This is a genomic window from Curvibacter cyanobacteriorum, assembly GCF_028649475.1.
Classification (GTDB): domain Bacteria; phylum Pseudomonadota; class Gammaproteobacteria; order Burkholderiales; family Burkholderiaceae_C; genus Curvibacter; species Curvibacter cyanobacteriorum.
Genome location: NZ_JAQSIP010000002.1, coordinates 1 through 109,973 on the forward strand (window position 1 = coordinate 1; position 109,973 = coordinate 109,973).

Sequence of the window (109,973 nt, forward strand, 5' to 3'; positions counted from 1 at the left end):
GTTGGCTTCGGCCGTCACTTCGGCGCGGCTGCGTTGCGACACGGCAGCGGGGAATTGGTCGTTGTAGTCGGCTTCGCCAGCAGCAAAGCTGGGGGCGGCGGCGAAGGCGGCGGTGGCGATCAGAGCGGCGGTGATGATGTTGCGGGTCATGGTGAAATTCCTTTCAAGGTTGAAACACATCCAGTCGGTGCAGGCCTCCGTGGCTTGGGCCGTCCTGGTTCGGTGAGTCGTCCTGATTTGTCTTCCGGCTCATCGATGGTGTAACTGTAGGTGTTTACCCCAATCAATAAAACCAGCTGGATAGCAAATCACTGTTTCGCAATTGACAACAAACGGCGCGCAGGTCCGCCGTGGGGGCCAGCAAGCCCGCGCGATGCCGGGCAGAATCGCCGCTGGGCGGCCCCTTGGTCGCCGCTTTTTGAACGGGTCCCCATGAGCTCTTTGCAACTCACCCTGAGGCTGATTGGCCTCGCTGCGTTCGGCAGCATGGCGTCCATGCGCATCTGCGATCCCATGCTGGTGGCCTTGGGGCAGGACTTTCAGGTCAGCACGGGCGAGGCCTCCCGCGTCATCGCCTCGTTCGCGGTGGCTTACGGCACGCTGCAGTTGTTTTATGGTCCGCTGGGCGACCGCTTGGGCAAGGTCCGGGTGATCGTGTTGGCCACCTGTGCCTGTTCCTTGTTCAGTGCCATCACGGCACTGGCGCCGACGCTGGACACCCTGGTGTTGTCGCGTGCCTTCATGGGGGCGTCGGCGGCGGGCATCATTCCGCTGTCCATGGCGTGGATTGGTGACCAGGTCAGCTACGACAAGCGACAGGAAACGTTGGGGCGCTTCATGGGGGCCACCGTCACCGGCATGATGGCCGGGCAGTGGTTTGGCGGTGTCGCGGCCGAGCACCTGGGCTGGCGCTGGGCCTTTGCCGTGCTCGCGGTGATTTTTTTCCTGGCCGCCGTGACGTTGGCGCGCAAGACCGGGGCGCTGCGCCGGGGCTCGGTGCATGGGGGGCAGGGTGGGGCGGTCAGCCTGGCGCAGTCGGTGCGCAACAGCGTGGCCCTGCTGCGCATCCCGCGCGTGCGCTGGGTGCTGGGCGTGACGGCGGTGGAGGGCGCTTTGGCTTTTGGCACCCTGGCCTTTGTGCCCAGTCGCCTGGTGAGTGCCTTTGGCTTCTCGGCGTCGGCCGCGGGGGGCGTGATGATCCTGTACGGGGTCGGTGGCCTGCTTTACAGCCAGTTTGTCAGCCGCTGGCTGCGTTTGTTGGGTGAGCGTGGGCTGGCGTTGACCGGGGGCACCTTGATGGCGGTGGCCCTGGCGGCCTTGGCCTGGGTGCCGGTGGCCGAGGTGGCGGTGGGGGCGTGCTTCCTGGCCGGCCTGGGCTTTTACATGCTGCACAACACCCTGCAGACCCAGGCCACCCAGATGGCTCCCCATGCCCGGGGCAGCGCGGTCACGCTGTTTGCCTGCCTGCTGTTCCTGGGGCAGTCCCTGGGGGTGTTGCTGGTGGCCTGGAGTGTGGACCGGGGCGGCCTGTCGATGGCCTTGGGGGGCGCGGGGCTGGCCTTGCTGGCGTTGGCTGCGTGGGTGTCGCGCCGGGTCGCACCGCGCGCGGCCCCGCAGGTGGCTTGAGCCGCCACAACGGCGTGGCCATGGCATGCGGCCCAGGGCCGGGATCAGGGGCCGTGGCCGCCCGAGTCCTTTCAGTGCGCGGCTTCAGGCGCCAGCGTGCCACGCCCAAGCCAACGACCCGCTCGGGCTCATGCAGCCCGCCGGGTCGTTGGGGTTGGCGCGAGCGTGGCGCCGGGCCAGGGCCTGCGTTGGGCGCCGGGCGTCCAGGGGGGGGCTCAGTAGCTGCTCAGGGCGCGTTCACCTCGGGCGGCGGCGAAAGCGGCTTGGCGCACTTCGTCGCGGCTCAGGGCGGACTTGACCTCGGGCAGCACGCGGGACTTGGCGTCCACCGACACGGTGCCGTCGCGGGCGGCTTGGTAGGCTTCGGCCTGCACTTCAGCGCGGCTGCGCTGGGCGGTGACCGGCACGAATTGGTTCTGGTACTCGCTCAGGCCGTCGGCCAGGCTGGGGGTGCTGACAAAGGCCGCGGCGGCGGCGGCGGTGGTGACCAGGGCGTAAGCAATCAGGGAGCGGGTCATGGTGAATTCCTTTCAGGTCTGACAAAACGTATCGGGCAGGTCGGGCCGCGGGGGCCTGGCATGTCCAGCCTCGATGAAGCGTTGTGGTGGTGTCGACTCATCGATGGTGTGACTTTAGGTGATCGTTCTGAACAATAAAACCGGCATTGAGGCAAATGAAAATTCCTGAAAAAGAAACAATCCAACGGAACTCCGCCGTGCCGTGCCGCGCTGAGCCCAGTCGCTGCGGTGACAGGTGACAGGCTGGGGGGCGTCCTTATGATTTCGCCACTTTCTTTCGGCCGACCCATGACTGCTCCATCCACACCTGTTCCCAGCGACTTCCACGCCATCCCCGACCGCATCAGAGAGCACGCGCGTGCCGAACCCCAGCGACCCGCCTTGCTGGACGCGCCAGAAGCCGGCGGGCAGCGCATGAGCTACGCTGAACTGGACCAGTTCATGGACCGCGTGGCCGCCAGCCTGCAGCGCGACGGCGTGCAGCCCGGCGAGGCGATTGCGGTCTGCGCCAGCAGTTCGGTGACCTATGCCGCGGTGTTCCTGGGCGCGCTGCGGGCCGGTGTGGTGGTGGCCCCCCTGGCCCCTGGCAGCACCCCGCAGGCCCTGGCGGGCATGTTGGGTGACGCCCAGGCGCGCCTGCTGTTTCTGGATGCCGCGGCGCAGGCCACGGTGGCCGACGCGGGGCAGGGCCGCGTGACCCGCATCGCGCTCGATGGGTCCGACGCCGGCCAGCCCCTGACCGACTGGTTGGCCCCCGCGGGCCACCCGGTGCAGGCCGTGGCCCTGCAGCCGGCCTGGCCCTTCAACATCATCTACTCCTCGGGCACCACGGGCACGCCCAAGGGCATCGTGCAGTCGCACGGCATGCGCGCGGCGCATGTCAACCGGGGGGCGGTGTACGGCTATGGCCCGCGTTCGCTGACCTTGCTGTCCACGCCGCTGTATTCGAACACCACGCTGGTGGTGTTTTTCCCCACGCTGGCCTTTGGTGGCACCGTGCTGCTGATGCCCAAGTTCGATGCGGGTGCCTACCTGCGCCTGGCGCAAGACCACCACATGACCCACACCATGCTGGTGCCGGTGCAGTACCAGCGCCTGATGGCGCACCCGGCTTTTGAGGCCCACGACCTGAGCCACACCGCGGTCAAGTTTTGCACCAGTGCGCCGTTCCATGCCGACCTGAAGGCCGATGTGCTCAAGCGCTGGCCGGGCGGGCTGGTCGAGTTCTACGGCATGACCGAAGGCGGTGGCACCTGCATCCTCGAGGCCCACCTGCACCCCGACAAGCTGCACACCGTGGGCCGACCGGCCGAGACCCACGACATCCGCCTGATTGACGAGCAGGGCGTCGAAGTGGCACCCGGCGAAGCCGGTGAGGTGGTGGGGCATTCGGCCGGCATGATGACCGGCTACCACGGTCAGCCCGAGAAAACGCGCGAGGCCGAGTGGTTTGCGCCCGATGGCAAGCGTTTCATCCGCACCGGCGACATCGGGCGGTTTGACGCCGACGGCTTCCTGACCTTGTTCGACCGCAAGAAGGACATGATCATTTCGGGCGGCTTCAACATCTACCCCAGTGACCTCGAGGCCTTGCTGCGCGAGCACCCCGCGGTGGCCGAAGCGGCGGTGGTGGGGGTGCCATCGGTGGCCTGGGGCGAGACCCCGGTGGCCTTTGTGGTCGCGCGGCCGGGTCAGGCCCTGGCGGCCGACGCACTGCGTGACTGGCTCAATGCCCGCGTGGGCAAAACCCAGCGCCTGAGCGACCTGACCTGGGTTGACGAGTTGCCGCGCAGCGCGATTGGCAAGGTGCTCAAACGCGAACTGCGCGACGCCTACGGGGCCGCGGCCGCCTGAGCCTCCGCAGGGGGCGGGCCCAGCTGGAGGGCGCGCGCTGGCGCCTCCGGTTGGCAGGGCCCGGGTCCGTCGGTGTGCTGCCGCTCAAAGGCGTCGACGGCGCTTTTGACCGAGACAAAGAAGTCCTGCCGGCCGATCTTCTCGATCAGGCCCACGCGGGCCAGTTCACGCAAGAAGGGCCTGGGCGCGTCGGCGACCTTGACGTCCACGCCGTGGTCCAGCAGTTCCTGGTGGAGCTTGGCCAGGCGTTGCGCCGCGGTGATGTCCATCTCGTGGATCGCCTGCGCGTCGATCACCAGCCATTGCACGGGCACGGCGGCGCTGCGGACCAGGCTGCGGATGCGGTTCATGACGTGGCTCGAGTTGGCAAACAGCAGCGGCGCGTACAGCCGATAGATCAGCAGGCCGGGGATGGTCTCCGCGTCATCTTGGTCGGCGCAGTCGTGGAAGCGGCCATCGCGCTTGAGCCGCTTCAGCACCGCATCGTGGGGCCGCGAGATGCCGACCAGCACCGAGATCAGGGACAGCACGACGCCCAGCACGATGCCGGGCACCACCCCGGTCAACAGGATCATCACCGTGACGCCCAGCGCGATCGCAAACTCGATGCGGTCGATGCGGTAGAGGGTGCGCAGCGAGGCCAGCTCCAGCATCCCGAAGGCGGTGACGATCAGGATCGCCCCCAGGGCCACCATGGGCAGCAGGGCGATCAGGCGGGTCAGGAACAGCAGGAACATCAGCAGGCCGCCCGCCAGCACCAGCTGCGCCAGCTGGGTCCGGCCACCAGAAGCGTCCACGATCGAGGTCCTGGATTGGCTGGCCGAGACCGGAAAACCCTGCCAGAGCCCTGCCAGCACGTTGGCCGTGCCCAGCGCCAACAACTCGCGGTTGGGATCGACCTCGTCGCCATGGCGTTCGGCGAAGGTCTGGGCCAGCAAGATGCCGTCCGAGAAGGCCAGAAAGGCGATGGCCAGCGCCGCCGGTGCCAGTGCCGCGACGTCCTGCCAGGTCAGTGCCGGCAGGGTCAGCCTGGGCAGGCCCGATGGCACCTCACCCACCAAGGCGACGCCCTGCGCGCCCAGGTCGAAGCCGTAGGTGATCAGGATGGCCGCCGCGCACAGCGCCAGCGCCCCCGGCACCCGCGGCAGCCACCGACCCAGGGCGAGCAGTCCCGCCACCAGCGCCAACCCCAGGGCCAGGGTGGCCGCGTGGGTCTGGGGCAGCTGGGTCACCACGGCGTGCAGCAGCTCGAAGAACTGCTCGCCCTGGGTTTCAAAGCCGAACATCTTGTCCAATTGGGTGGCGATCAAGATCAGCGAGGCCCCGTTCAGGTAGCCGATCAACACCGGGCGGGACAGCAGGTCTGCGATCACGCCCAGCCGCAGGCGCGACGACAGGATCAGCACCCCGCCGGTCAGCAGGCTCAGCACCGCGGCCAGGGCCGCCAGCCGGGTGGCATCACCGTTGGCCACGGTCAGGATGGCCGAGCCCGCCAGCAGCCCGATGGCGGCGTCTGGCCCGGCGATCACCTGTCGGGCGCTGGAGAACAGCGCATAGCCCACCGCGGCCGCCAGGGCGGCATACAACCCCGTGATGGCCGGCAGGTGGACCAGTTCGGCGTAGGCGATGACCGATGGGATCGAGACGATGCAGGCCGACAGCCCGGCGATCGTGTCCCGACCCAGCCAGGCCACGCGGTAGCCGCGCAAGCTCGCCAGCAGCGGCGAGGCCGACAGCAGTCGCTGGGTGAGGGCAGCCAGGTTCATGGTTCAGTCCTTGCGGGCCCCGGCGGGCGGCCGTGGAAGGGGCCCCCGGCGAGCTGGGAGGGGCCCAGCAGCACGGCCGAGCCATGGCCAGCCGCAGGGTGGGTCTGGGGGACGCCGGGTGGGCGCCACGCGTGGTTGCTCTGGCGACGGGCCCGTTGGCCAAGCCCGGCGGGCGCCGGGGGGGGCAGGCGGACGGCGGGCCGGAGGGGGCCGGTGGGGTGGGCCCGGCGGGCCCCAGGCGGGCATCCCTCGGGGAGGGGCCTCGAGGTTAGATCTCGAGGGTTGGTCTCGAGGGTTGATCTCGAAGGGGCTGGCGTCAGGACCTCAAGGCTGCTTGATGCGCGAGATCTTGGTGCCTTCGAGGCCCAGCGAGGCCATCATGCCGCTCTGGTCGAAGATGTAGGCGTAGACGTCGTCTTTGAGGGTGGTGGTGCTCAGCTTGGAGGCCACACCGGAGTCCACCACCACGATGCTCGGGCCCACACCGAGTTCCCAGCCGTCGCGGCCCTTGAGGGATTCGACGGCCGCATCGGTCATGACGAACAGCACGTAGCCAAAGCTTTGCGCGCCAGCTTGCAGGCCAAACGAGGCACTGACGGAGTTGAAGTAGCCCGCGAACACTTGGTTCTGCAGCAGCACGCCCTCGCCATAAGCACCACCGAAGATCAGCCCGGCCTTGATGATGTTGGGGAACACCAGGGCGGCCTTGGCTTTCTGGGCCAGGGCCTCGGAGCCGGGGCGGGCCTTGTAGAGCGTTTTCAGGGTGAACTGCGCCTGTTTTTGCAGGTCTTCACCAGAGGCCGCGTGGGCGGCGGGGGCCAGCAGGGGGGTGCTGAGCACGGTGGCTGCGCTGAGCATCATGGCGGGGAAGGCGCGTCGTTGGAGTGTCATCGGGGCTCGAGAAAGGAAGAAGGTCATGAGGGATAGCCCCTGAGGAGGCCATCGCGGAGTGGCCCCACGCGGGGGCACAAGACCTAGCTTAGAAGCTCCAATTCCCCAAATGCATCCGGCGGGCCGCCGGTGCAATGCTTCTTACACAGCGCAACGATTTCCAGGCCCTGACCGGGCTGGAGCGGGCGCTGCCGCCCCGCCAGCGGCCCGACAGCGGCCCGGGTCGCTGGCGGGGCGCCGCCCTGCCAGGCGCCTGCAGGGGGCTCGGTGCCGGGCCTCAGGCCCTCACTTGCGGCCGACGCGGTAGCGCACGCCCTGCGGGCCGTAGAACTCCGAGTGCGGCTCGCCATGGGCCAGGTGGAAGATGTCGCCGGTTTGGTAGTGGCGTGTCTCGCCCGCCACCTCGATGCGGATGTCGCCGTCCAAAATCAACGCCCTGGCTTCAAAAGGGTGGGTGTGCGACAGCATCTGGCCGCCCGCTTCACGCTGCACCGTGGACACCTCGGTGAAGCCTTGGCTGGCGAGGTCGCGTTCGAATTCTGCTTCGGTCATGGGGTCTCCTTTCGATGCCGAAAGGGCAGTTTAAAACGCTCGCCGGGGCATCGCTGGGCACGTCGGCCAGCGCCCTGGCCGGGGCGGGGTCTTCGGTCGCGGGCCCGCATCCGCGGCGCAACCCGCATAATCCCGCCCTTGGCTGTCGCAACCCGTGGCGGGCCGGCAGCGGTTTTTGAAGGGCCATTGTGAGAAAAATATTCAGTTTCAAGGCCGAAGGCCGCCACCCGGACCGGGTGCTCGATGCGGTCAAGCATGAGATCCGCAAGTACCTGAAGCGCGAGCGTCGCCGCGTCCTGCCCGAGGGCACCGACTTCTGGGATTTCGATTGCCGTTTCGGCCTTGAAAAAGACAGCGCCGAAGTCGTGCTGCTGTCGACCCTGATCGCGCAGGTGGACGCGGCCGCCAAGGGCGGGGCCGAGCACGCCTACGTCGAGATCCTGGCCCGTGCGGCCCAACGCCCCCCGCGTCCGCCGCGGGTCGAGGGCGAAGGGGCGGAGCCCCGGGCCACCGACGATGACCACCCTGACGAGGACGCCTTGCCATGATCCTGACCGACATCGCCATCCCCCACGAGTACAAAGGCCGCAAGAGCGAGGTGCCGCTGTCCTTCATCGTCCACCCCTTTGCCGAGACCGAAGGCGAGCACGCGGGCAAGTTCGAGGTGATGCTCAGTGGCCGGGGGGCCGGTGAAGACAAGGCCCGTTCGGGCTGGGTCACCCTGGACGAGCTGGCCGAGCTGTACGCGCGCGACCTGATGGTGCGCAAGGGCCTGCGCCTGCGCCTGCGCCCGCTCGAGGACGGTGTCTACCCCGACACCTTCCCCGGCAAGAAAGTGCCGCGCAGTGCCATCCCCAAGGGGTCGTCGTTTGACCTGCGCATCCTGGCGGTGGACCGTGCCAAGCAGGTGTCGCCCGGCGTGCGCGCCCTGATCATCCACCTCGAGACCCCACCCGAGTGAGCGCCAGGCCGCTCGGACCTGGCCCGTCAGGCGGCTGACGCCTGCACGGCGCCTGAAGCCGTGTCGCCCGTGGCCCTCGGCCAGCCGAAAAATTGCGCCACTTCGGCCTGCCGGGCCCGGGCATCGGCCGCGCCCAGGGCCATCAGCTCGCGCGTGAACGGGGCCTCGAACAAGAGGTAGCTGGCCAGCGCCGAGCCCTGCGTCTGCGGCCCGCCCGCGCGCCCCACCCCCACCCCGTGCAGCAAGGTGCGCACCGGCGCGGGCAGGGCGTCCACATGGCGCGCGGCGATGTCGTCCAGCCGCTGGCTGGGCGCGATGACCAGACATTCGACCGGGCGCAACGGCGTCTGCGACAGCGCCGCGGGCGGCAGCAGGGACAGCGTGCGGTTGATGCGCGCGAGGCGCTCCACGTCCACCGCCAGCGCATCCAGAAAGATGCTCGACAGGGCATGGCCCGCGATCTGTGCCAGGCTGGGGTAGCGCCGGTCCGAGGCCCGTGGGGCCGGGGGCTCGTGCATGCGCCCGGCGCCAATCACCAACATGCGTTCGGCGCCCAGGTGGATGGCGGGCGACAGCGGTGCGCTCTGCCGCATCGAACCGTCGCCGTACCAGCCCGCCTGACCCTCGTGCATGATGCTGTGGGCCGGGAACACAAACGGGATCGCGGCCGAGGCCAACAGGTGCTCATGGCCCAGCTGGGTCGGTGCGGCCATGCGCTGCGAGCGCACCCAGGGCCGCAGCGCCTGGGCCGCGCTGTAGAAGGTGACGTGCTCGCCCGTGCTGTAGCTGAAGGCGGTCACGGCCAGGGCCCGCAGGTGGCGGCGCGCCAGCATCTGAGGCAGGCGCTGCATCGGAATCAGCTCGTGCAGCAAGGTCTCCAGCGGGCCGTTGTCCAACAGCGATCGGGGCCGGAACCGACGCCAGCGGGCCAGCGCCCAACCCAGCGACAGCATGGTCAGCCACTGCGCGCCGCTGCGGATCACGCCCAGCGCGTCGGCGCGGTACACACGGTCGGCCTGGAACTCCGACCACACGGCCACCAACTGCTCGATGGCGGTGTCAAAGCGGTCCGCATGGCAGGCCAGCGCGGCGCTGTTGATGGCGCCGGCCGAGGTGCCGACGATGATGTCGAAGGGGTTGCTGCGGGCCTCCTTGGGGCCCAGGGCCTCACGCCGCATCTGCGCAATGGCTTGCAGCACGCCCACCTGGTAGGCGGCGCGCGCACCGCCGCCGCTGAGCACCAAGGCGGTTGGGGGGCTGGTTGGCATGCGGGCTCCTTCCTGGCTTGCCAGGTCCCGCAAGCCGACGAACGGTCTCCAGCATAGCGGCATTTGGCGCGCCGCCACCCTCGGATTGCCCCGGATGCCAGGGGCCGGGCTCAGCCCCGGCTTTTGCCCAGGATGAAGTCGATGCAGGTGCGCACCGCTCGGGTCTGGTGCCGGTTGGGCATGTAGAGCAGGTACATGTGGGTGCCAAAGATGCTGAGGCGGTAGCGGTCCAGCGTGGTCAGCACCTGGCCCGCGGCGATCGCGTCCTGCACCACGTAGTCGGGCACCAGGCCCACGCCCAGGCCGGCCAGGATGGCGTCGCGCAGGAACGGAAAGTGCTCGGAGATCAGCGTGGGCTCGAGCGTGATCTCATCGCGCGTCTCGGCCTGGTAGGCGCGCAGCCGCAGTTGGCGCCCCACCACGCCCGAGGTGATCAGCGGAGCCGTGCGCAGCGCCTCCAGGCTGTCGGGCAGGCCGTGCTGTTCGGCCCAGCCGCGCGAGGCGCAGGCCAGGTAACGCACGCTGCCCAGGTCACGCGCCACCAGCAGCGGCGGTGGTTCGGGCATCACGCGCACCGCAATGTCCACCCCGTCGCGCACCAGGTCGTCCACGCGGTTTTCGAACAGCACGTCGAGCACGATGCCCGGGTACAGGCGCTTGAACTCGATCAGCCACGGCGACATCACCATCTGCCCATAGCCGCTGGGCACGCTCAGGCCGACCCGGCCCTGCAGGCCCTGGCCCAGCGTGGCGATGGTCTCCTGGGCCGCCAGCACCTCGTTGACGATGCTGCGTCCGTGCTCGTACAGGCGCGCGCCCACCTCGGTGGGTTCGACGCGGCGCGTGGTGCGCCGCACCAGTTGCACGCCGACCGATTTTTCGAGCTGGTTGAGGTGGTAGCTCACGTTGGCGCGCGTCATCTTGAGCTTGCGCGCGGCCTGGCTCAGGTTGCCGGCATCGAGGATTTCGACCAGCAAGGTCAGGGAACTGAGGTCCACAGCGGCTTTCCCGTAGGTTGTCAAAAATTATTTGACAGTCTGTCAATCGTTCATGGGATTGTCAAGAAAGCTTATCGCCACAACAATGCTCGCCAGACCTCTGAGGCCGCCCCCCGGGCGGGCTTGACCGACTTTCAGGAGACAAGACATGAGCCAAGCAGTTGCCACGCCCAACGCGGGTGCTGACACGACCCCCCCCGTGACCCAGCGCCGCGAAGGCGCCGTGCTGGTGGTCACCATCAGCAACCCGCCGGTCAACGCCCTGGGCGTGGCCGTGCGCCGGGGGCTGCAGGCCGCCATCGCCGAAGCCGAGGCCGACGCCGCCGTGGCCCTGGTGCTGATCCATGGGGCCGGGCGGGCCTTCATTGCCGGGGCCGACATCCGTGAGTTTGGTCAGCCCCCGCAAGCCCCGGCCCTGCCCGACGTCTGCCGCGCCATCGAGCAATGCAGCAAGCCGGTGGTGGCCGCCATCCACGGCCCGGCGCTCGGCGGGGGGCTCGAAATTGCGCTCTCGGCCCACTACCGCCTGGCCTTGCCGGGCAGCAAGCTCGGCCTGCCCGAAGTGCAACTGGGTCTGTTGCCAGGTTCGGGGGGCACCCAGCGCGCGCCGCGCCTGGCCGGCGTCAAGGCCGCGGTCGAGCTGATGCTCAGTGGTCGCCACATCGGGGCCGAAGAGGCCGCCAAGCTGGGCTTGGTCGACCGCGTGGGCGCTGGCACCGATCCGCTCAGCGCGGGTCTGGCTTACGCCGCCGAGCTGCTGGCGCAGTCGGCCCCGGTGCGCCGCAGCTGCGACGCCCCCGGCCTGGCCGACCGGGCTGCCGCCCAGGCTGAGCTCGATGCGCTGCGGGCCGACACGGCCAAAAAGAGCAAGGGCCTGTTCTCGCCGATGAAGATCATCGAAGCCGTGCAGGCCGCGCTGGAGCTGCCGTTTGACGAAGGCATGAAGCGCGAGCGCGAGCTGTTCTGGCAGTGCATCGACAGCCCGCAACGCGCCGGCCTGATCCACGCCTTCTTTGCCGAGCGCGAAGTGCTCAAGGTGCCTGAAGCCCAGGCCGCCCAGCCGCGTCCCTTTGCCACCCTCGGGGTGGTGGGTGGCGGCACCATGGGCGCGGGCATCGCGGTGTCGGCGCTGGACGCGGGCCTGCCCGTGACCATGGTCGAGCGCGACGCCGAGTCCATCGCGCGCGGTCGAGCCAATGTCGAGAAGGTCTACGACGGCCTGGTCGCCAAGGGCCGCATGACCCCCGAGGCCAAGGCCGCCGTGATGGCGCGCTACACCGGCAGCACCTCGTACGAGGCGCTGGCCCAGGTGGACCTGGTGATCGAGGCGGTGTTCGAGGAGATGGGCGTCAAGAAGGCGGTGTTCGCCGAGCTCGACCGCGTCTGCAAGCCCGGTGCCGTGCTGGCCACCAACACCTCCTACCTCGACATCGACGAGATCGCGGCCAGTGTGTCGCGCCCGCAGGACGTGGTGGGGCTGCATTTCTTCTCGCCGGCCAACATCATGAAGCTGCTCGAGATCGTGGTGCCGGCCCAGGTCAGCGCCGACGTCGTGGCCACCGCGTTTGCGCTGGCCCAGAAGCTCAAGAAGGTGCCGGTGCGCGCCGGGGTCTGCGACGGCTTCATCGGCAACCGCATCCTGGCGGTCTACCGCGCTGCGGCCGACCACATGATGGAAGACGGCGCCTCGCCCTACCAGATCGACCAGGCGCTGCGCGACTTCGGCTACCCCATGGGGCCGTTCCAGGTGTCCGACCTGGCGGGCGGCGACATCGGCTGGGCCACGCGCAAGCGCCGCGCCGCCACGCGCGACCCGAAGGCGCGCTACGTGCAGATTGCCGACCGCATCTGCGAGCGCGGCTGGTTCGGTCAGAAGACCGGCCGCGGCTACTACCTGTACCCGGCCGGTGCCCGCACCGGCGAGATGGACCCCGAAGTGCTGGCCATCGTGGACGCCGAGCGCGAGCGCGCCGGCATCACCCCGCGCGCCTTCAGCAACGACGAGATCCTGCGCCGCTACATGGCCGCCATGGTCAACGAAGGTGCCAACGTGGTGCACCAGGGCATTGCGTTGCGCCCGCTCGATGTGGACGTGACCTTTGTCTACGGCTATGGCTTCCCGCGCTACCGCGGTGGCCCGATGAAGTACGCCGACATGGTCGGTTTGCCGCAGATCCTGGCCGATATCGAGGCCTTTGCCAAAGAGGACCCGCTGTTCTGGAAACCCTCGCCCCTGCTGGTCGAACTGGTGGCCAAGGGCGCCAACTTCGCCTCGCTGAACCAGTCCGAATAACCCATTTTTGAAAAGAGACACCCCATGCGTCAAGCCGTCATTGTTTCCACCGCCCGCACCCCGCTGACCAAGTCGCACCGTGGTGAGTTCAACATCACCCCGGGCCCGACCCTGGCCGCCTTCGCCGTCAAGGCCGCGGTGGAGCGCTCGGGCCTCGACCCGGCCCTGATCGAAGACGCCATCCTGGGCTGCGGCTACCCCGAAGGCATCACCGGCCGCAACATCGCGCGCCAGACCATCATCCGCGCCGGCCTGCCGCTGAGCATCGGCGGCACCACCGTCAACCGCTTCTGCGCCTCGGGCCTGCAAGCCATCGCGATGGCCGCCGGCCGCATCGTCGCTGAAGGCGTGCCCGCCATGATCGCGGGCGGCGTGGAGAGCATCTCGGGCATCAAGACCCGCGACGACGCCCAGCTCACGCTGGACCCGTGGATTGTCGCCAACAAGCCCGACCTGTACCTGTCGATGATCGAAACCGCCGACATCGTGGCCCAGCGCTACGGCATCAGCCGCGAGGCGCAGGACCGCTTCTCGGCCGAGAGCCAGCGCAAGACCGAAGAAGCCCAACTGGCCGGCCGCTACGACGCCGAGATCGTGCCTTGCACCACCACCATGGCCGTGGTCAACAAGGAGACCAAGGAAGTCACGAAGCAAGAGGTGACCGCCACCGCCGACAACTGCAACCGCCGCGGCACCACCTACGAGGCCCTGGCCAAGCTGGCCCCGGTCAATGGCGCGGACAAGTTCGTCACCGCCGGCAACGCTTCGCAGCTGTCGGATGGCGCCTCGGCCTGCGTGATGATGGAAGCCGCCGAGGCCGAGCGCCTGGGCCTGCAACCCCTGGGCGCTTTCCGTGGCCTGGCGATTGCCGGTTGCGAGCCCGACGAGATGGGCATCGGCCCGGTGTTCGCCGTGCCCAAGCTGCTGGCCCGCCACGGCCTGACCGTCGATGACATCGACCTGTGGGAACTCAACGAAGCCTTTGCCTCGCAGTCCATCTACTGCCAGCAAAAGCTGGGCATCCCGGACGAGCGCCTCAACGTCAACGGCGGCGCCATCTCCATCGGCCACCCGTTCGGCATGACCGGTGCCCGCCTGGTGGGCCATGTGCTGCTCGAAGGCCGCCGCCGCCGGGCCAAGTACGCCGTGGTCACCATGTGCATTGCCGGGGGCATGGGTGCCGCCGGCCTGTTTGAAATCTTCTGAGCGAGTAGCCTCCATGGACCTGAATTTCACCCCTGAAGAAGAAGCCTTCCGCGCCGAGGTGCAAGGCTTTCTGCGCGACAAGCTGCCGGCCCGCCTGCGCGACAAGGTCAAGGCCGGTCTGCGCCTGACCCGCGAGGACTCGGTCGAATGGCATGCCTTGCTCAACGAGCGGGGCTGGCTGGCCAACCACTGGCCCACCCAGTACGGTGGCCCGGGCTGGAACGCGGTGCAGAAGTTCATCTTCGAGAACGAGTGCGCCGTCGGCGGTGCGCCGCGCATCGTGCCCTTTGGCGTCAACATGCTGGGCCCGGTGCTCATCAAGTACGGCAGCGAAGCGCAAAAGCAGTACTGGCTGCCGCGCATCCTGAACGGCGACGACTGGTGGTGCCAGGGCTATTCGGAGCCGGGCTCGGGCTCGGACCTGGCCTCGGTCAAGACCACGGCGGTGCGCGACGGTGACCACTACATCGTCAACGGCCAGAAAACCTGGACCACGCTGGGCCACCACGCCAACATGATCTTCTGCCTGGTGCGCACCGACAAGGACGCCAAGCAGCAGTCGGGCATCAGCTTCCTGCTGGTCGACATGAACAGCCCGGGCGTCGAAGTGCGCCCCATCATCACCCTGGACGGCGAGCACGAGGTCAATGAAGTCTTCTTCACCGACGTCAAGGTGCCGGTGGCCAACCTGGTGGGCGAGGAAAACAAGGGCTGGACCTATGCCAAGTACCTGCTGACCTACGAGCGCACCAACATCGCGGGCGTCGGCTTCAGCGTGGCCGCGCTCGAGCGCCTCAAGCGCATCGCCGCCAAGGTGCAGCGCCACGGTCGCCCGCTGCTCGAGGACCCGGGCTTTGCCACCCGCCTGGCCAAGGTCGAGATCGACCTCGAGAACATGAAGACCACCAACCTGCGCGTGATCGCGGCGGTGGCGGGCGGCGGCGCCCCGGGGGCCGAGAGCTCGATGCTCAAGATCCGCGGCACCGAGATCCGCCAGGAACTCACCTCGCTGACCCGCCGCGCCATGGGCCCGTACGCCTTGCCCTTCATCGAAGAGGCCATGTACGAAGGCTACAGCGACGAACCCGTGGGCCCGGCCGAGGCCGCCCAGGCCGCTGCCATCTACTTCAACAACCGCAAGCTGTCGATCTTCGGCGGCTCCAATGAAATCCAGAAGAACATCATCTCCAAGATGATTCTGGGCCTGTGACACGAGGTCGCAATGAACTTTGAACACACCGAAGACCGCCGCATGCTGGCGGACACGCTGAACCGCTTCATCTCCGAGCAGTACCCCTTCGAGGTGCGCAACGCGGTGGCGGGCAGTGCCGAGGGCCTGAGCCCCGCCGTCTGGCAGCAACTGGCCGAGATCGGCGCGCTGGGCGCCTTGTTCCCGGAGTCCGAGGGTGGCTTTGGCGGCGCTGGTTTTGACGTCAGTGTGGTGTTCGAGAGCCTGGGCCGTGGCCTGGTGGTCGAACCCTTCCTGGGCGCCCTGGTCGTGGGCCGTGCCCTGGCCGCCGCGGGCACCCCGGCGCAAAAGCAGGCGCTGGCGGGCCTGATCGACGGTAGCACCGTGGCCGCGCTGGCCCACGATGAACCCGGCAGCCACTACGAGCTGTCCCGCGTGGCCACCCGCGCCACGCGCACCGCCACGGGCTGGCAGCTCGACGGCGCCAAGGCCGTGGTGCTGCAGGCCGAGGCGGCCCAGCTGCTGCTGGTGTCGGCCCGCGTGGCCGGTGACATCGAGGCCGAGGACGGCATCTCGCTGTTCCTGGTGCCCGCGGACGCCGCCGGCGTGCAGCGCCGTGGCTATGGCCGCATCGACGGTGGTCGCGCCGCCGAGCTCACGCTGCAAGGCGTGCAGGTCGGCTCTGACGCGCTGTTGGGCGCCGAAGGGCAGGGCCTGGCGACGCTCGAACTGGCCATCGGCTGGGGCGTGCTGGCGCTGTGCGCCGAGGCCGTGGGCGCGATGGACGTGGCCAAGCAGTACACGCTGGAATACCTGCAGACGCGCAAGCAGTTTGGTGTGCCGATCGGCAGCTTCCAGGCCCTGCAGCACCGCATGGCCGACCTGTTGCTGGAAGTGGAGCAAGCCCGCTCGGCCGTCATCAACGCCGCCGCGGCGATGGACTCCGACCGCGTGACGCGCGAGCGCGCGCTGTCCGCCGCCAAGGTCAGCATTGGCCGCATCGGTGCCCTGGTGGCCGAAGAGGCGGTGCAAATGCACGGCGGCATCGGCATGACCTGGGAACTGCCGCTGGCCCATTACGCCAAGCGACTGGTCATGATCGACCACCAACTCGGCGACGAAGACCACCACCTGCAGCGCTACATCGCGCTGGGTCGCCAGGCCTGAGCCCGGAGCCGACCATGAGCGATCTGCTGCTGCAAGCCCGCGACGGCGCCGTGCTGGTGCTGACCCACAACAACCCCAGCGTGCGCAACGCGCTGTCGCCGGCGTTCTATGCCGAGCTCACCGCGGCCCTCACCGCGGCCGCCCAGGACGACCGTGTGGGCGCCGTGGTGCTGACCGGCGCGGCCGGGCACTTCTGTGCCGGTGGCGACCTGCGTCAGCTGGCCAAGCGCCGCGAGCTGCCCCTGAGCGAACGGCGCCAGCGCCTCGAAGGCCTGCACGACCTGGTGCGCGCCCTGCGCGACTGCCCCAAGCCCGTCATCGCGGCGGTCGAGGGCGCGGCCGCCGGTGCGGGCCTGTCGATCGCGCTGGCCTGCGACCTGCTGGTGGCGGCGCGCAATGCGGTGTTTTCGGTGGCCTATGTCAAGGTCGGTCTGACGCCCGATGGGGGCGCCACCGCCTTCCTGGCCGAGTTCGTTTCGCGCCAGGTGCTGACCGAGCTGTGCCTGACCGGCGAGCGCATTGCGGGCGAGCGCCTGCACGCGCTGGGGGCCGTCAACCGCCTGGCCGAGCCCGGCGAGGCGCTGGCCCAGGCCACGGCCCTGGCGCAGCAGATCGCGTCCGGCCCGCTGCGCGCTAACGCGCGCATCAAGGACCTGTGCCGCAGCGCGCCGCAGGCCCCCCTGGCCGAGCAGCTGGACCGCGAAGCCGAGCACATGGTGCAGGCCCAGGGCGACGCCGAGTCGGCCGAGGGCATTGGCGCCTTTTTGAACAAGCGCACGCCCGACTTTGTCGCGCTGCGCCGCACCGGCGCCTGAGGCGTCGGTCTTTTTGAATTCTGGAGAGACAAGCGAGATGGCTCAACTCAACTCTGGCCTGCCGCTGGCAGGCGTGCGCGTGCTGGACCTGTCGCGTGTGCTGGCCGGGCCGTGGTGCGGCATGGTTCTGGGCGACTTTGGCGCCGAGGTCATCAAGGTCGAACACCCGGGCCGGGGTGACGACACCCGCGACTGGGGCCTGCGCGTGGGCCAGACCGAAACCGCCTACTTCAACAGCGTGAACCGCAACAAGCGTTCGGTCACCGTGGACCTGCAGACCCCCGAAGGCCAGCAGATCGTGCGCGACCTCGCGGCGCAATGCGATGTGGTGATCCAGAACTTCAAGTTCGGCGGGCTCGACAAGCTGGGCCTGGGCTACGAGCAGATCAAGGCCGTCAAGCCCGACATCATTTACTGCTCCATCTCGGGCTACGACCGCAGCGGCCCCGAAGCCGCGCGCCCCGGTTACGACCTGGTGGTGCAAGGCGAGGCGGGCCTGATGGCCCTGAACGGCGAGGCCGACCAGCCGCCGCTGAAGTTTGGCGTCGCGGCGGTCGACATGTTCACCGGCATGTACTCGGCGCAGGCGGTGCTGGCGGCTTTGTTTGAGCGCCAGCGCACTGGCCAGGGCCGCCACATCGAGATGGCCTTGTTCGACTGCGGCTTGATGATCACGGCCTACTATGGCCTCGAAGCCATGCTGATGCAGAAGGACCCGCCGCGCTACGGCAACGCGCACCCGTCCATCGTGCCTTACGGCGTGTTCGACGCGGCCGATGGCCCGGTGGTCATCACGGTGGGCAACAACGCCCAGTTCGAGCGCTTTGCGCGCGAAGTCATCGAGCGCCCCGACATCGCGGACGACGAGCGATTCAAGACCAACCTGGGTCGGGGCTCCAACCGCGACGCCCTGGTGCCCGAGATCCTGCGCGAACTCAAGCGCCGCCCGCGCAAGCTGCTGCTCGAGCGCCTGGCCGCGGCGGGCATCCCCTGCGGCGAGGTGCTGGGCCTGCACGAGGCCCTGACCTCCGAGCGCGCGGTGCGCGGCGGCCTGGTCACCGAACAGCCCCACCCGGTGGCCGGCAGCACCCATGTGCTGGCGCCCCCTTACCGCCTCGACGGCGAGCGCCTGCCGGTGCGGCGCGCCCCGCCGACGCTGGGCGAGGGCACGCGCGAGGTGCTGGGCGACCTGCTGGGCTACACGCCCGAACAGCTGGCGGGGCTCAAGGCCCGCGGCGTGCTTTGAGCCGCCGACACCACGACAACGATTTCCGGAGACACCGTTCATGACTTTTTCCCTCAGCCCGCGGGGCCTGAGCCGCCGCCTCTTGCTGGCCACCCTGGCGTTGGCCAGCTCGGCCGTGCTGGCGCAGAGCTACCCCAGCCGCCCGATCAAGCTGGTCGTGCCCTTCCCACCGGGGGGCCCGACCGACACCGCCTCGCGCATTCTGGGCCAACGCCTGGCCGAGCGACTGAAGCAGCCCGTGGTGGTCGAGAACCGCGCCGGGGCCTCGGGCTCGATTGCCGCCGCCCAGGTCGCCAAGGCGCCGGCCGACGGCTACACGCTCATGATGCTGGCCACGCCCACACTGCTGGCGCCGCACCTCTACAAGAAGGCGGGCTATGACATCGTGAAGGACTTCAGCCCGATCGCGGCGGTCTACGACCTGCCCATCGTGGTGGTGGTCAACCCCGGCGTGCTGCCCGACGTCAGCACCCTGCCGCAGCTGATCGCCAAGGCCAAGGCCCAACCCGGCAAGCTCAACTACACCAGTTCCGGCGCCGGTAGCTTTGGCCACCTGAGCATGGAGTTGCTCAAGCAGATGGGCCAGTTCGACATGCAGCACGTGCCCTACAAGGGCGGCGTGCCCGCCATCACCGATCTGCTGGGGGGCCAGGTGCCCGTGATGTACGCCGACATGGTGGCGGCCTTGCCGCACATCCAGGCTGGCAAGCTGCGTGCGCTGGCCGTGGGCTCGCCCAAGCGGGTCAGCGTGACCCCGGACGTCCCCACCGTGGCAGAGCAGGGCTTCGGCAGTTTCGAGGCCGTGTCCTGGGGCGGTCTGCTGGCCCCGGCAGGCACTCCGAGCGAGGTGGTCAAGCTGCTCAGCGAGCAGGTCAAGGCCGTGCTGGCCGACAAGGACACGCAGGACAAGCTGCTGCAGGCGGGCACCTTCCCGGCCTACCAGTCGCCCGAGCAACTGGCCCAGCGCATCCGCCAGGACGACGCCAAGTGGGGCAAGGTGATCGTGGACAAAGGCATCTCGGTCGACTGACCGGGCCCCCCCGCGCCGGCGCCGATGGCGGCCCGGTGCGGGGTCCCGCAGCGGACAGCGTTTCACCTTTGTTCGCGCTAACTTTGCACCGACGTTCGACCGCCTTTTTTCGGCTCAACCCCTTGCGGGGTGCGATGTGGGCTCCACCGCACGCACACCGGTTTCTGCCCTGACACCATGACTGCTTCTTCAGTGATTGACCCGACCGGGCGCACGGCCCCGAGCGTGCCGCGCCACGCCCCGTTCCGCCAGGCCCTGCGCGTGCACAGCCTGGCCGACATCCGCCGCATTGAGGCACTGGCCCCCCTGGCCCAGGCGCTGCCGGTGCGCAGCACCTACGAGATCATGTGCAACTCGGCGGCCGCGTTTGGCGACAAGACCGCGCTGACTTTCCTGCGCAGCGCCGACCCGGCCGACACCCCCATCCGCTGGAGTTTCCGCCAGCTGCTGGCGGGCATCCACCAGACCGCCAATGCCCTGCACCAGTTGGGCGTGCAGCCTGGCGATGCCGTCGCCGTGCTGCTGCCCGGCTGCCTTGAATACCACCTGGCCCTGTGGGGCGGTGAGGCCGCGGCCATCGTTCAGCCGCTCAACCCCTTGCTCAGTGACGAGAAGCTGGTCGCCCTGATGACGGCGGGCCGTGCCCGCGTGCTGATCGCCTATGGCGCCGAGGCCGACGCCGAGATGTGGTCCAAGGCCCTGCGCATCCGCAGCCAGGTGCCCACGCTGCGCACCGTGTTGCGCGTGGCCCCGCATGACGAGCCTGCCTCGGCGCGGCCCGCGCTGCCCGAGGGCGTGCAGTGCTTCCACAGCGCCCTCGCGGCCCAGCCCGACGACCGCCTGCTGAGCGGGCGCGACATCCAGGCCAGCGACATCGCCGCTTACTTTCACACCGGCGGCACCACGGGCGCGCCCAAGCTGGCCCGCCACAGCCACGGTGCGCAGGTCTTCACGGCCTGGTCCAGCGTGCAGGTGCAGGGCCTGGGGCCCGACGATGTGACCCTCAACGGCTACCCGCTGTTCCACGTCGCGGGCGTGCTGCCGGGCGCCTTGACCGCGCTGTCGGCCGGTGTCGAAACCGTCATCCCGACCACCGCGCTGATGCGCAACCGCGAGGTGATCCGCCACTACTGGAAGCTGGTCCAGACCTACCGCACCACCGTGCTGTCGGCAGTGCCCACGGTACTGGCGGCCCTGGCCAACGTGCCGCTCGACGGTGCCGACATTTCGAGCCTGCGCTACGCGCGCACCGGCGCCGCCCCCTTGCCGCCCGAGCTGTCGGCGCGTTACCAGCAGCTGTTTGGCTTGCAGGTGCATGAGTCGCTGGGCATGACCGAGATGGCAGGCATTTCCACCATCACCCCGCCGGGTGTGGTGGCCCCGGCGGGCTGCGTGGGCTTCCCGCTGCCCTTCGTGCAGTTGCGCATCGTGCGCCTGGACGCCAGTGGCAACGCCAGCGACGAGGACCTGCCCGTGGGGCAGCCCGGCATGATCCTGTTCAAGTCGCCCAACCTGTTCTCAGGCTTTGTCGACCCGGCCGACAACGCCCGTGCTTTCACCGCCGACGGCTGGCTGGCCACGGGGGACCTGGGCTTTGTCGACGAGCAGGGGCGCCTGCACATCTCGGGGCGTTCCAAGGACCTGATCATCCGCAGCGGCCACAACATCGACCCCAAGGTCATCGAGGACGCGGTGGCCGCCCACCCCGCGGTGCAACTCAGCGCCGCGGTGGGCGCCCCCGACGCCTACGCGGGCGAACTGCCGGTGCTGTTCGTCACCCTGGCCCCGGGCCAACAGGCGAGCGTGCAGGAGTTGCTGGAATTCACGGCCCAGCGGGTTGACGAAGCCCCCGCGCGACCGCGCCACCTGACCATCCTCGACAGCATGCCCATGACCAATGTGGGCAAGATCTTCAAGCCCGACCTGCGCGTGCTGGCCACCCGGGCCGTGATCGCCGAACTGGCCGAGGCGCAGGCCCGCGAGGCGGGCCTGGCCAGCACGCCCGCCCTCGAGGTGCAGGTGCAGGGCGAGCGCTATGGCGTGGCCCCGGCCACCGAAGCGCCGCTGCCCGAGGCCTTCTGCCAGGGCCTGGCCCAGGCGCTGGCGCGGCTGCCCGTCAAGGCGCAGTGGCAGGGCCCGCTGACGCCGGCCACCGCTTGAGCCCGCGACCCGATTGATTTTTTGTTCGTGAAACCAATAGGCAAAGCCACAGGAGACAAGACCATGACCCAAGCCCCCACCCGCCGCCAATGGCTGAGCCAGGCCAGCGCCGCTGCCCTGGCCCTGGCCGGCCCCAGCGCGTTTGCCCAAAGTGCGTCGGCCAGCGCCTGGCCCAACAAGGCCGTCAAGCTGATCGTGCCCTTCAACGCGGGCGGCGCCACCGACATCTCGGCGCGCGTGATCGCCGAGAAGCTCTCCACCCGCCTCGGCCAGCCCGTGCTGGTGGACAACCGGGGCGGCGCGGCAGGCATCCTGGGCACCGACGCGGTGGCCAAGTCCGCGCCGGACGGCTACACCTTTGTGTTGTCGCTGAGCACCTCGCTGCTGATCAACCAGTTCCTGTACACCAAGATGCCGTACAACCCGCAGCGCGACCTGGCCCTGGTGTCCCAGATCGCCGACGCGCCCACGGTGCTGGTGGTCAACGCCAACGTGCCGGTCAGCACCGGCCCCGAGTTGATGGCCTACATCAGCAAGAACAAGGGCAAGCTGTCCTACGGCTCCTGGGGCGTGGGCTCGCAGGCGCACCTGGTGGGCGCCCAGATCAGCCAGACCCTGGACGCCGACATGTCGCACGTCGCTTACAAGGGCGAAGCCCCCATGTTGCAGGACCTGATCGGCGGCCAGATCCAGATTGCCATTGCCAGCGCTTTGGGGGCCAAACCGCACATTGACTCTGGCAAAATCAAAGCGCTTGGCGTGACGGGGGAGCAGCGCATGACGGTGTTGCCTCAGGTTCCCACCTTGCCTGAACAAGGTCTGAAAGACGAAGTCTTCCGCACCACGGGCTGGGTGGCCATCGCTGCACCGGCCAAAACCCCGGTGGAAGTGGTTCAACGCATGTCGGCGGAAGTGCGTGCTGTGTGTGCCCTGCCCGAGGTCCGTGAGCGCTTTGCGGCCATGGGCTTCACCACCGTGGGCAGCACGCCCGAACAGTTTGCTGCGTTCTATAAACGTGAATACCCGGTCTGGGAGCGCCTGGTGAAAGCCTCGGGCGCCCAGCTCGATTGAGTCCCTGATTTGAAGAAAGAGGAAAGCCCAATGAAGATTCTCGTCCCCGTCAAACGTGTGGTGGACTACAACGTGAAGGTCCGGGTCAAGTCGGACAACACGGGTGTGGACATCGCCAACGTCAAGATGAGCATGAACCCCTTTGACGAGATCGCCGTCGAAGAAGCGGTGCGCCTGAAGGAAAAAGGCGTGGCCACCGAGGTGATCGCGGTGAGCTGCGGCGTGACCCAGTGCCAGGAGACCCTGCGCACGGCCATGGCCATTGGTGCCGACCGCGCCATCCTGGTCGAGACCGACGCCGAACTGCAGCCCCTGGCCGTGGCCAAGCTCTTGAACGCGCTGGTGGCCAAGGAGCAACCGGGCCTGATCATCCTGGGCAAGCAAGCCATTGACGACGACGCCAACCAGACCGGCCAGATGCTGGCGGCCCTGGCCGACCTGCCCCAGGCCACCTTCGCCAGCAAGGTCGAAGTGGCCGGCGACAAGGTCAACGTCACGCGCGAAATCGACGGCGGCCTGGAAACCCTGAGCCTGTCGATCCCGGCCGTCATCACCACCGACCTGCGCCTGAACGAGCCGCGCTACGTGACGCTGCCCAACATCATGAAGGCCAAGAAGAAGCCGCTGGAGACGGTCAAGCCCGAAGACCTGGGTGTGGACGTCAGCCCGCGCCTGAAGACCCTCAAGGTCAGCGAGCCCCCGAAGCGCGGCGCTGGCATCAAGGTGCCCGACGTGGCCACCCTCGTGAACAAACTGAAAACTGAAGCCAAGGTGATCTGACCATGACCGCACTTGTTATTGCCGAACACGACAACCAAAGCATCAAGGGCGCGACCCTGAACACCGTCACCGCCGCGGTGCAAGCCGGTGGCGATGTGCACGTGCTGGTGGCCGGCCACAACGCCGGTGCTGCTGCGGCCCAAGCCGCCCAGATCGCCGGTGTGAGCAAAGTCATCCACGCCGACAGCGAAGCCCTGGGCCACGGCCTGGCCGAGAACGTGGCCGCCCAAGTGCTGGCGATTGCCGCCAACTACAGCCACATCCTGTTCCCGGCCACCGCCGGGGGCAAGAACGCCGCGCCGCGCGTGGCGGCCAAGCTGGACGTGGCGCAGGTCAGCGAAATCAGCAAGGTCATCAGCGCCGACACCTTCGAGCGCCCGATCTACGCGGGCAACGCGATCGCCACGGTGCAAAGCACGGACGCCACCAAGGTGATCACGGTGCGCGGCACGGGCTTTGACGCGGCAGCGGCCACCGGCGGCAGCGCGGCCATCGAGACCATCGCGGCAGCGGCCGACAGCGGCAAGAGCGCGTTTGTGGGCAGCGAGATCGCCAAGAGCGACCGCCCCGAACTGACGGCAGCCAAGATCATTGTGTCGGGCGGCCGGGCGCTTGGCAGCAGCGAGAAGTTCAACGAAGTGATGACGCCGCTGGCCGACAAGCTGGGCGCGGCCATCGGGGCCAGCCGTGCGGCGGTGGACGCGGGCTACGCGGCCAACGACCTGCAGGTGGGGCAGACGGGCAAGATCGTGGCGCCGAGCCTGTACATCGCGTGCGGCATCTCGGGGGCGATCCAGCACTTGGCGGGGATGAAGGACAGCAAGGTGATCGTGGCGATCAACAAGGACCCGGAGGCGCCGATCTTCAGCGTGGCCGACTACGGTCTGGAGGCGGACCTGTTCGCGGCGGTGCCGGAGCTGGTGGCCGCGCTGTAAAGCACGGTGATCGGTGGGAGCCGTTTCTGACGCCCCCCGCCAGCGTCCCCCGAAGGCACCGCTTGCGGTGCCTTTTTTTTCGCCGGGTCGCGGCGCCCCTTGCCGCACCGAGGCCCCCTGGGCCAGGCACAAGTCCGGTTGGGCAGGCGTCAGGCGTCGGGCGCCAGGGGGCGCAACAGCCCGTCGAGTTCGTCGGGGCTGAACTTCAGGCCTTGCGGGCCGTCCTCCCCCAGCACGCCCTCGGCCAGTCGGGCCTTGCGTTGCTGCAATTCCAGCATGCGCTCCTCGATGCTGCCCCGCACCACCAGGCGGTACACCCACACGGTCTGGGTCTGCCCGATGCGGTGGGCGCGGTCGGTGGCCTGTTGCTCCACTGCGGGGTTCCACCACGGGTCGAGGTGGATCACGGTGTCGGCGGCGGTCAGGTTCAGGCCGGTGCCCCCGGCTTTGAGGCTGATCAGGAACACGGGCGCCTGTCCGTCCTGAAAGGCCTGAACCAGAGGCCCGCGCTGGGCGGGCGGGGTGTCGCCGGTGAGCGTCAGCCAGCCGATGCCCAGGGCGTCCAGGGTCTGGCCGGCGCGTGCCAGCAAGCCCGTGAACTGCGAGAACACCAGCACCCGGCGCCCCTCGGCCACCAGCTCGGGCAGCATTTGGGCCAGCGCCTCCATCTTGGCGCTGGGCATGCTGGCGGGCAGGGTCAGGCCGGGCACCAGGGCCGGGTCGCAGCAGACCTGGCGCAGCTTGAGCAAGGCGTCCAGGATGCTGATCTGGGCGCCCGCGATGCCCTGGCGGTGCAGCACGCGGCGCACCAGGTGGTCGGCCGCCACCCGCACGCTCTCGTACAGCTCGCGCTGGGCGCCCTCCAGGGTCACCGGCAGGGTGACCTCGACCTTGTCGGGCAACTCACGCGCCACCTCGGCCTTGCGCCGGCGCAGGATGAAGGGGCGCAGGCGCTCAGCCAGCAAGCGGGCGCGCAGGCTCTCGCCGTTGACCTCGATGGGCTTGCGCCAATGCTGCTGAAAATGCCGTGCGCTGCCCAGGAAGCCCGGCATCAAAAAGTCAAACAGGGACCACAGTTCGCCCAGGTGGTTCTCCATCGGCGTGCCGGTCAGGCACAGGCGGTGTTCGGCCTGCAACTGGCGCAGCGCGCGGGCGCTGCGGCTGTCGGCGTTCTTGACCATCTGCGCTTCATCGAGGATCAGCAGCTGCCAGGGCTGACGCTGCAAACGGGCCAGGTCGCGCCACAGCAAGGCGTAGCTGGTCAGCACCACCTGGTGCCGGGCGATGTCGGCGAAGCGTTCATTGCGCTGCGGGCCGTGCAGCGTCAGCACCCGCAGGCTGGGCGCCAGCCGGGCCAGTTCGGCCTGCCAGTTGAAGATCAGCGAGGTGGGCAGCACCACCAGGGCGGGCTGGGTCAGTCGGCCGGCCTGGGCTTCGAGCAGCAGGTGGGCAATGGTCTGGGCCGTCTTGCCCAGGCCCATGTCGTCGGCCAGCACGCCATGCAGGCCTTGGGCGCGCAGGTACTGCAGCCACGCCAGGCCTTGCTGCTGGTAGGGGCGCAGCGCGATTCCCAGGCCGGCGGGGGCGGCCACGGGCGGCGGGCTGCCGCTTTGGCGCAGCCGCGCCACCCAGGCCGCCAGCCCCTCGCTGCCTTGCACATGCCAGGGCGGGCCCGCGTCGGCCGCGCCGAGGCTCACCTGGGGGGCCGCCAGCGCCGGGTCCTGCAAGGCCTCCAGGCGGGGCAGGTCCCAGTGGGACAGGCGCCAGGGGCCGGGGGGGCGCTGCGGGTCGGTCAGCAGGTCCAGCAGGGCCGCCACGATCTTCTTCAAAGGGGCGGCCGGGGCTTCGATGCGGCGCCCACCGGGCGCGCGCAGCTGGATCAGGGCGTGGTCGTCGATCCCGAACAGGGCGTCGGCGCGCAGCCAGCGCGCGTCACGCCGCAGCAGGTCGGCCAGCAGCGGGGCCAGGTCCAGGGTTTCGCCCTCGATGTCCACGCCCAGCGACAGGAACCAGGCGCCCTGGCGTGGCGGCAGGCCCAGCGGGCCGATCTCGGGCGCGCGCACCCCCAGCGGGCCCGCCACCTCGTGGCCCAGCAGCTCGCCGGTGTCGGGCTCGACGCGCACGCGCCAGGCTTCCACAGGCACGCTCAGGTGCGCAAAGCCTGGGCGCAGCAGCACCCGCCAGCCCTCGGTCTGCAGGGCGGGCACCTGGTCGGCCCACCAGTCGGCAAAGTCACCCTCCTGCACCAGGGTCCAGAGCTGTTCGGCCCGCGCGCCGGGCAGGGCGGCGTCGGCGGCTTCGGGCACCCGCCACTGCAAGGTGTCGGCCGGCAGGGGGCGCAGGCCCAGGTGGCGCACGCGGTCGGCCGCCTGGGACTCGGCGGCCAGGTCGCGGTGCAGCAGCACCGCTTGGCCTTGGGCGTCGACCAGGCGCTCGGTGGGCAGCGGGCGGCTGTTCAGCACGGTCCGGGGGGCCGGGGTGGACCACAGCAGCTGCTCGCCCTCCAGGTACAGCCAGTCCACCCAGACCACGGTCACGCTGTCGCCGCGCGGGCCGAACACGCCGTCGCGGCACATGCCCAGCAGGCCGTCACCCCGGCCCAGGGTTTGCAGGGTCAGGCGCGGGGTCAGCTGGCCGCGCACGGTGCGCAGGCCGGGGCGGCGGGGCAGGGGGGCGTTCAAGGCGGAGGGCAGGGGCGGGGTCGCAGCGGGCATGGTCTGGATTGTCGCCGTGACCGGGGCAGTGCGGGACTGGGGGCTGTGGGCCCCGGGGGGGCACCTGATCCGGCCGGGCGGGGGCTGGCTCGGTGGACAATGCAGGCCCTGCTGATTTCCTCTCCGACTGCCATGTCCGATGCCCTGAATTTCTTGACCCCTTGCCTGCCCGAGGTCGCCGACCTGAGCGACCCCGCGCTGAGCCAGCGCCTGCAGCACCTGCTGGACAACAAGACCAAACCCGTGGGCGCGCTGGGGCAGCTGGAGAGCCTGGCCTTGCAGCTGGGGCAGATCCTGGGCACCGAAGCCCCCCAGTTGCGGTCGCCGCAGATGCTGGTCTGCGCGGCCGACCACGGCCTGGCGGCCCGCGGCGTGTCGGCCTACCCCAGCGATGTGACCTGGCAGATGGTGGAGAACTTCCTGGCCGGTGGGGCCGCGGTCAGTGTGTTGGCGCGCCAGCATGGCCTGGCCTTGACCGTGGTCGACTGTGGCGTGCGGCACGACTTTGGCCCGCGCCCCGAGCCCGCCCCCGGCGCCGCGCGACTGCTGGTGCGCAAAGTCGGCCCCGGCACAGCCGATGCCAGCCTGGGCCCGGCCATGAGCGAGGCCGAGTGCCTGCAGGCCGTGCGCCAGGGCCGCGAGGTGGTGGCCGGCTTGCCGGGCAATGTGCTGCTGCTGGGCGAGATGGGCATTGGCAACACCTCGGCCGCGTCCCTGTTGCTGGCCTGGTGCAGCGGCCGCCCGGTGGCCGAATGCACGGGGCGCGGCACCGGGCTTGACGAGCCGGGCGTGGCGCGCAAGGTGGCCGTGCTGGAGCAGGTCATGGCCCGCCACGCCGCGCTGCGTGACCCGGCCCAGGCCCTGGCTGCCTTGGGTGGCTTCGAGCTGGCGACCCTGGTCGGCGCTGTGCTGCAAGCGGCGGCCGAGCGCCGGGTGGTGTTGGTCGACGGCTTCATCACCACCGCTGCGGTGCTGATCGCCTGTGCCCTGGTGCCCACAGTGCGCCAGCGTTGCGTGTTTGCCCACCAGTCGGGCGAGCGCGGACACGCGCTGATGCTGCAGCAACTGGAGGCGCGGCCCCTGCTGTCCTTGGGGCTGCGCCTGGGCGAAGGCTCGGGGGCGGCGCTGGCCTGGCCGCTGTTGCAGTCGGCGTGCCTGGTGCTGGCCGAGATGGCCAGTTTTGCCTCGGCCGGGGTGTCGCAGGCCTGAGGGCCTCGGCTGGACCTCGCTCGCTGGCGTTCAACCGGGCCGGCGGGTGGGCCCCTGGTGAGGCTTGTCAGGCCTCGCAGACGCGGTTGCGGCCCTCGCGCTTGGCCTGGTAGAGCGCGCTGTCGGCGCGTGCCAGCATGGCGTCCAGGGTGTCGTCGGGGCCCTGGGCCGTGGTCAGGCCAATGCTCACCGTGCAGGCCAGTTGCGGGGACGAGGGCGCGGCCTGGCGCACCCGCTCGGCCACCACGCGGGCGGCCCGCGCATCGGTGGCTGGCAGCAGCACCAAGAACTCTTCGCCACCGTAGCGCCCCAGCTGGTCCGGGCGGCGCAGCACGGCGCGGGTGCGGTTGGCAAAGTCGATCAGCACCGCGTCACCCTGCTGGTGGCCCAGGCGGTCGTTGATGTCCTTGAAGTTGTCCAGGTCCAGCATCATCAGCGACAGCGGCTCGCCGTAGCGCTGCAGGCGCGCCAGTTCGTTGTCGGCCAACTCGAGCACGGCGCGCCGGGTCAGGGCCTCGGTCAGCGAGTCGTGGCTGGCCACATGCTCAAATTCGCGGCGCAGGCGCTCGGTGGCCAGCAGCACGGCGCCAATCGTCAGCATCTGCACGGCCATGGCGTTCGACGACACGTACAGCACCTGCAGCAGGCCGGGCTCCATCATGCTGTGGCCGGCCAGGCCGGCCAGCACGCTGATCAAACGCAGCAGCAGCACCGAGGTCTGCAGCCCCATCGCGGCCAGCGTGAAACGCTGGGCAAAGCTGCTGGGCTGGCGCATCAGGAAGCGGATCTGGTCCAGGAACAACCCGCACAGCAGCGTGTTCACCACCAGCAGGCGCACCCCGTAATCGGGCATCACCATGGTGAACCAGGCCACCACCGGCGTGCTGACCAGCACCACACCGGCCCAGAGCTTCCAGCGCGCGCGACCCGTGAAGAAGTGTTGCAGGCCGACGTAGAACAGCAGGGTGCCGGCCAGCAGGATCAGGTTGGCCAGCACCACGGTGAGCCATTCCGACGCGTGGCCGCGCAGGCCATACAGCAGCGCGGCGGCAAACCAGGCCAGCGGCGACGTCGCCAGCAAGCGCAGGCCCCCTTGCAGCTTGCGGGGGTAACTGCGGCGCACGAAATAAAGCACCAGGGCCATCACCAGGCCCATCAGGCCAGACAGGGTGATGATTGAACGGGGATCCAAAACCGACATGGCAAAGCAGCGGGCTCAGGCCCGGAAATGAAGCGCCTCGGGGCGCGGACAGCAGTCGGATGAGGGCATGAAATCAGTATACGGGCCGCTTCAGGGACTCAACGGCCAGGCGACGCCACGGAAAACCCCTAGCTGTGAACTTTCCCGCCAATGGCATTGATCTGGCGTGCCATTGTCGCCACGCCCCCCGCCTGCCTAGACTGGTTTCCCGCCCGGACACCGTCCGGCATTCCCTGGAGGCCTTGTCTGCATGAGCATCGTTTCTGCCCCCACGGCGCCCTCGGCCCGCCCGGCCCCCCAGGCCTCCCAGGGGGCGCCCCTGCGCGGTGTGCGCGTGCTGGACCTGACCCGGCTGCTGCCCGGCCCGGTGTGCACCCAGCACCTGGCCGACCTGGGCGCCGAGGTCATCAAGATCGAGGACACCGGCGCCGGTGACTACGCGGCCGCCCCGGTGCGGGCGCTGGTCAACCGCAACAAACTGGGCTTGCGGCTGGACCTCAAGCAGCCCGCCGGCCTGGCCGTGCTGCAGCGCCTGGTGCGCGAGGCCGATGTGCTGGTGGAGGGCTTTCGCCCCGGCGTGATGGCGCGCCTGGGCGCGGGCTACGAGGCCCTGGCTGCGCTGAACCCGCGTCTGGTGTACGTCAGCCTGACCGGTTACGGCCAGACTGGCCCGATGCGCGACGCCGCCGGCCACGACCTCAATTACGCGGGCTGGACCGGCGTGGCCGAGCAGATCGGCCAGCCGGGCCAGCCCCCGGCCCTGTCCAACCTGCCGGTGGCCGACCTGCTGGGCGGCACCATGACCGCGGTGATGGGCCTGCTGGCGGCCTTGTTCGACGCCCAGCGCAGCGGCCTCGGCCGCCATGTGGACATCGCCGTCGCCGACGGGCTGCTGGCCCATGCGGTGCTGCCGATGGCGGCGGTCAACAGCCGCGGCGCCACCCAGCCGCCGGGCCAGGGCAAGTTGACGGGCGCCCTGCCGTGCTACGCCCTCTACACCGCGGCCTGTGGCGGTCACCTGGCGGTGGCGGCGCTGGAGCGCAAGTTCTGGGACCTGTTTTGCCTGCAACTGGGGCGGCCCGACCTGCAAGGGCAGCACCAGCCGGCCAGCGCGGCCGAATGCGAGGTGGTGCGGGCCGAGGTGCAGGCCCTGATCGGGGCCCAGACCCTGGCCTGGTGGACCGAACGCCTGGCCGAGGTCGATTGCTGTGTCACCCCCATCCTGAAGCTCGAGCAGGCGCTCGCGCTGCCCCACTTTGCCGCGCGCGGCATGGTGCTGCCGATGGCGGGCGGGGGGCGTCAACTGGCCTGCCCGGTGCGCATGACCGGCTTTGAGTTTGAACTGCGGCACCCGGCCCCCGCGCCGGGGGAGCACACCGAGGCGCTGCTGGCCGCCGCGGGCTACAGCGCCGCCGAACGCGAGGCGCTGCGTGCCCAGGGCGCCGTGGCCTGACGGGATTTGGAACCCCCCGGGTCAGCACGCCACAGAGCCTGCGCCCGGGGGGATGGGTTTTCAACCACAAGGAGACATCACCATGCGGACCATCTTCACCCCGGCGGCGCTGCGGCGTGCGCCGTCACGCCCCCGGCGGGCCCTGCTGCAGGCCGCGGGGCTGGCTTGGGCTGCGGGCCTGGGTTGGGGCGCCGCCACCCCGGCGCCGGCGTTGGCGGCCGAGGGCTTTCCGAGCCGACCGATCACGCTGATCCTGCCCTTCCCGGCGGGCGGCGCCACGGACGTGCAGCTGCGGGCGCTGGCCCAGGCGGCCTCGCGTGAGCTGGGGCAGCCGATCCTGATTTCCAACCGCCCGGGCGCGGGTGGCACCCTGGGGCCGGCCGCCATGGCGCAGACCGCGGCCCCCGACGGCTACACCATCTCGCTGGTGGCGGCCAACCTGTTCCGACTGCCGCACATGATGAAGGTCACCTTCGATCCGGTGGCCGACTTCACCTACCTGATCTGCCTGACCGGTTACACCAACGGCCTGGTGGTGCGCCAGGACGCCCCGTGGCAGACCTTGCAGGACTTGCTGGCCGACGCGCGCCGCCAGCCTGGCGTGATCACCTATGGCAGCACCGGCAAGGGCAGCGGGGGCCACATCGCGATGGAGCGGCTGGCCCGCGCCACCGGCGTGCAGTTCAACTTCATCCCTTACAAGGGCATGGCCGAGGAGACGGCCGCCTTGCTGGGCGGGCATCTGATGGTGATCTCCGACCCGGGCTGGGGCGCTTTGGCCGAGTCGGGCAAGGCCCGCGTGCTGGCCACGCTGGGGGACGCGCGCCTCAAGCGCTGGCCCCAGGTGCCCACGCTGCGTGAGCTGGGCCACGACATCGTGGTCAACTCGCCCATCGGCCTGGCCGGCCCCAAGGGCATGGACCCCAAGGTGGTCAAGGTCTTGCACGACGCCTTCCGCAAGGCCATGAGCGACCCGGCCTTCACGCGCGCGCTGGAGCAGAACGACCAGGTGCCGATGTACCTGAGCGCCGAGGACTACAGCCGCTTCGCGGCCGAGCAGACCGCGCGTGAGAAGGTGTTTGTGCAGGAACTGGGACTTAAACTCGACTGATGTCGCCAGAGGTCACCACCCGCCACACCATCGCCATCCTGCAGGTGAATCAGATCCTGCAGGGGTTTGTGGCCCGCGGCGGCGACGCGCAACGCCTGCTGCGCCGCGCCGGCATCGTGCCGGCCCTGCTGGCGTCGCCGCTGTCGCGCGTCACCCAGGCGCAGTACGCCGCGCTGATCCAACTGCTGAGCCGCCACACCCGCGATGAACTCTGGGCCCTGTGCAGCCAACCGGTGCGGCTGGGCCATTTCAGCCAGGTGTGCCGCCTGCTGGTGCATTGCCGCACGCTGGGTGAGGCGCTGCGCACCGGCTTTCGCTACTACCACCCGCTGCTGTCGGACTTTGTGCCGCGCCTGGTGGTGCAGGGCGGTCAGGCCTCGGTGCGCCTGGTGTCGACCAGCCCGCGCGACCCCGAGCGCGGCTACGCCGACCGCACCTTCTGCTTCTTCACCTATGGCCTGGCCTCGTGGCTGGTGGCGCGCCGCATCCCCGTCAGCGAGGTCATGTACCGGCACCTGGACAGTGGCTACAGCAGCGACGCGGGGCGCCTGTTCCAGGCCCCGGTGGTCTATGGTCACCCCTGGGTCGGCTTCCGCTTCGACGCGCGCTGGCTCGACCTGCCGGTGGTGCAGAACCCGCAAAGCCTCGAGGAGTTTTTGCGCCAGGCCCCGGCCAGCCTGCTGATCAAATACCGCGACCAGACCAGCCTGACCGAGCGCATCCGCCGCCTGCTGCGGCGCCACCTCAGTGGCGAGATGCCGTCGCTGGAATTCGTCAGCGAGTACCTGGCGATGACGCCCCAGACCCTGCGCCGCCGCCTGCGCGACGAGGGCCAGGGCTACCAGGCCATCAAGGACGACCTGCGGCGCGACGCGGCCATCGAGTACCTGCACCAGCCCGAGCTGACCTTGTTGGACATTGCCAACCGGCTTGGGTTTTCGGAGGCCAGCACCTTCCACCGCGCCTTCAAGGGCTGGACTGGCCAAGCACCGGGGGTCTACCGGCAGACCCGCTTGCAAGCCAACCCGCCCCCTTGAGCCCAGGCGCTGACACGGCGCGCGGCACCCACCAGGCGTGGCACGCCGGGGTGGGCAGGGTCGGCAGGCGGTGCTGGGCTGCGGCCCCGGCACGGGCCTGGGTACCATGCGGCTTGGCCGTGGCGCGCCAGCCCCTCCGCCGACCGCCTGCCCCTTCATTTTTGGAACCCTGGACTGCCCATGAAACTTGGCTACACCATCGTCTACGTGCCCGACGTCGCTGCGTCGCTGGCGTTTTTTGAGCAGGCCTTTGGCCTGACACGCCGTTTCCTGCACGACTCAGGCACCTACGGCGAGCTGGCCACGGGCGAGACCACCTTGGCCTTTGCCGACCATGCGCTGGGCCATGCCCACTTTGAGGGCGGTCACGTGGCGGCCTCCGAGTCGGCCCAACCCCTGGGCATGGAACTGGGCCTGGTCACCTCCGATGTCGCGGCCGCCCATGCGCGGGCGCTGCAGGCCGGGGCCCGGGAGCTGGCCGCCCCGAGCCAGAAGCCCTGGGGCCAGGTGGTGTCCTACTTGCGCTGCCCGGACGGCACCCTGGTCGAGCTGTGCACGCCCATGGGCGGGTGATTGTGTGGTGGCGATGGCGGGGTGGCCAAGGCGGGAAAACATCGCTCTGTGATCGCTCAGAAGCCATTGAAGCATCGGTCTCGTTGCGCGTTCCCGCGCTGGAGAGGCGGGCGCGTTGCACGCCATGGGCGCGGCGCATGAAGTCTGGTGGCTGTCAACCGCCTTCAGGCCGTGCTCGCGAGTCCGCCGAACAGGTTTTGGCCATGCGGGCCGCGCCCCCTCACCGGATCTGGACGACCACCTTCCCCTTGGCCCGCCCCTGCGCCAAATAGGCCAAGGCCGCCTGGGCCTGGTCGAAGGGGAAGACCTTGTCGATGACCGGGCGGAGGCTGCCCGCGCTCAGCAGCGCGCCGATGTGAGCCAACTGTGCGCCATCGGGGCGCACGAACAAAAAGCCGTAGTCGATCTCTTTTTGTCGAGACCGCTGGATGATCTGGCGGCTCATCAGGCCGAACACCAGCTTCAGGATGACATTGAGCTTTCTGGCTTCGGCAAAGCGGGCATCGAGCGGGCCCACGAGCGAGACGATCCGGCCACCAGGCTGGAGGATGTTCAGTGACTTTTCGATGGCATCGCCCCTGACGGTGCCCAGCACGGCATCGTAGCCGCGCAGCACTTGCGAGAAGTCTTGCGCCTTGTAGTCGACGATCTCGTTGGCGCCCAGGCTGCTGACCAGCCCGATGTTGCCCGCGCTGACCGTGGTGCCCACCTGGGCGCCCAGGTGGCGAGCCAGCTGGATGGCCATGGTCCCGATGCCGCCCGAGCCCGCCGGGATGAACACCTTTTGGCCAGGGCGCAGCTGGAGGCGCTCCGTCAGCGCTTGCCACGCGGTCAGCGCCACCATGGGAATCGACGCCGCCTGCACAAAATCCAGGTGGGGTGGCTTCAGCGCGGCCGCGCTTTCTGGCACGGCCGCGAACTCGGCCAAAGACCCCTTGCCCGAGTCAAACAGGCTGGCATAGACCTCATCACCGGGTTTGAAGCGCGTCACGCGGCGGCCCACGGCCACCACCACGCCCGCCAGATCGCTGCCCAGGGTCGCCGGAAACGTGAAGTGCAGGATCGGCTTGAAGGTGCCTGCCGTGACCAGGTTGTCGATGGGGTTCAAGGCGGCGGCGTGGACCTGAACCAGCATCTCGTCTGGCTGCAGCGTGGGGGGCGCCACCTCGCTGAACCCGATGTCGGGCGACTTGCCGTAGCGTTGGAAGGTGAGTGCTTTCATGTCTGCTTTCGTGTTCTTGGGGTCTCGGAGGGGGGGCTGGCCCCGCCGCGGTGCTCAGTGGGACAGGAAGGCCCGTGCCTTGGGCACGAAGTCTTCGTGGTACTGGAAGATGCCGCCGTGCCCGGCGTCCGGGTAGAGGATCAGCTGTGCATGGGGCAGCCGCTGCGCCAGGTCGCGTGAGTTGCCCGTGGGCACCATCCGGTCGTCCTCGCCATTGGCCACCAGCACCGGTTGTTGGATGACCGAGAGGGCGGCCGGGCGCTTCTGTCCCCAGGCGGCCAGTGCCTGCAGCTGCGACACATAGGCCCACAGGCTGATGGGGGCATCGCGGTGGTCTGTGCGCTCCTGCAAGCGCTGGAGGAAGGCCTGGCCGGATTGGATGCCTTCGGCGGTGCGGGTGAAGAAGAGGTACTGCTTCGGGTCCTGGCCCGTCAGCGTGGCCCGGACGAGGTCGCAGTTGGCCACCGCCGCCACCGTGCTGATGCCCGCGCCCCCGGCGGGGCCGGTGCCTGCCAGGATCATCTTGCGCACGCGTTGAGGTTCCTTGAGCACGATCTCTTGTGAAATCATCCCGCCCATCGAAAAGCCAAACAGGTCGACCTGCTGGAGCCCCTTGGCGTCCATGAAGCGGAGGGCGTCGTCGGCCATTTGTTCGATCGTGTTGGCCGGGGCGCCGGTGGAGGCCCCCACGCCCCGGTTGTCGAAGGCAATGACGTGGTGTTGGGCGGCCAGCCCATCGACGATGCGCGGGTCCCAGTTGTCCAGCACGGCGGCCAGGTGGGCGAGCAGCAGCACCGGCGTGCCACCGTGGTGTTGGCCGAGTTCACGGTAGGCGAAGCGCACGTCGCCGGCCGTGACCTGGCGCGTTGGAACGTTCTTCCAGGTCTCGCCTGCTGCCTGCTGGGCCACCCGTCCCAGCCCGCCGTTGGCTGGGGGTTCACCCGCTGAGGTGTTGGCCCCGGCCAGGACGCCAGACAGCACCAGCGCAAGGCACGTTGATTTGAAAACGAGGTGGTGCATTGCAGGGCTCCAAGGGGGCGGGTGCCTGGCTCAGGCCTGGGCGCGGTAGCGGTCGGCCGCATGGCTCTGCCGGATGTCCGACAGCAGGCCTTGGCGTGCGCCGTCCAGGGCGTCCCAGCGTTGGGCCACATGGAGTGGCGGGATGGTGACGAGTTCGCGGCGGTCATAGCCGATCAGCGCTGCGTCGACCAACTCGCCCACCTCCATGACCTCAGGGAGGGTGTTGATGTCAACACCGGCGCGCTGCCAGATCTCGGTGCGCGTGGCCGCCGGCAGCACCGCTTGCACATAGACCCCCTTGGGCGACAGCTCCACGTTCAAACCTTGTGACAGGAACAGCACGAAGGCCTTGGTCGCGCCATACAAGGTCATGCCGAACTCGGGCGCCAGGCCCACCACGGAGCCGATGTTCACGATGGCGCCCGTGCCGGCCTGTGCCAGGCGGGGTGCCACGGCGGCGGCCAGCCGGGCCACCGCCGTGGTGTTGAGGGTGATCAGCTGGTCGATGTCGGCTGCGCTCAGTTGCAGGAAGCCGCCGGACTGGGCCATGCCGGCGTTGTTGATCAGGATGCCGATGCGCGCGTCCTCGCGCAGGCGGGTTTCGACCGCGGCCAGGTCAGCCGGCTGTGTGAGGTCGGCCGGCAGCACCTCGACCGGCACCCCGTGGGCCTGGCGTAAGCCAGCCGCCAGGGCATCGAGCCGGGACTGGTCGCGCGCGACCAGCACCAAAGGGTGGCCGCGCTGGGCGAAGCGCTCAGCGTAGACAGCGCCAATGCCGCTGGAGGCGCCGGTGACGAGGACAGTGGGGAGGGTGGTCATGAGGTCTTGCTCCTGGCACAGGGTGCCGATGGGGGTCGAAGTTGAGTGGACTTGGCCGCGTTCTGGCTCGCCTGAGGCGGCCGGTGTTCGTGGTCAGGGTGCACCGCGGGTGCGGTGTCACCAGGTATTAATGATGATGTTCGTAATCTAAAAAGTCAATACTTTGATGATGATCGACATCAATATAGAATCGCCGCACCGCAGTACCACGAGGCAAACAAGCGATGAAAGTCACCAAGGCACAAGCGCAGGCGAATCGGGCCCATGTGGTGGAAACCGCGTCCCAGTTGTTCCGTGAGCGCGGCTACGACGGCGTTGGCGTGGCGGATCTGATGGCTGCAGCGGGTTTCACGCATGGCGGCTTCTACAAGCAGTTCGGCTCCAAGACCGACTTGATCGCCGAATCCACGGCTTGCGGCATCGCCCGCACGGTGGCCTTGACGGGCGGTGGGGTGGATCCGGCGGCCTTCGTGAGGCTGTATTTGTCCCGTGAGCACCGCGACGGGCGCGGAACGGGTTGCACCCTGGCCGCCTTGGGGGGGGACGCGGCGCGTCAGCCCGAGGCCGTGCGAGCCGCTTTTGCGGCCGGCGTCGAAAGCCTGCTGGAGGCCTTGAACGCTGGCGCCGACACCGATCCCGGCGCGGCCCCCGAATCGCGCGCCAGGTCCTTGAACATGCTCTCGACGGCGGTGGGCGCGATCATCCTGTCGCGTGCCTGCCCAGACGATTCGCCCTTGGCCGACGAGGTCTTGGCGGTCTGCCGCGAGGCCCTCCTCGGCGCACTGGCAGGGCCTGCGTGAGGGCTGCCAGCGCGCTTGGCTTGGCTTCTAAAGCATAACCCTAGGTTATTGCTGGCCGCTGTCGTCAAGCCAGCCTGTTGACCGTTCCGCCCTCGTCGTTGGGCGGCTCCGGCCGCACGCCAGCCACGCCCCGCAACACCTCAATGAAGGCCTGTGCCGACGGCGTGGGGTTCTCATCGAGGCGGGTGATCACGCCGTAGTCCGGCATGCGGTCGGGCAGCTCCACCGGCACGCGGGCCAGCAGCCCCTTGGCCACGTACTTGTCCACCAGCGCGGTTGGTTGCAGCGACAGCATGTCAGTGATCTGCATCAGCTCCAACGCAAACAAAAAGGACGGTGTTTCCACCACGCCCGAGGTGGGCGCCAGGCCGGTGCTGCCAAAGATGTCGTCCGACACTTTGCGCACCGCGGTCGAGGTGGGGTAGAGGATCCAGGGCCAGCGGGCCAGCTCGGTCAGTTGCAGGTCGCTGGCGCCACGCAAAGGGTGGTTCAGCCCGGCGACCACCTGCAGCTGTTCATTGGACAGGCGCTCGTACTGGAACTGCGCGCGGTGTTCTTCCTGGGTGAAGCGCCCGATCATCAGGTCGATCTTGCGCTCGGCCAGCCAGACGATCAGCTGGTCGCTGCTCTGCTCAAGGATCTTGACCACCAGCAGGGGCCGCAGGCGTTGGATTTCGGCCACCGACGCGGTCAGCAAATGCGCCGCCGATCCAGTGATGGCGCCCACACTCAGGTGGCCGTGGCCGCCTTGTTTGAGCGCATTGAACTCATCGACAAATTGACGGTGCCCGGCCAAGGCCCCCTGGGCGTAGCGCAGCGTGAACAGGCCCAGTTCGTTGGGCCGCATGCCACGGGACAGGCGGTCGAACAGGCGCGACTCCAGGATGTCCTCGATGTCCATCAGGATCTTCGTTGCCGCGGGCTGGGTGATGTGCATCTGCTCGGCCGTGAGGCGCAGGTTGCGCGTCTGGCCCAGGATGTCCAGAAACTGCAGGTGCCGAAAGCGCAGGCGGGCCACGGCCTGGGCAATGGACAAGGGTTTACCCGTTGAAAGTTCTGAACTCATAAGTAACTGGAATGGATCGTAGCAAAAATTTCAGTGGACCCCGGGGGCGCTGCTGCCTACCCTCATGGCTGCGTCGAGAGGACCGCTGAACGGTCCCGCGTGTGGCCGGTGGGCTGATCCATCGCAAGCCGTTATTCCATTGGAGACAAACATGAAGTTCAAATCCCTTGCCGTGGTTGCCACGGTGCTGGCTGCCCTGGCAGCGCCGGTCTCTGCCCAAATCAAGGAGCATGTGTTCAAGGTCGGCATCGGCCTCAGCGAGGACCATCCCCAGGCCCTGGCCGTGAAGTACTTTGCCGAGCAACTGTCGGCCAAGAGCGGCGGCAAGATGCAGGCGCGCCTGTACGCCAGCGGCGCCCTGGGCAACGACGTCAGCATGACCTCGGCGCTGCGCGGTGGCACGCTCGAGATGACTGTGCCCGACACCTCGACCCTGATGTCCCTGATCAAGCCCTTCGGCGTGCTCAACCTGCCCCTGACCTTCAACAACGAGCAAGAAGCCGACGCGCTGCTCGACGGCCCCTTCGGCCAGAAGTTGCTCGCCAAGCTGCCCGAGAAGGGCCTGGTCGGTCTGGGTTACTGGGAAAACGGTTTCCGCCATGTCACCAACTCGCGCCGTCCGATCAACAAGGCCGACGACCTGGTGGGTCTGAAGCTGCGCGTGATCCAAAGCCCGCTGTTCCTTGACACCTTCAACGCCCTGGGCACCAACGCCACCCCGATGCCGTTCACCGAGCTGTACTCGGCGATGGAACAAGCCGCGGTGGACGGCCAGGAGAATCCGCCGGCCACCATCCTGGCCAGCAAGTTCTACGAAGTGCAGAAGCACCTGGTGCTGTCGCGCCACATGTACAGCGCCTGGGCCGTGCTGATGTCCAAGAAGACCTGGGACGGCCTGTCGCCCCAAGAGCAAAAGATCGTGCAGGAAGCGGCCCGCGAAGCCACCCTGTACGAGCGCAAGACCATCCGCGCCTTTGGCGACAAGGCCCTGGCCGAACTCAAGAAGGTCGGCATGCAGGTCACCGAACTGCCGCCCGCCGAGCAGGCCAAGCTGCGCACCAAGCTGCAGCCGGTGCTGGCCAAGTACGCCAAGGAGTTCGGCGAAGACACCACCGGTGAGCTGATGAGCGAGCTGGCCAAGGTGCGCGGCAGCGCCCCGGCCGCCCCAGCCGCCGCCAAGTAAGCCCGCCACCCAGCCCCTGCGGGGGCTGATTTTTTCATGGGCCGGGTCGTGGGGCGTGTGCCTCGGGATCCGGCTTTTTTGTCCCCCTTTTTAGCCACTCTGCCTCGACCACCATGGACAAGAAACCCAGCCGCCCCTTCCGTTCCCGCGACTGGTTCGCCGACCCCGAGCGCTCGGACATGACCGCGCTCTACCTCGAGCGTTTCATGAACTACGGGCTCACCCCTGAAGAACTGCGCTCGGGCCGGCCCATCATCGGCATCGCCCAGACCGGCAGCGACCTGTCGCCGTGCAACCGCATCCACCTCGACCTGGCCCGGCGCGTGCGCGACGGCATCCGTGACGCAGGCGGCATCCCGCTGGAGTTTCCGGTCCACCCCATTTTTGAGAATTGCCGCCGCCCGACCGCGGCGCTGGACCGCAACCTGGCCTACCTGGGCCTGGTCGAGATCCTGTACGGCTACCCGATCGACGCCGTGGTCCTGACCACCGGCTGCGACAAGACCACGCCCGCAGGGGTCATGGCCGCCTCCACGGTGGACATCCCGGCCATCGTGTTGTCGGGCGGCCCGATGCTGGACGGCTGGCACGACGGCCAACTGGTGGGCTCGGGCACGGTGATCTGGCGCAGCCGCCGCCAGTTGGCCGCGGGCGAGATCGACGAAGAAGAATTCCTGCAGCGCGCCTGCAGCAGCGCGCCCTCGGCGGGCCACTGCAACACCATGGGCACAGCGTCCACCATGAACGCCGTGGCCGAGGCCCTGGGGCTGTCGCTGCCAGGCTGCGCCGCCATCCCGGCGCCGTACCGCGAGCGCGGTCAGATGGCCTATGAAACCGGGCGCCGCATTGTCGAGATGGCCTATGAGGACCTGCGCCCCTCGCGCATCCTCACGCGGGAGAGTTTCCTCAACGCACTGTCCGTGATCAGCTGCGCGGGCGGCTCCAGCAACGCCCAGGTGCACCTCATGGCGATGGCGCGCCACGCTGGCGTCGAGCTGCACCCGCAGGACTGGACCGACCACGCCTACCGCCTGCCGCTGCTGCTCAACATGCAGCCGGCGGGCCAGTTCCTGGGCGAGCGATTCTTCCGCGCCGGCGGCGTGCCCGCCCTGATGTGGGAGCTGCTGCAAGCAGGCCGCCTGCACGGCGACTGCCTCAGCGTCACCGGCCAGTCCATCGCCCACAACCTGCAGGGCCGCGAGACCCGCGACCGCGAGGTCATCAAGCCGTTCGACCAGCCGCTGATGGAGAACGCGGGCTTCCTGGTGCTGCGCGGCAACCTGTTTGACTTCGGCATCCTCAAGACCTCGGTGATCTCGCAGCGCTTCCGCGAGCGCTACCTGCAGCGCCCGGGCCAGGAAGGCATTTTCGAGGGCCGCGCCGTGGTGTTCGAGGGCGCTGACGACTACCACGCCCGCATCAACGACCCGAGCCTGAACATCGACGAGGACTGCATCCTGGTGATGCGCGGTGCCGGCCCGATCGGCTGGCCCGGCTCGGCCGAGGTGGTCAACATGCAACCGCCCGATGCCCTGATCCAGCGCGGCATCACCACCTTGCCCACGCTCGGCGACGGGCGCCAGTCGGGCACCGCCGACAGCCCCTCGATCCTCAACGTGTCGCCCGAAAGCGCGGTTGGCGGTGGCCTGAGCTGGCTGCAAAGCGGCGACCTGATCCGCATCGACCTGTCGGCCGGGCGCTGCGACGCGCTGGTTGCGCCGGAAGAGATCGAGCGCCGCCGCCGCGAACTGCCCGCCCCGCCGATCCCGGCCAGCCACTCGCCCTGGGAGGCGCTGTACCGCGAAAAGACCGGCCAACTCGTCGACGGCGCCACCCTGGACTTTGCGCTCCAGTTCCGCCGCATCGCCGACGTCACGCCCCGCCACAACCACTGAGCCCCTGGCCCGAGAAACCCGATGACTGCTTCCACTGACACTTCCACCCCGCTGGCCCTGAGCCCCGCCTCCTTGCTGCCCCGCGACGGCCTCACCGGCACCCTGGTGGGGCGGGTCTGGCAACCCGCCGCCGCCAGCGCCGTGGCCGGTCCTTGCGTGGTGACGCTGCGCCCCGAGGGCGTGTTTGACCTGAGCGCACAGTTCCCGACCATGAGCACCTTGCTCGACCAGGCTGACCCGGCTCAGGCCGCGCGCCAGACCCCGGGCCTGCGCCTGTGCAGCGTCGATGAGCTGCTGGCCAACAGCCTGCCCGGACAGCGCGACGAGCGCCGACCCAGCCTGCTGGCCCCGTGTGACCTGCAGGTGGTCAAGGCCGCGGGCGTGACCTTCGCGGCCAGCCTGATCGAGCGCGTCATCGAGGAGCAGGCCCGCGGCGACGCGAGCCGTGCCCAAGGCCTACGCAGCCAGGTGGTGGGGCTGATCGGCGAGAGCCTGGCCGACATCCGCCCGGGCTCCGAGCAAGCGCAGGCGCTCAAGGCCTTGTTGCAGGAGAAAGGCCTGTGGTCGCAGTACCTCGAAGTCGGCATCGGCCCCGACGCCGAGGTCTTCACCAAGGCGCCCGTGCTGGCCTCGGTGGGCTCGGGCGAGGACATCGGCATCCGCGCCGACTCGGCCTGGAACAACCCCGAGCCCGAGGTGGTGCTGGCGGTCAACAGCCGAGGTGACATCGTCGGGGCCAGCCTGGGCAACGACGTCAACCTGCGCGACATCGAAGGCCGCAGCGCGCTGCTGCTCGGCAAGGCCAAGGACAACAATGCGTCCTGCGCCATCGGCCCCTTCATCCGCCTGTTCGACGCCAGTTACGGCCTCGACCAGGTGCGCAACGAAACCGTGCACCTGCGTGTGGCCGGGGGGCCCGACGGCTTTGAGCTGCGCGGCGTCAACACCATGGCCAGCATCAGCCGCGACCCCAGCGACCTGGTGGCCCAGACGCTGGCGGCGCACCAGTACCCGGACGGCTTCATGCTGTTCCTGGGCACCCTGTTTGCCCCCATCGAAGACCGCGACCAGCCCGGTGGTGGCTTCACCCACCAGCTGGGCGATGTGGTGACCATCCAGAGCGAGTGGCTGGGGGCGCTGCACAACCGCGTCACGCACAGTGAGACCGCGGCCCCGTGGCGTTTTGGCCTGCGCGCCTTCATCAGCAACCTGGCCCAGCGCGGCCTGCTACACGACCGCACGCTCTGAGCGGGGCCCATCCTTGGCCGGTGCCGCGGGGGCTGGTCAGGGCGGTTGGGGCGGTTCTTCGGAGCCGCCGCCTGAGACCCCCGCACCACAGGGAGGCGAACGACCTCCCACAGGAGACAAGTCCATGCTCAACAAACTGATCGAGCGCTACTGCCAGTTCCTCAACGTCACCATCGCGGCCGCCATGGCCGTGATGGTGGTGCTGGTCTTCGGCAACGTCGTCATGCGCTACGGCTTCAATTCCGGCATCGCCATCAGCGAAGAAATCTCCCGCTGGCTGTTTGTCTGGATCACCTTCCTCGGCGCCATCGTCGCCATCAAGGAAAACGCCCACCTGGGCACCGACATGCTGGTCTCGCGCCTGCCCGTGCTCGGCAAGAAGGTCTGCCTCGTGCTCGGCCATCTGCTCATGCTGTTCATCACCTGGCTGTTCTTTGACGGCAGCCTGCAGCAGGCCAAGATCAACTGGGACGTCGAAGCCCCCGTCTCCGGCCTGTCGGTGGCCATCTTCTACGCCTCCGGCGTCTTCTTCTCGGTCTGCGCCGCCTTGCTGCTGCTGTTGCAGATGGTGCGCGCCCTGAGCGGTCAGCTCAGCGAGGCCGAACTCGTCATGGTCAAGGAGTCCGAGGAACAAGCCGAACTCGAAGCCCTGCAGGCCGAGCTGGCGCGCGAGAACGCCCACAGCCACTCCCCGCTGGGCGACAAGCCGCTGCCCCACGCGGGCAAGTGAGCCCACGGCCTGAGCCCACCCACCCTCACCACCACAACAACAACTCTAAAAACAACGGAGCGCACTCCCATGACGGTTCTGATTTTTTTGGGCAGCCTGATCGGCGCCATGATGCTGGGCATCCCCATTGCCTACGCCCTGCTGGCCAGCGGCGTGGCCCTGATGTGGCACCTGGACCTGTTTGACGCGCAAATCCTGGCGCAGAACTTCATCAACGGCGCCGACAGCTTTCCGCTGCTGGCCGTGCCCTTCTTCATGCTCGCCGGCGAGATCATGAACGTGGGCGGCCTGTCCCAGCGCATCGTCAACTTCGCGCTGGCCCTGGTCGGCCACGTCAAGGGCGGGCTGGGCTATGTGGTGATCCTGGCGGCCTGCCTGCTGTCGGCCCTGTCGGGCTCGGCGGTGGCCGACGCGGCCGCGCTCACCGCGCTGCTGCTGCCCATGATGGTCAAGGCCGGGCACAAGAAGGAAGTCTCGGGCGGCCTGATCGCGGCCTCGGGCGTGATCGGCCCGATCATCCCGCCGAGCATCGGCTTTGTGATCTTTGGCGTCACCGCCAACGTGTCGATCAGCAAGCTGTTCATCGCGGGCATCTTCCCCGGCATCATGATCGCCGTGGGCCTGGCGCTGACCTGGTGGTGGGTGGGCCGCAAGGAGCAGCTGGTGCTGCCCGAGAAGAAGACCCGCGCCGAGGTCTGGAAGGCCGCGCGCGAGTCGGTGTGGGCGCTGCTGCTGCCGGTGTTCATCCTGGTGGGCCTGCGCATGGGCGTGTTCACGCCCACCGAGGCGGCGGTGGTGGCCGCGGTGTACTCGCTGTTTGTGGCCAGCGTGATCTACCGCGAGCTGCCGCTGAAGGCGCTGTACCCGATCTTTGCGACCGCGGCCAAGACGACGGCGGTGGTGATGTTCCTGGTGGCGGCGGCGATGGTGTCGTCGTGGCTGATCACGGTGGCCAACCTGCCCGCGCAGATGGTGCAGTTGCTCAAGCCCTTCATGGACAACCAGACGCTGCTGCTGATCGCGATCATGGTGCTGGTGATGCTAGTGGGCACGGCGATGGACATGACGCCGACGATCCTGATCATGACGCCGGTGCTGATGCCGGTGATCAAGGCCGCGGGCATTGACCCGGTGTACTTCGGGGTGCTGTTCATCATCAACAACTCGATCGGGCTGATCACGCCGCCGGTGGGCACGGTGCTCAACGTGGTGGCGGGGGTGGGGCGCATGAAGATGGACGAGGTCACGCGCGGCGTGCTGCCCTTCATGGCCGCGCAGTTCATCGTGATGTTCATCATGGTGCTGTTCCCGCAGACCGTGCTGGCGCCGCTGCGCTGGTTCTACTGACGCCCACCCAAGCCCCCCAAAGCCTTTTGGACAGACCGGCCCGCTGAGCCCTCAGCGCGGTCGCGGGGCCACTGTGTCCCGCGGTGTCTCCCGAGCCGGTTTCAACCCCTTTCTTCCATCCTCCCGAGACCTCCCCCATGACCCAACGACTGGTCGGCAAGACCGCTTTCATCACCGCCGCCGGGCAAGGCATTGGCCGCGCCACCGCCCAGGCCTTTGTGGCCCAGGGCGCGCGTGTCATCGCCACCGACATCAACGCCGAAGCCCTGGCCTCGCTGGCCCGGGAGACGGGGTGCAGCACCCACCGCCTGGATGTCACCGACGCCCAGGCCGTGCGCGATCTGGCGGCCCAGGTGGGCCCGGTCAACGTGCTGTTCAATGGCGCGGGCTTTGTGCACGCGGGCACGGTGCTGGACTGCACCGAGGAGGAATGGAGCTTCGCGTTCGAGCTCAATGTGCGCTCGCAATTCCGCACCATCCAGGCCTTCCTGCCGGGCATGTTGGCCCTGGGCGGCGGCTCCATCATCAACGTCGCCTCGGTGGCGGGCAGCCTCAAGGGCGCGCCGAACCGCTTTGTCTATGGCACCACCAAGGCCGCGGTGATCGGCCTGACCAAGGCGGTGGCGGCGGACTTTGTCAGCCGCGGCGTGCGTTGCAACGCCATCTGCCCGGGCACCGTCATGTCGCCCTCGCTGCAAGAGCGCATCGTGGCCCAGGCCCAGCGCACCGGCCAGAGCCTGGCCGAGGTCGAGGCCGGCTTTGTGGAGCGCCAGCCCATGGGCCGCCTGGGCCGCACCGAAGAAATCGCCGCGCTGGCGGTCTACCTGGCCAGCGACGAATCCGCTTTCACCACCGGCACCGCCCAAGTCATTGACGGCGGCTGGTCCAACTGAGAAACCCAGGCGCTTGAACCCATGAAACTGCTTCGCCACGGCCCCAAGGGCCAAGAGAAACCCGCGCTGCTGCACAGCGACGGCACCCTGCGTGACCTCAGCGGCGTGATCGCCGACATCGGCCCCGCCACCCTGTCGCCAGCCGGCCTGGCCGCGCTGCAAGCGCTGGACATCGGCGCCTTGCCCATCGTCGAGCCGGGCCGCCTGGCCGTCCCCTGGACCGGCATGCGCAAGTTCATCGCCATCGGCCTGAACTACGCCGACCACGCGGCCGAGGCCAACATGCCGATCCCTCAAGAGCCCATCGTCTTCACCAAGACCGTCGACTCGGCCGTGGGCTGCCACCACCCGGTGGTGCTGCCCCAAGGCTCGGTCAAGAGCGACTGGGAGGTGGAGCTGGGTGTGGTGATCGGCAGCCGCGCGCGCTACGTCAGCGAGGCCGATGCCCTGCAGCATGTGGCAGGCTACTGCACCGTCAACGACGTGTCCGAGCGCGAATACCAACTGGAGCGCGGTGGCACCTGGGACAAGGGCAAGGGCTGCGACACCTTTGGTCCCATCGGCCCCTGGCTGGTCAGCGCCGACGAGGTGGGCGACCCGCAAAACCTGGCCATGTGGCTGGACGTCAATGGCGAGCGCCAGCAAACCGGCAACACCCGCACAATGATCTTCAGCGTGGCCCAGCTGGTCAGCTACCTGAGCCGCTTCATGACGCTGGAGCCGGGCGACCTGATCACCACCGGCACCCCGCCGGGCGTGGGCATGGGCAAGAAGCCGCAGCCGCAGTTCCTGAAGCCGGGCGACGTCATGACCCTGGGCATTGAAAAGCTGGGTGACCAGCAACAAACCGTGCACGCCTGGGACCCGGCGTTGATTGACGGCTGAAGCCGCACCGGCGGTGGCGGCCTTCAGGGGCCGGGTGGGCGGGCCCCCGGCCTCAGCGCGGTGGCGCGGGCTGGGTCAGGATCCATTCGGCCAGCAACAGCGCTTCGCTTTCGCTCACGCGCACCTGGGGCGGCATCACCAGCCGCCCCCAGCGGCCCACACTGCCTTCCCGGATGTGGCTGGCCAGGCGCGCCGCAGCGCCCGGATCGCCCTGGTAGCGTTCGGCGACCTGGGCAAAGCCGGGGCCGACCTGGCGGCCCACCAGCCCGTGGCACGACAGGCAGCCGCGCGCCTTGAGCAGGGCCAGGCCGGTCTGCTGCGCCGGCGGGGCCGCGGCTTCGGGGCCTGGTGCCCGCCACCACCACCAACCGCCCAGCGCCAGCAGGGCCGCCACGCAGCCCCCCAGCAGCGGCCACAACCAGGGACGACGACGGGCAGGGGGGGTGTTCAAACCTGGGTTCACAATGGGGCTCCTGCCCGCATTGTGCCGCGCTGCGCGCCGGCGTGCTGACGGCCTTCACCCGGCCCCTTGGCCCTTCAACCGGTCGGCTTTGGCTGGCCCCCTCTTGCCTCAGGTTTGCCCATGACCCCTCTGTCCACCGCTGTGCTTGTCATCGATGTCCAACAAGGCCTTTGCGAAGGCGAGGGCGCCGCCCACGGGGTGCCGCAGTTGATCGACCACCTCAACACCGTCACGGCGCGCGCGCGGGCCGCGGGCGTGCCGGTGCTGTTCATCCAGCACGAATCGGGGCCGGGCTACCTGGCGCACGGCACGCCGGCCTGGCAACTGGCCGAGGGCTTGCACCACACGCCGGGCGACCTCCGGGTGCGCAAGACCACACCGGATTCATTCCTGCGCACCGACCTGGGCAAGCGCCTGCAGGCCCTGGGCGTGCGCGACCTGGTGATCTGCGGCATGCACAGCGAATTCTGTGTCGACACCACCACGCGGCGCGCCCTGGCCCTGGGCTACCCGGTGCGCCTGGTGGCCGACGCGCACAGTTCAGCGGGCAACGCGGCGCTGAGCCCGGCGCAGGTGATTGCCCACCACAACGCCACGCTGTCCAACATCAGCAGTTTTGGCCCGCGCGTGACCCTGGTGAACACCGCCGAGCTGCAGTTCGGCTGAGCCTCGACCGGCCCCGGCACGCGGGGCGGCGTGTCACATTCTGCCAATCTGTTTGGCGCTTGCCGCCACCCGGGCTGCCGCATGGCGCCCGCCAGCCCTCGGGAAAACCCGCAAAACCCTGTTGAATCAACGGACTGCCTCGGTGCTTGAGGCCGGTCTCTCCAAGGCGATGTGCGGTCGATTTGGGGTGGTTTGATCTTTTCTGCCAATCATTTTGGGCCAATGCGCGATTGGCCTGAGGCGCGGCGCTGCGCACACTGAGGTCTGAGTCAGCCACCGAGCTGGACCCACTCACCCCTCGGAGACACACGCCATGACACTTTCTCGCCGCACCGCCTGGCAGGCCGCCCTGGCCCTGGGCCTGGGGGCCAGCGCGCCCGCTCTGTGGGCCCAAACAGGTCCGGCCCAGTACCCCCACAAGCCGATCCGGCTGGTGGTGCCGTACCCGGCCGGCGGTGGCACCGATACCCTGGCGCGCATCCTGGCCACCCAGCTGGGCCAGGCCTGGGGGGTGTCGGTGGTGGTGGACAACAAGCCCGGTGCCAGCGGCATCCTGGGCAACGACCTGGTGGCCAAGGCCCCGGCCGACGGCTACACCGTGCTGGTGGCGATCACCGCCTTGATCCAGGCCCCGGCGCTGTACGCCAAAGTGCCCTACGACCCGCTGCGCGACTTCAGCCCGGTGTCGCAGCTGGCCACCTCGTCGGACCTGTTCGTGGTGCCCGCCAGTTCGCCGGCCAAGACCCTGGCCGAGTTCATCGCGCTGGCCAAGGCCCGGCCGGGCAAGCTCAACTACGGCACCTATGGCAACGGCACCTCGTCCCACCTGCATGGCGAGCTGTTCAAGATGGCTGCCGGCATTGACCTGATCTCGGTGCCCTACAAGGGGGCCGGCCCCGAGGTCAATGACCTGTTGGGCGGGCAGCTGGATTCGGCCTTTGTCGACGCCACCTCGATCAACCCCCACCTGCGCTCGGACCGCCTCCGCGTGCTGGGCCTCACCGGCACCCAGCGCCACCCCGCGCTGCCCGACGTGCCCACCCTGGGCGAACAGGGCCTCAAGGGCTTCGAGGCCAATGGCTGGTTTGGGGTGTTCCTGCCCGCGGGCACGCCGCGCCCCATCGTCGACAAGCTCTCGACCGAGGTGCAGCGCATCGTCGCCGGCGCCGAACTCAACAGCCGCCTCAAGGCCATGGGCCTGACCCCCGTCGGCGGCAGCCCCGAGCAGCTGCAGGCCGTGCTCAGCAACGACCAGCCGCGCTGGGAAAAGATCGTGCGCGACGCGCGCATCAGCCTCGAATAAACCGCTTTCAGTCCTTCAGTTCAACGGCCAGCCAAGGCCCAGGAGAAACGCATGAGTGCCACCTCGAAGCGCGCCGTCCACGTCGTGGGCGTGGGCATGATCCCCTTCACCAAGCCCGGGGCCAGCGAGCCCTACACCCAGATGGGTGCGCGCGCCGCGCAGCTGGCGCTGCAAGACGCCGGCCTCGCCTACGACCGGGTGCAACAGGCCTATGTGGGCTATGTGTACGGCGACTCCACCGCGGGCCAGGCGGCGATCTACGGCGTGGGCCTGACAGGCATCCCGGTGTTCAACGTCAACAACAACTGCTCCACGGGCTCGAGTGCGCTGTTCCTGGCGCGCCAGGCGGTGGAGAGCGGCATGGTCGACTGCGCCATCGCGCTGGGGTTTGAGCAGATGCAACCCGGCGCCCTCAAAGGCGCCTGGGACGACCGCCCCTCACCGATGGCCCGCTTTGCCGAGGTCATGAGCGCCCACCAGGGCTACGACCCGCAGGCCCCGCGCGCGGCCCAGTTCTTTGGCGGCGCGGCGCGCGACCACATGCGCCAGTACGGCACCCGCGCCGACACCTTTGGCCGCATCTCGGTCAAGGCGCGCCAGCATGCAGCGCGCAACCCGCTGGCGGTGTTCCGCCAGACCCTGACGCTCGACGAGATCATGGCCTCGGCGAGCGTGTTCGACCCGCTGACCCGTTTCCAGTGCTGCCCGCCCACCTGCGGCGCGGCCGCCGCGGTGGTCTGTTCGGCCGACTTTGCGCGCCGCCACGGCCTGAACCAGCAGGTGGTGATCGCCGCCCAGGCCATGACCACCGACCGCCCCAGCACCTTCGAGAGCGACGACATGCGCCGCGTCGTGGGTTACGACATGAGCGTGAGCGCCGCGCGTCAGGTGTATGAGGCGGCCGGCATTGGCCCCGAAGACCTCGACGTGGTGGAGCTGCACGACTGCTTCACCGCCAATGAGCTGATCACCTACGAGGCCCTGGGCCTGTGTGCCGAGGGCGGGGCCGAGCAGTTCATCCTGGACGGCGACAACACCTATGGCGGGCGCATCGTCACCAACCCCTCGGGGGGCCTGCTGTCCAAGGGCCACCCGCTGGGCGCCACCGGCCTGGCCCAATGCTACGAGCTGACCCAGCAGCTGCGCGGCCAGGCCGAGCAGCGCCAGGTCGAAGGCGCGCGCGTCGCCTTGCAACACAACCTGGGCCTGGGCGGCGCCTGCGTGGTCACGCTGTACCAGGCCACCGGCGCCACGGCTTGAGCGGAGGCTGCACACCATGATCGACACCCGCTACATCGGCCACCGCTTCGCCCCCTACAGCGTGCCGGTCGAGGCCGGCCGCCTGCGCTTCTTTGCCAAAGCCACCGGCCAGACCGACCCGGTCTACAGCGACCCCGCCGCGGCGCGCGCGGCCGGTCACCCCGACCTGCCGGTGCCCCCCACCTTTTTGTTCTGCCTCGAGATGGAGGCCCCCAACCCCGCGGCCGTGCGCGAGCTGCTGGGCCTCGACTACAAGGGCCTGCTGCATGGCGAACAGGGCTTTGTCTACCACCGCCTGGCCCATGCGGGCGACACGCTGACCTTCGAGCAGCGCATCGAAGACATCTACGCCAAGAAGGGCGGGGCGCTCGAGTTTGTCGTGCGCCTGACCCGCGTCAGCAACCAGCACGGCGACCTGGTGGCGGAGCTGCGCTGCGTCACCGTCATGCGCCACGCCAGCCCGGTCAGCGCCCCCGCCGTTTCAACCCCTGCCAAGGCCTGAGTCATGAGCGCCACTTTGCCGAACTACGACACCGTTGCCGTGGGCGACGCCTTGCCCTCATTCGAGACCCCGGCCCTGAGCCGCCTGACCCTGGCGCTGTACTGCGGCGCCTCGGGCGACCACAACCCCATCCATGTGGACAGCGACTTCGCGCGCGCCGCCGGCCAGCCCGACGTGTTTGCCCACGGCATGTTGTCCATGGCCTGGCTGGGTCGCCTGCTGACGAACTGGGCGCCGCCAAGCGCGCTGCGCGAGTTCAGCGTGCGCTTCGCCGCCATCACCCAGGTGGCCGAGCGCATCACCTGCGCGGGCCAGGTGACCGAGAAGTTTGAACGCCAGGGCGAGCGTTGCGTGCGCGTGGCCCTGACCACCACCAACGCCGAGGGCGTGGTCAAGTTGGCCGGCGAGGCCGTCATCGCGCTGGCCTGAGGCCCGCCGAGCCACGCCCGCGGCGCCCCCGGGCCCCGATTCATCCGATTTCAAAGCAACAGGACTTCACCTCATGAGCAACCCTCCCAAACTCGACGGCAAAGTGGCCCTGGTGTCCGGCTCCGGCCGGGGCATCGGCCGCGAGATCGCGCTCAAGCTCGCCAGCGAAGGCGCCCGCGTGGTCATCAACGACCTGGACGAGGCGCCCGCGCTGGCCACCGTGGCCGAGATCGAGGCCGCCGGGGGCCGCGCCGTGGCCTGCGTGGGCAGCGTCACCGACAGCGGCTTTGCCGAGCGCTTTGTGCAGACCGGCATCGACACCTTTGGCGGCCTGGACATCATCGTCAACAACGCGGGCTACACCTGGGACAACGTGGTGCAGAAGATGAGCGACGAGCAATGGGACGCCATGCTCGCGGTGCACCTGACGGCCCCGTTCCGCATCCTGCGCGCGGCCTCGGCCTTCATCCGCGAGGCCGCACGGCAAGAGGCCGAGGCGGACCGCGTGGTGTTCCGCAAGGTGGTCAACATCTCGTCCACCTCGGGCGTCTACGGCAACGCGGGCCAGGCCAACTACGCGGCAGCCAAGGCCGGCATCAACGGCCTGACCAAGGCCATGGCCAAGGAGTGGGGGCGCTACAAGGTCAACGTCAACAGCGTGGCCTTTGGCCTGATCAAGACCCGCCTGACCGAGGCCGCGGCCGGTGGCGACGCCAGCATCGACATCGCGGGCCAGCAGATCCGCGTGGGCGTCAACCCGCAGATCCTGAAGAACGCCGAGGCGCTGATCCCGCTGGGCCGCGGCGGCACGCCCGAAGAAGCGGCCGGTGCGGTCTACCTGTTCTGCATCCCCGAGTCCAACTACGTCAGCGGCCAGGTGCTGGTCTGCGGCGGCGGTCGTCCCTGAAGGAGGCTCCCATGGACGACAGCGTGCTGACCTACCCGCGCAGCGTGTTCCGCGAGGACCACGAGGCCTACCGCGACACCGTGCGCCGATTCCTGGCCCGCGAATGCCTGCCCCGGCAGGCCGCCTGGGACGAGGCCGGTCGGGTGGACCGCGAGACCTGGCTCAAGGCCGGCCGCGAAGGCCTGCTGTGCACCGCCATCGACCCCGAACATGGGGGCGCCGGGGGGGACTTTGGTCACTGCGCCGTGCTGGTCGAGGAGGTGGCGCGCTCAGGCATCAGCGGCCCGGGCTTTCACCTGCATTCGGACATCATCGCGCCCTACCTCGAGCGCCTGGGCACCGAGGCGCAGAAGCAGCAGTGGCTGCCGCGCTGCGCCAGCGGCGAGACCATCCTGGCCATCGCCATGAGCGAGCCTGGCGCGGGCAGCGACCTCAAGGCCATCCGCACCACGGCGCGGCGCGAGGGCGATGAGTACGTCATCCAGGGCGCCAAGACCTTCATCAGCAACGGCCTGAACTGCGACCTGGTGGTGCTGGTGGCCAAGACCGCGCCCGAGCTGGGCGCCAAGGGCACCTCCCTGATCCTGGTCGAGGCCGACCGGCCCGGCTTCCGCAAGGGCCGCAAGCTCGACAAGATGGGGCTCAAGGCGGCCGACACGGCCGAGCTGTTCTTTGACGAGGTGCGGGTGCCGGTCAGCAACCGGCTCGGCGAAGAGGGGCAAGGCTTCAGCTACCTGATGACCGAACTGGCCCAGGAGCGCCTGATCATCGCCATCGGCGCGGCCGCCAAGCTGGAGGCCATGCTGGCCGAGACCATCCGCTACACCAAGGAGCGCATGGTGTTTGGCAAGCCGCTGTTCGACTTTCAGAACACCCGCTTCAAGCTCGCCGACATCAAGGCCCGCGCCACGGCGGTGCGCATGATGGTCGACCAGTACCTGGCCGAGCACCTGCGCCGCAAGCTGACGCTGCAGGAGGCCGCCATCGCCAAGCTCTACAGCACCGAAGAGCTGGGCCGCTGCCTCGATGAGCTGCTGCAGCTGTACGGTGGCTACGGCTACATGATGGAGTACCCCATCTGCCGCGCCTATGTGGACTCGCGTGTCAACCGCATCTACGGCGGCACCAGCGAGGTCATGAAAGAGCTGATCGGTCGCTCGCTCTGAGCCGCCGTCGCCCGCCCCACCATGCGCCAGCGCCCCTCACAGCCAGCCCAGCCACTGGCCCCAGACCAGCTGCCCCAGGTAGCGGCCGGGCAGCAGGGTGAACACGCCCGCCCCCACACAGGCCGACCAGTACAGGCGCTGCATGGTCTTGCGGTGGCCTTCGATGTTGCGCCGCGCCAGGTACCAGAAGGCACCAAACAGGCTGAACAAGGTCACCGGCACCAGCAAATGGATGGGCGTGTAGCCCGCCAGGTTGGGCAGCTGGAAGTCGCGGATGAACAGGGCCGAGAAGGCCGTGATCAGCATCAGCGTGACCCAGGCATAGCCCGCGGCGCGGTGCAGCCAGGGGCGCTGCCGGGCGCCTTGCCGTGCCCAAAGCGCCACCGGTCCCAGGACCAGGGCGCCCAGGGCGGCGCTGAGGTGGATGGCGATGGTGGGCGTGAGCTGCATGGTGGTGTCCTCTGGAAGTGTCGCAATGGGGTGGAGTATGGCCAGCCTGCAGCCAGACGGCAGCGCCCATGCGACGAGTTGCGGGCGGCGCGCGCGAAAGCCCCTCACGGCGGCGCGAAATGCAGCCGCTTTTTCACAGTTTGGATCGCCAGCCCGCGCCGCAGCGCCGGCCTGGCGATGGGAGACGCACGATGACGGCGCCATTGCCCCCCCCGGCCCCCGAACCGCACCACCGCTTCTGGCCGCCCGGTGTGCCCCACACCGTGCGCCCCAGCGCGGTGGGCCTGAGCCATTACCTGGCCGTGGCGGCCGAGCGGGACCCCGACAAGCCCGCCATCCACTTCTGTGGCCAAAGCCTGAGCTATGGCGCGCTGCAACAGCGTGTCGAGGCCCTGGCCGCCTGGTTGCAGCGGCGCCTGGGCGTGCAGCCGGGCGACCGCGTCTGGCTGATGAGCCAGAACTGCCCGCAGTACGTGGTGGGCTTCTTCGCGCTGCTGCGCCTGGGCGCCGTGGTGGTGCCGGTCAACCCCATGAGCACCGCCACCGAGCTGGCCTGGCTGCAGCAGGACACCGACGCCCAAGTCGCCTTGCTGGCCCAGGAGCTGCTGCCGCGCGTGCAGGGCCTGCTGGCCTCGGGGGCCCTGCGTGCGGCGGTGGTCCACGCCTACGCCGATGCCATGCACCCGAGCACCGTCGGTGCCGCCGATTCACCATGGCCCGAACCGTTTCACCAGCCGCGTCAGGCCCTCGACCGTGCGGCCTTGCATGGCCTGGAGGACGCGCTGACCGAGGCCTTGAGCGCCGGTTGGCGCCCCGCAAACGACCACCCGGGGCCCGATGCCCTGGCCGTCTTGCCCTACACCTCGGGCACCACGGGCCACCCCAAGGGCTGCATGCACACCCACGGCACGGTGCTGGCGTCCAATCTGGCGTCGCAGATCTGGCGCGGCCTGCACTCGGCGTCGGTGTTCCTCAGTGTGGCGCCGCTGTTCCACATGCTGGGTATGCAAAACGGCATGAACCTGCCGCTGACCCTGGGCGCCACCCTGGTCATGATGCCGCGCTGGCACGCCCCGAGCGCGGCCCGACTGATCGAGCAGCACCGGGTCTCGGTGTGGACCGCTCCGCCCAGCATGGTGATCGACTTCTTCGCCCAAGCCGACGTGCTGCAGCGCGACCTGAGCAGCCTGAGCCTGCTGTCCGGGGGCGGTGCGGCGATGCCCGAGGCGGTGGCCACCCTGCTGGCCGAGCGCTTTGGCCTGCGCTACAACGAGGCCTACGGCCTGTCGGAGACCGCGGCCTTCTTGCACGCCAACCCGCTGCACCGGGGCAAACGCCAGTGCCTGGGCATGCCCACGCCGGGGGTGGTGTCGCGCATCGTGGACCCCGACACCCTGGCTGAGTTGCCCCCCGGCGAGGTCGGCGAGCTGGTCACCAGCGGGCCGCAGCTGATGCTGGGCTACTGGCGCAACCCGGCCGCCACCGAGGCGGCTTTCTTTGAGCGCGACGGCCGGCGCTTCTTCCGCACCGGCGACCTCGCCAGCGTCGACGAGGACGGCTACTACTTCATGCGCGACCGCCTCAAACGCATGATCAATGCGTCGGGCTTCAAGGTCTGGCCGGCCGAGGTCGAAAGCGCCTTGTACGAACACCCCGCCATCCACGAGGCCTGCGTCATCGCGGTCGACGACCCGCGCCGCGGCGAGACCGTCAAGGCCCTGGTGGTGCTCAAGCCCGCGCAGCGTGGCCAGCTCAGCGAGGCGCAGCTGATCGCCTGGGCGCGCGAGCGCATGGCGGTCTACAAGGCGCCGGCCTGGGTCGAGTTTGTCGACCACCTGCCCAAGTCGGGCACCGGCAAGATTTTGTGGCGCGAACTGCAGGAGGCGCACCGCCAGCGCGCCCAGGCCGCCCCGACCGCCCCAGCCACTGACCCGGCCACCGCCCCAGCCGCGGCCCCGACCAGCACATCGGTCTGAGCCACCCCGCAGCCCTTGCCCCCCCATTTTTTGACCAGGAGCTTTTTCACCATGTTCTTGTCCACCGATTTTTCTGGCCAGGCCGTGTTCGTCGCGGGCGGCAGCAGCGGCATCAACCTGGGCATCGCGCGGGCCTTCGCGCAGCGCGGCGCGCGGGTGGCGATCGCCAGCCGCTCGGCCGAGCGCGTGGCCGGGGCGGTGGCCGAGTTGCAGGCGCTGGGCGCCGAGGTGCATGGCTTCAGCGCCGATGTGCGCGACGCCGACGCCATCGCCGCCGTGCTGGGCCAGGCGCACGCGCGCATCGGCGACTTCAGCGTGCTGGTGTCGGGCGCCGCGGGCAACTTTGTCGCCCCCGCGCTGGGCATGTCGGCCAAGGGCTTTCGCACCGTGGTCGACATCGACCTCAACGGCACCTTCCATGTGCTGCGCGCGGGCCATGCCTACCTGCGCCGGCCCGGCGCGTCGGTGATCAGCATCTCGGCGCCCCAGGCCTTCAACCCGACGCCGCTGCAAGCCCATGTCTGTGCCGCCAAGGCCGGGGTCGACATGCTGACCCGCGTGCTGGCCATGGAGTGGGGCCCCGACGGCGTGCGTGTCAATTCCATCGTGCCTGGCCCGATTGGCGACACCGAAGGCGTGCGCCGCCTGGCCCCGACCCCCGAGGCGCGCCAGGCCATGGCCGCCAGCGTGCCGCTGCGCCGCATGGGGCGCACCGACGAGATCGCCGACATGGCGCTGTTCCTGTCCTCGCCCTACGCCCAGTTCGTGACCGGGGCGGTGATCCCGGTCGACGGCGGCAGCTCGCTGGGCGGCGGGCGCGACCTGGGCGCCGCCTTGCAGGCCTGAGCCCCCCCCCCTGTTCTTTGATGGATTCCCAGGAGACCCCAACATGTCCCAAGCCTTTGAACGCATCCGCTACGAGGTGCGCGACCAGGTCGCCACGCTGACCCTGGACAACGTGCGCGCCCGCAATGCCTTTGACCCCGCGATGCGCGACGAGATGCGCCAGGTGGTGGCCGGCTTGCGCGCCGACCCGGGCATCCGCGCCCTGGTGCTGACCGGCGCGGGCGAGCACTTCTGCGCCGGCGGTGACCTGCGCAACATCGCCACCGTGGGCCTGGACAACGCGGGCTGGCGCGCGCGCCTGCAAAGCCTGCACGACTGGCTCAAAGAGCTGATCACGCTGGACCGCCCCGTCATCGCCGCGGTCGACGGCGCCGCCTATGGCGCGGGCTTCAGTCTGGCGCTGCTGGCCGACTTTGTGATCGCCACACCCCGCGCGCGCTTTTGCATGTCCTTCATGCGCGTGGGCCTGGTGCCCGACTGCGCGGCCTTCTACACCCTGCCACGCATTGTCGGCGTGCAGCGCGCCCGCGAGCTGATGCTGTCGGCGCGCGAGGTCAGCGCCCAGGAGGCCCTGCAACTGGGCATCGCCCTGGAGCTGCACCCCCCAGAACAACTGCAGGCCCGCGCCCAGGCGCTGGCCGCGAGCTTTGTCAACACCTCGCCGGTGGCCGTGGGCCTGGTCAAGCGGGCGCTGGCCGCGCCAGGCCACGACCTGCCCACGCTGCTGGAGATGGAGGCCAACGCCCAGGCCCTGGCCATGGGCACCGAGGCCCACCGCACGGCGGTGCAGCGCTTCCTCAACAAGGAGCCGGCGCTGTTCCAGTGGCCCGCGCTCTGACGCCATTTTTTGCTTCGGATTCCCACCCTTTTTTCATTTCAGGAGAACAACATGAGCCAACCCAATCGCATGGTGGAAGGCAAGGTGGTGCTGGTCACCGGCGCCGGTGGCGGCATTGGCCGTGACATCGCCCTGGCCATGGCGCGCGAAGGCGCGCGCGTGGTCGTCAACGACATTGGCGCCTCGGTCAGTGGCGAGGGCAATGACGCTGGCCCGGCCCAGCAGGTGGTCAACGAGATCCGCGCCCTGGGCGGCGAGGCGGTGGCCAACACCGACAGCGTGAGCGAGGCGGTCAGCGCCGGGCGCATCGTGCAAACCGCGCTGGACACCTTTGGCCGCATCGACGTGGTGGTCAACAACGCGGGCATCCTGCGCGACCGCTTCTTCCACAAGATGAGCCTGGACGAGTGGGACGCGGTGATCAAGGTGCACCTGTACGGCGCCTACTACGTCAGCCGCGCGGCGTCGACCCACTTCAAGGAGCAGGGCTCGGGCAACTACATCCACATGACCTCGACCTCGGGCCTGATTGGCAACTTCGGCCAGGCCAACTACTCGGCGGCCAAGCTGGGCATCGCGGCCCTGTCCAAGTCCATCGCGCTGGACATGCAGAAGTTCAATGTGCGCAGCAACTGCATCGCGCCCTTTGCCTGGAGCCGCATGATCGGCAGCATCCCGACCGAGACCGATGCCGAGAAGGCCCGCGTCGAGCGCATCAAGCAGATGACGCCCGCCAAGATCGCGCCGCTGGCCGTGTGCCTGGCCAGCGATGAGTCCGACTACGCCAACGGCCAGATCTTTGCCGTGCGCAACAACGAGATCTTCCTGATCAGCCAGCCGCGACCGGTGCGCTCGGTGCACCGCAGCGAAGGCTGGACGCCCGAAAGCGTGGCCAGCCATGCGCTGCCGGCGCTCAAGGCCATGTTCTTCCCGCTGGACCGCTCGGGTGACGTCTTCACCTGGGACCCGATCTGACGGAGCCCGCCATGAGCCAATCCGCTGTCACCCCGACCGCCTCGCCCAGCACCGGCATCCAGGCCCGCCACCAGGCCGAGCTGGACCAGGGCCGCTTCCTGATCCAGCACTGCGCCGGCTGCGACCAGCACCTCTACTACCCGCGCGAGCTGTGCCCGCACTGCGGCAGCGACGCGCTGAGCCTGGTCGCCCCCGCGGGCACCGGCACGGTGTATTCGACCACCGTGGTCCGCCGCCAGCCCGAGGCCGGCGGCGACTACAACGTGGCCTTGATCGACCTCGACGAGGGCGTGCGCCTGATGAGCAGGGTCAGCAACCTGGCGCCCGAGGCCGTGGCCATCGGCCTGCGCGTGCAAGCGCGGGTGCAGGTCAGCGAAGGCCGTGGCCTGGTGCTGTTTGACGCACTGATCGGAGACGCCGCATGAGCACCCTGAACGAACTGCGCGGCAGCGCCGCCATCGCGGGCGTGGCCACCTTTGGCTGCGGTGAGGCCCCCGGCTTCACCGACATGGAGCTGCTGGCCCGCTCGGCGCGCGCCGCTGTGGCCGATGCCGGCCTGAAGATGAGCGACATTGACGGCCTGTGCACCGCCAGCGCGGGCGCCACGATGTGGGCCATGCCGGTGGTGGAGTACCTGGGCCTGCGCCCCACCTACCTCGACAGCACCATGATCGGTGGCTCCAGCTTTGTGGCCCACCTGCTGCCCGCCATGCAGGCGCTGCGGTCGGGGCAGTGCCAGGCGGTGCTGGTCTGCTACGGCAGCACCCAGCGCACGGCCACCTATGGCCGGCGCGAGATTGGCGCCGCGCGCAAGTGGCTGGACCCGCAGCCCTACGAGACCCCCTACGAGCCCTTCAACCCGCCCACCGCCTACGCGCTGGCAGCGGCACGCCACATGCACCAGTACGGCACCACGCGGCGCGACCTGGCCGAGGTGGCGGTGGCCGCGCGCGCCTGGGCCCGGCTCAACCCGGAGGCCTTCATGCGCGGCCCGCTGAGCCTGGACGACGTGCTGAACGCCCGCCTGGTCAGCGACCCCTTGAGCGTGCGCGACTGCTGCCTGGTCACCGACGGGGGCGGGGCCTATGTGCTGGTCAGCGCGGAGCGCGCACGCCACCTGGCCAAGAAGCCGGTGTACGTGCTGGGCAACGCCAGCGCGGTGTGGAACCGGCAGATCTCGGCCATGCACGACCTGACCGTCACCGCGGCCAGCCAGTCGGGGCGCCAGGCCTACGCCATGGCTGGGCTGAGCGCGGCCGACATCGACGTGGTGCAGCTCTACGACGCTTTCACCATCAACACCTTGCTGTTCCTGGAGGACCTGGGCTTTTGTCCCAAAGGCGAGGCGGGCCGTTTTGTGCAGGACGGGGCCATTGCCCCCGGCGGGCGATTGCCGGTCAACACCAATGGCGGCGGCCTGTCCTGCGTGCACCCGGGCATGTACGGCATCTTCACGCTGATCGAGGCGGTGCGCCAGCTGCGCGGCGAGTGCGGCGAGCGCCAGGTGGCCGGTGCGGTGACCGCGCTGGCGCACGGCAATGGCGGCACCTTGTCCAGCCAGGCCACGGCCATCCTGGGCACCGAGGCGGCCCTTTAACCCGACCCCACCCGACCCCACCCGACCCCACAGGACTGATTTCATGATTCGCGATCCAGACACCCTCAACGCCTTGCTCGACGCCGTCAACCGACTGGTGCGCGAGCGCCTGGTCCCCGCCGAAGCCCTGGTGGCCGAGACCGACGAGATCCCCGCCGACATCGTGCAGGCGATGAAGGACATGGGCCTGTTCGGCCTCACCGTGCCAGAGGAATACGGCGGCCTGGCCCTGACCATGGAGGAAGAGGTGATGGTCATGCTGGCCATGGGCCAGACCTCGCCGTGCTTCCGGTCGCTGTTCGGCACCACCGTGGGCATTGGCTCGCAGGGCATCGTGTTCGACGGCAGCGAGGAACAGAAAGCCAAGTACCTGCCGCGCCTGGCCACGGGCGAGCTGATCGCCTCCTTTGCGCTGACCGAGCCCGACGCCGGCAGCGACGCGGCCTCGCTGCGCACCACCGCGCTGCGCGACGGCGACCACTACGTGATCAATGGCACCAAGCGCTACATCACCAACTCGCCCGAGGCCGGTCTGTTCACGCTGATGGCGCGCACCAACCCGGCCGACAAGGGGGCCGGGGGGGTGTCGGCCTTCATCGTCGAGGCCGACACGCCGGGCATCACCATCGGCAAGATCGACAAGAAGATGGGGCAGCGTGGCGCCCACACCGCCGACGTGATCTTTGAGAACTGCCGCGTGCCCGCCAGCCAGCTGATGGGCGGCCGCGAAGGGCAGGGCTTCAAGACCGCCATGAAGGTGCTCGAAAAAGGCCGCATCCACATCGCGGCCATTTGCGTCGGCGTGGCCGAGCGCATGCTGCGCGACGCCCTGAACTACGCCATGGAGCGCCAGCAGTTCGGCCAGCCGATCGCCGAGTTTCAACTGGTGCAGGCCATGCTGGCCGACAGCCAGGCCGAGCTGTACGCGGCGCGCTGCATGGTGATCGACGCGGCGCAAAAGCGCGACCGGGGTCTGAACGTGAGCACCGAGGCGTCGTGCTGCAAGCTGTTCGCCAGCGAGATGTGCGGCCGCGTGGCCGACCGCGCGGTGCAGATCTTCGGCGGCGCAGGCTACCTCAGCGAGTACGGCATCGAGCGCTTCTACCGCGACGTGCGCCTGTTCCGCCTGTACGAGGGCACCAGCCAGATCCAGCAGATCGTGATTGCCCGCAACATGGTCAAGGACGCACGCCGATGAGAACGCGTGTCACCGAAGCCCTGGGCATCCGCTACCCCATCCTGCAAGGCGGCATGCAGTGGGTGGGCAAGGCGCCGCTGGTGGCCGCGGTGTCCAACGCGGGCGGCCTGGGCATTTTGACCGCGCTGACCCAGCCCACGCCCGAGGCGCTGGCGCAGGAGATTGCACGCACCCGCACCCTGACCAACCAGCCCTTTGGCGTCAACCTGACCCTGCTGCCCAGCATCAACCCGCCGCCTTACAGCGACTACCTGCAGGCCATCCTGGACAGCGGCGTCCGGATCGTCGAGACCGCGGGCAACAGTCCCAAGGACTTCATCGCGCGCATGAAGGACGCCGGCGTCACCATCGTGCACAAGTGCACCTCGGTGCGCCACGCGCTGTCGGCCGAGAAGAACGGGGTGGACCTGATCAGCATCGATGGCTTCGAGTGCGCGGGCCACCCGGGCGAGGACGATGTGCCCGGTCTGGTGCTGATCCCGCTGGCGGTGCGCGCGCTGAAGATCCCGGTCATCGCCTCGGGCGGCATCGCCGACGGGCGCGGCCTGGCCGCCGCCCTGGCGCTGGGCGCCGAGGGGGTGAACCTGGGCACGCGCTTCCTGGCCACGCAGGAGGCCCCCGTGCACGAGCACATCAAGCAAGCCCTGCTGCAGGCCAGCGAGCGCGACACGCGCCTGATGTTCCGCACGATGCGCAACACCACGCGGGTGCTGAAGAACGCCATCTCCGACGAGGTGGTGGCCACCGAGCAGCGCCCGGGCGGCTGCCGTTTCGAGGACATCCGCCACCTGGTGGCGGGCGCCCGCGGCCGCGACGCCCTGGCCAGTGGCGACACCCAGGGCGGCGTCATCGCGGCCGGCCAGGTGGTGGGCCTGATCGACGACCTGCCCAGCTGCGCCGAACTGATGGAACGCATGGTGGCCGAGTGCCGCGCCCAACTGGCCCAGGCCAGCCGCTGGGCCGCCTGACGCCCGGCCCGCCCACCCCCCCCAGGAGCCGCCATGGACACCGCCGTGATCCCACCCCTTGCCACCCCCGCCCCCGCTGCACCGGCGGGCACCGACACCTCGACCCTGTTCGCCCAGGTCGCCTTCAACCACCTGCTGGGCCTGCAACGCGAGTTCGCGCAGGACGGTGTGGCCCGCCTCACGCTGGCCGCGCGCCCCGAGCTGTGCAACAACTTCCAGGTGGTGCACGGCGGGGTGCTGATGTCGATGATGGACAGCGCCATGTCCAGCGCCGCGCTGTCGGCCAGTGGCTTTCAGAAAGCCGTGGTGACCATCGACATGACGACCAGCTTCCACCGCCCCGCGCGCGGCCGCTTGACTGCCCATGCCCGCAGCCAGGGCGGTGGCCGGTCGGTCTGCTTCTGCGAGGCCCGCATCGAAGACGAACAAGGCGAAGTGGTGGCCCGCGCCATGGGCACCTTCCGCTATGTGCGGGTCTAGCCCCGCCCCCCTGCTGCGCTATTTCTGAGCCCCTGACAACCCAACGGAGACACCCCATGCGCACTTTGATGACTTCAGTTTTTTCACCCTCACGTCGGCGCGGCCTGAGCGGCCTGGCGCTGGCGGCCTGGGCAGCCTGGGGCGCGCCCGCAGCGCTGGCCCAGGCCGGGGCGGCCGGTGGCCCGACCCAGACCATTCGCCTGGTGGTGGGCTACGCCGCCGGCGGTCCGGTGGACGCCTCGGCGCGGCTGTTCGCCCCGGCCCTGGCCAAAGAACTGGGCCAGCCCGTGGTGGTTGAGAACCGCCCCGGTGCTGGGGGCGCCATGGGCGGCGATGCGGTGGCCAAGGCCACGCCCAACGGCTTGCTGCTGTTCTTTGCCGCCAGCCCGACCATGACCATCAGCCCGCACATCCTCAAGTCCATGGCCTTCGACCCGGCCAAGGACCTGACCGCGATTGCCCCCATCCTCAGCTACAGCAATGTGCTGGTGATCAACAAGGACCAGCCCTTCAAGACCCTGCCCGAACTGGTGGCCTACGCGCGGGCCAACCCCGGCAAGCTGGCCTATGGCTCGGCCGGCATGGGGGCGTCGAACCACCTGAGCGGCGAGCTGTTTGCACTGCGTGCCGGCATCAAGCTGACCCATGTGCCCTACAAGGGCAACGCCCCCGCCATGACCGACGTGATCGGGGGCCAGCTGAGCATGATGTTTGACATCATTGGCAGCGCGCGCAACTACATCAGCAGCCAGCGCGTGCGACCGCTGGCCGTGACCTCGCGCGAGCGCAATGCCTCGCTGCCCGAGGTGCCCACCATGACCGAGTCGGGCATCGCCGACTACGAGGTGGGCGGCTGGTATGGCCTGTACGGCCCGGCCCGCCTGGCGCCCGACCTGGTGACCCGCCTCAACGAGGCCACGCGCCGCGCCCTGGCCCAGGACGAGCTCAAGGCCAAGCTGATCGAGCAGGGCTACGACCTCTGGACCGGCAGCCCCGCCACGCTGGCCGAGCGTGCCGCGCGCGAGCTGGCCCTGTGGGGCACGGTGGCCAAGGGCGTGCAGGTGGAGTGACCGGCATGTCCACCCACCCCCTTGCCGCGCCGCGCGCCGCCGACCCGGCCCCCGCCGGGGCCTCCACCGCCGCTGGCGGCGTGCCCCCGACCCGCCTGCACCACCTGTTTGAGCGCCGCCTGGCCGCCACACCCGAGTCGCCTTTTCTGTTCCTGCCCGACAGCCGCTGGACCTATGCCCAACTGGGCGCCCAGGTCGACACCCTGGCCGCCGAATTGCGCGCCCAGGGGGTGCTGCCGGGCGACCGCGTGCTGGCGGTGGCCGAGAACTGCCCCGAGCACGTGGCGCTGCTGCTGGCCTGCAGCCGCGTGGGGGCCTGGTCCTGCGGTGTCAATGCGCGCATGGCGCGCGGTGAGATCGAGGCCTTTGTGGCCAAGGCCGATCCCCGCCTGGTGTACTTCACCGGCGCGGTCAGCCCGGCCGCGGCCGAGCACGCTCAGCACCTGCAGGCGCAGCCCTCGGCGCTGCCCGGTCTGAGCCGCACGGCGAGCTGGCCCCAGGCCACGCCCGAGCCCGCACCGCTGGCCGAGCAGATCGTCGCCATCATCTTCACCTCGGGCACCACCGGGGCCCCCAAGGGGGTGTTGGTCAGCCACGCGGGGCTGTTGCAGTTTGCCCGGGTGTCGGCGGCCTCGCGGGCGTTGACCCCGGCCGACCGCTCTTACGCCTGTGTGCCCATGACCCACATCTTTGGGCTGGGCACGGTGCTGGCGGCCTCGCTGCACGCGGGCGCCGGCCTGGTGATGCGCAGCCGGTTTGACCCGGCCGACTGCTTTGACGCGCTGGCCCACCAACAGGTGTCCAACCTGCAAGGGCCACCCGCGATGTTCACGCGCCTGCTGGACTGGCGCGAGGAACAGTGCATGGCCGACCGCCAGCCTGTGGCGCCGGCCTTGCGCTATGTCTACACCGGCGCCGCGCCGCTGGACCTGCCGCTCAAACGCGCGGTCGAGGCCTGCTTTGGCCAGCCCCTGCACCACGGCTATGGCCTGTCCGAGTACGCGGGCGCGGCCTGCCTGGTGCCGCGGGGTCAATGGCGCGACGACAGCGCCGCGGGCTGGCCGGTCGAGGGCGCCGAGTGCCGCATCGTCAACGACGTGGGGCAGGACCTGGCGCCGGGCGAGCGCGGCGAGATCTGGCTGCGCGGCGTGGGCCTGATGCCGGGCTATTTCCGCGACCCGGCCGCCACGGCCCAGGTGATGCGCCCGGGCGGGTGGTACGCCACGGGCGACCTGGGGCAACTGGGGCCCGATGGCGCGCTGCAGGTGGTGGGCCGGCTCAAGGAAATGATCATCCGTTCGGGCTTCAACGTCTACCCCGGCGAGGTCGAGAACGTGCTCAACCAGCACCCTCGCGTGCAGCGCTCGGCCGTGGTCGGGCGCCGGGAGCGCGACGGCAACGAAACCGTGCTGGCCTTTGTTGAAACCGTGGGCGGCCAGCCGCTGGACGACACCGAACTGGCGGCCTTGCAAGCCCTGTTGCGCGCGCAACTGGCGCCCTACAAGCAACCGAGCCAGATCCTGTCGATCGAGGCCCTGCCGATGACCCACAGCGGCAAGGTGCTCAAGCGCGCTTTGCTGGATCGGCCTGACGTGGCGGTCTCTTGAACGCTGGGGGGGGGGGCTGGCGCCGTGCGCTGCGAGGGCCCCAGCCCGACCATGGCGGAGCGCGAGGGGATGTGGATGACCGTCGGCCTGGGGTTTGGGGTTGACCTGGTCATCGGCGATTGACCTGGGTCAAGACCCGGCCGCTTCGGGCCCCGCCCGGGCGGTGGGGCGGGCATACTGCGCAGCGGGGGCCTTTGGCCTCTGTTTTGACCACTGCCCAAGGCTTTCACTGCATGACCGACGCTGCTCACACCCCTGCTGACACCCCAGTCGCCTCCGCCCCTGAGCGCAGCGCCGCCTCGCGCCGCGTCAGCCCCTGGTGGCGGGTGCTGGCCTGCCTGTTGGGCCTGGCCCTGTTGCTGGGTTGGGCGGCCAGTGTGAGCTTCATCGAACAGCTCAAGGCCCAGGTGGGCCACCTGCAGACCAAGCTGCAGGTGCTGCCCCAGGTGCGCGAGATTTCGGTCTTGCTGGACGACCAGCAGCGCCCGGCGCTCTTGATCACCCACGACCCGAGCAGCGGCGTGCTGCAGGTGCAACGCCTGAACAACGTGGCCGAGGGCCGCGAAGACAGCATGCAGCTGTGGGCCCTGAACGGCACGGCCCAGGCGCCGCGTTCGCTGGGCCTGTTCTTGAGCCAGTACAAAACCTTGCAGCTGCCACTCAAGGCCGGCGCGCTGGAGGGCATCCGCGAGCTGGCCATCAGCGTCGAGTCCAAGGGGGGCGTCACCGACGAGCAGGGCCCGCGCCTGCCCTACCTGTTCCGTGGCGCGCTGGTGCACAAAGCGATTTGACGGCGTTGGCCGCCCATTGACCGCTGTTGCGGGCCTTTGAGCCCCGTTCAGCCCGGCCCGCGCCGCGGGGCAGTGCCCTGGTCGCGGCACGGCGGGGGCCGCCCTCGCCCCGGGCGGCGCAGGCCCTGCCCAAGGGCGAAGGCCGGTCCGTGAAAACCCGCCGGCACAGATTGAGCAGCTCGTGAATAATGGCTTGGCCATGCCTGTCACACCGTCTATCTGGAGCCCCTTGCGTCAACCTGCGTTCCGAGGGCTGTGGCTCAGCGGCGCGGTGTTCTTCATTGGCAGCGGCATGCAGTCCATGGCCGCCGCCTGGCTGATGGTGGAGCTGACGGGCTCGTCCTTCCTCGCTGCGTTGGTGCAGACCGCGGTGTTTTTGCCCATGTTCCTGCTGGCCTTGCCGGCGGGCGTGCTGGCCGACACCACCGACCGGCAGCGCCTGATCTCGGGCGCGCTGATCGCGCTGGTGGGGGCGTCCTTCCTCCTGGCCGCCCTGGTGCTGCTGGGCTGGGGCGGGCCGGCCTCGGTGCTGTTCCTGGTGTTTGTCTGCGGCTGTTGCACCGCGGTGCTGACGCCGGCCTGGAACTCATCGGTCATCGACCCGGTGCCGCGCGAGGAATGGGCCCAGGCCATCACCGTGATCAGCATCGCCTACAACGCGGCGCGCGCCATCGGCCCCACGCTGGCGGGTCTGGTGTTTGCGCGCCTGGGCGCGGGCTGGGTGTTTGCCTTCACCGTCGTCACCACGGTGGTGATGTGGGAGTCGATTCGCCGCTGGCCGCCGCGCCCGCACCCACCGTCACGCCTGCCACCCGAGCGCTTGTGGGGCGGCACCCTCAGCGGCCTGCGCTTCGCCTGGCACTCGCGCATGGTGCTGGCGCAGTTGGTGCGCGTGATGGCCTACAGCGCCGCGGGTTCGGCCCTGTGGGCGCTGCTGCCGGTGATTGCGCAGCGCCAGCTCAACGCCGGGGCCGAGGGTTTTGGTTTGCTGATGGGCTGCATGGGCAGCGGGGCGGTGCTGGTCGGTCTGGTGGTGGGGTCGCTGCGGGCGCGCTTTGGGCTGGACGCCATCGTGGCCGCGGCCTGCGTGGTGTTTGCCGTGGTCATGTTGCTGGCTGCCTGGGTGCAGACGCCGTGGTTGATCTACGTCGCCATGATGTGCGGTGGCGCGGCCTGGATGGCGGCCATGTCCACCTTCAACTCGGCCACCCAGGCCAGCGCACCGCCGTGGGTGCGTTCGCGCGCGGTGGCGCTGCACATCGTGGCGTCCCTGGGGGCGTTTGCCCTGGGCTCGGCCTTTTGGGGCGCGGTGTCGGATGTGACCAGCCTCAGCGTGGCGCTGAGCGCGGCCGCCGTGCTGATGGCCGCCGGGCTGCTGCTGGCGCGGCCCATGCCCCTGCGGGTTGGCGAACAGCACGAGGTGACCCAGGCCCAGCCTTGGGAAGACCTGTTCGTGGCCGCCGAGCCCAACCCCGAGGCCGGTCCGGTGGCGGTGGAGTTGGGCTACCGCATCCTGGCCGGGCAGGACCAGGCTTTCCTGGACGCGATCGCCCAGTTGCGCGCGCACCGCCGCCGGGACGGTGCCACCTTCTGGCGGGTCTACAAGGACCTGGGGGAGCCGTCGCGCTATGTGGAGCGCTTCATCGTCAGCTCCTGGGCCGACTACCTGCACCAGCGCGCGCGCTCGACCGTGGCCGACCAGGCGCTGGAGACCGAGGTGCGCCAGTTCCTGCAGCCCGGCGAGGCGGTGCGCATGTCGCACTACATCGCCGAGCGCTGAGGCGCCGTTCGCTGGCGGCCGACCCAGCGCAGGTGCCGCGTGGGGCCAGGCCGGATCAGCGCCAGCACTCAGGCCTGGGTGCCGGTGCCCGTGCCCTCATACCAACCCTTGCTGCGGTTGACCAGGTGCACCACCAGCAGCATCACCGGCACCTCGATCAGCACGCCCACCACGGTGGCCAGCGCCGCGCCCGACTCAAAGCCGAACAGGCTGATGGCGGCGGCCACGGCCAGCTCGAAGAAGTTGGACGCGCCAATCAGCGCCGAGGGGCAGGCCACGCTGTGCTTTTCGCCCACGGCGCGGTTGAGCCAGTAGGCCAGCGCCGAGTTGAAAAACACCTGGATCAGGATCGGCACGGCCAACAGGGCAATCACCAGTGGCTGCTTCAGGATGGCTTCGCCCTGGAAGGCGAACAGCAGCACCAGGGTGGCCAGCAAGGCGGCAATCGACCACGGGCCAATGCGCGCCATGGCTGCGTCAAAAGCCGCCGGGCCGCGCGCCAGCAGGCGACGGCGCAGCCATTGCGCCAGGATGACGGGGATCACGATGTACAGCCCCACCGACGTCAGCAGCGTGGCCCAGGGCACGGTGATGGCCGACAGGCCCAGCAGGAAGGCCACCAGCGGCGCGAACGCCACCACCATGATGCTGTCGTTCAGCGCCACCTGCGACAGGGTGAACAGCGGGTCGCCCCCGGTCAGGCGGCTCCACACAAACACCATGGCGGTGCAGGGCGCGGCGGCCAGCAGGATCAGGCCCGCGATGTAGCTGTCGAGTTGATCGGCCGGCAGCAGCGGCGCAAACCACTGGCGGATGAACAGCCAACCCAGGAAGGCCATCGAGAACGGCTTCACCAGCCAGTTGACGAACAGGGTCACGCCGATGCCCCTGAGGTGCTGGCGCACCTCGCCCAAAGCCGAGAAGTCGACCTTGATCAGCATCGGGATGATCATCACCCAGATCAGCAAGCCCACTGGCAGGTTGACCTGGGCCACCTCCAGGCGGCCGATGGCCTGGAACACGCCGGGGAAGAACTGGCCCAGCGCGATGCCGACCACGATGCACAGGAACACCCAGACGCTGAGGTAGCGCTCGAACACGCTCATGGGCGCGGGGGCCGCCACGGCGGCGCTTGCAGCGGTTGCGCTCATCTCAGGCCTTGGCCAGGTCGCGTGCCGTGGTCTGCAGCATGGCCTGGGCCAGCTTGTCGGCGGGCAGGTTGATCAGCAGTTCCAGGCGGCGCTTGATTTGCAGCAGGGTCTGGCGGAAGGCCTCGAGCTTGTGCTCGTCCGAGGCGTCGCCTTCGGACGGGTCGGCGTAGCCCCAGTGGGCGGTGGCCGGGTGGCCGGGCCAGATCGGGCAGACCTCGCCGGCGGCGTTGTCGCAGACGGTGATGATCAGGTCCATCTGCGGGGCGTCGGGGCTGGCGAATTCGTCCCAGCTTTTGCTGCGCAGTCCGTCGGTGGGCACACCGGCTTTTTGCAGCACCTGCAGGCCCAGCGGGTTGGGCTGCTGGTGGTCGCGCGGGCTGCTGCCGGCGGAATAGGCCTTGAAGCGGTCACCGCCGAGGGCGTTGAGCAAGGCTTCGGCGAGGATGCTGCGCGCCGAGTTGTGGGTGCACAAGAACAGAACGTTGAGGGGCTGGGTGGCGTTGGAGCTCATGGTCAGGACGGGGTCGATAAGAACAAACGAAAGAGTGTGGCGGCGGGGTATGTCAGGCGGGTGTCGGCCCGCCGGCCTGTTGGCTCAGCAGCACGAGGCGGTGCGGCCAGCCGCCGGGCCACAGCCGGCGGCAGCGGCAGCCGTTGGCGTGGCGACCGCAGGGGCTTGGGGAGCACAGCAGGCCGAGGTGCTGGCGGTCGCCGGGGCTTGGGCTGAAGCCGGGCCGCAGCAAGCGCTGGCGGCGGCGCGCGGTGCGGCCGAGGCCGCGGGGGTGGCGGGGGCACAGCAAGCGCTGGGGCTGGCGGGGTCCGTGGGCGCGGGCTGCTCGTTGAACACGGGGATGTTGCCCAGGGTGTGGAAGTGCTCCCAGGCGATGCCCTGCGGGTCGGTGACCCAGTGCTTGTCGCTGCGCGCGTAGCAGCAGGTCGTGGCGCCCTCGTCGATCAGGGCCAGGTCGGCGGCGCTGGCGCGGGCCTTGAGTTCGGCCAGTTCTTCGGCCTCGTCGACCTGGAAGCCCAGGTGGTCGATGCCCGGGCGGCTGCCGCGTGTGGAGATGGCGAAGTTGACGCGCGGGTCGTCCAGCATCCACTTGGCGTAATCGGTTTCGACGCGGTTGGGTGGGGCGGCAAACAGCTGGCTGTAGAAGCCGATGCTCTGGGCCAGGTCATCGACGTGCAGGTGGACGTGAAAGCGTTTCATGGGCGGGCTCCTTGGGGACAGGGATGGTCTGGGGGCGGGGCCTGCTCAGCAGGCGCAGGCCGGGGCGGTGGCCGACGGCGTCAGGCAACTGGCGCCCTGGCAGCAGTTGTCGGTCAGGTAGGTCAAGAGGGCGTTCATGGTGTCGAAGCTGGCGCGGTAAATCAGGTTGCGGCCCTGGCGCTCCTGGCTGATCAGGCCCGCGTGCACCAGCTCCTTGAGGTGGAACGACAAGGTGTTGGGTGCCACGGCCAGTTGCTCGCTGAGCACGCTGGGCGTCAGCCCCTCGGGCCCCGCCACCACCAGCGCGCGGAACACGCGCAGGCGCACTTCCTGGGCCAGTGCGGCGAGGGAACGGACGACATCGGTTTCTTGCATGAATCAACTATACAAGAAATATTGAATTGTTTTGTGACAGCGATGGCTAACCGGCCTTCACGGGCGCCAATTGCGTTCGGATGGGGCCATCGATCGATCGCTGGTTCTGCATTTAAAAGTGCGTTTGCCGCACAAGAGGCTGAAGAAATAACGTTTGTTTGCGCCTGCCTCGCTGGATAGAGTGCCGTTGAGTGAATTGAATAGTTCCTCATTTGCAATCCGAGCCAGGATGCCCCCGCGGGTGCCACGCCGTTGTGTGGCCCCGGACACGCCTGGACATCGGTTTCGGACCTCACCCCACAGGCCGCACCCCGCGGCCACGGAGACACAACACCATGCGATATTTCACCCTCGGGCTGGGGGCCGCTTCGGCCTGCCTGTTGATGGCTTGCGGCGGCGGCGACGCTGCCACCGAGCCCACACTGCCCCGCCTTAGCGCGGCGCAACCCGCCCCCTTGGCCAACTGCCTCGATTTGGCTTCGCGTTTCAGCTTCGCCAAGACCCGCATCTTGAGCACCGAACTGGTTCCCGCCGGGGGCCTGACCAACGCAGGGCAGGCCGTGGGCGAGCATTGCCGGGTCACCGGCAAGATGAATGAGCGCGTCAGCCCGGTGGATGGGCAGAGCTACGCCATCGGTTTTGAGATGCGCCTGCCCAGGAACTGGGCGGGCCGCTTTCTCTACCAGGGCAATGGCGGCACCGACGGTGTGGTGGTGTTGGCGGATGGGGCCTCGATTGGCAGCGGCGGCATGCTGCGCAATGCGCTGCAGATGGGCCTCGCGGTGATCAGCTCGGACGCTGGCCACAGCGCCGCCCAGAACCCCTTGTTTGGCCTGGACCCCCAGGCGCGGCTGGACTACGGCTACCAGGCCGTCGGGGCTTTGACGCCCATGGCCAAGGCCTTGATCAAGGCTGCCTACGGCAAGGAACCCGACCGGTCCTACATCGCGGGCACTTCCAACGGCGGGCGCCACGCGATGGTGGCCGCCTCGCGCTACCCCAGCTGGTACGACGGGGTGCTGGCCCATTCGCCGGGCCTCAACCTGCCACGCGCCGCGGTGGCCAACCTGTCCAACGTGAAGCTGTGGGACACCGTGGTCACGACCCGGGTGGTGAACAACCAGCCCGACTACGAGTCGGCCTTGCCGGCCAGCGAGCGGCAGGTGGTGGCCAATGCCATCCTGGCGCGCTGCGACGCGCTGGACGGCCTGGCCGACGGCCTGGTGCAAGACCTGGAGGCTTGCCAGCGGGCTTTTGACCCGATCCGTGACGTGCCCACCTGCAGCGCAGGCCGCGACGGCAGTTGCCTGACCAGCCCCCAGAAAGCGGTGCTGGCCAAGGTCTACGAACCGGTGCGCACCAGCGCGGGCGAGGTGATCTACACCGGCTTCCCGTTTGACCCGGGCCTGTCCCACAGTGGCTGGGCCGACTGGAAGTTCCGCAACTCGCTGCGCACGGCGCGCAACCCCGTGTCGGTGGGCTACATCTTCTCTTCGCCGCCCAGCACCGACCTGAGCATGGCCACGGACACCAGCAAGACGGCGGCGTTTGCCCTGAAGTTCAACCTCGACACCGAGGCCCCGAAGATCTTCGCCACCAGCGGCGTCTACACCGAGAGCGCCTTGTCGTTCATGACCCCGCCCAACCCGTTCCGCTTGGACGCCCTGCGCGATCGCGGCGCCAAGATGATGGTCATCCATGGTGGCGCCGACCCGATCTTTTCGCTCGACGACACGCTGTCCTGGTACCGCTCGGTCAACCTCAACTACGGGGGCCAGGCGGACCGCTTCGCCCGCGTCTTTGTGGTGCCCGGCATGGGCCATTCGCGCGGCGGACCCGCCACCGACCAGTACGACTCGCTGAGTGCGCTGATCGACTGGGTTGAGGCCGGCACCGCGCCGCAGCGCCTGGTGGCCAGCGCGCGGGGCGCGGGCAATGCCGGTGGTGTCAACACCGACCTGCCGAGCAATTGGTCACCGACGCGCACCCGACCGCTGTGCCCCTACCCGCTGGTGGCCCGCTACCAAGGCGGTCACCCGGAGCAGGCCGACAGCTTCGCCTGCAAGTCCTGCCGGGGGGGGGGGGGCGGAAGGCCCCTCACCCCCGCGGAGGCCCCCGGGGGGGCCTCCGCTCTGTGGGTGCTGCGTCTTCGCGCATCCTCCCTCGCTCCCTCGCTCTCCTTCTCTCCCTTTCTACTTCCTGCCTTCTTCCTGCCTTCTTCGCGCCGGCCCCGCAGCGCCAGTCGGCGGGGTGACCGGTGAGGACTGACAGGGCCAGGGCCGGGGCAGTGCCCCGGCCTGGGGCGGCTCAGTCCAGTTGCACACCCGACTGGGCCACCAGGCCCTTCCATCGTTCCAGGTCCTGCACCACGAGCTTGCCGAGTGCGGCTGCGTCCTCGTGGCGCAGGTTGATCTCCAGCCGTTTGGCGGCGTCCTGCATGCCTGGGGTCTTGAGGCTGCCCTGCAGCTCGGCGCTCAGGGTGGCCAGCGTGGCCGCCGGCGTTTTGGCCGATGCAAACAGGCCATACCACTCCACCAGTTGCAGGCTGGGCCAGCCCGCCTGGGCGAAGGTGGGCACCTCGGGCAGCGAGGCCAGGCGTGTCGGGCTGGTGACCGCCAGGATGCGGATGCGGCCGCTGTGGTGCAAGTCCAGCAGGGTGGGCAGCGGGTTGAAGGTGCACATCACCTGCCCGGCCATCAGGTCCTGCAAGCCCGGCGCCACGCCCCGGTAGGGCACATGGGTCAGGGGGGTGTTCAGTTCGCGTCCCATCTGCACGCCCAGAAAATGCGGCGCGCTGCCCAGGCCCGGCGTGGCGTAAGTGGCCGAGGTGGGCTGGCTCTTGACCCGCTGGATGAACTCGGCCAGGGTGTTGATGCCTGAGCGGCCCCCCACCGCCAGCGCAAACGCGTGGTCGCCCAGGCCAGCCAGGGGCTGCAGGTCGCGCAGTGGGTTGAACAGGGGCGTTTTGTAGAGCAGCGGGGCCAGTGTCAGCACCGAGGACGGGGTCAGCAGCAGGGTGTTGCCGTCTGCCGGGGCCTGCAGTGTGGCCTGGACCGCCAGCTGTCCGGCAGCGCCCGACTTGTTGTCGACGACGTAGACCCCTCGGGACTCCGGCGCTTGGGCGGCCAGGGCGCGGCCCAGGCTGTCGGCCGTGCCCCCGGGGGGAAAGCCCACCAGCAGCCGCCGCAAGGGGCGGTCTTGCGCGGAGCTGAGGCCGGGCAGGGTGGCGAGGACGCTGGCGCTGCTGCTCAACAGCAGTTGGCGGCGCTTGAATCGGAGGGACTGCATGGGGGTGACTTCACAAAGCAAAAAGGGGCGGGGCCAGGTGGTCCGGGCGGCGGCGGGACGAGCGGGCGGTGGCCCAAAAAAGAGCCGCCCCTCGGGGCGGCTCAAACCGGCAGGGGACTCAGAAACGGTGGCGGATGCCGATGGCGAAGTTGGTGCCGCTGGCCGAGACCACGGTCGGGGCGGTCGGCACCTGGCGGGTGCGGGTCTGGTCGCGCGCCAGCAAGGTGTAGACCTCGGTGCGCGGCGACAGGTGGTGGTCATAGCCCAGGGTCAGCACCTGGCGCGACACATTGCCCCCGGCGGCCGTGACCGCCACGGCCACCGGGGTGTCACCGGTTCGGCGTGAGCCGTAGGCCGCAATCCAGCGGCCCGACCCGGCGGTCAGGATGGCGCTCAGGTCCCACACGCGGTACTGCACCGACAGTGGCGCGTTGGCCGTGCCCCGGTTGTCGATCTGTCCCAGGTGGCCAAACACCTTCAAGGGCTTGAAGTCGTAGCTGGCGGCCCACTGCCAGGCCCGGGTGTTGTTGGACGAGGTGCCATCGGCAAAGGTCTGGGGGTTGCGGTTGACGGTCTGCAGGGCCACGGCGGTGCTGAAAGCCCCTTGCTCATAGGCCACCCGCGCCGCCGTGTTGGGGCCCCCCTGGTTTTGCGAGGCGGCATAGGCCAGCGAACCCGACAGCCCGTTGACCACCGGGCTGTCGTAGACCACCGAGCTGGCCCACGCGGTGCCCCCGGACAACGGCGAGCCCACGAAGGTGAGCAGGTTGATGGGCGAGAAGGTGGTGCTGTCGCCCAGCGCGTTGCTGCTGATCGAGTTCACGAACATCAAGGTCGTGATGTTGCCCAGCCGCAGCCGGCCCAGCTTGGCATCGCTGAGGCCCAGCCAGGCGGCCCGCGAGAAGTAGGGGTCGGCCGCCACGTTGACCGGGGCCGGCAAGGCATCGCTGCGGCCCGCGGCACCGGACTCATTGCGGATGAACGAGGACAGGTCGAACTGCGCCTGGCGGCCATCGCCCAGGTCCTCGCGGCCCTGAATGCCCCAGCGGCTGGTGGACAGACCGCCACTGAACTGCTTTTGGGCCGGCCGCTCCTGGGCATTGACGCCCGAGGTGCTGTGCATGCGGCCCACGGCGGCATCGAGCAAGCCATAGATCTGCACGTTCGAGCCGGTGTTGGTCTGGGCCAGGGCCTGGCCGGGCAGGCTGGCCGCCAAGCCGGCCAGGGCGAGGGCGGCACCCGCCTGGACGGGGCTCGGCAGGCGGCGGGTGGGGGTGTGGTGGGCGGGCATGTGGTGTCTCCTTGGAGGTGTTGAGGGCGTGACGGATCCCCAGCCTGTCGCGCGGCTGGTGGTGTTGGGGGGAACGGGGTGGCGCAGGGCGTGGCGGGGGGCCAGGCCGTGAACGAGGCGCGATCACGGCCTGGGCGGCGATCGCGCGCTCACCACCGCGCATGGCGGTGGCAGGGGGGGCGGGCGCCGGCGTCCGCTGCGGGGGCTGACGCGTGACGCTCACGCGGGGCGGCCGGGGCCGGTCAAAGCCTGCCGGGCCGGGCGGGCGACCCGCCAGGGTGAGGGGGCCTCAGGACGGGCCGCGGGCGGTTTGCGCCGCGCTGGCCTGCAGGCCGCTGAGGGCGATGTCGGTGGTCAGCGGTTTGCCGCCCGCGCCCCACCAGCCGCTGCGCACTTCCTGCACCACGCAGCGGGTCATGGGGCGAAAGCCTTCGCCGCCGACCTGGACCACCGCGTTCGTCAGGGCCGCGATCAGTTCAGGCATCTTCTCGTCGGGCAGCACGCCCTCGATGATCTTGACTTCAATGAATGGCATGAAAGACCCCTTACAGGATGCGGGCCACGGCCTCGAAAGGCAGGCGCGGGCCACGTGGGCGAAGTGCGGCCGGGTCGCCGCAACCGAGGTTGATGAGGAAGTTGCTGCGGTAGCGTCCGTCAGGGAAGAACGCCGCGTCCAGCGCCTGGGCGTTGAAGCCGCTCATGGGGCCGCAGTCCAGGCCCAGCAGGCGGGCGGCCATGATCAGGTAGCCGCCTTGCAGGCTGCTGTTGCGCGCCGCGGTGCCCTGGGCCAGTGCCGCGTCTTTGGCAAAGCCGTCGGCTGCCTGGGGGGCGTGGGGGAACTGGGTCGGCAGGTGCTCAAAGAACTGCGTGTCCTGCGCCACGATCACGGTCACGGGCGCCGCGTCCACCTTGTCCACATTGCCCGGGGCCACGCAGGCGCGCAGGCGGGCCTTGGCTTCGGCGCTGCGCACGAACACGTAGCGCGCCGGTTGTGTGTTCATGGAGGTGGGGCCCCATTTGGCCAGTTCGTAGAGGGCGTGCAGCAGCTCATCGGGGATGGCGCGGTCCAGAAAGCGCGAATGCGTGCGGGCACTGAGGAACAGTTGCTGTTGGGCAGAGATCATGGCGGGGGTCGAGGAAGGGGTCATGGCGGCACCTCAGGCGGCGGTGTAGGCGGTCTTCACCGTGGTGTAGAACTCGCTGGCGTAACGGCCTTGCTCGCGTGCGCCCATGCTGGAGGCCTTGCGGCCGCCGAAGGGGACGTGGTAGTCGGCCCCGGCCGTGGGGGTGTTGACCATCACCATGCCAGCCTGGGCGTGGCGTTTGAAGTGGGTCGCGTGGCGCAGGCTGGTGGTGCACAGGCCGCTCGACAGGCCGAAGGGGGTGTTGTTGGCCAGGGCCAGCGCCTCTTCATAGTGGCGCGCCCGTTGCACGGTGGCGACCGGGCCAAACACCTCTTCGCAGTTGATGCGCATGTCGGGGTGGGTGTCGGTGAACAGGGCTGGCGTCAGGAAGAAGCCCGCCAGCCCGCGTTCGTCGCGTTCGCGGTGCTGGCCACCAAAAGCCCGCGTGGCCCCTTCGCTTTGCGCCGAGGTAATGTAGCCCAGGTCGATGGCCAGCTGGCGCTCGTCCACCACGGGGCCCAGGTCGATGCCTGGGGCACGCGCATCACCGATGCGCAATTGGCCCATGCGCTCGATCAGGGCGGCCACGAAGCGGTCGTGGATGCCGTCGGTCACGATGAGGCGGCTGGTGGCCGTGCAGCGTTGGCCGGTCGAGAAAAAGGCCCCTTGCACCGCGCAGTTCACGGCCACCGCGAGGTCGGCGTCGTCGAGCACGATCAAGGGGTTCTTGCCCCCCATCTCCAGCTGGAACTTGACGCCGTGGGCGGTGCAGGTCTGCGCGATGCGCCGACCGGTTGACTGCGAGCCGGTGAAGCTGACGCCTTGCACCCGCGGGTCCTCGATCAGGGCCCCACCCAGTTCGGCGCCTGAGCCCATCACCAGGTTGAAGGCCCCGGCCGGCAGGCCGCTGCGCGACAGGATCTCGGCCAGCGCCCAGGCCGAGCCGGGCACCAATTCAGCGGGCTTGAAGACCACGCAGTTGCCGTAGGCCAGGGCCGGGGCGATCTTCCAGGCCGGGATGGCGATCGGAAAGTTCCAGGGGGTGATCAGGGTCACCACGCCCAGCGGCTCGCGGGTGATCTCCACGCTGATGCCGGGCCGCACCGAGGGCAGCAGGTCGCCGTTCAGGCGCAGCGCTTCGCCTGCAAAGTACTTGAAGATCTGGCCGGCGCGGGTGACCTCGCCAATGGCCTCGGGCAGGGTCTTGCCTTCTTCGCGGGCCAGCAGGTCGCCCAGTTCCTGGCTGCGCGCCAGCAGTTCGGTGCCCACCCGGTCCAGCACGTCAAAGCGCTGCTGGGGCGTGGTGGCCGCCCACTCGGGGGCGGCGGCGCTGGCCGCAGCGACGGCATCGCGGGCCTGGGCCACGTCGGCCTGCGCGTACAGGTCGATCACATCGCTGAGGTCCGAGGGGTTGATGTTGGGCACCGATCTGGCGCCGTCCACCCATTGCCCGCCAATGAAATTGCGCTTCATCCACGGCTCCCTGCGCCCTGGGCCCGGAAGCGGGCCTGCCACTCGGCCAGCGGCATGAAGCTGGGGTCGTCGCGCACCAGGGCCTCGGTTTCGCGCAGCAGTTCGTCTTCGCTCTTGCTCAGGTCCAGCGGCACGCCGTAAGGCTGGTTCACGTAGTAGGGCGTGTCCATGTAGACCTCGACGCGGTTGCCCTCGGGGTCAAAGTAGTACACCGACCAGGCGTTGCCGTGGTTCATGGGTTGGATCTGGGTCGCCCCCAGGGCCTCGGCCTGTTCGCGGTTCCAGCGCAACTCGGCCAGGTCGGGCACGATGAACGAGGCCTGCATGATGGTGCTGACCGGTGATTCGGCCGAACGGCCAGCCGACAGCACGAACTGGTGGTGCTGGTCTTCGGTGGCGCTCATGAACACCAGCCGGTTGCCAAAGTTCTTGCCAATGCCTTCGTCGGTGATCGTGAGGCGGAACACCCGGGTGTAGAAATCGACCATCTTGTCGAGGTCGAAGGCGTAGATGCCAAAGTGGGCGGGCGTCGGGCGCAGGACTTTCATCGTTATTCCTTTTGAATGTTGGCGTCTTTGACCAGTTGGGTCCAACGCTTGAGGTCGCTTTGAATCGTGGCTTGCAGGTCGGCCGGTGTGCTGGCCTTGACCTCGCCCCCGGTGGCTTCTTCAAGGCGGGTGCGGACGCTGTCCTCGGCCAGCGCGCGGCGGACTTCGGCCTGCAGCCGGTCGAGCTGCGGTTTGGGCAGGCCGGCCGGGGCCAGCAGGGCCGTCCACGAGCGCACCTCGAACTGGGCCACCCCTTGCTCGGCCACGGTGCGCACCTCGGGCATGCCGCTCCAGCGGTTCAGCCCGGTGGTGGCCAGGGCCTGCAATTTGCCGGCCTTGATGTGCTGCACGGCGGTGGTGGGCGCCACCACGACCAGGTCCACCTCCCCGCTGAGGAGGCCGGTCATGGACGCGCTCTCGCCGCGGTAGGGCACATGGGTCAGGTTGATGCCCGCCTGCTGGGCCAGCCAGGCGCCGGCCATGTGCTGCCCGGTGCCGACCCCGGCCGAGCCGAAGGTGAGTTCCTGGCTGCGGGACTTGGCGGCTTTCAGCAGGTCCTGCAGGTGGTTGAACTTGCTGCCCGCCTGGGCCACGATCAGGAAGGGGAAGCTGGTCACCGCCGACACGGCCTGGAACGATTTGACCGTGTCGTAAGGCAGGCGGTCGTACAGGGCGCCCGCGATGGCGTGGCCCCCGGTGGCCAGCAGCAGGGTGTAGCCGTCGGGTTTGGCGCTGGCCACGGTGCCGGAGGCGATCGTGCCACCAGCGCCGGGTTTGGGCTCCACGATCACCGCCTGGCCCAAGCCCTTGCCCATTTCTGCGGCCAGGATGCGGGCCACGGTGTCGGCGTTGCCGCCGGCGCCAAAGCCGTGCAGCACCCGCAGAGGGCGTTCGGGGTACTTGGGGGTTTGGGCCTGGCTGTCTGTCAGGCCCATGAGACAGGCTGATCCGAGGGCGAATCCAGCCTGCCTGCGCGTCATCATCATGGGTGTCTCCTCCGGTGGACCGGACTTCTTATTGACGGGCTTGGGCCACGGGGTTGCTCAACACGCCGATGCCTTCGATCTCCACCTCGACCACATCGCCGGGCACCATGAAGCGCGGCGGCTTGCGGCTCCAGCCCACGCCACCAGGCGTGCCCGTGACGATCACGTCGCCGGGCACCAGCGTGAAGATGGTGGAGGCGTAGGCGATCTGCTGCGCCACCGAGAAGATCATGTTGCCGGTGTTGGTGCTTTGCATGCGCTCGCCGTTGAGGCGGGTGCTCAGCTCGAGTGGGCGCGCCGGGTCGATCTCGTCGGCGGTGACCATCCAGGGGCCGAAGGCGCCGGTGGACTCGAAGTTCTTGCCCGCGGCAATCGCCTTGGCGTGGAACTGCCATTCGCGGATGCTGGCGTCGTTGTAGATCGAGTAGCCCGCCACATGGTTGTGGGCCTGGTCCTCGGGGATGTTGCGGCCGCTGCGACCGATCACCACCGCCAGCTCGCCCTCCCAGTCCAGCGAGTCCGAGCAGTGCGGGCGCAGGATCGGCTGGCCATGGGCCACTTGCGAGCGCCAGGTGCGCAGGAAGATGGGCGGGTGGCTAGAGAGTTCGCGGTCCAGTCCGGCTGCCACGACTTCCTTGTGGTGGTCGTGGTAGTTGCGGATCGCGCAGATGATTTTCTCGGGCTGGGTGATGACGGGCAGGTACTCGATCTCGGCCAGCGGCACATCGGCCTTCACCCAGGCGGTGTCGTGGGCCAGGTTGGCCAGGCGGCCGGCCGCCAGGTACGACTGCAGGGTCGGGTACTGGGGAAAGGCGCGGCCGAGGTCGGCGACGTGGTCACCGACGATGGCGCCCCAGGAGGCCACACCCTGGTATTGGAACGACAGAAGTTTCATGTTCGACTTTCGTAGCGAAGAAGTGATGGGTCTTGACCGTCATGCCCTTCGGTGGCGGAGACGGCCTTGCAGGCCGGGGAAAACCCTTAGATCTGCATTCAAGTCATTTGTTAATTCAGACTGCCGGACTGTATAGAGGGGATGTTCGCCATTCAAACGATATCTTTTCACTATGCATTGCGTTTTTTGCACTCCGAAGCAGAATGGCGCCATGCGAAGAAAAATCCCCAGTACCAGTGCCTTGAGCGCTTTTGAGGCCGCTGCTCGGCACTCCAGCTTCACCGAGGCGGCGCACGAGTTGTCGCTGACACAAAGCGCCATCTGCCGCCAGATTGGCGGGCTTGAAGATTTTTTGGGCGTCAAGCTGTTTCGCCGCACACGGCGCGGCGTGCTGTTGACGGAGGCGGGCGAGGTCTACCACCGCCAGGTCACCCAGCGCCTGGACGATGTGGAGCGCGACACGCTCGACCTGATGGCGCGCCAGGGGCGCGGCGGGCGGCTGGAGTTGGCGGTGGTGCCCACCTTTGGCACACGCTGGCTGATCCCGCGCCTGGCGGCGTTCTCCAAGCGGCACCCGGACATCACCATCAACCTGAGCAGCCGAACCCGCCCTTTCCTGTTCGATGACACCCGCATCGATGCGGCCATCTACGCCGGTGACGGCAACTGGCCCGGCGCCACCACCACCCGCTTGATGACCGAAACCCTGATCCCGGTGTGCAGCCCCGACCTGATCGCCCCGAGAACCCACCTCACGCCCGAAGAAATGGCGCAACTGCCGCTGTTGCAGCAGAGCACGCGGCCCTATGCGTGGCGCCAGTGGTTCGAATCCCTGGGCCACATGCCCGGCAACGAGCTGGCGGGGCCGAGCTACGAGCTGTTCTTCATGTCGCTGGAGGCCGCGGTGGTGGGCCTGGGGGTGGCCTTGGTGCCCGAGTACGACCTGGGCGGCGACATTGCCTCGGGGCGCTTGATCATCCCGATCAACCACGCCTGCCCCAGCGACCGGGCCTACTACCTGGCCTACCCCGAGCACAAGGCCGAGACCCCCACCCTCAAGCTGTTCAAGGACTGGCTGGTGGCCGAAGCCCAGGGCCAGCCTACGGGGCTGCGCGGCCCCAGCAAGGCGGCCTGAGCAGGGCCAGCCGCCGGGCCGAGCCCTGCGCGCGGCTCACTTCAAGCGGCTTGACGGGCCTGGACCACGGGGAAGTCAATGTCCGTGGCGGCCACGTTGTTGAGGTAGTTGGTCAGCCCATTGAGCGCCACGTTGAGCACGATCTCGACCACCGCGGCCTCGTCAAAGCCGGCGCTGCGCAAGGTCGTCAGGTCGGCGTCGGCCACGCGGCCGCGTGATTCAGCCACCCGGCGGGCAAACTGCAGCGCGGCGTGGGTGCGGGCGTCTTCAGAGCGACCGTCGCGTGCGGCCTCGATCTCGCGGGCCGGGATCTTGACCGCGTTGGCCGCCAGGTAGCTGTGCACCGACAGGCAGTAGTCGCAGCCGTTGAACTCGGCCACGGTCAGCGCGATGCGCTCGCGCAGCTGAACACTGAGCTGGCCCTTGGCCAAGGCCCCGCTGAGCGCCAGGTAGCCTTCCAGCCCGGCCGGGCTGTGGCCCGCCAGCTTCATGAGGTTGGGCAGCACACCAAGCTGCTTTTGGACTGCACTCAACAGCGGCTGGGCTGCGGCGTGGGCCTGTTCGAAAGTGGGGATGCTGAGACGGGACATGTTCAAACTCCAGGGTTGGGCGAGCGACTCGCGGCGTTGATTCGGCGGCGGTTGCCACCGAGGACTGAACTGTCTCTGAAACGCTGCATGATTAGAATAATCACGAAAACCATCACACCGTTACGGCTGGAGGAATAATGGACCGCTTGCACCTCATCAACGTCTTCGTCGCGGTGGTCGATGCCAACGGCTTCGCCGGTGCGGCCCGTCAGTTGGGGCTGTCGCCCCCCGCGGTGACGCGGGCCATCACCGAGCTGGAGTCACAACTGGGCGCGCGCTTGCTGACCCGCACCACGCGGGTGGTCCGGGTGACCGAGGCCGGTGCCCGCTACGTGGAAGACTGCCGCCGCATCCTGGCCGAGCTGGCCGAGGCCGACGAAGCCATCCGGGGCCTGCACGGCACCCCGCGCGGGCGCTTGACGGTGACGGCGCCGGTGCTGTTTGGCGCGCTGTATGTGACGCCCGTGGTGACCGAGTTCCTGCAGCGTTACCCCGAGGTCAACACCTCGTGCTGGTTCCTGGACCGGGTGGTGAACCTGACCGACGAAGGTGTGGATGTGGCCGTGCGCATCGGCGAGTTGCCTGACTCCAGCCTGCAGGCCATCCGGGTGGGGGCGGTGCGCCGCGTGGTGTGTGCAGCGCCCGCCTACCTGGCACTTCAGGGCACGCCGCAGCGGCCCGAGGACCTGGCCGCACACACCCTGATCGTGGCCCAGGGCGCCACACCGGCGCCCGAGTGGCGCTTTCGGTCCGGTGGCGAGGTGCAGGTGGTGAAGCTGGCGCCCCGGCTGCAGACCACCACCAACGATGCGGCGATGGCGGCCGCGCTGGGGGGCTTTGGTTTGACGCGTTTGCTGTCCTACCAGGTGGAGGCGCACGTGCGCAGCGGCGCGCTGCAGCCCGTGCTGGAGGCCTACGAGCCCGCGCCCCTGCCGGTGCACCTGGTGCACCGCGAGGGGCGTCATGCCTCGCTCAAGGCGCGCGCCTTTCTGGACCTGGCGATCGAACGCCTGCGGGCCCGGCTCGCGGCCGCGGACTGACGCCGCCCCGCCCTCAGTCCGCGGCCGCCGCCGCCGGGGGGCTGGCCCGAAACGCGGCCTGTGCCTGCAGCGCGCGCACCTGTTCCTGGGCCTCGGCCAGGGCCTTGCGCAGCGGTTGCACAGCCTGTTCGACCTCGGCCTCGGTGAAGCGCGGTGTGATGTGCTGCGGGCAGTTCCAGTCAAAGGCTTCGACGGTGATGACCACCGCGCGTTCGACCTGGGCCCGGTAGTCTGTGGGTTGCAGCTGGGCCATCAATTCGGGTTGTTGAGCGGCTTCAATCAGGCGCACCCGCCCAAGGATCTTCAGGCGCTGTTGCTGGGCGTAGTCCATCAGCAGCAGCGACACCCGGTCCTGGCCCGCCAGGTTGCCCGCGCTGATGTACTGGCGGTTGCCCCGAAAGTCGGCGTAGGCCAGCGTCTGAGCGTCGAGGACCTGGAGGAAGCCGGCCGGGCCACCGCGGTATTGCACGTAGGGCCAACCGGTCTCGCTGACCGAGGCTTGGTAGAAGCCGTCACGGGCGGCAATGAAGGCGGCTTCCAGCCCCGTCAGCGCCGCATGGCGGTCAACCGGTCCGTCCAGCCGGGCGTACGCCGCGCGGCTGCCCATGCGGGTCTGCCAGGCCCGGACGGTGGGGGTGAAAGCAAGGTCGGCATAGGCGCGGCTCATGGGGGGCTCCTGCAGTGGGTTGATGGGCTGCCCCGGTGGCAGCCGATGCCTTGACTGTGCGGGCCACTGGGCGCTGGCAGAAGACCCGGCCCGAGGAATGCAGTGTTTCGCGCCGCACAAGGGTGAACCCTGAGCGTGTCAGTTTCCGCCATGTGCATTGGGCAAATGGGCCATTGGCGCGGGGCGGGGGGCTCTCTACATTGGCGGCTCGAACCGTCCGATCGACCCTCACCCAGGAAGCCCCGCCGTGTACCTGACCCAAGGCCTGCACCGATCATTGCAGCGACACCCCGAGAAGACCGCTCTGAGCCATGTTGGCGAGGGCCCCGAGCGCCACCACACCTTTGCGCAGTTGCTGCACGACACGGCCTGCCACGCGGCGGCCCTGCAGGCCCAGGGGGTGCAGGCCGGGGACCGGGTCGCCTTGCTGGCGCCCAACAACGACTGGCTGGTGCGCGCGCTGTTCGCCTGCTGGTGGCTGGGCGCCGTGGCCTGTCCGCTCAATGTGCGCTGGAGCGCCCCCGAGGTGGCCTACGCGGTGGACGACTGCGGCGCCAAGGTGCTGGTGGTGGACGAAGGCCTGGCCCCTTTGGCCCAGGGCCTGCCGCTGCCGGTGATTGATTTCACGGCGCTGGCAAAGGCTGCCCGGGCGCTGGCCCCCTTGCCTGACCTGCGGGTGGGCGGCGATGAACTCGCCGCCATCCTGTACACCGGGGGCACCACCGGGCGCTCCAAAGGCGTGATGTTGAGCCATGCCAACTTCTGGACCGCGTCCATGACGCGCGGCGCCGAGCTGAACAACGCCCCCGATTCGGTCGCCTTGCTGGTGGCGCCGCTGTTCCATGTGGCGGGCCTCGGGCGCCTGGTGGGCCAGACCCTGGTCGGTGGCCGCTGCCTCACCCTGGCCCAGTTCAAACCGACCTCGGTGCTCGATGTGGTGGAGCGCCAAGGCATCACCGATGTCATCCTGGTGCCCACCATGCTGCAGGCGCTGATGGACGACCCGGGCTTCAGCCCGGCGCGGGTGCGCAGCATTGACCGCATCGCGTTCGGTGCGGCGCCCATGCCCACCGATCTGTTGCAGCGGGCCTTGCAGGCCTGGCCGCACGCGGAGTTCTTTCAGGCCTACGGTTTGACCGAAACCGCGGGGGCGGTCTGCATCAATCTGCCGCCCAACCACCGCGACCCGGTGGCGCTGGCGCAGGGCCGGCTCAACTCGGTGGGGCGCGCGGGCCTGGGCTCGGAGATCCGCATCGTCGACGAGCACGGGCGCGACCTGCCGCCGGGCCAGGTCGGCGAGGTGGTGGTGCGGGGCCCCATGGTGACCCGGGGCTACTGGAAGCTGCCCCAGGCCAGTGCCGAGGCGCTGCGCGACGGCTGGTTCCACACCGGCGACGCCGGGCGCATGGATGCGCAGGGCTACCTGTTCATCGTCGACCGCCTGAAGGACATGATCATCACCGGGGGCGAGAACGTCTACTGCGCCGAGGTCGAGGGCGTGCTGCGCACCCACCCGCTGGTGTCGCAGGCGGCGGTGATCGGCTTGCCCGACCCGCACTGGGGCGAGCGGGTGCACGCCGTGGTGGTGCTGGCCGATGGGGCCGCGGCCGAACAGCTGCCGCTGCCCGCGCTGCGCGACTGGTGCCGCGACCACCTGGCTGGCTACAAGTGCCCGCGTGGCCTCAGCGTGTTGCCGGCACTGCCCTTGTCGGCCGCCGGCAAGGTGCTCAAGACCGTGCTGCGTCAGCAGGTGGCCGCATGAGCGGCGTCGGCGGGCCGCAGCCGGTGGCCGTGCAGGACCCGCGGCAGATCTTTGGCCAGGTCCCCTTCATGGCCTGGCTGCAAATGCAGCGTGAGTTCTCCGAGGGCGGCCGGGCCCGCCTGAGCCTGGAGGCCCGCGAAGAGCTGGGCAATGTCATCGGCGCGGTGCACGGCGGCGTGGTGGTCACCCTGCTCGACGTGGCCATGGCCAGTGCGGCGGTGTCGCACCGGAACTTTGAATGCACCGCCGTCACGCTGAACCTGAACACCAGTTTCCTCGAGCCCGGTCGGGGCCGGCTGACCTGCGACGGCGAGCTGCTGGCCTGCGATGCGCAGGTGGCCACCTGCCGGGCCGTGGTCAGCGACGCCGATGGGCGCGTGGTGGCGCGCGCGCAGGGCAGCTTCCGCTACCTGCCGCTGCCGCAGGCCCCGCGCTGAGGGGGCCCGCAGGGCGATCTTTTTTGTCAGTGCCATCCCAGGACGACACGTCCTCACAACCAACGATCAGGAGACAAACATGACCCACTCACTGCGCCCAACCACCCGACGCCAATGGCTGGCCGGGGTGTCCGCTGCGGGCCTGGCCAGCCTGACGGGCGCCGCACAGGCCCAGGACCGCTTTCCCAGCAAGCCGATTCAGCTGGTGCTGCCGTTTCCGGCCGGGGGCTCGTTTGACCCGGTGTTTCGCAGCCTGGCCGAGGCCGCCTCGCGCGAGCTGGGCCAGCCGGTGGTGCTGATGCACCAGCCCGGCGCCGGTGGGGTGGCGGGCACGGCCAACCTGGCCCGCCTGAGCGAGGGCGATGGCTACACCATTGCGGTGATGCACAACTCGGTGATCCGCGCTCCCCTGGTGCAGCGTGTGAGCTGGGACCCGCTGAAAGACTTCACCTACCTCGGCAGCCTGTTTGGCATGGTCACGGGGGTGTGCGTGGCGCGCGACGCGCCCTGGGCCACCTTGGCCGACCTGATGGCCGACGCCAAGGCCCGCCCAGGCGCCATCAGCTGGGGCAATGTGGGGGCCATCAGCATCAACCGCATCACGGCCGAGCGCCTGGCGCGCGGGGCCGGCACCGCGTTCAACATGGTGTCGTTCAAAGGCGGGGCCGAAGCCTTTCAGGCCTTGATCGGGCGCCACCTCGACGTGTATGGCGACCCGGGCTTCGGGTCGCAGGTGCAGGGGGGGCGGGTGCGCTTGCTGGCCGTCTTCATGGACCAGCGCCTCAAGAACTACCCCGACGTGCCCACCGTCAAGGAGCTGGGCTACCCCTTTTCGATTGATTCGCCGGTCGGCCTGGTGGCGCCGAAGCGCCTGCCGCCGGAGTTGCAGCAACGACTGCATGAAGCCTTCCGCAAGGCGGCCACCGACCCGGCCTACCTGAAACAACTCGATCTGTTCGACATGGTGCCGCAGGTGACCAGCCCGCAGGAGTACGCCGACTATGCCCGGGCCCAGTTCGGCCGTGACCAGAAGATGCTGGCCGAGATCGGCTTCAAGCTCGATTGAGCGCCAGCATTCGCCAACGGTCGCCAATGTTCGCCAGCGCCCACCAGCGCTCGCCGACGCCCGCCAGCGCCCCGGGCCCCGGCGGGCCTGGCCCGACACGCCCCCCGATGAGCCCCCAGGACTGGAGTTGCCCCATGGCCCCCGATGAGATGCTGCCCATTCGCCTCTTGCACGACGCGCTGCGCACGGCCGCCCGCCAGCGCCTGACCGACCCGCAGCGCGCCGTGGTGGCGGCGGACCTGAGCCTGGTGTTCTGCGCCCCCCCGGTCGCGGTGGATGGGGCCCCCGGCACCGCGCCGTCGGCGCCGCCTGCCGAGGGCTGGCTGGCCCATGGCCAGGTCACCGGTGGGGGGCGCTCGGTGTGCTTTTGCGAAGCCGAACTGCGCGACGCCACCCAGCGCACCGTGGCGCGGGCCATGGGCACGTTCCGCTACGCGCCGGCCTGAGGCCCGGACCGCTGACCTGCGCCCCCGCCCCGGGGGGCTGCCATGCCTGCCGGGCGATGGCTGATTTCTCCGAATGGCTGCTACCTCGCGGGCGGCCTCAAACCTAGAGTTGCCTGACTGGTGCTCCCACCGCTTGCGGGTGGCGGCAGAGACCGGTGAACCCCAGGATTTGACAGGAGACAACATTGAAAAAGATCGCACTTCCGCTGGCGCTTTGCGGCCTCGCGCTCAACGCCGCAGCGCAAAGCTCAGTGACGCTGTATGGCGTTTTGGACACCACGGTGCAGCACGCGACGCAGGGCGGCAACAGCATCACCCGGATGTTTGGCACCGGCGGCAACCAGTACAGCCGCTTGGGCATCCGCGGGACCGAGGACCTGGGCGGCGGCTTGTCTGCCGGCTTTGTGCTGGATGCCGGATTGAACGTGGCCAGTGGCACGGGGGGCGCACTCAGCGCCGACAACGCGACCCCCGGCACGGTGGGGGGCCTGGTGTTCAACCGGCGCGCGTCGCTGAGCCTCATCTCGCGCCAATGGGGCGAGTTGCGCCTGGGCCGGGGCTTTGTGCCCAGCTACTGGAACCTGATCGCCTTTGACCCCTTTGGCACCGCGGGGGCGGGGGGCATCACCAACATCGCCCAAAGCGCCTTGACCCGGGTCTCGACGGTCCAGACCGCCGTGCGTGCCTCCAATTCGGTGGGCTACCACCTGCCAGAGCTGAACGGCGTGTATGGCGAGTTGATGGCTGCGGTGAACAACGCGCCCTCCAATGCCGCCACGCCGGACAACGGCAACTACCAGGGGGCGCGCGTGGGCTACACCCGCGGCGACCTCAATGTGGCCGTCGCCACCGGTCGCACGGCCATGGCCAACGGGGCGGTCAGCACCAGCAACCTCGGTGGCAGTTACAAGGTGGGGGCCGTCACGGGGTCCGCCTTGTACTTCACCGACAGCAAGAACGCCGTCGCCGGGCCCAACCGCTCCAACGGCTGGATGCTGGGCGCCAAGGTCAAGTTGGGCTCGGGCTACATCCCGCTGTCGTACGCCAAGGTCACGGACAACTCGGCCACGGCGCGCTCGGCCCATCAGTTGGCCATCGGTTATGTGCACGATTTGTCCAAGCGCACCGCGGTGTACACCACCTATTCGCAGATCCGCAACCGCAACGGGGCAGCGCTCAGCGGCGGCGGTGTGACCGGGGTGGCCAACGCGACCTGGACCGGCATGGACTTCGGCATCCGCCATTCGTTCTGACGGCGCCGGCGAGCAGGGTTTCAATGCGAGGGGCGGCCCGCCAGGCGGGCCGCCCGATTCGCCCGGTCTCGGGGAGTCCGGGCGTTTTTTTTGTGGGCGCTCACTGCGCCTTGGCCAGCCCTCAGGGGCTGGGGTGGTAGCCCAGCAAGCTGCCTTTGTCCTTGATGATCCTGGACACCGCCCGCAGGGCCTGGGTCAGCTGCCCTTGTTTGGGCAAGGCCAGGGTGACGTAGCGTTTGAGGTCCGGGTCGACGATCTTGGCCGCTTGCAGCTTGCCGCTGCGCAGCTCCTCCTGCACCGAAAAAGGCCCCAGCAGCGCACACAGGTCGTCGCTTTCGGCGAGGATTTCTTTTTGCATGCGCAAGGAGTCGGCTTCGATCTCTGCCTGCAAGGAAAAGCCCTGGCTGCGCGCGGTCTCGTCGAGGATCGATCGCCAGTGCGAGGGGCGCCGCGGCAGCACCAGGGGCAGGCCATTGAGCTGCTGAAACGACACCGTGCCGGACTGGGTGATGGGCAGGCCCGGTCGCGACACCAGGTAGGTGTCCGCGGTGGCGAGGTGGATCTCCTCCTGGCTGCGCGGCGGCTCGTAGCGGAACAGGATGGCCATGTCCACCGCCCCGGTGTCGAGCATGGCGTCCAGTTCGCCGCCCTGACCCTCGCGCACATTGAGGCGGATCTGGGGAAAGTGGCTGCGCAACTCCCGGAACACCTGGGTCATCAGCGGGTGGGCCGCCGACGGCAGGATGCCGATCTTCACATCGCCCATCGGCACCCGCGAGAGTTGCTGGAAGTCGGCAAACATCTCCTCGCTGTCGCGGATCCAGACACGGACCCGCCGCTCGACCGATTCACCGAACTCGGTCAGCACCACGCCGCGCCCGGTGCGGCGAAACAGGGCGCCACCGCATTGCTTCTCCAGTTCACTGACCTGGCGGCTGATGTACGACTGCGCCGTGTGGCGCTGGGCCGCGACCTTGGTCAGGCTGCCGGCCTCCACCACTTCAAGGAACAGTCGAAAGTCCTGGATGTTCATGGGCAAGTCTCAGGCCCGTGCACAGGGCCGGGCGCAGGTCAGGGGTTGACGGAACAGGGCGTCGGCCAAAGCCACGGCGTCCTGGCGGCACGCCTTGGCGGGCCGCGCCGCGGCGCTTGGCGGCGGCCCGGCCCGGGCGTTCACAGGCTCGATTCTGGCCGCATTGGTCTGGGTATTGATATGCCTTCTTGGAGATATCTGAAAGACTTTATTTGCATCTATCTGGATTTCTCGGCCAAACCTACAGTCTGCCGTCATCGACATACCGCAAGGAGACCCCGTGAAACTCGTGAGCTTTATTCAAGACGGCCAGGCCCGCTACGGCGTGGTGCAAGGTGATGCCTATGTGAGCCCCGGCGCCGACTTTCTGGCCCGTTACCCCGACCTGACGGCCGTCCTGGCCGCCAACGCGCTGCCGGCCCTGGCAGCCGAGGTGCAAAGCGGTGGCCAGCGCATCGACCCCGCTCAGGTCAAGGCCCTGCCGGTGATCCCGGCGCCCGGCAAGGTCATCTGCGTGGGCCTCAACTACAAGACCCACGTGGCCGAAACCAAGCGCGCCGACAGCGAGTTCCCGTCCCTGTTCCTGCGCTTTGCAGACTCCCTGGCGGCGCATGGCGACGAGGTGCTGCGGCCCGCGTTCTCGGAGCGCTTTGACTGGGAGGGCGAGCTGGCCTTCGTGGTGGGTCGGGGCGGGCGGCACATCGCGGCCGAGAACGCTTTTGAGCACATCGCTGGCTACACCTGCTTCAACGACGTCAGCGTGCGCGACTGGCAGCGCCACACCCACCAGTTCACGCCGGGCAAGAACTTCCCCGGCACCGGGCCCCTGGGGCCGTACCTGCTGACCCGCGACGAAGTGGCCGACGTGACCCAGATGACGCTGGAGACCCGCGTCAACGGGCAGGTGATGCAGCACGCCCGCCTGGCCGACCTGATTTTCGACATCCCGACCATCGTGGCCTATGTGTCGCGCTTCACCCCGCTGTCGCCGGGCGATGTGATCGCCACCGGCACCCCGGGTGGCGTGGGCGACCGACGCGAACCGCCGCTCTACATGAAGGAGGGCGATGTCGTCGAAGTCGAGATCACGGGCCTGGGTGTGTTGCGCAATCGCATCGGCACCGACCGCAGCGCGGGCTGAGAAGGAGAACCGCATGTCCCACAAACCCCAACTGCGCATCGCCGTCGACATCGGCGGCACCTTCACCGACATGGCCGCGTTTGACGAGGCCAGCGGTCGCCTGCTGTTTGGCAAGGCACTGTCCACCCACGGCGAGCTGGTCAAAGGCATTCAGGCCACGATCGACAGCGCCAAGATCGACTGGCGCGACGGTCACCTGTTCCTGCATGGCTCCACCATCGCCATCAACACGCTGCTGGAGCGCAATGGCGCCAAGACGGCCTTGCTGATCACCGAGGGCTTCCGCGACATCTATGAGATCGGTCGCGTCAACCGCCCCGACGCCTACAACCTGTTCTTCAACAAGCACCAGCCCCTGGTCAAGCGTTCGCTGCGCTTCGAGGTGGCCGAACGCCTGCGTGCCGACGGCAGCACCCACAAGCCGCTGGACGAGGCCGCCGTGCGCGAACTGGCCCGCGACCTGAAAGGAGAGGGCGTGGAGGCCGTCGCCGTGCTGCTGTTGCACAGCTACCGCAACCCGAGCCACGAGCAGCGCGTCAAGCAGATCCTGCAGGAAGAGCTGCCGGGCGCCTTTGTCTGCGCTTCGCACGAGCTGAGCCAGGAGTACCGCGAGTTTGAACGCGTCTCCACCGCGGTGGCCAACGCCTATGTGGGTCCGCGCGTGTCCGAGTACCTGGGCCAGCTGGAGGACCACCTGGGCCAGCAAGGCTTCGAGGGCGACTTCTACATCGTGCAGTCCACCGGCGGCCTGTTCCCGGTCGAGCACGCCAAGGTCGGTTGCGTGCGCATGCTTGAATCGGGCCCCGCGGCGGGCGTGATTGGCGCTCAGGCCATCTGCGCCCAGCTGGGCATGGGTGACGCGATCGCGTTCGACATGGGCGGCACCACGGCCAAGGCGGGCGTCATCAGCGAGGGCCGCCCCCTGACCACCGGGTCGGCCTTGATCGGCGGCTATGAACGCGCGCTGCCGATCCAGATCCCGATGATGGACATCCACGAGGTGGGCACGGGCGGCGGCTCGATTGCCCGCGTGGAGACCGGCAACGCGCTGCGCGTGGGGCCGCAAAGTGCCGGCTCCATCCCCGGTCCGGTGGCCTATGGCCGCGGCGGCACCGAGCCCACCGTGACCGATGCCAACCTGGTGCTGGGCCGCCTGGACGCGGACAACTTCCTCGGCGGTGAACTCAAGCTGGACCTGGCAGCTTGCCAGCGCCAGATGCAGGAGCGCATTGCCGGCCCCCTGGGCCTGGATGCGACCCAGGCCGCCGATGGCATCTTGCAGATCGCCGTGACCCAGATGTCGCATGCCGTGAAGGCGGTGACCACCGAGCGCGGGCTCGACGCGGGCAGCTTCACCATGGTGGTGTACGGCGGTGCCGGCCCCCTGCACGCCTCGGCGATTGCGCGCGAAATCGGCATCCGCAAGGTGCTGATCCCTTACGCGCCGGGCTACTTCTCGGCCTACGGCATGTTGTTCTCCGACCTGCGCTACGACTATGTGCGCTCGGTGTTCCGCAAGCTCAATGACCTGTCCTTCGACGAGATCGAGGCCGCCTACCAGAAGATGGAAGAAGAAGGGCGCGCCGCGCTGGCCCAGTCCGGCGTGCAGGCCGACGGCGTGGTGATCGAGCGCGCCGCCGACATGCGCTATGTGGGCCAGGAGCACGCCGTGACGGTGGACCTGCCGCTGGCCTTCTTTGAGGGCAAGGACCGCGCAGCCATCAAGAAGCAGTTCGACGAGCTGCACCAGGTGCGCTACGGCACCTCGGCCCCCCAGGAACCGGCCGACCTGGTGAGCCTGCGCGTGACCGTGCTGGGCACCATGAAGAAGCCGCCCAAGCACAGCGTGGCGCAAGGGGCCGCCGCGCCCGAAGCGTCGGCGGTGCGCGCCGTCAAGCCGGTGTACTTCCGTGCCACGGGCTGGGCCGACACGCCGGTCTACCTGCGCGACCGCTTGCTGGCGGGCAACCAGATCACCGGCCCGGCCCTGATCGAAGAGCACGCCTCCACCACGGTGATTCAGCCCGGGGATGCGCTGCGCGTGGATGAACTTGGAAACCTGCAAATCGAGATTGGGAGTGATCGGACATGAACACCAACGCTGAGCTCAAGACCGTCGACCCGGTCACTGTGGAAATCATCCGCAACGGCCTGTACGCCGTGACGGAGGAGATGAAGACCAACCTGACCCGCACGGCCTACAACCTCATCATCTACGAAGCGCTGGACTTCACGGTGGGGCTGTTCACCAAGGAGGGCGACACGGTCTCCATCGGCCTGGGCCTGCCGATGTTCATCCGGGGCATGTCGGAAACCGTCAAGGCGAAGATTCGCCACTTCGGCTACGACAACATCCGCCCGGGCGACATCCTGGTCACCAACGACGCCTACACCACCGGCAGCCACCTGAACCACTTCACCTTCACCATGCCGGTGTTCCATGAGGGGCGGCTCGAGGGCTTCACCTGCTGCATGGCGCACTGGCTGGACGTGGGTGGCACGCTGGGCAATGTGACCACCGACATCTTCAGCGAAGGGATCCAGATCCCCATCATGAAGTACCAGCGCGAGGGCGTGGTCAACCAGGACCTGATCGACATCATCGCCATGAACGTGCGCCTGGCCGAGCGGGCCCTGGGCGACTTGCGCGCCCAGATCACGGCCATCACCACCGGCGAGCGCCGCTACGTCGAGCTGCTGCAGCGCTACGGTGCCGACGCCGTCAACGGGGCCATCGCGCAGATCATGGATTCGAGCGAGGCCGTGGCGCGCCAGAACACGCTGTCCATCCCCGACGGGGTCTACGAGGCCGAGTCCTTCATGGACGACGACGGGCTGGAGATTGGCAAGCGCATCCCGATCCGCGTCAAGGTGACGGTCTCGGGCGACGAGATGACCGTGGACCTGTCCGACGTGAGCAAGCAGGTGCGGGGCTTCTACAACTCCGGCTTCACCACCGGCATTGCCTGCGCCCAGGTGGCCTACAAATGCCTGACCACGCCCACCGATTACCCGGTGAACGATGGCTCCTTCCGCCCGCTGAAGGTCATCATGCCGATGGGCACGGTGATCAGTGCCGAGCGGCCTTACCCGATGCGGGTGTGGATGACTTTCCCGATGACGGTGATCGACACCATCTTCAAGGCGCTGGCGCCGGCCATCCCGGACCGCTCCATCGCGGGTCACCATGCCGACCTGGTGTTCCCCAACATCCATGGCATCAGCCCCGAGGACGGCCGCTTGTTCATCGTCGGCATCGGCCCCTTGGGCGGGGGCTGGGGGGCCAAGAGCAAGGAGGACGGCGTTTCGGTCACGGTCTGCATCAACGACGGTGACACGCACAACAGCCCGACCGAGCAGCTGGAGGCCAAGTACCCGGTGCTGGTCGAGAAGTACGAGATCCGGCGCGACTCCGGTGGCGCCGGCCAGTACCGCGGCGGCCTGGGCGCCGAGATGGTGGTTCAGGCCCTGTCGCCCTTCACGGTCACCACCCGGATCGACCGCGTGCACTGCAAGCCCTGGGGCCTGGAGGGCGGCGGCGACGCCATGGGCAACGGCCTGGCCGTGCGCCACAAGGGGGAGTGGAAGACCGACCACCCCAACGCCAAGATCTTCAATGTGCGGCTGGAGCGCGGCGACGCCTACAAGATGCTGTCGGGCGGCGGTGGCGGCTTTGGCAACCCGCTGGACCGCGACCTCGACTGCGTGGCCGAGGACGTGCGCGAAGGTTATGTGAGCGCCGAAGTGGCCCGCGAGGTCTACCGCGTGGTGCTCGACGCGCGGGGGCAGGTGGACACCGAGGCCACCCAGGCCCTGCGCGCCCAGGCCCCGGGGGCGACCCCGGCCACGGACCCCGTCGCCTGGGCCGGCCAGTGAGCCTCGCCATGACCGAGCAAGCGTCGCTGCAACAGGCTGCCAGGCTGGTGGACCTGTGGAGCGAGCTGTCCATCCGCCACGTAGCCCTGGGCATGTCCTGCGGCTGCGGTGCGGGTGGCATCAGCCTGCGCCTTGAGGATTTTGAGCTCGACATCGTCGACTACCTCGAGGACGCCGCCTTGCGCTGTGACCAGCCTGCGGTGGCGGCGTACTTCCGTGCCCGTCAGACCGAAGGCTGGCCGCCGTCGCCACTGCGCGACCTGCTGCAGCACGCCAGCGAGGGCGCCTTGCCCGAGGCGGTCTGCGACTGGGTGCTGCCCCGCATCGAAAAGACCCTGACCTCGTTCAAGGCCTTGCACGGCGGAGGGGCTGGCGCATGAGCGGTCATTTCTCTGCCCTGCTGCGCGCCGAGGCGCCCCACCACGGCCCCCGGGTGCCGGTCAGCGTGCTGACCGGGTTCCTGGGCAGCGGCAAAACCACCTGGCTGAACCGGCTGCTGGCTTCGCCAGACCTGTCGGGCACCGCGGTCATCGTCAACGAGTTTGGTGAGACCGGGCTGGACCATGACCTGCTCACCGCGGCGGCGCCCGACGACGTGGTGCTGCTGCCCAACGGCTGCCTGTGCTGCGCCGTGCGTGGCGACCTGGTGCAGGCCTTGGGGGCCCTGATGGACCGCCCGGGCCAGGCCATCCAGCGCGTGGTGATCGAGACCAGCGGCCTGGCCGAGCCGGGCCCCATCCTGCGCACCCTGCTGCTGGACCCGCTGCTGTCGCCGCGTTACCGCCTGGGCACGGTGTTCTGCACCGTCGATGCGGTGTTGGGGCAGAGCAGCCTGGCCCAACACCCCGAGGCGCTGGCCCAGTTGGCCGCGGCCGATGAGGTGCTGTTGACCAAGCTGGACCTGATCGCCGACCCCGCCCAGACCGCGCCTTTGCGAGACTGCCTGGCCCAGCTCAACCCGAGCGCCACGGTGCGCGCGTTGGGGCCGGACGGGGTGGACCTGCTGCGTCAGCGCCTGCTGGCACCCGGGCCCGACCTGGCGCCGGCCCCGGGGCCGGCGTTCTACCACCCGCTGGCCGCACCCCCCACGGGCCCCAGCCACCTGGCGGATGTGCAGAGCTTTGTGCTGTGGCGCGATGAGCCCCTGGACCTCGACGGCTTTGCCCAATGGCTGGACCTGGTCGTGGCGGCCCAGGGCGAGAAGCTGCTGCGCTTCAAGGGCCTGGTGCAGACCGTCCAGACCCCGGAGCAGCCCCTGGTGGTGCATGCCATGCAGCACCTGTTTCACCCGCCCGCGTACCTGCCTGCCTGGCCCACGGCGGACCACCGCACGCGCCTCGTGTTCATTGCCCGAGGCCTGGACCGGGAGGCGCTGGAAAGCACCTTGGACGTCATGGCCCGGCGGCGCCGTCCGCGGCGTCCCACCTGAATGACTGGCTTGATCACAATGGAGACACCCATGAAAAATTCGAGAAGACAAGTGCTGGGCGCCCTGGCGGGCCTGGCGAGCCCGGTGCTGGCGCAAGCCCAGGCCTCCGCCTTTCCGGAGGCCGACCGCCTGCTGCGCATCGTGGTGCCCTTCGCCGCGGGCGGCGGCGTGGATTCCGCGGCCCGCTTGCTGGCCAACCACCTGGGCAAGCAACTGGGCCTGTCGGTGATCGTCGAGAACCGCGCGGGCGCCAGCGGAACGCTGGGGGGCAAGTTTGTCCAGACCGCGCCCGGCGATGGCTACACCCTGCTGTTTTCTGCGGCCACCCACGTGCATGCCCGCCAGGTGCTGAAGAACCCGCCCTACGACCCGCAGACCGACTTTGCCCCGGTCGCCCGCGTCGGCGAGGCCCCGCTGATGCTGGTCATCGCCCCCGACCTGGAGCCGCGCAAGCTGTCGGAGGTGCTCAGCGCCGCGCGCAGCAAATCGGACGGTTGGACCGCCGGCATCCCCGCCGCGGGCGCGCCCAGCCACCTGGCCACGCTGTTGCTGGCGCGCATGGGGCAGGTCAGTTTCAGCTACATCGCCTACAAGGGCACCCAGCCCGCGCTGGTGGATGTGGCGGGCGGCCATGTCAATTTGCTGCTGGACTCGATGATCTCGCTGCTGCCGCTGGCCAAGTCGGGCAAGGTCAGGCCGATTGCCATCACCGCACGCAAGCGCAGTGCCCTGGCGCCCGAGGTCCCGACCGTGGCCGAAAGCGGGCTGCCCCAGTACGCCTACAGCTCGTGGTACGGCGTCTGGGCTCCGCGGGGCACGCCGAACGACCGGGTGCAGGCGCTCAACAAGGCGATCAATGCGGCCGTGGCCGACCTCAGCCGCAGCGGCGGCTTCAGTGCGCTGGGCATCGATCCGGTGTCCGAGACACCTGATCAGTTCCAGCGTTTCATCGCCTCGGAGGTCAGCCAGGGCGCTGAACTGCTCAAGGCCGCAGGCTTCAAGCCCGAGTGAGGCGCGGCGGGCGGGGCCGCACGCCGCGGCCCCCCTTTCGCTGAGGGCGGGCCGCGCGGCCCGCACAGCGCTGGCAGGGGGCGATCAGGGCGCCAGGGGCGGCGGGGCGCCGGGCACGGCGCCTTTCAAGGTCCAGGTCTCGCCGTGCTTCAGCAGGCGAAACACGCCCTCGGCCAAACCCGCCTCGGCGGCCGCCCGGGACAGCTCGCCCAGGGGGGCATCCAACGGCTCATCGGCCAGTTCAAAAGTGCCCCAATGCACGCCCAGGGAATGGTGCGCCCGCACCTCCTGGTGGATGCGCACCGCCTCGCTGGGGTTGACGTGCTGGTCCTTCATGAAGGCGCGTGGCTCGTAGGCCCCGACGGGGATCAGCGCCAGATCAAACGGCCCCATCCGCCGACCGATGTCGGCAAAGTCGGCGCCATAGCCCGTGTCCCCGGCGTAATAGACCCGCTCCGCGCCTACCTGTACCGCCCAGCCTGCCCAATGGCTGGTGTGGCGGTCCGACAGCCCCCGCCCACTCCAGTGGTGGGCGGGCAAGGCCCAGGCGCTCAGGCGCCCCTGCTTCCAGGGCTGCCACCAGGCGACTTCTTCGGCGGCGATGCCCCGTGCTGCCAACCAGGCGCCCAGTCCCTGGGGGACCAGGAAGACCGGCGGGCCCCCCGGCTGTTGCGCCAGGCGCCGCACCGTCGGCTCGTCCAGGTGGTCGTAGTGGTCATGGGAGATCAGCACCACGTCGATGTGCGGCAGGGCTTCCACCCGGTAGGGGGTGGGCACTTTGCGCGGCATGCCCACCCAGCTCAGGGGCGAGGCCCGCCCTGAAAAATGGGGGTCGGTCAACACGGTGTGGCCATTCAGCCGAATCAAGGCCGTCGCGTGCCCGATCCAGGTCACCGACAGGCCTTCGGCGGGCGCCGGTGCCGTGCCTTGAGCGTCCCGGACCACGGGAAAGTCATAGCCGTTCACGTGGGTGGACGGGGGCGGGGGCAGCTTCTTGACCGTGGCTTCCCACATCCAGGCCAGGACCTCGGACCAGGGCTTGTCGATGCGGCTGCCGTCGCTGTTGCGGTAGCGCACCGCGGGGTCGCGTGGGCCCTGGGGGGCCGCGACGGCGCTGTCACTGAGGGCCATCGGGCTGCACGCGGCACACGCCAGCAGTCCGAGCAAGGTCAACAGTCGCATCAGGGCGCTCCTTCCGGCCCCGGGGCGGGGGTGTCTGGGGCCCGGCTCATGACCCAGGCGTTGACCATGCCATCCCACAGGGGCTGCACGCTCAAACGCCAGCCCGGCTGCACCAGCAAGCTGCGGGGCACGGCCCGTTCCGGCCGCCGGGTCGCGGCCCAGAGCAGCAGGGCCCACGCGCCATCCCAGCGCCGGTGGCGTCTCAGGTAGGCCCAGGCGGCGCGCCAGGTCATGGTTTCAGAGGGCTCGATCAGCAGCAGACGCCCCTGGCTCGCCACGGCCTGGCGCAGTGCCCGCAGCGCCGGTTCGCGGTCGCTCAGCACGGCCAGCAAGGAGGCCGCAGACACCACATCCGCGCCCATGGGGGGCAGGTGGTGGACACTGCCCACGCTGAAGGTCGGGGCCCCCGGGCCCGCGGGGCTGGCGCGCCGGGCCGCGGCCACCATGTGCGGATCCAGGTCCACGCCCTGCACCCCATAGCCCCGGGCGGCGGCCAGTCGGCTGACCAGGCCCGGCCCGCAGCCCACATCGAGCCAGCGCCGGCCGTGGCCGGTGGGCAGCAGGGCGACGGCGGTTGCATGCAGTTCCCGGTAGAGGGCCGAGCGCTGCACCCAGCTGAACCCACGTGCGCTCCAGCGGCTCATGGTGTGGCCTCCCGGGCAGGGGCTTGGCGCAGTCCCAGCCACAGCGCCAGGATGAACAGCAGGGGCAAGAACGAGGCGGTGGACACCTGCGACAAGGTCACGGCGCCCAGGGCCAGGTACTTGAGGGTCACCAGCCAGTCGACGGCCTGGATGAAGGCCATGAGCTGGATCCACATCCGTCCGCCTTCCGGCCGCTTCGCCACCTGCCACAGGCCCCAGCCGAAGGCCAGGCAACGGGCGGCCATCATGCCCAGCAACCAGTGGGCCCAACCGGGGGCGGGCGGCAGGCCCAGGGCCTCTGCGGCCCGCTCGGGCGCCAGCGCAAAGGCCAGACCGAGCGCCACCTGAACCGCGGCAATCCATCGAAGGGTGTGAGGCAAGCTGCGTTGCAATGCCATTGGCATGGGATCTCCAATTCCGTTGAAAAAAACGGATGCTAGGCACCTTGCTATCTTTTGGGAAGTAGTTACCATTTGGAAACCATGAAGTCCCCAACCCCGGCAAGTGACCCGACCCCCAACGTGCAGGCGCTGGCCGCCGAGCCCTGTGCGCTGGATTGCCCCGTGGCCCGGACCGCGCGGCTGATCGACGGGCGCTGGACCACCCTCATCATTCGGGACCTGTTGGGGGGCACCCGGCGCTATTCGGCGTTGTTGCGTTCGCTCACCGGCATCAGTCCCAAGGTGTTGGCGGCGCGTTTGCGCTTTTTGGAAGACGAAGGGGTGTTGTTGAAGACCACTTACCCGGAGGTGCCCCCTCGCACCGAATACCGGCTCAGCGAAAAAGGGCTGCGCCTGGTGGGCGTGATTCAAGCCATGGCCGCGTATGGCGAGGGCTTGGACAAGCCCCCGACGGCCGCGCCGGGGCCGGACCTGGACCAGGGCGCCTGAGCCCGGGTCCACACCCCAGCGGAGCCTTGGGCCCGGGGGCGGTGCATGAGCCCCCCGTGCACCGGCCCAGCAGGGGGCTTGAAGCGGCCGCCAACCCTAGCACTAACCCTATTTTCGTCCGCCTATCGCGCGTTGCGTTTGCTGACCGCACGCCGCGCGGCCCTGGCTTGGGACAGGGCCGCCCCCGCTGCCTACACTACGCCGCCATGGCCCGATCGGGGCGCGTGCACCGGCAGTCGGGTGGATCTGGGCTCAGACCCCGCCGCTGCCAGCCCCCCCTCCGATCTGGTGCCAGTCCTGCCTTCCGGCCCCCGCCGACCTACTTTGGAGACTCACATGATCGCTTTCCGTCGCACCCTCCTGGCCGCCTCCGTGGCGGCGGCCTCTTTGCTGTCCCTGGGCGTTTCGGCGCAGGACATCCAGGCCCGCACCATCAAGTTCCCCTCGGCCAGCCAAAAGGGCCACCCCCAGGTCATGGGCGTGGAGCACTTTGCCGAGTTGGTGGCCAAGAAGAGCGGCGGCAAGATGGTGGTCAAGCCCTTCCCGGGCGGTGCCCTGGGCCCGGACGCGCAAGTGGTGTCGGCCATGCAGGGCGGCACGGTGGAGATGAACGTCATGAACGCCAGCCTGCTGGCCGGCAACGTCAAGGAAATGGCGGTCTTTGACTACCCCTTCCTGTTCGCCAACGCCCAAGAAGCCGACGCCGTGGCCGACGGTGCCGTGGGCCGCAAGCTGCTGGACAAGCTGCAAGAACGTGGCCTGGTGGGCCTGGCCTACTGGGACCTGGGCTTCCGCCAGATGCACACTGCCAAGAAGCCGATCCGCAACGCCGACGAGGTCAAGGGCATGAAGATGCGCGTGATCCCCACCTCGCAGTACGTGGACTTCATGAACGCGATCGGTGCCAACGCCACGCCCATGCCCTACACCGAGACCTACAGCGCGCTCGAGCAAGGCGCCATCGACGGCATGACCAACCCGCTGCTCAACATCGTCAGCGAGAAGTTCTACGAGGTCAGCAAGCACCTGACCCTGAGCAACCACATGTACACCCCGCAAGCGGTGATCGTGAGCAAGAAGTTCTGGGACAAGCTGTCGGCCACCGAGCAAAAGATCCTGCAAGACGCGGCCAGCGAAACCGCGCTCTACCAGCGCAAGGTGGCGCGTGAAGAGGCCACCAAGGCGCTGGCCGAACTCAAGAAGCAAGGCATGCAAGTGCATGAACTGACCGCCCAGGACATCGCCAAGCTGCGCGAGCGCGCCAAGCCCGCCACCGACAAGCTGACCCAGCAAGTGGGTGAGCCGCTGGTGAAGGAAGTCTTTGCCGCCGTCGAGAAGGTGCGTTCGGGCAAGTGATGGCCTGGTGGGTCGCTCGGGGCACGGCCGGTCCGTGTGACCCACGAGCGCCTCAACCTCGGTCGGACAAGGGCCTCCAGCGTGGTGCTGGAGGCCCTTGTTTTTGGGGCCTTGGGGGGCCCGCGCCGGCCCCTGGTCTCAAGGCGAGGCTGGCCCTGCGGCGGCGGCCGGCCCCTGGAAGCCCACCTGCACCTCGAGCCCGGGCCCCGCGTTGCGCAGCGTCCAGCTCGCGCCGTGGGCCAGCGCCACCAGGTGGCACAGGTACAGGCCCAGGCCCACGCCGCCGGTGTCGCGAACCCGGGCTGCATCGGGGCGGTAAAAGGGTTCCTGGGCCAGGCGGGGCAGGGCGTCCTCGGGTACGCCCGGGCCGAAGTCTCGCACCGACAGGTGCCAGCCGCCGGGACCGTGGGGGCTCAGGGCGATGTGGGGCGGCGGGGCGCCGGCGGCCTGCGCGGCCGCGCTGTGGCGCTGCGCGTTGCTCAGCAGGTTGCGCAACAGCAGGCGCAGGCGGCTGCGGTCCAGCGTCAAGCACACGGCGTGGTCGGGCAGGTTCAGCGTGACCCGCTGGCGCGGTGCGGCGGGGGCGGTGCCCGGCGCGGCAGTGGGGCTTTCGGTGAGTCCGGGGCGTCCGGGGCCGTCGGGGTCGACCAGGCCCAGGGCACCATCCACGGTTGTCGGGGCCTCGGCGGCCGTGTCGGCGTCTTCGGCCACCACCTCGCGCACCAGCGCGGCCAGGTCGGTGGGCTCCAGGTGCAGGGCGCTGTGGCCGCTGCCCAGGCGCTCGCTTTCGAGCAGGTCGGTGATCAGGTCCCGCATGACGCCCAGGTCGCGCATCAGGGCCTGGCGCACGGGCTCGGTGTCGGGGCCGTCGGGCAGCAGTTCGGTGTGCAGGCGGGCGCGGGTCAGCGGGCTGCGCAGTTCGTGGCTGATGGCCAGCAGCAGGGCCCGCTTGGCCTCCAGCATCTGGTGCAGGTGGCGTGCCATGGTGTTGACGTCGGCCGCCAGGGTGCCCAGTTCGTCGTCGCGCCGCACCGGAATCGGTTGCCCGAAGTCGCCGCTGCCAAAGCGCTGGGCCCCGGTGCGGATGTCGTCCAGCGGCCGCAGCAGGCGGCGCAGGTACAGGTAGGCCCCGGCGGTGAACAGCAGCAGCACGGCCAGGGTGTACCAGCCGATGCGGCGCGGGTGGTGCTGCGCGGCGACCAGATTCAGACCGAGTTCGATGTGGTGCCCGTCGGCGGTGTCGCGTTGCAGCAGGGGCGCGCCGTTGTCGGCCCCGTCGTGGTCGCGCTCACGGTGCCGACCCCGGCCCTTGGGGTGGTCCTTGTGGCGGTGGTCTTCGTCCTCCGCGTCGTCACCGGGGGCCCGCTGGTGGCGACCCTGGCCTTGGGGGTCGCGCGGGAGGGCGGCGTCGGGCGCGGGGCCCGCCGGGCCCCAGCCACGCCATCGGCGCTGCCCCCAGGGGGCCTCGCGCGGCCCCGGGTCGGATTGCCAGTTGACCACCGGGCCGCTGATGCTCAGCGCGATGGGCAGGCGCTCGACCAGGGCCTGGGCCCGCTCGACGCTGGGCGGGCTGCCGAGGTCGGCCACCAGGCGGTCCACGTAGTCGACCACCAGCGGGCGGGCCGCGTCGCGCCAGCCCACGCTCAAGGCGCGCTGCATGCCACCCATGAAAGCGGCGCTCAAAGCCAGCGCCAGCAGCGCGAACAGCAGCATCAGGCGCAGCCGCAGCGACTGGCGCAGCGCGCGTTGGGCCCGGCGCCAGCGCGGCGGGGTGGGGGCAGCGGGCGCGCTGCCCGGGACCGGTGCGGCGGACTTGGCGCGCTCAGCCATGGGGCAGGCGCGCCAGGCCCAGCGCATAGCCGGCGTTGCGCAGGGTTTTGATGCAGTCCAGCGGCTCCAGCTTCTTGCGCAGGCGGCTGACCACGATGTCCACCGCGCGGGTGTAGAGCTCGGCCTCGTGGCCGCGCAGTTGGTTCAGGATGTCGTCGCGGCTGAACACGCGGCCGGGCTCGCGCGCCAGCAGGTGCAGCAGGTCGAATTCGGTGCTGGTCAGCTCCAGCGGCTGGCCTTGGCGTTGGGCGCTGCGGGTCACCGGGTCGATCACCAGGCCGTCAAAGCGCAGCGGGGCGCCGGGCTCGGGGCGGGCCGGGGCGCGGCGGCGCAGCACGGTTTGCAGCCGGGCCACCAGCTCGCGCGGTTCAAAGGGCTTGGGCAGGTAGTCGTCGGCGCCCAGCTCCAGGCCGACGATGCGGTCCATGACTTCGCCGCGCGCGGTCAGCATCAGCACCGGCAGGTCGCTGGTCTTGCGGATCTCGCGGCACAGGGCAAAGCCGTCCATTTCGGGCAGCATGACGTCGAGGATGGCCGCGTCCCAGCCGCCCTCGGCCAGCCGGGCCAGGCCCAGACTGGGGCGCAGGGCCTGCTCCAGCGTCAGTTCGAAGCGTTGAAAGTACGCCGCCAGGGGCGGGCCCAGGTCGGCGTCGTCGTCGATCAGCAAGATGCGTGGCATGGGGGAATTGTCCCATTCAAGCCCGCGCCGCGGGCGCTCAGAACGGCCCGTGGTGGCCGCGCTTTTGCATGAACTCGCGCACCTTTTGCTGTTGCGCCGGGTTCAGGCTGTCGTAGAAGTCGCCCATGGCGGCGATCAGGGCCGGGCTTTGCTGCTGGATCTGCGCCGTCTTCTCGTTGATCAGGGCCTGCGCCTTGCTGCGGTCGAACTGGGGGCCGGCCATCAGGGCCTGCAGTTGGGCACGCGGTTGGGCGTGGCTGCCCATCAGGGCCAGGCGCTGCTGGTGCATTTGCTCGGCCAGGGCGCTGAGGCGCTGCTTTTGCTCGGGGTTCAGGTCGAGGCGGCTGCTCATGCGCTCGACCATCTTGGTGCGGAACTCGTCCGAGTCGCCTTCGCCACGGCCCCAGCGGTGGCCGTCGCTGTGGCTGTAGGCGCTCAGGCTGCCGGCCAGCAGACCGGTGCCGAGCAGACCGAACAAGACGCGTTTGTTGAGGAGGCGGAAATTCATGACAGGTCCTTCACAGACAGGGGTTGAACATGGCTGTGATGGTGCCGCCCGGGGGTGTCGGCGTCCTGTCGGGCGGGTTTCGGTTTGTTTCGTTTTATGTCAGCCGGCGTGGGCGCTGGCGGCGGCGGGCTGGCGCAAGGTGATGGCGGTCAGCAGGGCGGCCAGCGCCGCCGAAGCCGCGATGCCGATCACCATGGGGCGGGCGCTGCCGTCCACAAACACGCCCACCACGGCCATCAGCAGGGCGCCGACGGCAAACTGCAGTGTGCCCATCAGCGCCGAGGCGGTGCCGGCCACGGCACCGTGTGCATCGAGTGCCAGCACCGAGGTGGTCGGCACCACCAGGCCCAGAAAGCCGTAACCGATGAACAGCAGGACGAGCAGGGGCGCCAGGGCGTCCACGCCCGCCAGGTTCAGGGCCAGCAGGGCGCCCATGGTCAGGGCATAGCCCGACACCGCGACCTTGACCACCGCCACCAGGCCAAAGCGCTGGGCCAGTCGGCCGGTGAACTGCGACACGCCAATGAAGGACGCGGCATTGGCCGCGAACGCGATGCTGTAGGCCCGTGGGCTCAGGCCGTAGTGGTCGATCAGCACAAACGACGAATTGGCCAGGTAGACAAAGAAGCTCGCAATGCCAAACGCGCCAATCATCACCAGGCCCATGAACTGCCCGTCGCGCAGCAGGCCGCCGTAGGCGCGCATGGCGCCACCCAGGCTGCTGTCGGCGCGTTGCGATTCGGGACGCGTCTCGGGTAGGCTGCTGGCGGTCAGCGCCAGGCCCAGCACGGCGGCCAGGGTGACGGCCCAGAACACGCTGCGCCAGCCGGCCCACTCGATCAGCAGGCTGCCGGTCAGGGGCGCCAGGATCGGTGACACGCTGAACACCAGCATCAGCAGCGACATCAGGCGTGCCGCGTCGTGGCCGGTGTGCAGGTCACGCACCACCGCGCGCGGGATCACCATGCCCGCGCAGGCCCCCAGGCCCTGGATGAAGCGCAGCACCACCAGGGTGTGGATGTCGGGTGCCAACGCACAACCCACACTGCCCACCCCGAACAGCACCAGGCCGAAGTACAGCGGCACCTTGCGGCCCAGCATGTCGGACACCGGGCCGTAGATGACCTGGCCCAGCCCCATGGAGATGAAGAACGCCATCAGGCTGGCCTGCACCGCGCCCATCGAGGCGCCCAGGTTCTGCCCGATGGAGGGCAGGGCCGGCAGGTACATGTCGATCGCAAAGGGCCCGATGGCAGACAGCAGGCCCAGCACCAGGGCGGTGCGTAAAAAGGAAGATTTCATTCGGTCACAGGGAGGCAAGACAAGGCGGGTGGCCGGGCCAAAGCGGCCGCGGTGCACCCGGGGGCCGGGGCGGCGTCGGCAGGGCCCTCGGGGCCCGGCACGGTCTGGCCGGCGGCACACGGCTCGCAGGACAGGGGGGGAGGATAACGGATCAGGGTTTACCCTGTGTGTCGGCGGCCATCGCACGCGCCGTGGCGCCCCGCCGCGGTCAAGGGTTGGGGGCGTCGCCGGGGTCGGCCTGGCGCCGGTAATGGGCCAGCAGGGCGTCGATCAGGGCGCGCGCGTAGTTGGGCAGGGCCTCGGGGTCGCGCACCAGCACAAAGCGCTCGCGCACGCTCCAGGCGTCGGTCAGCTCGACCAGCGCCAGGTTCATGGCCTGCTGGTTGCGCCGCGCGGCGCTGACCGGCACCACGCCAATGCCGACCCCGGCGCCGATCATGCGGCACATGGCGTCAAAGCTCGACAACTGGATGCGCAGCCGCATCGGCTTGCCCAGCTTCTCGGTCACCCCGGCCAGGAAGGTCTGCAGCGTGCTGCCGTGGTGCATGCCCACCGCGTCGTCATCCAGGGTTTCGGCAAAGTCCACCTGGGCGCGCTGGGCCAGGCGGTGCTGGGCCGCGGTGACCAGCACCAGCCGGTCGGTGCTGAAGTGGATGGCCTGCAGGCCCAGGGTGTCCACCTGGCCCGCCACGATGCCCAGGTCGGCGCGCCCGTCCAGCACGCCGCGGGCGATCTCAGCATTCGGTTTTTCTTGAAGGTCGACGTTCACGCGTGGGTTGGCCGCCATGAAGGCCGGCAGCACCTCGGGCATGAAGTCGGTCACCGCGGTGGTGTTGGCCAGCACCCGCAGGTGGCCGCGCAGGCCCCCGCTGTATTCCTGCAGGTCGATGCGCAGCGCCTCGGTCTGGCGCAGCAGGGCGCGCGCGTGGTGCAAGAAGGCCTCGCCCGGCGGCGTCAGGCTCACGCCACGGGCCTGGCGGTAAAACAGCGGCAGGCCGGCCTGGGTCTCCAGCGCCTTGATGCGCGCACTGGCCGCGGCCAGCGACAGGTGTTGGCTGGCGGCGGCACGGGTCAGGTTCAGCGCCTCGGCGGTTTGCACAAAAAGGCGCAGGTCGGTCAGGTCGAACTGCATGCCCCGATGCTAGCCCAAGCCCGTTGCGCTGGGGGTGGGAGGGTTTTGTTTTGCCGAAGGCTTGGTCTTGAAATGTGTGATTGCGCCGCGGCCTCGTCAGCGCCAACATGCAGGGCTGCATCGACCTACAACAAGTGCTGGAGACAAGCCCCATGTCCTTTGCTTTCAAGGCCCCACCGAACCGATCCGCCCTGCCGCGCCGCCTGGCCTTGGGCGCCGGGCTGAGCCTTTGGGCCAGCCTGACGCTGGCCCCCGCTCTGGCCCAAAGCCCCAGCTACCCCAGCCGCCCGATCGTGATGGTGGTGCCGCAAGCCGCCGGGGGCACCAACGACATCGTGGGCCGCCTGGTGAGCCAGAAGCTGGGCGAACTGCTGGGCTCGGCCGGCGTGGTGGTCGAGAACCGGCCCGGCGCGGGCGGCAACATCGGCACCCAGAGCGTGGCCAAGGCGCCCAAGGACGGCTACACCCTGCTGATGACCATCAGCAGCAGCCAGGCCATCAACCCCGCGCTGTACAAGAACGTGGGCTTTGACCCGGTGAAGGATTTCCGCCCGATCAGCCTGATCGGCGCTGTGCCCAATGTGCTGCTGGTCAACCCGAACTTTCAGGCCCGCACCGTGGGCGAATTGCTGGCGCTGGCCAAGGCCAAACCGGGCCAGTTGCCCTACGCCTCGGCGGGCAACGGCACGCTCAACCACCTGCTCGGTGAAATGCTCAACAGCATGGCCGGGGTCGACCTGCAGCATGTCCCCTACAAGGGCGTGGCCCCGGCCATGAACGACGTGCTGGGCGGGCAGTTGCCCATGCTGTTTGCCAGCCTGCCGTCTTCGCTGGCCAACATCCGCGCCGGCAAACTGCGCGCCCTGGCGGTCAGCGGCCCGACCCGTTCGCCGGTGTTGCCCGAGGTGCCCACGCTGGGCGAGACCGTGCCGGGCTACAGCGGCACGCTGTGGATTGGCCTGTTCGCGCCGGCGGGCGTGCCGCAAGAGGTGTTGACGCGCCTGCAGGACGGCATGTCGCGGGCCCTGCTCAGCAAGGACCTGCGCGACAAGCTGGAGCAGCAGGGCGTGGAGCTGGCCGGCACCCCCGACAAAGCCGCTGGCCCCGAGGCCTTGGCCACCTTGCTGCAGGACGACCTGGGCAAGTGGGCCCAGATCGTCAAGTCCTCGGGCGCTTCGGTGGACTGAACCGAGTGAAGCCGGCGGGGCGTGCGTGCAGTGCAGGCCCCAGCGCCTGGCAGCGCCTGCACCCGTGTGCCATCCCGATTTTTTTCATCCTCTTTCGTTGTCAAACCCATGAGCCAAGACCCCCGCACCGTGGACGCCGCCCTGCTGGCGCACCTGCAAACCTGGCAGGGTCGCCAGGAGACCCTGCACGACCAACTGGGGGCCACCCCGGTCAGTGCCCTGTCGGCCACCCTGGACCGCGATGACCCCGCGCCCGTCACCGGGCGCACCGAATTGCCGCCGCTGTGGCACTGGCTGTACTTCTTGCCCCAGGTGCGCCAAAGCGGCCTGGGCCCGGACGGCCATGCGCTGCGGGGGGGCTTCCTGCCGCCGGTGCCGCTGCCGCGCCGCATGTGGGCCGGTGGGCGCCTGCGTTGGGAGGCGCACAACCCCCTGACCGTGGGGCAGGCGGTGCAGCGGCATTCGCGCATCGAGTCGGTCACCCACAAATCGGGCCGCACGGGCGACCTGGTGTTTGTGCTGGTCAAGCACGAGGTGCACAACGCCAACGGCCTGGCCCTGACCGAAGAACACGACATCGTCTACCGCGCGGCCCCCCAGCCGGGCGACCCGGTGCCGCCCCCGACCGCCGCCGAGACGGGGGCCGCCTGGCAGCGCGAGATCGTGCCCGACGACGTGCTCTTGTTCCGCTACTCGGCGCTGACCTTCAACGGCCACCGCATCCACTACGACCGCCGCTACGTCACCGAGGTCGAGGGCTATCCGGGCCTGATCGTGCATGGCCCGCTGATCGCCACCCTGCTGGTCGACCTGCTGCGGCGCGAGCTGCCGCCAGCGCGCCTCAAGTCCTTCGCGTTCAAGGCCGTGCGACCGACGTTTGACCTGAACCCGTTCCGCGTGCAGGGCAGCCCCGGCGCCGACGGCCGGAGCGTGCGTCTTTGGGCCAGCGACCACGAGGGCTGGCTGACCATGCAGGCCACCGCCGAGCTGTTCTGACGCCTGGCCCGGCGTGGCCAACGCGCCGGCCGGAGACCCCGCTCAACGCCCCCCTCTCTGACTTCACGCCCTCATTCCTTCACCGATCCCGGACCTCTTCACCATGATCAAGCAAGCCCCCGACCAGTACCAGGACATCCGCGATGCCGTGCGCGCCCTGTGCGCGCAGTTCCCTGACGAATACCACCGCCAGATTGACCACGACCGCGCCTACCCCGAGGCCTTTGTCGATGCGCTGACGAAGGCGGGCTGGCTGGCGGCGTTGATCCCGGCCGAGTACGGCGGCTCGGGCCTGGGCCTGGCAGAGGCCTCGGTGATCATGGAAGAGATCAACCGCAGTGGCGGCAACTCGGGGGCCTGCCACGGCCAGATGTACAACATGGGCACCCTGCTGCGCCATGGCTCCAAGGCGCAGAAAGAGCTGTACCTGCCCAAGATCGCCAGCGGCGAGTGGCGCCTGCAGTCCATGGGGGTGACCGAGCCGACCACGGGCACCGACACCACCAAGATCAAGACCACGGCCGTCAGGAAGGGCGACCGCTATGTGATCAATGGCCAGAAGGTGTGGATCAGCCGCGTGCAGCACAGCGAGTGGATGATTCTGCTGGCGCGCACCACGCCGCTGGCCGAGGTCAGCAAGAAGAGCGAGGGCATGTCGATCTTCATGGTCGACCTGCGCGAGGCCGAGAAGTCGGGCCTGACGGTGCGGCCGATCCAGAACATGGTCAACCACGAGACCAACGAGCTGTTCTTCGACAACCTCGAGATCCCGGCCGAGAACCTGATCGGCCAGGAAGGGCAGGGCTTCAAGTACATCCTCGACGGCCTGAACGCCGAGCGCACCCTGATCGCGGCCGAGTGCATTGGCGACGGTTATTGGTTCCTGGACCGCGTCACCCAGTACGTCAGCGAGCGCGTGGTCTTTGGCCGCCCGATTGGCCAGAACCAGGGCGTGCAGTTCCCGATTGCGGACGCCTACATCGAGGTCGAAGCCGCCAACCTGATGCGCTACAAGGCCTGCGAGCTGTTCGACGCC

At 69.2% G+C, this 109,973-nt stretch carries 103 protein-coding genes and 1 pseudogene (1 of these 104 running past the window's edge); 67 read left to right on the forward strand and 37 right to left on the reverse strand.

What is annotated here, in order from left to right; genetic code table 11:
• Nucleotides 1-432 precede the first annotated feature (432 nt).
• Nucleotides 433-1,626, forward strand: a complete 1,194-nt coding sequence (locus tag PSQ40_RS03360) for an MFS transporter (protein ID WP_273948848.1) — start codon at nucleotides 433-435, stop codon at nucleotides 1,624-1,626.
• A gap of 215 nt (nucleotides 1,627-1,841) precedes the next feature.
• On the opposite strand, the gene PSQ40_RS03365 is transcribed toward PSQ40_RS03360, so the two are convergent.
• Nucleotides 1,842-2,144 (reverse strand): DUF4148 domain-containing protein, encoded by a 303-nt coding sequence (locus PSQ40_RS03365; RefSeq protein ID WP_273948849.1) that lies wholly within the window; start codon nucleotides 2,142-2,144, stop codon nucleotides 1,842-1,844.
• 288 nt (nucleotides 2,145-2,432) lie between these two features.
• Here PSQ40_RS03365 and PSQ40_RS03370 point away from each other — a divergent pair, with 288 nt between their 5' ends.
• Nucleotides 2,433-3,998: a class I adenylate-forming enzyme family protein gene (locus PSQ40_RS03370; protein ID WP_273948850.1), complete on the forward strand. Its 1,566-nt coding sequence runs from the start codon at nucleotides 2,433-2,435 to the stop codon at nucleotides 3,996-3,998.
• Here the strand turns inward: PSQ40_RS03370 and PSQ40_RS03375 are convergent.
• The 3 genes from PSQ40_RS03375 to PSQ40_RS03385 form a co-directional block, all read right to left on the reverse strand.
• Nucleotides 3,977-5,764 carry a SulP family inorganic anion transporter gene (locus PSQ40_RS03375; RefSeq protein ID WP_273948851.1) on the reverse strand — a complete coding sequence of 596 codons (1,788 nt, stop codon included), beginning with the start codon at nucleotides 5,762-5,764 and terminating at the stop codon, nucleotides 3,977-3,979. The genes PSQ40_RS03370 and PSQ40_RS03375 overlap by 22 nt on opposite strands.
• A gap of 324 nt (nucleotides 5,765-6,088) precedes the next feature.
• Nucleotides 6,089-6,655: a lipid-binding SYLF domain-containing protein gene (locus PSQ40_RS03380; RefSeq protein WP_273948852.1), complete on the reverse strand. Its 567-nt coding sequence runs from the start codon at nucleotides 6,653-6,655 to the stop codon at nucleotides 6,089-6,091.
• 285 nt (nucleotides 6,656-6,940) lie between these two features.
• Complete coding sequence (locus PSQ40_RS03385; RefSeq protein WP_273948853.1) at nucleotides 6,941-7,207, reverse strand: cupin domain-containing protein; 267 nt, start codon at nucleotides 7,205-7,207, stop codon at nucleotides 6,941-6,943.
• 188 nt (nucleotides 7,208-7,395) lie between these two features.
• Here PSQ40_RS03385 and PSQ40_RS03390 point away from each other — a divergent pair, with 188 nt between their 5' ends.
• Nucleotides 7,396-7,755, forward strand: coding sequence for a DUF6172 family protein (locus tag PSQ40_RS03390; protein WP_273948854.1), 360 nt, complete (start codon nucleotides 7,396-7,398; stop codon nucleotides 7,753-7,755).
• The gene (locus PSQ40_RS03395) at nucleotides 7,752-8,168 is read left to right on the forward strand and encodes a hypothetical protein (protein ID WP_273948855.1); all 417 of its coding nucleotides are present in this window, start codon (nucleotides 7,752-7,754) and stop codon (nucleotides 8,166-8,168) included. The genes PSQ40_RS03390 and PSQ40_RS03395 overlap by 4 nt, the downstream gene beginning before the upstream one ends.
• Before the next feature lie 26 nt (nucleotides 8,169-8,194).
• On the opposite strand, the gene PSQ40_RS03400 is transcribed toward PSQ40_RS03395, so the two are convergent.
• Both PSQ40_RS03400 and PSQ40_RS03405 read right to left on the reverse strand, forming a co-directional pair.
• Nucleotides 8,195-9,436: a patatin-like phospholipase family protein gene (locus tag PSQ40_RS03400; protein ID WP_273948856.1), complete on the reverse strand. Its 1,242-nt coding sequence runs from the start codon at nucleotides 9,434-9,436 to the stop codon at nucleotides 8,195-8,197.
• A 110-nt stretch (nucleotides 9,437-9,546) separates the two neighbouring features.
• Nucleotides 9,547-10,434, reverse strand: coding sequence for a LysR family transcriptional regulator (locus tag PSQ40_RS03405; RefSeq protein ID WP_273948857.1), 888 nt, complete (start codon nucleotides 10,432-10,434; stop codon nucleotides 9,547-9,549).
• Nucleotides 10,435-10,582: 148 nt separating this feature from the next.
• On the opposite strand from PSQ40_RS03405, the gene PSQ40_RS03410 reads away from it, so the two are divergent.
• From PSQ40_RS03410 to PSQ40_RS03460, 11 genes are all read left to right on the forward strand, one after another.
• Nucleotides 10,583-12,727 (forward strand): 3-hydroxyacyl-CoA dehydrogenase NAD-binding domain-containing protein, encoded by a 2,145-nt coding sequence (locus PSQ40_RS03410; RefSeq protein ID WP_273948859.1) that lies wholly within the window; start codon nucleotides 10,583-10,585, stop codon nucleotides 12,725-12,727.
• Nucleotides 12,728-12,751: 24 nt separating this feature from the next.
• Complete coding sequence (locus PSQ40_RS03415; RefSeq protein WP_273948860.1) at nucleotides 12,752-13,933, forward strand: acetyl-CoA C-acyltransferase; 1,182 nt, start codon at nucleotides 12,752-12,754, stop codon at nucleotides 13,931-13,933.
• Nucleotides 13,934-13,946: 13 nt separating this feature from the next.
• A complete protein-coding gene (locus tag PSQ40_RS03420) occupies nucleotides 13,947-15,143 on the forward strand; it encodes an acyl-CoA dehydrogenase family protein (RefSeq protein WP_273948862.1) in 1,197 nt (398 codons plus the stop codon).
• Nucleotides 15,144-15,155: 12 nt separating this feature from the next.
• A complete protein-coding gene (locus PSQ40_RS03425; protein ID WP_273948863.1) occupies nucleotides 15,156-16,289 on the forward strand; it encodes an acyl-CoA dehydrogenase family protein in 1,134 nt (377 codons plus the stop codon).
• Between the two features lie 14 nt (nucleotides 16,290-16,303).
• Nucleotides 16,304-17,104 carry an oxepin-CoA hydrolase, alternative type gene (locus tag PSQ40_RS03430; RefSeq protein ID WP_273948864.1) on the forward strand — a complete coding sequence of 267 codons (801 nt, stop codon included), beginning with the start codon at nucleotides 16,304-16,306 and terminating at the stop codon, nucleotides 17,102-17,104.
• A 37-nt stretch (nucleotides 17,105-17,141) separates the two neighbouring features.
• Nucleotides 17,142-18,350: a CaiB/BaiF CoA transferase family protein gene (locus PSQ40_RS03435; RefSeq protein WP_273948866.1), complete on the forward strand. Its 1,209-nt coding sequence runs from the start codon at nucleotides 17,142-17,144 to the stop codon at nucleotides 18,348-18,350.
• Nucleotides 18,351-18,390: 40 nt separating this feature from the next.
• On the forward strand, nucleotides 18,391-19,380 hold the full coding sequence (locus PSQ40_RS03440; protein ID WP_273948867.1) for a Bug family tripartite tricarboxylate transporter substrate binding protein: 990 nt from the start codon (nucleotides 18,391-18,393) through the stop codon (nucleotides 19,378-19,380).
• A 177-nt stretch (nucleotides 19,381-19,557) separates the two neighbouring features.
• Complete coding sequence (locus PSQ40_RS03445) at nucleotides 19,558-21,540, forward strand: acyl-CoA synthetase (protein WP_273948868.1); 1,983 nt, start codon at nucleotides 19,558-19,560, stop codon at nucleotides 21,538-21,540.
• Nucleotides 21,541-21,603: 63 nt separating this feature from the next.
• Nucleotides 21,604-22,611: a Bug family tripartite tricarboxylate transporter substrate binding protein gene (locus PSQ40_RS03450; RefSeq protein ID WP_273948870.1), complete on the forward strand. Its 1,008-nt coding sequence runs from the start codon at nucleotides 21,604-21,606 to the stop codon at nucleotides 22,609-22,611.
• A gap of 30 nt (nucleotides 22,612-22,641) precedes the next feature.
• Complete coding sequence (locus PSQ40_RS03455) at nucleotides 22,642-23,391, forward strand: electron transfer flavoprotein subunit beta/FixA family protein (RefSeq protein WP_273948871.1); 750 nt, start codon at nucleotides 22,642-22,644, stop codon at nucleotides 23,389-23,391.
• 2 nt (nucleotides 23,392-23,393) lie between these two features.
• Nucleotides 23,394-24,326 (forward strand): electron transfer flavoprotein subunit alpha/FixB family protein, encoded by a 933-nt coding sequence (locus PSQ40_RS03460; protein WP_273948872.1) that lies wholly within the window; start codon nucleotides 23,394-23,396, stop codon nucleotides 24,324-24,326.
• Nucleotides 24,327-24,475: 149 nt separating this feature from the next.
• On the opposite strand, the gene PSQ40_RS03465 is transcribed toward PSQ40_RS03460, so the two are convergent.
• Nucleotides 24,476-27,040: a DEAD/DEAH box helicase gene (locus tag PSQ40_RS03465; protein WP_273948873.1), complete on the reverse strand. Its 2,565-nt coding sequence runs from the start codon at nucleotides 27,038-27,040 to the stop codon at nucleotides 24,476-24,478.
• A 132-nt stretch (nucleotides 27,041-27,172) separates the two neighbouring features.
• Between PSQ40_RS03465 and cobT the strand changes: the two genes are divergently transcribed.
• Complete coding sequence (cobT, locus tag PSQ40_RS03470) at nucleotides 27,173-28,249, forward strand: nicotinate-nucleotide--dimethylbenzimidazole phosphoribosyltransferase (protein WP_273948874.1); 1,077 nt, start codon at nucleotides 27,173-27,175, stop codon at nucleotides 28,247-28,249.
• Nucleotides 28,250-28,316: 67 nt separating this feature from the next.
• Here cobT and PSQ40_RS03475 read toward each other — a convergent pair whose 3' ends face one another.
• Nucleotides 28,317-29,450, reverse strand: a complete 1,134-nt coding sequence (locus PSQ40_RS03475; RefSeq protein ID WP_273948875.1) for a GGDEF domain-containing protein — start codon at nucleotides 29,448-29,450, stop codon at nucleotides 28,317-28,319.
• Between the two features lie 250 nt (nucleotides 29,451-29,700).
• Between PSQ40_RS03475 and PSQ40_RS03480 the strand changes: the two genes are divergently transcribed.
• From PSQ40_RS03480 to PSQ40_RS03495, 4 genes are all read left to right on the forward strand, one after another.
• Nucleotides 29,701-30,903, forward strand: coding sequence for a CaiB/BaiF CoA transferase family protein (locus PSQ40_RS03480; protein ID WP_273948876.1), 1,203 nt, complete (start codon nucleotides 29,701-29,703; stop codon nucleotides 30,901-30,903).
• 82 nt (nucleotides 30,904-30,985) lie between these two features.
• Nucleotides 30,986-32,014 carry a tripartite tricarboxylate transporter substrate binding protein gene (locus PSQ40_RS03485; RefSeq protein ID WP_273948877.1) on the forward strand — a complete coding sequence of 343 codons (1,029 nt, stop codon included), beginning with the start codon at nucleotides 30,986-30,988 and terminating at the stop codon, nucleotides 32,012-32,014.
• Nucleotides 32,014-33,051 (forward strand): AraC family transcriptional regulator, encoded by a 1,038-nt coding sequence (locus tag PSQ40_RS03490; protein WP_273948878.1) that lies wholly within the window; start codon nucleotides 32,014-32,016, stop codon nucleotides 33,049-33,051. Before PSQ40_RS03485 ends, PSQ40_RS03490 begins: the two co-directional genes overlap by 1 nt.
• Before the next feature lie 180 nt (nucleotides 33,052-33,231).
• A complete protein-coding gene (locus PSQ40_RS03495) occupies nucleotides 33,232-33,624 on the forward strand; it encodes a VOC family protein (protein ID WP_273948879.1) in 393 nt (130 codons plus the stop codon).
• A 220-nt stretch (nucleotides 33,625-33,844) separates the two neighbouring features.
• On the opposite strand, the gene PSQ40_RS03500 is transcribed toward PSQ40_RS03495, so the two are convergent.
• From PSQ40_RS03500 to PSQ40_RS03510, 3 genes are read right to left on the reverse strand one after another with little or no spacing between them, the layout of a single operon-like run.
• Nucleotides 33,845-34,846 carry an NADP-dependent oxidoreductase gene (locus PSQ40_RS03500; protein WP_273948880.1) on the reverse strand — a complete coding sequence of 334 codons (1,002 nt, stop codon included), beginning with the start codon at nucleotides 34,844-34,846 and terminating at the stop codon, nucleotides 33,845-33,847.
• Between the two features lie 54 nt (nucleotides 34,847-34,900).
• Nucleotides 34,901-35,866 (reverse strand): alpha/beta fold hydrolase, encoded by a 966-nt coding sequence (locus PSQ40_RS03505; protein WP_273948881.1) that lies wholly within the window; start codon nucleotides 35,864-35,866, stop codon nucleotides 34,901-34,903.
• Between the two features lie 30 nt (nucleotides 35,867-35,896).
• Nucleotides 35,897-36,685, reverse strand: coding sequence for an SDR family NAD(P)-dependent oxidoreductase (locus tag PSQ40_RS03510; protein WP_273948882.1), 789 nt, complete (start codon nucleotides 36,683-36,685; stop codon nucleotides 35,897-35,899).
• A gap of 224 nt (nucleotides 36,686-36,909) precedes the next feature.
• On the opposite strand from PSQ40_RS03510, the gene PSQ40_RS03515 reads away from it, so the two are divergent.
• On the forward strand, nucleotides 36,910-37,485 hold the full coding sequence (locus PSQ40_RS03515) for a TetR/AcrR family transcriptional regulator (protein ID WP_273948883.1): 576 nt from the start codon (nucleotides 36,910-36,912) through the stop codon (nucleotides 37,483-37,485).
• 64 nt (nucleotides 37,486-37,549) lie between these two features.
• Here the strand turns inward: PSQ40_RS03515 and PSQ40_RS03520 are convergent, their stop codons facing one another.
• Nucleotides 37,550-38,551, reverse strand: a complete 1,002-nt coding sequence (locus PSQ40_RS03520) for a LysR substrate-binding domain-containing protein (protein ID WP_273948884.1) — start codon at nucleotides 38,549-38,551, stop codon at nucleotides 37,550-37,552.
• A gap of 151 nt (nucleotides 38,552-38,702) precedes the next feature.
• Between PSQ40_RS03520 and PSQ40_RS03525 the strand changes: the two genes are divergently transcribed.
• From PSQ40_RS03525 to PSQ40_RS03555, 7 genes are all read left to right on the forward strand, one after another.
• Nucleotides 38,703-39,734 (forward strand): TRAP transporter substrate-binding protein, encoded by a 1,032-nt coding sequence (locus PSQ40_RS03525; protein WP_273948885.1) that lies wholly within the window; start codon nucleotides 38,703-38,705, stop codon nucleotides 39,732-39,734.
• Nucleotides 39,735-39,847: 113 nt separating this feature from the next.
• The gene (locus tag PSQ40_RS03530; protein WP_273948887.1) at nucleotides 39,848-41,629 is read left to right on the forward strand and encodes an IlvD/Edd family dehydratase; all 1,782 of its coding nucleotides are present in this window, start codon (nucleotides 39,848-39,850) and stop codon (nucleotides 41,627-41,629) included.
• 21 nt (nucleotides 41,630-41,650) lie between these two features.
• Entirely contained in the window at nucleotides 41,651-42,877 is a 1,227-nt protein-coding gene (locus PSQ40_RS03535) for a fumarylacetoacetate hydrolase family protein (protein ID WP_273948889.1), read from the forward strand.
• A 124-nt stretch (nucleotides 42,878-43,001) separates the two neighbouring features.
• Complete coding sequence (locus tag PSQ40_RS03540) at nucleotides 43,002-43,607, forward strand: TRAP transporter small permease (RefSeq protein ID WP_273948890.1); 606 nt, start codon at nucleotides 43,002-43,004, stop codon at nucleotides 43,605-43,607.
• A gap of 69 nt (nucleotides 43,608-43,676) precedes the next feature.
• On the forward strand, nucleotides 43,677-44,954 hold the full coding sequence (locus PSQ40_RS03545; protein ID WP_273948891.1) for a TRAP transporter large permease: 1,278 nt from the start codon (nucleotides 43,677-43,679) through the stop codon (nucleotides 44,952-44,954).
• Between the two features lie 137 nt (nucleotides 44,955-45,091).
• Complete coding sequence (locus tag PSQ40_RS03550; protein WP_273948893.1) at nucleotides 45,092-45,847, forward strand: SDR family oxidoreductase; 756 nt, start codon at nucleotides 45,092-45,094, stop codon at nucleotides 45,845-45,847.
• Nucleotides 45,848-45,868: 21 nt separating this feature from the next.
• Nucleotides 45,869-46,732, forward strand: a complete 864-nt coding sequence (locus tag PSQ40_RS03555) for a fumarylacetoacetate hydrolase family protein (protein WP_273948894.1) — start codon at nucleotides 45,869-45,871, stop codon at nucleotides 46,730-46,732.
• 52 nt (nucleotides 46,733-46,784) lie between these two features.
• Here the strand turns inward: PSQ40_RS03555 and PSQ40_RS03560 are convergent, their stop codons facing one another.
• Entirely contained in the window at nucleotides 46,785-47,183 is a 399-nt protein-coding gene (locus PSQ40_RS03560; RefSeq protein WP_273948895.1) for a c-type cytochrome, read from the reverse strand.
• Nucleotides 47,184-47,315: 132 nt separating this feature from the next.
• On the opposite strand from PSQ40_RS03560, the gene PSQ40_RS03565 reads away from it, so the two are divergent.
• The 7 genes from PSQ40_RS03565 (at nucleotide 47,316) to PSQ40_RS03595 (ending at nucleotide 53,428) form a co-directional block, all read left to right on the forward strand.
• Nucleotides 47,316-47,861, forward strand: coding sequence for a cysteine hydrolase family protein (locus PSQ40_RS03565; RefSeq protein WP_337961816.1), 546 nt, complete (start codon nucleotides 47,316-47,318; stop codon nucleotides 47,859-47,861).
• Nucleotides 47,862-48,174: 313 nt separating this feature from the next.
• On the forward strand, nucleotides 48,175-49,164 hold the full coding sequence (locus tag PSQ40_RS03570) for a Bug family tripartite tricarboxylate transporter substrate binding protein (RefSeq protein WP_273948897.1): 990 nt from the start codon (nucleotides 48,175-48,177) through the stop codon (nucleotides 49,162-49,164).
• 51 nt (nucleotides 49,165-49,215) lie between these two features.
• Nucleotides 49,216-50,424, forward strand: a complete 1,209-nt coding sequence (locus PSQ40_RS03575; protein WP_273948898.1) for a lipid-transfer protein — start codon at nucleotides 49,216-49,218, stop codon at nucleotides 50,422-50,424.
• Nucleotides 50,425-50,440: 16 nt separating this feature from the next.
• Nucleotides 50,441-50,926 (forward strand): MaoC family dehydratase N-terminal domain-containing protein, encoded by a 486-nt coding sequence (locus PSQ40_RS03580; RefSeq protein WP_273948899.1) that lies wholly within the window; start codon nucleotides 50,441-50,443, stop codon nucleotides 50,924-50,926.
• A gap of 3 nt (nucleotides 50,927-50,929) precedes the next feature.
• Nucleotides 50,930-51,355, forward strand: coding sequence for a MaoC family dehydratase (locus PSQ40_RS03585; protein ID WP_273948900.1), 426 nt, complete (start codon nucleotides 50,930-50,932; stop codon nucleotides 51,353-51,355).
• A gap of 73 nt (nucleotides 51,356-51,428) precedes the next feature.
• Nucleotides 51,429-52,262, forward strand: coding sequence for an SDR family NAD(P)-dependent oxidoreductase (locus tag PSQ40_RS03590; RefSeq protein ID WP_273948901.1), 834 nt, complete (start codon nucleotides 51,429-51,431; stop codon nucleotides 52,260-52,262).
• An 11-nt stretch (nucleotides 52,263-52,273) separates the two neighbouring features.
• Complete coding sequence (locus tag PSQ40_RS03595; RefSeq protein ID WP_409338544.1) at nucleotides 52,274-53,428, forward strand: acyl-CoA dehydrogenase family protein; 1,155 nt, start codon at nucleotides 52,274-52,276, stop codon at nucleotides 53,426-53,428.
• A 36-nt stretch (nucleotides 53,429-53,464) separates the two neighbouring features.
• Here the strand turns inward: PSQ40_RS03595 and PSQ40_RS03600 are convergent, their stop codons facing one another.
• On the reverse strand, nucleotides 53,465-53,878 hold the full coding sequence (locus PSQ40_RS03600) for a DUF2306 domain-containing protein (RefSeq protein ID WP_273948902.1): 414 nt from the start codon (nucleotides 53,876-53,878) through the stop codon (nucleotides 53,465-53,467).
• A 191-nt stretch (nucleotides 53,879-54,069) separates the two neighbouring features.
• On the opposite strand from PSQ40_RS03600, the gene PSQ40_RS03605 reads away from it, so the two are divergent.
• The 13 genes from PSQ40_RS03605 (at nucleotide 54,070) to PSQ40_RS03665 (ending at nucleotide 68,004) form a co-directional block, all read left to right on the forward strand.
• Entirely contained in the window at nucleotides 54,070-55,854 is a 1,785-nt protein-coding gene (locus PSQ40_RS03605) for a long-chain-fatty-acid--CoA ligase (protein WP_273948903.1), read from the forward strand.
• A 51-nt stretch (nucleotides 55,855-55,905) separates the two neighbouring features.
• Nucleotides 55,906-56,700: an SDR family oxidoreductase gene (locus PSQ40_RS03610; protein ID WP_273948904.1), complete on the forward strand. Its 795-nt coding sequence runs from the start codon at nucleotides 55,906-55,908 to the stop codon at nucleotides 56,698-56,700.
• A 43-nt stretch (nucleotides 56,701-56,743) separates the two neighbouring features.
• Entirely contained in the window at nucleotides 56,744-57,538 is a 795-nt protein-coding gene (locus PSQ40_RS03615) for an enoyl-CoA hydratase/isomerase family protein (RefSeq protein ID WP_273948905.1), read from the forward strand.
• Between the two features lie 69 nt (nucleotides 57,539-57,607).
• On the forward strand, nucleotides 57,608-58,513 hold the full coding sequence (locus PSQ40_RS03620; RefSeq protein ID WP_273949906.1) for an SDR family NAD(P)-dependent oxidoreductase: 906 nt from the start codon (nucleotides 57,608-57,610) through the stop codon (nucleotides 58,511-58,513).
• Between the two features lie 11 nt (nucleotides 58,514-58,524).
• Nucleotides 58,525-58,938: a Zn-ribbon domain-containing OB-fold protein gene (locus PSQ40_RS03625; protein WP_273948906.1), complete on the forward strand. Its 414-nt coding sequence runs from the start codon at nucleotides 58,525-58,527 to the stop codon at nucleotides 58,936-58,938.
• Nucleotides 58,935-60,110: a thiolase gene (locus PSQ40_RS03630; RefSeq protein WP_273948907.1), complete on the forward strand. Its 1,176-nt coding sequence runs from the start codon at nucleotides 58,935-58,937 to the stop codon at nucleotides 60,108-60,110. The genes PSQ40_RS03625 and PSQ40_RS03630 overlap by 4 nt, the downstream gene beginning before the upstream one ends.
• 43 nt (nucleotides 60,111-60,153) lie before the next feature.
• The gene (locus tag PSQ40_RS03635) at nucleotides 60,154-61,308 is read left to right on the forward strand and encodes an acyl-CoA dehydrogenase family protein (protein WP_273948908.1); all 1,155 of its coding nucleotides are present in this window, start codon (nucleotides 60,154-60,156) and stop codon (nucleotides 61,306-61,308) included.
• Complete coding sequence (locus tag PSQ40_RS03640; RefSeq protein ID WP_273948909.1) at nucleotides 61,305-62,276, forward strand: NAD(P)H-dependent flavin oxidoreductase; 972 nt, start codon at nucleotides 61,305-61,307, stop codon at nucleotides 62,274-62,276. The genes PSQ40_RS03635 and PSQ40_RS03640 overlap by 4 nt, the downstream gene beginning before the upstream one ends.
• A 33-nt stretch (nucleotides 62,277-62,309) precedes the next feature.
• Nucleotides 62,310-62,756: a PaaI family thioesterase gene (locus PSQ40_RS03645; RefSeq protein ID WP_337961817.1), complete on the forward strand. Its 447-nt coding sequence runs from the start codon at nucleotides 62,310-62,312 to the stop codon at nucleotides 62,754-62,756.
• Between the two features lie 56 nt (nucleotides 62,757-62,812).
• The gene (locus PSQ40_RS03650; protein WP_273948910.1) at nucleotides 62,813-63,826 is read left to right on the forward strand and encodes a Bug family tripartite tricarboxylate transporter substrate binding protein; all 1,014 of its coding nucleotides are present in this window, start codon (nucleotides 62,813-62,815) and stop codon (nucleotides 63,824-63,826) included.
• 5 nt (nucleotides 63,827-63,831) lie between these two features.
• Nucleotides 63,832-65,433 carry a class I adenylate-forming enzyme family protein gene (locus PSQ40_RS03655; RefSeq protein ID WP_273948911.1) on the forward strand — a complete coding sequence of 534 codons (1,602 nt, stop codon included), beginning with the start codon at nucleotides 63,832-63,834 and terminating at the stop codon, nucleotides 65,431-65,433.
• 233 nt (nucleotides 65,434-65,666) lie between these two features.
• Nucleotides 65,667-66,224: an anti-sigma factor gene (locus PSQ40_RS03660; protein ID WP_273948912.1), complete on the forward strand. Its 558-nt coding sequence runs from the start codon at nucleotides 65,667-65,669 to the stop codon at nucleotides 66,222-66,224.
• 199 nt (nucleotides 66,225-66,423) lie between these two features.
• On the forward strand, nucleotides 66,424-68,004 hold the full coding sequence (locus tag PSQ40_RS03665; protein ID WP_273948913.1) for an MFS transporter: 1,581 nt from the start codon (nucleotides 66,424-66,426) through the stop codon (nucleotides 68,002-68,004).
• A gap of 68 nt (nucleotides 68,005-68,072) precedes the next feature.
• Here PSQ40_RS03665 and arsB read toward each other — a convergent pair whose 3' ends face one another.
• From arsB to PSQ40_RS03685, 4 genes and pseudogenes are all read right to left on the reverse strand, one after another.
• A complete protein-coding gene (arsB, locus tag PSQ40_RS03670; protein WP_273948915.1) occupies nucleotides 68,073-69,155 on the reverse strand; it encodes an ACR3 family arsenite efflux transporter in 1,083 nt (360 codons plus the stop codon).
• A gap of 1 nt (nucleotide 69,156) precedes the next feature.
• Entirely contained in the window at nucleotides 69,157-69,666 is a 510-nt protein-coding gene (locus PSQ40_RS03675; RefSeq protein WP_273948916.1) for an arsenate reductase ArsC, read from the reverse strand.
• Nucleotides 69,667-69,891: 225 nt separating this feature from the next.
• Nucleotides 69,892-70,365, reverse strand: a pseudogene (locus PSQ40_RS03680) (ArsI/CadI family heavy metal resistance metalloenzyme); the annotation flags it as partial.
• A 45-nt stretch (nucleotides 70,366-70,410) separates the two neighbouring features.
• The gene (locus PSQ40_RS03685; protein ID WP_273948917.1) at nucleotides 70,411-70,740 is read right to left on the reverse strand and encodes an ArsR/SmtB family transcription factor; all 330 of its coding nucleotides are present in this window, start codon (nucleotides 70,738-70,740) and stop codon (nucleotides 70,411-70,413) included.
• A gap of 335 nt (nucleotides 70,741-71,075) precedes the next feature.
• On the opposite strand from PSQ40_RS03685, the gene PSQ40_RS03690 reads away from it, so the two are divergent.
• Entirely contained in the window at nucleotides 71,076-73,001 is a 1,926-nt protein-coding gene (locus PSQ40_RS03690) for a tannase/feruloyl esterase family alpha/beta hydrolase (protein WP_273948918.1), read from the forward strand.
• A gap of 46 nt (nucleotides 73,002-73,047) precedes the next feature.
• Here the strand turns inward: PSQ40_RS03690 and PSQ40_RS03695 are convergent, their stop codons facing one another.
• From PSQ40_RS03695 to PSQ40_RS03730, 8 genes are all read right to left on the reverse strand, one after another.
• Nucleotides 73,048-74,028, reverse strand: a complete 981-nt coding sequence (locus PSQ40_RS03695; RefSeq protein WP_273948919.1) for a Bug family tripartite tricarboxylate transporter substrate binding protein — start codon at nucleotides 74,026-74,028, stop codon at nucleotides 73,048-73,050.
• Between the two features lie 118 nt (nucleotides 74,029-74,146).
• A complete protein-coding gene (locus tag PSQ40_RS03700; protein WP_273948921.1) occupies nucleotides 74,147-75,319 on the reverse strand; it encodes a porin in 1,173 nt (390 codons plus the stop codon).
• A gap of 289 nt (nucleotides 75,320-75,608) precedes the next feature.
• Nucleotides 75,609-75,854 (reverse strand): tautomerase family protein, encoded by a 246-nt coding sequence (locus PSQ40_RS03705; RefSeq protein WP_273948923.1) that lies wholly within the window; start codon nucleotides 75,852-75,854, stop codon nucleotides 75,609-75,611.
• A 10-nt stretch (nucleotides 75,855-75,864) separates the two neighbouring features.
• Nucleotides 75,865-76,467, reverse strand: coding sequence for a malonic semialdehyde reductase (locus PSQ40_RS03710; RefSeq protein ID WP_273948924.1), 603 nt, complete (start codon nucleotides 76,465-76,467; stop codon nucleotides 75,865-75,867).
• Between the two features lie 9 nt (nucleotides 76,468-76,476).
• Complete coding sequence (locus PSQ40_RS03715) at nucleotides 76,477-77,916, reverse strand: aldehyde dehydrogenase family protein (protein ID WP_273948926.1); 1,440 nt, start codon at nucleotides 77,914-77,916, stop codon at nucleotides 76,477-76,479.
• On the reverse strand, nucleotides 77,913-78,464 hold the full coding sequence (locus PSQ40_RS03720; RefSeq protein ID WP_273948927.1) for a VOC family protein: 552 nt from the start codon (nucleotides 78,462-78,464) through the stop codon (nucleotides 77,913-77,915). Before PSQ40_RS03720 ends, PSQ40_RS03715 begins: the two co-directional genes overlap by 4 nt.
• A gap of 2 nt (nucleotides 78,465-78,466) precedes the next feature.
• Nucleotides 78,467-79,399 (reverse strand): tripartite tricarboxylate transporter substrate binding protein, encoded by a 933-nt coding sequence (locus tag PSQ40_RS03725; protein ID WP_273948928.1) that lies wholly within the window; start codon nucleotides 79,397-79,399, stop codon nucleotides 78,467-78,469.
• A 79-nt stretch (nucleotides 79,400-79,478) separates the two neighbouring features.
• Complete coding sequence (locus PSQ40_RS03730; protein WP_273948929.1) at nucleotides 79,479-80,345, reverse strand: fumarylacetoacetate hydrolase family protein; 867 nt, start codon at nucleotides 80,343-80,345, stop codon at nucleotides 79,479-79,481.
• 211 nt (nucleotides 80,346-80,556) lie between these two features.
• On the opposite strand from PSQ40_RS03730, the gene gcvA reads away from it, so the two are divergent.
• The gene (gene gcvA, locus PSQ40_RS03735; RefSeq protein WP_273948930.1) at nucleotides 80,557-81,480 is read left to right on the forward strand and encodes a transcriptional regulator GcvA; all 924 of its coding nucleotides are present in this window, start codon (nucleotides 80,557-80,559) and stop codon (nucleotides 81,478-81,480) included.
• Between the two features lie 41 nt (nucleotides 81,481-81,521).
• Here the strand turns inward: gcvA and PSQ40_RS03740 are convergent, their stop codons facing one another.
• A complete protein-coding gene (locus PSQ40_RS03740; protein WP_273948931.1) occupies nucleotides 81,522-82,070 on the reverse strand; it encodes a carboxymuconolactone decarboxylase family protein in 549 nt (182 codons plus the stop codon).
• A gap of 137 nt (nucleotides 82,071-82,207) precedes the next feature.
• On the opposite strand from PSQ40_RS03740, the gene PSQ40_RS03745 reads away from it, so the two are divergent.
• A complete protein-coding gene (locus PSQ40_RS03745; protein ID WP_273948932.1) occupies nucleotides 82,208-83,110 on the forward strand; it encodes a LysR substrate-binding domain-containing protein in 903 nt (300 codons plus the stop codon).
• 13 nt (nucleotides 83,111-83,123) lie between these two features.
• Here the strand turns inward: PSQ40_RS03745 and PSQ40_RS03750 are convergent, their stop codons facing one another.
• Complete coding sequence (locus PSQ40_RS03750) at nucleotides 83,124-83,777, reverse strand: pyridoxamine 5'-phosphate oxidase family protein (RefSeq protein WP_273948933.1); 654 nt, start codon at nucleotides 83,775-83,777, stop codon at nucleotides 83,124-83,126.
• A 247-nt stretch (nucleotides 83,778-84,024) separates the two neighbouring features.
• On the opposite strand from PSQ40_RS03750, the gene PSQ40_RS03755 reads away from it, so the two are divergent.
• The 5 genes from PSQ40_RS03755 (at nucleotide 84,025) to PSQ40_RS03775 (ending at nucleotide 88,741) form a co-directional block, all read left to right on the forward strand.
• Entirely contained in the window at nucleotides 84,025-85,539 is a 1,515-nt protein-coding gene (locus tag PSQ40_RS03755) for a class I adenylate-forming enzyme family protein (protein ID WP_273948934.1), read from the forward strand.
• Entirely contained in the window at nucleotides 85,536-85,976 is a 441-nt protein-coding gene (locus tag PSQ40_RS03760; protein ID WP_273948935.1) for a PaaI family thioesterase, read from the forward strand. The genes PSQ40_RS03755 and PSQ40_RS03760 overlap by 4 nt, the downstream gene beginning before the upstream one ends.
• A 79-nt stretch (nucleotides 85,977-86,055) precedes the next feature.
• Nucleotides 86,056-87,042, forward strand: coding sequence for a Bug family tripartite tricarboxylate transporter substrate binding protein (locus tag PSQ40_RS03765; RefSeq protein ID WP_273948936.1), 987 nt, complete (start codon nucleotides 86,056-86,058; stop codon nucleotides 87,040-87,042).
• Nucleotides 87,043-87,176: 134 nt separating this feature from the next.
• Complete coding sequence (locus PSQ40_RS03770; protein ID WP_273948937.1) at nucleotides 87,177-87,488, forward strand: hotdog family protein; 312 nt, start codon at nucleotides 87,177-87,179, stop codon at nucleotides 87,486-87,488.
• Nucleotides 87,489-87,673: 185 nt separating this feature from the next.
• The gene (locus tag PSQ40_RS03775; protein WP_273948938.1) at nucleotides 87,674-88,741 is read left to right on the forward strand and encodes a porin; all 1,068 of its coding nucleotides are present in this window, start codon (nucleotides 87,674-87,676) and stop codon (nucleotides 88,739-88,741) included.
• Between the two features lie 121 nt (nucleotides 88,742-88,862).
• Here PSQ40_RS03775 and PSQ40_RS03780 read toward each other — a convergent pair whose 3' ends face one another.
• Nucleotides 88,863-89,774: a LysR family transcriptional regulator gene (locus PSQ40_RS03780; protein WP_273948939.1), complete on the reverse strand. Its 912-nt coding sequence runs from the start codon at nucleotides 89,772-89,774 to the stop codon at nucleotides 88,863-88,865.
• Between the two features lie 280 nt (nucleotides 89,775-90,054).
• Between PSQ40_RS03780 and PSQ40_RS03785 the strand changes: the two genes are divergently transcribed.
• The 6 genes from PSQ40_RS03785 to PSQ40_RS03810 are packed head-to-tail and all read left to right on the forward strand — an operon-like array spanning nucleotide 90,055 to nucleotide 97,231.
• Nucleotides 90,055-90,915 carry a fumarylacetoacetate hydrolase family protein gene (locus tag PSQ40_RS03785; RefSeq protein WP_273948940.1) on the forward strand — a complete coding sequence of 287 codons (861 nt, stop codon included), beginning with the start codon at nucleotides 90,055-90,057 and terminating at the stop codon, nucleotides 90,913-90,915.
• Between the two features lie 13 nt (nucleotides 90,916-90,928).
• Complete coding sequence (locus tag PSQ40_RS03790; protein WP_273948941.1) at nucleotides 90,929-93,007, forward strand: hydantoinase/oxoprolinase family protein; 2,079 nt, start codon at nucleotides 90,929-90,931, stop codon at nucleotides 93,005-93,007.
• Nucleotides 93,004-94,791: a hydantoinase B/oxoprolinase family protein gene (locus PSQ40_RS03795; protein ID WP_273948942.1), complete on the forward strand. Its 1,788-nt coding sequence runs from the start codon at nucleotides 93,004-93,006 to the stop codon at nucleotides 94,789-94,791. The genes PSQ40_RS03790 and PSQ40_RS03795 overlap by 4 nt, the downstream gene beginning before the upstream one ends.
• An 8-nt stretch (nucleotides 94,792-94,799) precedes the next feature.
• Nucleotides 94,800-95,171 (forward strand): hypothetical protein, encoded by a 372-nt coding sequence (locus PSQ40_RS03800; protein WP_273948943.1) that lies wholly within the window; start codon nucleotides 94,800-94,802, stop codon nucleotides 95,169-95,171.
• Nucleotides 95,168-96,220 (forward strand): CobW family GTP-binding protein, encoded by a 1,053-nt coding sequence (locus tag PSQ40_RS03805; protein WP_273948944.1) that lies wholly within the window; start codon nucleotides 95,168-95,170, stop codon nucleotides 96,218-96,220. The genes PSQ40_RS03800 and PSQ40_RS03805 overlap by 4 nt, the downstream gene beginning before the upstream one ends.
• A gap of 30 nt (nucleotides 96,221-96,250) precedes the next feature.
• Complete coding sequence (locus PSQ40_RS03810) at nucleotides 96,251-97,231, forward strand: Bug family tripartite tricarboxylate transporter substrate binding protein (protein ID WP_273948945.1); 981 nt, start codon at nucleotides 96,251-96,253, stop codon at nucleotides 97,229-97,231.
• An 84-nt stretch (nucleotides 97,232-97,315) separates the two neighbouring features.
• On the opposite strand, the gene PSQ40_RS03815 is transcribed toward PSQ40_RS03810, so the two are convergent.
• Genes PSQ40_RS03815 through PSQ40_RS03825 form a run of 3 tightly spaced genes read right to left on the reverse strand, consistent with a single transcriptional unit; the run spans nucleotide 97,316 to nucleotide 99,461 of the window.
• Nucleotides 97,316-98,413, reverse strand: a complete 1,098-nt coding sequence (locus PSQ40_RS03815) for an MBL fold metallo-hydrolase (protein ID WP_273948946.1) — start codon at nucleotides 98,411-98,413, stop codon at nucleotides 97,316-97,318.
• Nucleotides 98,413-99,057, reverse strand: coding sequence for a class I SAM-dependent methyltransferase (locus PSQ40_RS03820; RefSeq protein WP_273948947.1), 645 nt, complete (start codon nucleotides 99,055-99,057; stop codon nucleotides 98,413-98,415). Before PSQ40_RS03820 ends, PSQ40_RS03815 begins: the two co-directional genes overlap by 1 nt.
• Nucleotides 99,054-99,461 carry a hypothetical protein gene (locus tag PSQ40_RS03825; protein ID WP_273948949.1) on the reverse strand — a complete coding sequence of 136 codons (408 nt, stop codon included), beginning with the start codon at nucleotides 99,459-99,461 and terminating at the stop codon, nucleotides 99,054-99,056. Before PSQ40_RS03825 ends, PSQ40_RS03820 begins: the two co-directional genes overlap by 4 nt.
• 78 nt (nucleotides 99,462-99,539) lie before the next feature.
• On the opposite strand from PSQ40_RS03825, the gene PSQ40_RS03830 reads away from it, so the two are divergent.
• A complete protein-coding gene (locus tag PSQ40_RS03830) occupies nucleotides 99,540-99,947 on the forward strand; it encodes a winged helix-turn-helix transcriptional regulator (protein WP_273948950.1) in 408 nt (135 codons plus the stop codon).
• A 336-nt stretch (nucleotides 99,948-100,283) separates the two neighbouring features.
• Nucleotides 100,284-101,303 carry a TRAP transporter substrate-binding protein gene (locus PSQ40_RS03835; protein ID WP_273948952.1) on the forward strand — a complete coding sequence of 340 codons (1,020 nt, stop codon included), beginning with the start codon at nucleotides 100,284-100,286 and terminating at the stop codon, nucleotides 101,301-101,303.
• 138 nt (nucleotides 101,304-101,441) lie between these two features.
• On the opposite strand, the gene PSQ40_RS03840 is transcribed toward PSQ40_RS03835, so the two are convergent.
• The 5 genes from PSQ40_RS03840 to PSQ40_RS03860 form a co-directional block, all read right to left on the reverse strand.
• On the reverse strand, nucleotides 101,442-103,133 hold the full coding sequence (locus PSQ40_RS03840; RefSeq protein ID WP_273948953.1) for a sensor histidine kinase: 1,692 nt from the start codon (nucleotides 103,131-103,133) through the stop codon (nucleotides 101,442-101,444).
• Nucleotides 103,126-103,812, reverse strand: a complete 687-nt coding sequence (locus PSQ40_RS03845; RefSeq protein ID WP_273948954.1) for a response regulator transcription factor — start codon at nucleotides 103,810-103,812, stop codon at nucleotides 103,126-103,128. Before PSQ40_RS03845 ends, PSQ40_RS03840 begins: the two co-directional genes overlap by 8 nt.
• Nucleotides 103,813-103,849: 37 nt before the next feature.
• Complete coding sequence (locus PSQ40_RS03850; RefSeq protein ID WP_273948955.1) at nucleotides 103,850-104,320, reverse strand: Spy/CpxP family protein refolding chaperone; 471 nt, start codon at nucleotides 104,318-104,320, stop codon at nucleotides 103,850-103,852.
• Nucleotides 104,321-104,419: 99 nt separating this feature from the next.
• Nucleotides 104,420-105,622, reverse strand: coding sequence for a multidrug effflux MFS transporter (locus PSQ40_RS03855; RefSeq protein ID WP_273948956.1), 1,203 nt, complete (start codon nucleotides 105,620-105,622; stop codon nucleotides 104,420-104,422).
• A 208-nt stretch (nucleotides 105,623-105,830) separates the two neighbouring features.
• On the reverse strand, nucleotides 105,831-106,754 hold the full coding sequence (locus PSQ40_RS03860; RefSeq protein WP_273948957.1) for a LysR substrate-binding domain-containing protein: 924 nt from the start codon (nucleotides 106,752-106,754) through the stop codon (nucleotides 105,831-105,833).
• Nucleotides 106,755-106,906: 152 nt separating this feature from the next.
• Here PSQ40_RS03860 and PSQ40_RS03865 point away from each other — a divergent pair, with 152 nt between their 5' ends.
• From PSQ40_RS03865 to PSQ40_RS03875, 3 genes are all read left to right on the forward strand, one after another.
• Complete coding sequence (locus tag PSQ40_RS03865) at nucleotides 106,907-107,941, forward strand: Bug family tripartite tricarboxylate transporter substrate binding protein (protein WP_273948958.1); 1,035 nt, start codon at nucleotides 106,907-106,909, stop codon at nucleotides 107,939-107,941.
• A gap of 108 nt (nucleotides 107,942-108,049) precedes the next feature.
• Nucleotides 108,050-108,937 (forward strand): FAS1-like dehydratase domain-containing protein, encoded by an 888-nt coding sequence (locus PSQ40_RS03870; RefSeq protein WP_273948959.1) that lies wholly within the window; start codon nucleotides 108,050-108,052, stop codon nucleotides 108,935-108,937.
• A gap of 103 nt (nucleotides 108,938-109,040) precedes the next feature.
• Nucleotides 109,041-109,973, forward strand: the 5' portion of a protein-coding gene (locus PSQ40_RS03875; RefSeq protein ID WP_273948960.1) for an acyl-CoA dehydrogenase family protein. Its footprint extends 231 nt past the window's final position; only the first 933 of its 1,164 coding nucleotides appear in the window; it begins with the start codon at nucleotides 109,041-109,043; its stop codon lies beyond the right edge, outside the window.

Excerpts from the sequence above, each read along its gene's own strand:
- PSQ40_RS03360 (WP_273948848.1), top strand. The coding sequence starts at position 433 with ATGAGCTCTTTGCAACTCACCCTGAGGCTGATTGGCCTCGCTGCGTTC.
- PSQ40_RS03365 (WP_273948849.1), bottom strand. The coding sequence starts at position 2,144 with ATGACCCGCTCCCTGATTGCTTACGCCCTGGTCACCACCGCCGCCGCC.
- PSQ40_RS03370 (WP_273948850.1), top strand. The coding sequence starts at position 2,433 with ATGACTGCTCCATCCACACCTGTTCCCAGCGACTTCCACGCCATCCCC.
- PSQ40_RS03375 (WP_273948851.1), bottom strand. The coding sequence starts at position 5,764 with ATGAACCTGGCTGCCCTCACCCAGCGACTGCTGTCGGCCTCGCCGCTG.
- PSQ40_RS03380 (WP_273948852.1), bottom strand. The coding sequence starts at position 6,655 with ATGACACTCCAACGACGCGCCTTCCCCGCCATGATGCTCAGCGCAGCC.
- PSQ40_RS03385 (WP_273948853.1), bottom strand. The coding sequence starts at position 7,207 with ATGACCGAAGCAGAATTCGAACGCGACCTCGCCAGCCAAGGCTTCACC.
- PSQ40_RS03395 (WP_273948855.1), top strand. The coding sequence starts at position 7,752 with ATGATCCTGACCGACATCGCCATCCCCCACGAGTACAAAGGCCGCAAG.
- PSQ40_RS03400 (WP_273948856.1), bottom strand. The coding sequence starts at position 9,436 with ATGCCAACCAGCCCCCCAACCGCCTTGGTGCTCAGCGGCGGCGGTGCG.
- PSQ40_RS03410 (WP_273948859.1), top strand. The coding sequence starts at position 10,583 with ATGAGCCAAGCAGTTGCCACGCCCAACGCGGGTGCTGACACGACCCCC.
- PSQ40_RS03415 (WP_273948860.1), top strand. The coding sequence starts at position 12,752 with ATGCGTCAAGCCGTCATTGTTTCCACCGCCCGCACCCCGCTGACCAAG.
- PSQ40_RS03420 (WP_273948862.1), top strand. The coding sequence starts at position 13,947 with ATGGACCTGAATTTCACCCCTGAAGAAGAAGCCTTCCGCGCCGAGGTG.
- PSQ40_RS03425 (WP_273948863.1), top strand. The coding sequence starts at position 15,156 with ATGAACTTTGAACACACCGAAGACCGCCGCATGCTGGCGGACACGCTG.
- PSQ40_RS03430 (WP_273948864.1), top strand. The coding sequence starts at position 16,304 with ATGAGCGATCTGCTGCTGCAAGCCCGCGACGGCGCCGTGCTGGTGCTG.
- PSQ40_RS03435 (WP_273948866.1), top strand. The coding sequence starts at position 17,142 with ATGGCTCAACTCAACTCTGGCCTGCCGCTGGCAGGCGTGCGCGTGCTG.
- PSQ40_RS03440 (WP_273948867.1), top strand. The coding sequence starts at position 18,391 with ATGACTTTTTCCCTCAGCCCGCGGGGCCTGAGCCGCCGCCTCTTGCTG.
- PSQ40_RS03445 (WP_273948868.1), top strand. The coding sequence starts at position 19,558 with ATGACTGCTTCTTCAGTGATTGACCCGACCGGGCGCACGGCCCCGAGC.
- PSQ40_RS03450 (WP_273948870.1), top strand. The coding sequence starts at position 21,604 with ATGACCCAAGCCCCCACCCGCCGCCAATGGCTGAGCCAGGCCAGCGCC.
- PSQ40_RS03455 (WP_273948871.1), top strand. The coding sequence starts at position 22,642 with ATGAAGATTCTCGTCCCCGTCAAACGTGTGGTGGACTACAACGTGAAG.
- PSQ40_RS03460 (WP_273948872.1), top strand. The coding sequence starts at position 23,394 with ATGACCGCACTTGTTATTGCCGAACACGACAACCAAAGCATCAAGGGC.
- PSQ40_RS03465 (WP_273948873.1), bottom strand. The coding sequence starts at position 27,040 with ATGCCCGCTGCGACCCCGCCCCTGCCCTCCGCCTTGAACGCCCCCCTG.
- cobT (WP_273948874.1), top strand. The coding sequence starts at position 27,173 with ATGTCCGATGCCCTGAATTTCTTGACCCCTTGCCTGCCCGAGGTCGCC.
- PSQ40_RS03475 (WP_273948875.1), bottom strand. The coding sequence starts at position 29,450 with ATGTCGGTTTTGGATCCCCGTTCAATCATCACCCTGTCTGGCCTGATG.
- PSQ40_RS03480 (WP_273948876.1), top strand. The coding sequence starts at position 29,701 with ATGAGCATCGTTTCTGCCCCCACGGCGCCCTCGGCCCGCCCGGCCCCC.
- PSQ40_RS03485 (WP_273948877.1), top strand. The coding sequence starts at position 30,986 with ATGCGGACCATCTTCACCCCGGCGGCGCTGCGGCGTGCGCCGTCACGC.
- PSQ40_RS03490 (WP_273948878.1), top strand. The coding sequence starts at position 32,014 with ATGTCGCCAGAGGTCACCACCCGCCACACCATCGCCATCCTGCAGGTG.
- PSQ40_RS03495 (WP_273948879.1), top strand. The coding sequence starts at position 33,232 with ATGAAACTTGGCTACACCATCGTCTACGTGCCCGACGTCGCTGCGTCG.
- PSQ40_RS03500 (WP_273948880.1), bottom strand. The coding sequence starts at position 34,846 with ATGAAAGCACTCACCTTCCAACGCTACGGCAAGTCGCCCGACATCGGG.
- PSQ40_RS03505 (WP_273948881.1), bottom strand. The coding sequence starts at position 35,866 with ATGCACCACCTCGTTTTCAAATCAACGTGCCTTGCGCTGGTGCTGTCT.
- PSQ40_RS03510 (WP_273948882.1), bottom strand. The coding sequence starts at position 36,685 with ATGACCACCCTCCCCACTGTCCTCGTCACCGGCGCCTCCAGCGGCATT.
- PSQ40_RS03515 (WP_273948883.1), top strand. The coding sequence starts at position 36,910 with ATGAAAGTCACCAAGGCACAAGCGCAGGCGAATCGGGCCCATGTGGTG.
- PSQ40_RS03520 (WP_273948884.1), bottom strand. The coding sequence starts at position 38,551 with ATGAGTTCAGAACTTTCAACGGGTAAACCCTTGTCCATTGCCCAGGCC.
- PSQ40_RS03525 (WP_273948885.1), top strand. The coding sequence starts at position 38,703 with ATGAAGTTCAAATCCCTTGCCGTGGTTGCCACGGTGCTGGCTGCCCTG.
- PSQ40_RS03530 (WP_273948887.1), top strand. The coding sequence starts at position 39,848 with ATGGACAAGAAACCCAGCCGCCCCTTCCGTTCCCGCGACTGGTTCGCC.
- PSQ40_RS03535 (WP_273948889.1), top strand. The coding sequence starts at position 41,651 with ATGACTGCTTCCACTGACACTTCCACCCCGCTGGCCCTGAGCCCCGCC.
- PSQ40_RS03540 (WP_273948890.1), top strand. The coding sequence starts at position 43,002 with ATGCTCAACAAACTGATCGAGCGCTACTGCCAGTTCCTCAACGTCACC.
- PSQ40_RS03545 (WP_273948891.1), top strand. The coding sequence starts at position 43,677 with ATGACGGTTCTGATTTTTTTGGGCAGCCTGATCGGCGCCATGATGCTG.
- PSQ40_RS03550 (WP_273948893.1), top strand. The coding sequence starts at position 45,092 with ATGACCCAACGACTGGTCGGCAAGACCGCTTTCATCACCGCCGCCGGG.
- PSQ40_RS03555 (WP_273948894.1), top strand. The coding sequence starts at position 45,869 with ATGAAACTGCTTCGCCACGGCCCCAAGGGCCAAGAGAAACCCGCGCTG.
- PSQ40_RS03565 (WP_337961816.1), top strand. The coding sequence starts at position 47,316 with ATGACCCCTCTGTCCACCGCTGTGCTTGTCATCGATGTCCAACAAGGC.
- PSQ40_RS03570 (WP_273948897.1), top strand. The coding sequence starts at position 48,175 with ATGACACTTTCTCGCCGCACCGCCTGGCAGGCCGCCCTGGCCCTGGGC.
- PSQ40_RS03575 (WP_273948898.1), top strand. The coding sequence starts at position 49,216 with ATGAGTGCCACCTCGAAGCGCGCCGTCCACGTCGTGGGCGTGGGCATG.
- PSQ40_RS03580 (WP_273948899.1), top strand. The coding sequence starts at position 50,441 with ATGATCGACACCCGCTACATCGGCCACCGCTTCGCCCCCTACAGCGTG.
- PSQ40_RS03585 (WP_273948900.1), top strand. The coding sequence starts at position 50,930 with ATGAGCGCCACTTTGCCGAACTACGACACCGTTGCCGTGGGCGACGCC.
- PSQ40_RS03590 (WP_273948901.1), top strand. The coding sequence starts at position 51,429 with ATGAGCAACCCTCCCAAACTCGACGGCAAAGTGGCCCTGGTGTCCGGC.
- PSQ40_RS03595 (WP_409338544.1), top strand. The coding sequence starts at position 52,274 with ATGGACGACAGCGTGCTGACCTACCCGCGCAGCGTGTTCCGCGAGGAC.
- PSQ40_RS03600 (WP_273948902.1), bottom strand. The coding sequence starts at position 53,878 with ATGCAGCTCACGCCCACCATCGCCATCCACCTCAGCGCCGCCCTGGGC.
- PSQ40_RS03605 (WP_273948903.1), top strand. The coding sequence starts at position 54,070 with ATGACGGCGCCATTGCCCCCCCCGGCCCCCGAACCGCACCACCGCTTC.
- PSQ40_RS03610 (WP_273948904.1), top strand. The coding sequence starts at position 55,906 with ATGTTCTTGTCCACCGATTTTTCTGGCCAGGCCGTGTTCGTCGCGGGC.
- PSQ40_RS03615 (WP_273948905.1), top strand. The coding sequence starts at position 56,744 with ATGTCCCAAGCCTTTGAACGCATCCGCTACGAGGTGCGCGACCAGGTC.
- PSQ40_RS03620 (WP_273949906.1), top strand. The coding sequence starts at position 57,608 with ATGGTGGAAGGCAAGGTGGTGCTGGTCACCGGCGCCGGTGGCGGCATT.
- PSQ40_RS03625 (WP_273948906.1), top strand. The coding sequence starts at position 58,525 with ATGAGCCAATCCGCTGTCACCCCGACCGCCTCGCCCAGCACCGGCATC.
- PSQ40_RS03630 (WP_273948907.1), top strand. The coding sequence starts at position 58,935 with ATGAGCACCCTGAACGAACTGCGCGGCAGCGCCGCCATCGCGGGCGTG.
- PSQ40_RS03635 (WP_273948908.1), top strand. The coding sequence starts at position 60,154 with ATGATTCGCGATCCAGACACCCTCAACGCCTTGCTCGACGCCGTCAAC.
- PSQ40_RS03640 (WP_273948909.1), top strand. The coding sequence starts at position 61,305 with ATGAGAACGCGTGTCACCGAAGCCCTGGGCATCCGCTACCCCATCCTG.
- PSQ40_RS03645 (WP_337961817.1), top strand. The coding sequence starts at position 62,310 with ATGGACACCGCCGTGATCCCACCCCTTGCCACCCCCGCCCCCGCTGCA.
- PSQ40_RS03650 (WP_273948910.1), top strand. The coding sequence starts at position 62,813 with ATGCGCACTTTGATGACTTCAGTTTTTTCACCCTCACGTCGGCGCGGC.
- PSQ40_RS03655 (WP_273948911.1), top strand. The coding sequence starts at position 63,832 with ATGTCCACCCACCCCCTTGCCGCGCCGCGCGCCGCCGACCCGGCCCCC.
- PSQ40_RS03660 (WP_273948912.1), top strand. The coding sequence starts at position 65,667 with ATGACCGACGCTGCTCACACCCCTGCTGACACCCCAGTCGCCTCCGCC.
- PSQ40_RS03665 (WP_273948913.1), top strand. The coding sequence starts at position 66,424 with ATGCCTGTCACACCGTCTATCTGGAGCCCCTTGCGTCAACCTGCGTTC.
- arsB (WP_273948915.1), bottom strand. The coding sequence starts at position 69,155 with ATGAGCGCAACCGCTGCAAGCGCCGCCGTGGCGGCCCCCGCGCCCATG.
- PSQ40_RS03675 (WP_273948916.1), bottom strand. The coding sequence starts at position 69,666 with ATGAGCTCCAACGCCACCCAGCCCCTCAACGTTCTGTTCTTGTGCACC.
- PSQ40_RS03685 (WP_273948917.1), bottom strand. The coding sequence starts at position 70,740 with ATGCAAGAAACCGATGTCGTCCGTTCCCTCGCCGCACTGGCCCAGGAA.
- PSQ40_RS03690 (WP_273948918.1), top strand. The coding sequence starts at position 71,076 with ATGCGATATTTCACCCTCGGGCTGGGGGCCGCTTCGGCCTGCCTGTTG.
- PSQ40_RS03695 (WP_273948919.1), bottom strand. The coding sequence starts at position 74,028 with ATGCAGTCCCTCCGATTCAAGCGCCGCCAACTGCTGTTGAGCAGCAGC.
- PSQ40_RS03700 (WP_273948921.1), bottom strand. The coding sequence starts at position 75,319 with ATGCCCGCCCACCACACCCCCACCCGCCGCCTGCCGAGCCCCGTCCAG.
- PSQ40_RS03705 (WP_273948923.1), bottom strand. The coding sequence starts at position 75,854 with ATGCCATTCATTGAAGTCAAGATCATCGAGGGCGTGCTGCCCGACGAG.
- PSQ40_RS03710 (WP_273948924.1), bottom strand. The coding sequence starts at position 76,467 with ATGACCCCTTCCTCGACCCCCGCCATGATCTCTGCCCAACAGCAACTG.
- PSQ40_RS03715 (WP_273948926.1), bottom strand. The coding sequence starts at position 77,916 with ATGAAGCGCAATTTCATTGGCGGGCAATGGGTGGACGGCGCCAGATCG.
- PSQ40_RS03720 (WP_273948927.1), bottom strand. The coding sequence starts at position 78,464 with ATGAAAGTCCTGCGCCCGACGCCCGCCCACTTTGGCATCTACGCCTTC.
- PSQ40_RS03725 (WP_273948928.1), bottom strand. The coding sequence starts at position 79,399 with ATGGGCCTGACAGACAGCCAGGCCCAAACCCCCAAGTACCCCGAACGC.
- PSQ40_RS03730 (WP_273948929.1), bottom strand. The coding sequence starts at position 80,345 with ATGAAACTTCTGTCGTTCCAATACCAGGGTGTGGCCTCCTGGGGCGCC.
- gcvA (WP_273948930.1), top strand. The coding sequence starts at position 80,557 with ATGCGAAGAAAAATCCCCAGTACCAGTGCCTTGAGCGCTTTTGAGGCC.
- PSQ40_RS03740 (WP_273948931.1), bottom strand. The coding sequence starts at position 82,070 with ATGTCCCGTCTCAGCATCCCCACTTTCGAACAGGCCCACGCCGCAGCC.
- PSQ40_RS03745 (WP_273948932.1), top strand. The coding sequence starts at position 82,208 with ATGGACCGCTTGCACCTCATCAACGTCTTCGTCGCGGTGGTCGATGCC.
- PSQ40_RS03750 (WP_273948933.1), bottom strand. The coding sequence starts at position 83,777 with ATGAGCCGCGCCTATGCCGACCTTGCTTTCACCCCCACCGTCCGGGCC.
- PSQ40_RS03760 (WP_273948935.1), top strand. The coding sequence starts at position 85,536 with ATGAGCGGCGTCGGCGGGCCGCAGCCGGTGGCCGTGCAGGACCCGCGG.
- PSQ40_RS03765 (WP_273948936.1), top strand. The coding sequence starts at position 86,056 with ATGACCCACTCACTGCGCCCAACCACCCGACGCCAATGGCTGGCCGGG.
- PSQ40_RS03770 (WP_273948937.1), top strand. The coding sequence starts at position 87,177 with ATGGCCCCCGATGAGATGCTGCCCATTCGCCTCTTGCACGACGCGCTG.
- PSQ40_RS03780 (WP_273948939.1), bottom strand. The coding sequence starts at position 89,774 with ATGAACATCCAGGACTTTCGACTGTTCCTTGAAGTGGTGGAGGCCGGC.
- PSQ40_RS03790 (WP_273948941.1), top strand. The coding sequence starts at position 90,929 with ATGTCCCACAAACCCCAACTGCGCATCGCCGTCGACATCGGCGGCACC.
- PSQ40_RS03795 (WP_273948942.1), top strand. The coding sequence starts at position 93,004 with ATGAACACCAACGCTGAGCTCAAGACCGTCGACCCGGTCACTGTGGAA.
- PSQ40_RS03800 (WP_273948943.1), top strand. The coding sequence starts at position 94,800 with ATGACCGAGCAAGCGTCGCTGCAACAGGCTGCCAGGCTGGTGGACCTG.
- PSQ40_RS03805 (WP_273948944.1), top strand. The coding sequence starts at position 95,168 with ATGAGCGGTCATTTCTCTGCCCTGCTGCGCGCCGAGGCGCCCCACCAC.
- PSQ40_RS03810 (WP_273948945.1), top strand. The coding sequence starts at position 96,251 with ATGAAAAATTCGAGAAGACAAGTGCTGGGCGCCCTGGCGGGCCTGGCG.
- PSQ40_RS03815 (WP_273948946.1), bottom strand. The coding sequence starts at position 98,413 with ATGCGACTGTTGACCTTGCTCGGACTGCTGGCGTGTGCCGCGTGCAGC.
- PSQ40_RS03820 (WP_273948947.1), bottom strand. The coding sequence starts at position 99,057 with ATGAGCCGCTGGAGCGCACGTGGGTTCAGCTGGGTGCAGCGCTCGGCC.
- PSQ40_RS03825 (WP_273948949.1), bottom strand. The coding sequence starts at position 99,461 with ATGCCAATGGCATTGCAACGCAGCTTGCCTCACACCCTTCGATGGATT.
- PSQ40_RS03830 (WP_273948950.1), top strand. The coding sequence starts at position 99,540 with ATGAAGTCCCCAACCCCGGCAAGTGACCCGACCCCCAACGTGCAGGCG.
- PSQ40_RS03835 (WP_273948952.1), top strand. The coding sequence starts at position 100,284 with ATGATCGCTTTCCGTCGCACCCTCCTGGCCGCCTCCGTGGCGGCGGCC.
- PSQ40_RS03840 (WP_273948953.1), bottom strand. The coding sequence starts at position 103,133 with ATGGCTGAGCGCGCCAAGTCCGCCGCACCGGTCCCGGGCAGCGCGCCC.
- PSQ40_RS03845 (WP_273948954.1), bottom strand. The coding sequence starts at position 103,812 with ATGCCACGCATCTTGCTGATCGACGACGACGCCGACCTGGGCCCGCCC.
- PSQ40_RS03850 (WP_273948955.1), bottom strand. The coding sequence starts at position 104,320 with ATGAATTTCCGCCTCCTCAACAAACGCGTCTTGTTCGGTCTGCTCGGC.
- PSQ40_RS03855 (WP_273948956.1), bottom strand. The coding sequence starts at position 105,622 with ATGAAATCTTCCTTTTTACGCACCGCCCTGGTGCTGGGCCTGCTGTCT.
- PSQ40_RS03860 (WP_273948957.1), bottom strand. The coding sequence starts at position 106,754 with ATGCAGTTCGACCTGACCGACCTGCGCCTTTTTGTGCAAACCGCCGAG.
- PSQ40_RS03865 (WP_273948958.1), top strand. The coding sequence starts at position 106,907 with ATGTCCTTTGCTTTCAAGGCCCCACCGAACCGATCCGCCCTGCCGCGC.
- PSQ40_RS03870 (WP_273948959.1), top strand. The coding sequence starts at position 108,050 with ATGAGCCAAGACCCCCGCACCGTGGACGCCGCCCTGCTGGCGCACCTG.